Source organism: Lacimicrobium sp. SS2-24, assembly GCF_002201535.1.
In the GTDB taxonomy this organism is placed as follows: domain Bacteria; phylum Pseudomonadota; class Gammaproteobacteria; order Enterobacterales; family Alteromonadaceae; genus Lacimicrobium.
In genome coordinates this window covers 115,344-230,686 of the sequence record NZ_NIWW01000007.1, presented here as the reverse complement: position 1 = coordinate 230,686, position 115,343 = coordinate 115,344, and the positions used below count along the sequence as shown (strand labels likewise).

Annotated in this window: 110 protein-coding genes, 2 tRNA genes and 1 pseudogene (2 of these 113 cut by a window edge); 48 read left to right on the top strand and 65 right to left on the bottom strand. The window is 50.7% G+C overall.

What is annotated here, in order from left to right; translation table 11 throughout:
• The 9 genes from CCY32_RS13255 to cutA form a co-directional block, all read right to left on the bottom strand.
• Positions 1-782 carry the 5' portion of a sugar porter family MFS transporter gene (locus tag CCY32_RS13255; protein WP_088331442.1) on the bottom strand. Its footprint begins 628 nt before the window's first position, so 782 of the gene's 1,410 nt are visible here — the first part of the coding sequence; the start codon lies at positions 780-782; the stop codon falls past the left edge of the window.
• A gap of 107 nt (positions 783-889) precedes the next feature.
• A complete protein-coding gene (locus CCY32_RS13250; RefSeq protein ID WP_088331440.1) occupies positions 890-2,107 on the bottom strand; it encodes a multidrug effflux MFS transporter in 1,218 nt (405 codons plus the stop codon).
• A gap of 295 nt (positions 2,108-2,402) precedes the next feature.
• On the bottom strand, positions 2,403-2,771 hold the full coding sequence (locus CCY32_RS13245) for a DUF4168 domain-containing protein (RefSeq protein ID WP_088331438.1): 369 nt from the start codon (positions 2,769-2,771) through the stop codon (positions 2,403-2,405).
• A gap of 250 nt (positions 2,772-3,021) precedes the next feature.
• Positions 3,022-4,191 (bottom strand): heme biosynthesis HemY N-terminal domain-containing protein, encoded by a 1,170-nt coding sequence (locus CCY32_RS13240; protein WP_088331436.1) that lies wholly within the window; start codon positions 4,189-4,191, stop codon positions 3,022-3,024.
• Entirely contained in the window at positions 4,188-6,131 is a 1,944-nt protein-coding gene (locus CCY32_RS13235; RefSeq protein WP_088331434.1) for a uroporphyrinogen-III C-methyltransferase, read from the bottom strand. The genes CCY32_RS13240 and CCY32_RS13235 overlap by 4 nt, the downstream gene beginning before the upstream one ends.
• Positions 6,124-7,056 (bottom strand): hydroxymethylbilane synthase, encoded by a 933-nt coding sequence (gene hemC, locus CCY32_RS13230; protein WP_088331432.1) that lies wholly within the window; start codon positions 7,054-7,056, stop codon positions 6,124-6,126. Before hemC ends, CCY32_RS13235 begins: the two co-directional genes overlap by 8 nt.
• 84 nt (positions 7,057-7,140) lie before the next feature.
• Positions 7,141-7,530, bottom strand: a complete 390-nt coding sequence (locus CCY32_RS13225) for a DUF2914 domain-containing protein (protein ID WP_168171519.1) — start codon at positions 7,528-7,530, stop codon at positions 7,141-7,143.
• Positions 7,531-7,722: 192 nt separating this feature from the next.
• Positions 7,723-9,522, bottom strand: coding sequence for a protein-disulfide reductase DsbD (locus CCY32_RS13220; RefSeq protein ID WP_210401743.1), 1,800 nt, complete (start codon positions 9,520-9,522; stop codon positions 7,723-7,725).
• Between the two features lie 2 nt (positions 9,523-9,524).
• Complete coding sequence (cutA, locus tag CCY32_RS13215) at positions 9,525-9,848, bottom strand: divalent-cation tolerance protein CutA (protein ID WP_088331428.1); 324 nt, start codon at positions 9,846-9,848, stop codon at positions 9,525-9,527.
• 314 nt (positions 9,849-10,162) lie between these two features.
• Between cutA and CCY32_RS13210 the strand changes: the two genes are divergently transcribed.
• Positions 10,163-10,645, top strand: coding sequence for an FxsA family protein (locus CCY32_RS13210; protein ID WP_088331426.1), 483 nt, complete (start codon positions 10,163-10,165; stop codon positions 10,643-10,645).
• A 139-nt stretch (positions 10,646-10,784) separates the two neighbouring features.
• Positions 10,785-12,434, top strand: coding sequence for a gamma-glutamyltransferase (gene ggt, locus CCY32_RS13205; RefSeq protein ID WP_088331490.1), 1,650 nt, complete (start codon positions 10,785-10,787; stop codon positions 12,432-12,434).
• Positions 12,435-12,479: 45 nt separating this feature from the next.
• Here the strand turns inward: ggt and CCY32_RS13200 are convergent, their stop codons facing one another.
• On the bottom strand, positions 12,480-13,382 hold the full coding sequence (locus CCY32_RS13200; protein WP_088331424.1) for a sensor domain-containing diguanylate cyclase: 903 nt from the start codon (positions 13,380-13,382) through the stop codon (positions 12,480-12,482).
• A gap of 184 nt (positions 13,383-13,566) precedes the next feature.
• Between CCY32_RS13200 and CCY32_RS13195 the strand changes: the two genes are divergently transcribed.
• Positions 13,567-15,108, top strand: a complete 1,542-nt coding sequence (locus tag CCY32_RS13195) for a transporter substrate-binding domain-containing protein (RefSeq protein WP_088331422.1) — start codon at positions 13,567-13,569, stop codon at positions 15,106-15,108.
• 93 nt (positions 15,109-15,201) lie between these two features.
• Here CCY32_RS13195 and CCY32_RS13190 read toward each other — a convergent pair.
• Together CCY32_RS13190 and CCY32_RS13185 are read right to left on the bottom strand one after the other, a co-directional pair.
• Positions 15,202-15,687: pseudogene (locus CCY32_RS13190) on the bottom strand (ABC transporter substrate-binding protein); the annotation flags it as partial.
• Between the two features lie 87 nt (positions 15,688-15,774).
• Positions 15,775-16,614 carry a LysR family transcriptional regulator gene (locus CCY32_RS13185; RefSeq protein ID WP_088331418.1) on the bottom strand — a complete coding sequence of 280 codons (840 nt, stop codon included), beginning with the start codon at positions 16,612-16,614 and terminating at the stop codon, positions 15,775-15,777.
• A 141-nt stretch (positions 16,615-16,755) separates the two neighbouring features.
• Here CCY32_RS13185 and CCY32_RS13180 point away from each other — a divergent pair, with 141 nt between their 5' ends.
• The 5 genes from CCY32_RS13180 to CCY32_RS13160 all read left to right on the top strand — a co-directional run bounded on the left by CCY32_RS13180 (position 16,756) and on the right by CCY32_RS13160 (position 23,913).
• On the top strand, positions 16,756-17,931 hold the full coding sequence (locus CCY32_RS13180) for an acyl-CoA dehydrogenase (RefSeq protein ID WP_088331417.1): 1,176 nt from the start codon (positions 16,756-16,758) through the stop codon (positions 17,929-17,931).
• Between the two features lie 177 nt (positions 17,932-18,108).
• Positions 18,109-20,361, top strand: a complete 2,253-nt coding sequence (locus CCY32_RS13175; RefSeq protein ID WP_088331416.1) for an alpha-ketoacid dehydrogenase subunit alpha/beta — start codon at positions 18,109-18,111, stop codon at positions 20,359-20,361.
• Positions 20,361-21,404, top strand: coding sequence for an acyl carrier protein (locus tag CCY32_RS13170; protein ID WP_088331415.1), 1,044 nt, complete (start codon positions 20,361-20,363; stop codon positions 21,402-21,404). Before CCY32_RS13175 ends, CCY32_RS13170 begins: the two co-directional genes overlap by 1 nt.
• A 164-nt stretch (positions 21,405-21,568) precedes the next feature.
• Positions 21,569-22,339, top strand: a complete 771-nt coding sequence (locus CCY32_RS13165; RefSeq protein ID WP_088331414.1) for a transporter substrate-binding domain-containing protein — start codon at positions 21,569-21,571, stop codon at positions 22,337-22,339.
• A gap of 17 nt (positions 22,340-22,356) precedes the next feature.
• Positions 22,357-23,913: an amidase gene (locus CCY32_RS13160; RefSeq protein ID WP_088331413.1), complete on the top strand. Its 1,557-nt coding sequence runs from the start codon at positions 22,357-22,359 to the stop codon at positions 23,911-23,913.
• 20 nt (positions 23,914-23,933) lie between these two features.
• Here CCY32_RS13160 and CCY32_RS13155 read toward each other — a convergent pair whose 3' ends face one another.
• A complete protein-coding gene (locus tag CCY32_RS13155) occupies positions 23,934-24,983 on the bottom strand; it encodes a peptidase M42 (RefSeq protein ID WP_088331488.1) in 1,050 nt (349 codons plus the stop codon).
• Between the two features lie 338 nt (positions 24,984-25,321).
• Between CCY32_RS13155 and CCY32_RS13150 the strand changes: the two genes are divergently transcribed.
• Positions 25,322-26,113, top strand: a complete 792-nt coding sequence (locus tag CCY32_RS13150; RefSeq protein ID WP_088331412.1) for a PEP-CTERM sorting domain-containing protein — start codon at positions 25,322-25,324, stop codon at positions 26,111-26,113.
• A 52-nt stretch (positions 26,114-26,165) separates the two neighbouring features.
• Here CCY32_RS13150 and CCY32_RS13145 read toward each other — a convergent pair whose 3' ends face one another.
• From CCY32_RS13145 to CCY32_RS13120, 6 genes are all read right to left on the bottom strand, one after another.
• Entirely contained in the window at positions 26,166-28,526 is a 2,361-nt protein-coding gene (locus CCY32_RS13145; protein ID WP_088331410.1) for a zinc-dependent metalloprotease, read from the bottom strand.
• 175 nt (positions 28,527-28,701) lie between these two features.
• On the bottom strand, positions 28,702-29,499 hold the full coding sequence (locus CCY32_RS13140; protein WP_088331408.1) for a DUF1338 domain-containing protein: 798 nt from the start codon (positions 29,497-29,499) through the stop codon (positions 28,702-28,704).
• Positions 29,500-29,732: 233 nt separating this feature from the next.
• Positions 29,733-31,202: a succinylglutamate-semialdehyde dehydrogenase gene (gene astD, locus CCY32_RS13135; RefSeq protein ID WP_088331406.1), complete on the bottom strand. Its 1,470-nt coding sequence runs from the start codon at positions 31,200-31,202 to the stop codon at positions 29,733-29,735.
• Between the two features lie 4 nt (positions 31,203-31,206).
• Positions 31,207-32,235, bottom strand: a complete 1,029-nt coding sequence (astA, locus tag CCY32_RS13130; protein ID WP_088331404.1) for an arginine N-succinyltransferase — start codon at positions 32,233-32,235, stop codon at positions 31,207-31,209.
• Between the two features lie 73 nt (positions 32,236-32,308).
• On the bottom strand, positions 32,309-33,514 hold the full coding sequence (locus CCY32_RS13125; RefSeq protein ID WP_088331402.1) for an aspartate aminotransferase family protein: 1,206 nt from the start codon (positions 33,512-33,514) through the stop codon (positions 32,309-32,311).
• 257 nt (positions 33,515-33,771) lie between these two features.
• Positions 33,772-34,929 (bottom strand): HDOD domain-containing protein, encoded by a 1,158-nt coding sequence (locus CCY32_RS13120; protein ID WP_088331400.1) that lies wholly within the window; start codon positions 34,927-34,929, stop codon positions 33,772-33,774.
• Positions 34,930-35,199: 270 nt separating this feature from the next.
• Between CCY32_RS13120 and CCY32_RS13115 the strand changes: the two genes are divergently transcribed.
• Complete coding sequence (locus tag CCY32_RS13115) at positions 35,200-35,715, top strand: hypothetical protein (protein WP_088331398.1); 516 nt, start codon at positions 35,200-35,202, stop codon at positions 35,713-35,715.
• 117 nt (positions 35,716-35,832) lie between these two features.
• Here CCY32_RS13115 and CCY32_RS13110 read toward each other — a convergent pair whose 3' ends face one another.
• The 3 genes from CCY32_RS13110 to rpe all read right to left on the bottom strand — a co-directional run bounded on the left by CCY32_RS13110 (position 35,833) and on the right by rpe (position 38,214).
• Positions 35,833-36,411, bottom strand: a complete 579-nt coding sequence (locus CCY32_RS13110; protein WP_088331396.1) for an aminodeoxychorismate/anthranilate synthase component II — start codon at positions 36,409-36,411, stop codon at positions 35,833-35,835.
• A gap of 97 nt (positions 36,412-36,508) precedes the next feature.
• Positions 36,509-37,513, bottom strand: coding sequence for a tryptophan--tRNA ligase (trpS, locus tag CCY32_RS13105; RefSeq protein WP_088331394.1), 1,005 nt, complete (start codon positions 37,511-37,513; stop codon positions 36,509-36,511).
• Positions 37,514-37,545: 32 nt separating this feature from the next.
• On the bottom strand, positions 37,546-38,214 hold the full coding sequence (gene rpe / locus CCY32_RS13100) for a ribulose-phosphate 3-epimerase (protein ID WP_088331392.1): 669 nt from the start codon (positions 38,212-38,214) through the stop codon (positions 37,546-37,548).
• A gap of 289 nt (positions 38,215-38,503) precedes the next feature.
• Here rpe and CCY32_RS13095 point away from each other — a divergent pair, with 289 nt between their 5' ends.
• The 3 genes from CCY32_RS13095 to CCY32_RS13085 all read left to right on the top strand — a co-directional run bounded on the left by CCY32_RS13095 (position 38,504) and on the right by CCY32_RS13085 (position 39,883).
• Positions 38,504-39,181, top strand: coding sequence for a TorF family putative porin (locus CCY32_RS13095; protein ID WP_088331389.1), 678 nt, complete (start codon positions 38,504-38,506; stop codon positions 39,179-39,181).
• Positions 39,182-39,380: 199 nt separating this feature from the next.
• Complete coding sequence (locus CCY32_RS13090) at positions 39,381-39,683, top strand: hypothetical protein (RefSeq protein WP_088331387.1); 303 nt, start codon at positions 39,381-39,383, stop codon at positions 39,681-39,683.
• Positions 39,683-39,883 carry a DUF2970 domain-containing protein gene (locus CCY32_RS13085; RefSeq protein ID WP_088331385.1) on the top strand — a complete coding sequence of 67 codons (201 nt, stop codon included), beginning with the start codon at positions 39,683-39,685 and terminating at the stop codon, positions 39,881-39,883. Before CCY32_RS13090 ends, CCY32_RS13085 begins: the two co-directional genes overlap by 1 nt.
• A 237-nt stretch (positions 39,884-40,120) precedes the next feature.
• Here CCY32_RS13085 and CCY32_RS13080 read toward each other — a convergent pair whose 3' ends face one another.
• The 22 genes from CCY32_RS13080 to pilM all read right to left on the bottom strand — a co-directional run bounded on the left by CCY32_RS13080 (position 40,121) and on the right by pilM (position 57,178).
• Positions 40,121-41,230, bottom strand: a complete 1,110-nt coding sequence (locus CCY32_RS13080) for an agmatine deiminase family protein (RefSeq protein ID WP_246840618.1) — start codon at positions 41,228-41,230, stop codon at positions 40,121-40,123.
• A 10-nt stretch (positions 41,231-41,240) separates the two neighbouring features.
• On the bottom strand, positions 41,241-41,966 hold the full coding sequence (locus CCY32_RS13075) for a hypothetical protein (RefSeq protein ID WP_088331381.1): 726 nt from the start codon (positions 41,964-41,966) through the stop codon (positions 41,241-41,243).
• Between the two features lie 158 nt (positions 41,967-42,124).
• Positions 42,125-42,463 (bottom strand): PQQ-binding-like beta-propeller repeat protein, encoded by a 339-nt coding sequence (locus CCY32_RS13070; RefSeq protein WP_088331379.1) that lies wholly within the window; start codon positions 42,461-42,463, stop codon positions 42,125-42,127.
• A 44-nt stretch (positions 42,464-42,507) separates the two neighbouring features.
• Entirely contained in the window at positions 42,508-42,705 is a 198-nt protein-coding gene (locus tag CCY32_RS13065; protein ID WP_088331377.1) for a hypothetical protein, read from the bottom strand.
• Positions 42,706-43,061: 356 nt separating this feature from the next.
• Positions 43,062-44,207: a DUF5694 domain-containing protein gene (locus tag CCY32_RS13060; RefSeq protein ID WP_141096230.1), complete on the bottom strand. Its 1,146-nt coding sequence runs from the start codon at positions 44,205-44,207 to the stop codon at positions 43,062-43,064.
• Positions 44,208-44,405: 198 nt separating this feature from the next.
• A complete protein-coding gene (locus CCY32_RS13055; protein ID WP_088331486.1) occupies positions 44,406-44,888 on the bottom strand; it encodes an AAA family ATPase in 483 nt (160 codons plus the stop codon).
• A gap of 42 nt (positions 44,889-44,930) precedes the next feature.
• Positions 44,931-45,365, bottom strand: coding sequence for a GNAT family N-acetyltransferase (locus CCY32_RS13050; protein WP_088331484.1), 435 nt, complete (start codon positions 45,363-45,365; stop codon positions 44,931-44,933).
• A gap of 85 nt (positions 45,366-45,450) precedes the next feature.
• Positions 45,451-45,663 carry a GDCCVxC domain-containing (seleno)protein gene (locus CCY32_RS17380; RefSeq protein ID WP_246840617.1) on the bottom strand — a complete coding sequence of 71 codons (213 nt, stop codon included), beginning with the start codon at positions 45,661-45,663 and terminating at the stop codon, positions 45,451-45,453.
• 44 nt (positions 45,664-45,707) lie between these two features.
• A complete protein-coding gene (locus CCY32_RS13040; protein ID WP_088331373.1) occupies positions 45,708-46,175 on the bottom strand; it encodes a hypothetical protein in 468 nt (155 codons plus the stop codon).
• Positions 46,176-46,268: 93 nt separating this feature from the next.
• The gene (locus CCY32_RS13035) at positions 46,269-46,484 is read right to left on the bottom strand and encodes a hypothetical protein (protein ID WP_088331371.1); all 216 of its coding nucleotides are present in this window, start codon (positions 46,482-46,484) and stop codon (positions 46,269-46,271) included.
• A gap of 174 nt (positions 46,485-46,658) precedes the next feature.
• Positions 46,659-46,853, bottom strand: a complete 195-nt coding sequence (locus CCY32_RS13030) for a YwbE family protein (protein WP_088331369.1) — start codon at positions 46,851-46,853, stop codon at positions 46,659-46,661.
• 122 nt (positions 46,854-46,975) lie between these two features.
• Positions 46,976-47,491: a prepilin-type N-terminal cleavage/methylation domain-containing protein gene (locus CCY32_RS17465; protein WP_088331367.1), complete on the bottom strand. Its 516-nt coding sequence runs from the start codon at positions 47,489-47,491 to the stop codon at positions 46,976-46,978.
• A 323-nt stretch (positions 47,492-47,814) separates the two neighbouring features.
• The gene (locus tag CCY32_RS13020) at positions 47,815-48,501 is read right to left on the bottom strand and encodes a hemolysin III family protein (protein WP_088331365.1); all 687 of its coding nucleotides are present in this window, start codon (positions 48,499-48,501) and stop codon (positions 47,815-47,817) included.
• A 74-nt stretch (positions 48,502-48,575) separates the two neighbouring features.
• Positions 48,576-49,397, bottom strand: a complete 822-nt coding sequence (locus CCY32_RS13015; protein ID WP_088331363.1) for a Dam family site-specific DNA-(adenine-N6)-methyltransferase — start codon at positions 49,395-49,397, stop codon at positions 48,576-48,578.
• A 47-nt stretch (positions 49,398-49,444) separates the two neighbouring features.
• Positions 49,445-50,857, bottom strand: a complete 1,413-nt coding sequence (locus tag CCY32_RS13010; protein ID WP_088331361.1) for an SPOR domain-containing protein — start codon at positions 50,855-50,857, stop codon at positions 49,445-49,447.
• Positions 50,858-50,868: 11 nt separating this feature from the next.
• Complete coding sequence (gene aroB / locus CCY32_RS13005; RefSeq protein ID WP_088331359.1) at positions 50,869-51,942, bottom strand: 3-dehydroquinate synthase; 1,074 nt, start codon at positions 51,940-51,942, stop codon at positions 50,869-50,871.
• Between the two features lie 30 nt (positions 51,943-51,972).
• Entirely contained in the window at positions 51,973-52,488 is a 516-nt protein-coding gene (aroK, locus tag CCY32_RS13000; protein ID WP_088331357.1) for a shikimate kinase AroK, read from the bottom strand.
• 168 nt (positions 52,489-52,656) lie between these two features.
• Positions 52,657-54,417 carry a type IV pilus secretin PilQ family protein gene (locus tag CCY32_RS12995; protein ID WP_088331355.1) on the bottom strand — a complete coding sequence of 587 codons (1,761 nt, stop codon included), beginning with the start codon at positions 54,415-54,417 and terminating at the stop codon, positions 52,657-52,659.
• Positions 54,410-54,943 carry a pilus assembly protein PilP gene (locus CCY32_RS12990; protein WP_088331353.1) on the bottom strand — a complete coding sequence of 178 codons (534 nt, stop codon included), beginning with the start codon at positions 54,941-54,943 and terminating at the stop codon, positions 54,410-54,412. Before CCY32_RS12990 ends, CCY32_RS12995 begins: the two co-directional genes overlap by 8 nt.
• Positions 54,940-55,551, bottom strand: coding sequence for a type 4a pilus biogenesis protein PilO (locus tag CCY32_RS12985; protein WP_088331351.1), 612 nt, complete (start codon positions 55,549-55,551; stop codon positions 54,940-54,942). The genes CCY32_RS12990 and CCY32_RS12985 overlap by 4 nt, the downstream gene beginning before the upstream one ends.
• A complete protein-coding gene (locus CCY32_RS12980) occupies positions 55,548-56,126 on the bottom strand; it encodes a PilN domain-containing protein (RefSeq protein ID WP_088331349.1) in 579 nt (192 codons plus the stop codon). The genes CCY32_RS12985 and CCY32_RS12980 overlap by 4 nt, the downstream gene beginning before the upstream one ends.
• Complete coding sequence (gene pilM, locus CCY32_RS12975) at positions 56,114-57,178, bottom strand: type IV pilus assembly protein PilM (protein WP_168171518.1); 1,065 nt, start codon at positions 57,176-57,178, stop codon at positions 56,114-56,116. Before pilM ends, CCY32_RS12980 begins: the two co-directional genes overlap by 13 nt.
• A gap of 138 nt (positions 57,179-57,316) precedes the next feature.
• Between pilM and CCY32_RS12970 the strand changes: the two genes are divergently transcribed.
• Complete coding sequence (locus CCY32_RS12970) at positions 57,317-59,932, top strand: PBP1A family penicillin-binding protein (RefSeq protein ID WP_088331347.1); 2,616 nt, start codon at positions 57,317-57,319, stop codon at positions 59,930-59,932.
• A 72-nt stretch (positions 59,933-60,004) separates the two neighbouring features.
• On the opposite strand, the gene argH is transcribed toward CCY32_RS12970, so the two are convergent.
• Genes argH through argC form a run of 5 tightly spaced genes read right to left on the bottom strand, consistent with a single transcriptional unit; the run spans position 60,005 to position 65,952 of the window.
• A complete protein-coding gene (gene argH, locus CCY32_RS12965; protein WP_088331345.1) occupies positions 60,005-61,984 on the bottom strand; it encodes an argininosuccinate lyase in 1,980 nt (659 codons plus the stop codon).
• 4 nt (positions 61,985-61,988) lie between these two features.
• Positions 61,989-63,206 carry an argininosuccinate synthase gene (locus CCY32_RS12960; protein ID WP_088331343.1) on the bottom strand — a complete coding sequence of 406 codons (1,218 nt, stop codon included), beginning with the start codon at positions 63,204-63,206 and terminating at the stop codon, positions 61,989-61,991.
• A 24-nt stretch (positions 63,207-63,230) separates the two neighbouring features.
• The gene (locus tag CCY32_RS12955) at positions 63,231-64,139 is read right to left on the bottom strand and encodes an ornithine carbamoyltransferase (RefSeq protein WP_088331341.1); all 909 of its coding nucleotides are present in this window, start codon (positions 64,137-64,139) and stop codon (positions 63,231-63,233) included.
• Positions 64,136-64,930, bottom strand: coding sequence for an acetylglutamate kinase (gene argB / locus CCY32_RS12950; RefSeq protein ID WP_088331339.1), 795 nt, complete (start codon positions 64,928-64,930; stop codon positions 64,136-64,138). The genes CCY32_RS12955 and argB overlap by 4 nt, the downstream gene beginning before the upstream one ends.
• Positions 64,918-65,952, bottom strand: coding sequence for an N-acetyl-gamma-glutamyl-phosphate reductase (gene argC, locus CCY32_RS12945; protein ID WP_088331337.1), 1,035 nt, complete (start codon positions 65,950-65,952; stop codon positions 64,918-64,920). Before argC ends, argB begins: the two co-directional genes overlap by 13 nt.
• A gap of 299 nt (positions 65,953-66,251) precedes the next feature.
• Between argC and argE the strand changes: the two genes are divergently transcribed.
• From argE to CCY32_RS12925, 4 genes are read left to right on the top strand one after another with little or no spacing between them, the layout of a single operon-like run.
• A complete protein-coding gene (gene argE, locus CCY32_RS12940; RefSeq protein ID WP_088331335.1) occupies positions 66,252-67,412 on the top strand; it encodes an acetylornithine deacetylase in 1,161 nt (386 codons plus the stop codon).
• Between the two features lie 45 nt (positions 67,413-67,457).
• A complete protein-coding gene (gene hxpB, locus CCY32_RS12935; RefSeq protein WP_088331333.1) occupies positions 67,458-68,135 on the top strand; it encodes a hexitol phosphatase HxpB in 678 nt (225 codons plus the stop codon).
• Between the two features lie 12 nt (positions 68,136-68,147).
• Positions 68,148-68,555, top strand: a complete 408-nt coding sequence (locus tag CCY32_RS12930) for a methylglyoxal synthase (RefSeq protein WP_088331331.1) — start codon at positions 68,148-68,150, stop codon at positions 68,553-68,555.
• Positions 68,555-69,550, top strand: coding sequence for an alpha/beta fold hydrolase (locus CCY32_RS12925; RefSeq protein ID WP_088331329.1), 996 nt, complete (start codon positions 68,555-68,557; stop codon positions 69,548-69,550). The genes CCY32_RS12930 and CCY32_RS12925 overlap by 1 nt, the downstream gene beginning before the upstream one ends.
• On the opposite strand, the gene CCY32_RS12920 is transcribed toward CCY32_RS12925, so the two are convergent.
• On the bottom strand, positions 69,495-70,391 hold the full coding sequence (locus tag CCY32_RS12920; RefSeq protein WP_088331478.1) for a cation diffusion facilitator family transporter: 897 nt from the start codon (positions 70,389-70,391) through the stop codon (positions 69,495-69,497). The genes CCY32_RS12925 and CCY32_RS12920 overlap by 56 nt on opposite strands.
• Before the next feature lie 89 nt (positions 70,392-70,480).
• Between CCY32_RS12920 and trmL the strand changes: the two genes are divergently transcribed.
• Positions 70,481-70,945 carry a tRNA (uridine(34)/cytosine(34)/5-carboxymethylaminomethyluridine(34)-2'-O)-methyltransferase TrmL gene (gene trmL, locus CCY32_RS12915; protein WP_088331477.1) on the top strand — a complete coding sequence of 155 codons (465 nt, stop codon included), beginning with the start codon at positions 70,481-70,483 and terminating at the stop codon, positions 70,943-70,945.
• A gap of 50 nt (positions 70,946-70,995) precedes the next feature.
• Here trmL and gpsA read toward each other — a convergent pair whose 3' ends face one another.
• From gpsA to CCY32_RS12895, 4 genes are read right to left on the bottom strand one after another with little or no spacing between them, the layout of a single operon-like run.
• On the bottom strand, positions 70,996-72,000 hold the full coding sequence (gpsA, locus tag CCY32_RS12910; protein ID WP_088331327.1) for an NAD(P)H-dependent glycerol-3-phosphate dehydrogenase: 1,005 nt from the start codon (positions 71,998-72,000) through the stop codon (positions 70,996-70,998).
• A complete protein-coding gene (gene secB, locus CCY32_RS12905) occupies positions 72,000-72,518 on the bottom strand; it encodes a protein-export chaperone SecB (RefSeq protein WP_088331325.1) in 519 nt (172 codons plus the stop codon). Before secB ends, gpsA begins: the two co-directional genes overlap by 1 nt.
• A gap of 25 nt (positions 72,519-72,543) precedes the next feature.
• On the bottom strand, positions 72,544-72,801 hold the full coding sequence (gene grxC, locus CCY32_RS12900) for a glutaredoxin 3 (protein WP_088331324.1): 258 nt from the start codon (positions 72,799-72,801) through the stop codon (positions 72,544-72,546).
• Positions 72,802-72,835: 34 nt separating this feature from the next.
• A complete protein-coding gene (locus CCY32_RS12895; RefSeq protein WP_088331475.1) occupies positions 72,836-73,261 on the bottom strand; it encodes a rhodanese-like domain-containing protein in 426 nt (141 codons plus the stop codon).
• A gap of 201 nt (positions 73,262-73,462) precedes the next feature.
• Between CCY32_RS12895 and gpmM the strand changes: the two genes are divergently transcribed.
• The 4 genes from gpmM (at position 73,463) to CCY32_RS12875 (ending at position 77,493) form a co-directional block, all read left to right on the top strand.
• Positions 73,463-74,998, top strand: a complete 1,536-nt coding sequence (gene gpmM / locus CCY32_RS12890) for a 2,3-bisphosphoglycerate-independent phosphoglycerate mutase (RefSeq protein ID WP_088331323.1) — start codon at positions 73,463-73,465, stop codon at positions 74,996-74,998.
• 4 nt (positions 74,999-75,002) lie between these two features.
• On the top strand, positions 75,003-76,154 hold the full coding sequence (locus CCY32_RS12885; protein WP_246840616.1) for a peptidoglycan DD-metalloendopeptidase family protein: 1,152 nt from the start codon (positions 75,003-75,005) through the stop codon (positions 76,152-76,154).
• Positions 76,117-76,974, top strand: coding sequence for a divergent polysaccharide deacetylase family protein (locus CCY32_RS12880; RefSeq protein ID WP_246840615.1), 858 nt, complete (start codon positions 76,117-76,119; stop codon positions 76,972-76,974). The genes CCY32_RS12885 and CCY32_RS12880 overlap by 38 nt, the downstream gene beginning before the upstream one ends.
• Before the next feature lie 126 nt (positions 76,975-77,100).
• Positions 77,101-77,493, top strand: a complete 393-nt coding sequence (locus tag CCY32_RS12875) for a MerC domain-containing protein (RefSeq protein ID WP_088331321.1) — start codon at positions 77,101-77,103, stop codon at positions 77,491-77,493.
• A gap of 6 nt (positions 77,494-77,499) precedes the next feature.
• Here the strand turns inward: CCY32_RS12875 and CCY32_RS12870 are convergent, their stop codons facing one another.
• The 4 genes from CCY32_RS12870 to rsgA all read right to left on the bottom strand — a co-directional run bounded on the left by CCY32_RS12870 (position 77,500) and on the right by rsgA (position 81,148).
• Positions 77,500-78,246, bottom strand: coding sequence for a glycerophosphodiester phosphodiesterase family protein (locus CCY32_RS12870; RefSeq protein WP_088331320.1), 747 nt, complete (start codon positions 78,244-78,246; stop codon positions 77,500-77,502).
• Positions 78,247-78,256: 10 nt separating this feature from the next.
• Positions 78,257-79,129: a DMT family transporter gene (locus CCY32_RS12865; RefSeq protein ID WP_088331319.1), complete on the bottom strand. Its 873-nt coding sequence runs from the start codon at positions 79,127-79,129 to the stop codon at positions 78,257-78,259.
• A 1-nt stretch (position 79,130) separates the two neighbouring features.
• A complete protein-coding gene (gene asd / locus CCY32_RS12860) occupies positions 79,131-79,991 on the bottom strand; it encodes an archaetidylserine decarboxylase (protein ID WP_088331318.1) in 861 nt (286 codons plus the stop codon).
• Between the two features lie 119 nt (positions 79,992-80,110).
• Positions 80,111-81,148 carry a small ribosomal subunit biogenesis GTPase RsgA gene (gene rsgA, locus CCY32_RS12855; RefSeq protein ID WP_088331317.1) on the bottom strand — a complete coding sequence of 346 codons (1,038 nt, stop codon included), beginning with the start codon at positions 81,146-81,148 and terminating at the stop codon, positions 80,111-80,113.
• An 86-nt stretch (positions 81,149-81,234) separates the two neighbouring features.
• On the opposite strand from rsgA, the gene orn reads away from it, so the two are divergent.
• The 9 genes from orn to ilvN all read left to right on the top strand — a co-directional run bounded on the left by orn (position 81,235) and on the right by ilvN (position 90,232).
• Entirely contained in the window at positions 81,235-81,780 is a 546-nt protein-coding gene (gene orn, locus CCY32_RS12850; RefSeq protein WP_088331316.1) for an oligoribonuclease, read from the top strand.
• Positions 81,781-81,898: 118 nt separating this feature from the next.
• Positions 81,899-81,974 (top strand) — tRNA-Gly (locus tag CCY32_RS12845).
• Between the two features lie 28 nt (positions 81,975-82,002).
• A tRNA-Gly gene (locus CCY32_RS12840) sits at positions 82,003-82,078 on the top strand.
• 502 nt (positions 82,079-82,580) lie between these two features.
• The gene (locus CCY32_RS12835) at positions 82,581-84,980 is read left to right on the top strand and encodes a TonB-dependent receptor (protein WP_088331314.1); all 2,400 of its coding nucleotides are present in this window, start codon (positions 82,581-82,583) and stop codon (positions 84,978-84,980) included.
• Between the two features lie 70 nt (positions 84,981-85,050).
• Positions 85,051-86,619, top strand: coding sequence for a sulfotransferase (locus CCY32_RS12830; RefSeq protein ID WP_088331312.1), 1,569 nt, complete (start codon positions 85,051-85,053; stop codon positions 86,617-86,619).
• Positions 86,620-86,669: 50 nt separating this feature from the next.
• Entirely contained in the window at positions 86,670-87,167 is a 498-nt protein-coding gene (locus CCY32_RS12825) for a DUF4442 domain-containing protein (RefSeq protein ID WP_088331310.1), read from the top strand.
• A gap of 162 nt (positions 87,168-87,329) precedes the next feature.
• Positions 87,330-87,698 carry a DUF413 domain-containing protein gene (locus CCY32_RS12820; RefSeq protein WP_088331309.1) on the top strand — a complete coding sequence of 123 codons (369 nt, stop codon included), beginning with the start codon at positions 87,330-87,332 and terminating at the stop codon, positions 87,696-87,698.
• Between the two features lie 318 nt (positions 87,699-88,016).
• The gene (locus tag CCY32_RS12815) at positions 88,017-89,735 is read left to right on the top strand and encodes an acetolactate synthase 3 large subunit (RefSeq protein WP_088331307.1); all 1,719 of its coding nucleotides are present in this window, start codon (positions 88,017-88,019) and stop codon (positions 89,733-89,735) included.
• Positions 89,735-90,232, top strand: a complete 498-nt coding sequence (ilvN, locus tag CCY32_RS12810; RefSeq protein ID WP_088331305.1) for an acetolactate synthase small subunit — start codon at positions 89,735-89,737, stop codon at positions 90,230-90,232. Before CCY32_RS12815 ends, ilvN begins: the two co-directional genes overlap by 1 nt.
• Before the next feature lie 75 nt (positions 90,233-90,307).
• Here the strand turns inward: ilvN and CCY32_RS12805 are convergent, their stop codons facing one another.
• Positions 90,308-92,446 carry a methyl-accepting chemotaxis protein gene (locus CCY32_RS12805; protein WP_088331303.1) on the bottom strand — a complete coding sequence of 713 codons (2,139 nt, stop codon included), beginning with the start codon at positions 92,444-92,446 and terminating at the stop codon, positions 90,308-90,310.
• Between the two features lie 483 nt (positions 92,447-92,929).
• Here CCY32_RS12805 and CCY32_RS12800 point away from each other — a divergent pair, with 483 nt between their 5' ends.
• Positions 92,930-93,292, top strand: a complete 363-nt coding sequence (locus tag CCY32_RS12800) for a DUF3718 domain-containing protein (RefSeq protein WP_088331301.1) — start codon at positions 92,930-92,932, stop codon at positions 93,290-93,292.
• 46 nt (positions 93,293-93,338) lie between these two features.
• On the opposite strand, the gene CCY32_RS12795 is transcribed toward CCY32_RS12800, so the two are convergent.
• Positions 93,339-94,445, bottom strand: a complete 1,107-nt coding sequence (locus tag CCY32_RS12795) for a hypothetical protein (protein ID WP_168171517.1) — start codon at positions 94,443-94,445, stop codon at positions 93,339-93,341.
• Between the two features lie 165 nt (positions 94,446-94,610).
• Here CCY32_RS12795 and CCY32_RS12790 point away from each other — a divergent pair, with 165 nt between their 5' ends.
• Complete coding sequence (locus CCY32_RS12790) at positions 94,611-96,485, top strand: alkaline phosphatase D family protein (RefSeq protein ID WP_088331297.1); 1,875 nt, start codon at positions 94,611-94,613, stop codon at positions 96,483-96,485.
• Here the strand turns inward: CCY32_RS12790 and CCY32_RS12785 are convergent, their stop codons facing one another.
• Entirely contained in the window at positions 96,486-97,196 is a 711-nt protein-coding gene (locus CCY32_RS12785; protein WP_088331295.1) for an SIMPL domain-containing protein, read from the bottom strand.
• Positions 97,197-97,361: 165 nt separating this feature from the next.
• Between CCY32_RS12785 and CCY32_RS12780 the strand changes: the two genes are divergently transcribed.
• Entirely contained in the window at positions 97,362-97,907 is a 546-nt protein-coding gene (locus CCY32_RS12780; RefSeq protein WP_088331293.1) for a GNAT family N-acetyltransferase, read from the top strand.
• Between the two features lie 103 nt (positions 97,908-98,010).
• On the opposite strand, the gene gorA is transcribed toward CCY32_RS12780, so the two are convergent.
• A complete protein-coding gene (gene gorA / locus CCY32_RS12775; protein WP_088331291.1) occupies positions 98,011-99,360 on the bottom strand; it encodes a glutathione-disulfide reductase in 1,350 nt (449 codons plus the stop codon).
• A gap of 238 nt (positions 99,361-99,598) precedes the next feature.
• Between gorA and CCY32_RS12770 the strand changes: the two genes are divergently transcribed.
• The 6 genes from CCY32_RS12770 to ubiB all read left to right on the top strand — a co-directional run bounded on the left by CCY32_RS12770 (position 99,599) and on the right by ubiB (position 106,312).
• Entirely contained in the window at positions 99,599-100,057 is a 459-nt protein-coding gene (locus CCY32_RS12770) for an Hsp20/alpha crystallin family protein (RefSeq protein ID WP_168171516.1), read from the top strand.
• Between the two features lie 165 nt (positions 100,058-100,222).
• On the top strand, positions 100,223-102,262 hold the full coding sequence (prlC, locus tag CCY32_RS12765) for an oligopeptidase A (RefSeq protein WP_088331287.1): 2,040 nt from the start codon (positions 100,223-100,225) through the stop codon (positions 102,260-102,262).
• Between the two features lie 165 nt (positions 102,263-102,427).
• Positions 102,428-103,129, top strand: coding sequence for a DNA-3-methyladenine glycosylase I (locus tag CCY32_RS12760; protein ID WP_088331285.1), 702 nt, complete (start codon positions 102,428-102,430; stop codon positions 103,127-103,129).
• Between the two features lie 138 nt (positions 103,130-103,267).
• The gene (ubiE, locus tag CCY32_RS12755; RefSeq protein ID WP_088331283.1) at positions 103,268-104,041 is read left to right on the top strand and encodes a bifunctional demethylmenaquinone methyltransferase/2-methoxy-6-polyprenyl-1,4-benzoquinol methylase UbiE; all 774 of its coding nucleotides are present in this window, start codon (positions 103,268-103,270) and stop codon (positions 104,039-104,041) included.
• A gap of 9 nt (positions 104,042-104,050) precedes the next feature.
• Positions 104,051-104,671, top strand: coding sequence for an SCP2 sterol-binding domain-containing protein (locus tag CCY32_RS12750; RefSeq protein ID WP_088331281.1), 621 nt, complete (start codon positions 104,051-104,053; stop codon positions 104,669-104,671).
• A gap of 3 nt (positions 104,672-104,674) precedes the next feature.
• Complete coding sequence (ubiB, locus tag CCY32_RS12745) at positions 104,675-106,312, top strand: ubiquinone biosynthesis regulatory protein kinase UbiB (protein WP_088331279.1); 1,638 nt, start codon at positions 104,675-104,677, stop codon at positions 106,310-106,312.
• A gap of 244 nt (positions 106,313-106,556) precedes the next feature.
• Here ubiB and CCY32_RS12740 read toward each other — a convergent pair whose 3' ends face one another.
• Positions 106,557-107,501, bottom strand: a complete 945-nt coding sequence (locus CCY32_RS12740) for a hypothetical protein (RefSeq protein WP_088331277.1) — start codon at positions 107,499-107,501, stop codon at positions 106,557-106,559.
• A 132-nt stretch (positions 107,502-107,633) separates the two neighbouring features.
• Between CCY32_RS12740 and tatA the strand changes: the two genes are divergently transcribed.
• Genes tatA through hemB form a run of 7 tightly spaced genes read left to right on the top strand, consistent with a single transcriptional unit; the run spans position 107,634 to position 113,103 of the window.
• On the top strand, positions 107,634-107,873 hold the full coding sequence (tatA, locus tag CCY32_RS12735) for a twin-arginine translocase TatA/TatE family subunit (protein WP_088331471.1): 240 nt from the start codon (positions 107,634-107,636) through the stop codon (positions 107,871-107,873).
• A 3-nt stretch (positions 107,874-107,876) separates the two neighbouring features.
• A complete protein-coding gene (gene tatB / locus CCY32_RS12730) occupies positions 107,877-108,179 on the top strand; it encodes a Sec-independent protein translocase protein TatB (protein WP_088331275.1) in 303 nt (100 codons plus the stop codon).
• Positions 108,180-108,929: a twin-arginine translocase subunit TatC gene (tatC, locus tag CCY32_RS12725; protein ID WP_088331273.1), complete on the top strand. Its 750-nt coding sequence runs from the start codon at positions 108,180-108,182 to the stop codon at positions 108,927-108,929.
• Positions 108,929-109,438 carry a hypothetical protein gene (locus CCY32_RS12720; RefSeq protein ID WP_088331272.1) on the top strand — a complete coding sequence of 170 codons (510 nt, stop codon included), beginning with the start codon at positions 108,929-108,931 and terminating at the stop codon, positions 109,436-109,438. The genes tatC and CCY32_RS12720 overlap by 1 nt, the downstream gene beginning before the upstream one ends.
• Before the next feature lies 1 nt (position 109,439).
• Complete coding sequence (locus tag CCY32_RS12715; protein ID WP_088331271.1) at positions 109,440-110,240, top strand: TatD family hydrolase; 801 nt, start codon at positions 109,440-109,442, stop codon at positions 110,238-110,240.
• Positions 110,227-112,107, top strand: coding sequence for a diguanylate cyclase (locus CCY32_RS12710; protein ID WP_168171515.1), 1,881 nt, complete (start codon positions 110,227-110,229; stop codon positions 112,105-112,107). The genes CCY32_RS12715 and CCY32_RS12710 overlap by 14 nt, the downstream gene beginning before the upstream one ends.
• Entirely contained in the window at positions 112,108-113,103 is a 996-nt protein-coding gene (hemB, locus tag CCY32_RS12705; protein ID WP_088331269.1) for a porphobilinogen synthase, read from the top strand.
• A 44-nt stretch (positions 113,104-113,147) separates the two neighbouring features.
• On the opposite strand, the gene CCY32_RS12700 is transcribed toward hemB, so the two are convergent.
• Together CCY32_RS12700 and rhlB are read right to left on the bottom strand one after the other, a co-directional pair.
• On the bottom strand, positions 113,148-114,659 hold the full coding sequence (locus CCY32_RS12700) for a guanosine-5'-triphosphate,3'-diphosphate pyrophosphatase (RefSeq protein ID WP_088331268.1): 1,512 nt from the start codon (positions 114,657-114,659) through the stop codon (positions 113,148-113,150).
• Positions 114,656-115,343, bottom strand: the 3' portion of a protein-coding gene (gene rhlB, locus CCY32_RS12695) for an ATP-dependent RNA helicase RhlB (protein ID WP_088331267.1). The gene runs 575 nt beyond the window's last position; only the last 688 of its 1,263 coding nucleotides appear in the window; the start codon falls outside the window, past its right edge; the stop codon is at positions 114,656-114,658. Before rhlB ends, CCY32_RS12700 begins: the two co-directional genes overlap by 4 nt.

Here is a 115,343-nt window from a genome sequence, read left to right as displayed (position 1 = left end):
TTGCCACTTTGCCGACTGATCAAATCGGCAAAACGGGGCCGGTGGTCTTCAGCCAGGGAGCCCTTTATTTCTTCCATTTTCCGTGTTGCGGTGGCGCTGCCGTATAAACGGGTAAGAACCGCTTCGGCGATATTTGCCTGCCCTTTAAGGACCAGAAAACGTGGACTTTCCGGAATAAACAGCAACATCAGCAGAAACACCAACGCGGGCAGTAACTCCATCCAGAACATCCATCGCCAGGCCTGAAAATCGAGCCACAACACGGCAGTTGAGGCACCGGCAAACTCTGCCAGGGTATAATTACTGACAAACGACAAAAACAATCCGCTGATAATAGCAATCTGCTGAATGGTGGTTAGCATTCCCCGATACCGCGCAGGAGCCACCTCGGCGATGTAAGCTGGAGCCATCACCGAAGCGCCGCCTACTGCCAGCCCGCCAATAATGCGATAAAGCACAAACTCCAGCGAACTATCGGCCACCCCGGAACCCCAGGCGCTGATGAGAAAAAATACTGCCGCTACACGCAACAGCGCACGACGCCCATAAATGTCGGCAAGACGCCCGGCAAAAAATGCCCCTACTGCACAACCAAGTAACATGCTTGATACATTAAAACCCGTTCCCACACTTTGTGAGTTGAAGGCCTGTTGCAGACCGTCTACGGTGCCGTTGATCACGCCACTGTCAAAGCCGAACAGAAAGCCGCCTATAGTGGCAACAATGCTGATAAAAAGAATAAAGGCCCGATTGTCCTCTGATGGCTGTGCTGGTGCTTCCATTTTGTTGTGCAACGTCGCGTCTCCTGTGCTCATGGATGAAAGTCAGCATAAAATCTATTTGTTCGATTGAACAGTATATTGAACAATAAATATGCGACTGCGCATCGCTACTGGGCCTCGCCCTCCGCCTCCTCATCTTCTACCGTGGTTCTGCCATGGGTCAGTAAACGGGTCAGCAGAACGGCAACCACAGCACAAAACATCAGAGCAGCAAAAGGTACGGCCGTGCCGGTATAGGTCACCGCCAATACCGGTCCCACCAGTGCACCACTGCCAAAACGCAGACTGCCGATGACCGCTGTTGCCGTGCCTGAGTGATGAGGGAAGCGGATCAGAATCAAGGCATCGGCATTTACCGCCATCAGTCCCAGAGAAGCGATTAAAGGGATGATACTGATTACCGTCCACGCCAGCCCCATCTCCAGCATGTTAACGCTGAGCAGACTGACTGAGGCCAGTAACCCTAATACCAGGCCAATGCTCAACATTCTTTCTGAGCCGAGACGCACGACCAGCCGTGTGTTGATAAAATTCACCAGCATCAGCGCGGCCACATTCGAGGCAAAGAGAATACCGAATAACTGCTCCGACACCCCAAAAGCCTCCATATACACTACGGGTACGGCGGTCAGGTAGCCAAAAAACGCGAAGGATACCAGCATAGAAATGGCAATATGAGGTTGTGCCCTGCGGTTACCCAGCACTGTGACATAGCCCGAGAAAAACAGCCTTAACCAGGGACCATGTTGGGTACGGGTCGCCACTTCCGGCAGCCACCGAAATGCCGGCAGCCATAGCAACATAGCGTAGCAGGCCAGTACGACGAAGATGGCTCGCCAATCAAACCACTGCAGAATCAGGCTGCCCACACTTGGTGCGATCAATGGCGCGATCATCATAATCATCGACACATAAGACATGCCTTTGGCGGTATTCTGCCCATACAGGTGCCGCACAATCCCGGGGACCACCACGGCAGCGGCCCCACCTGACATGGCCTGCAGGGTACGCAATAGCAGAAACCACTCTATGCGTTGCACAAAAGCAATGGCAACACTGAATAGTATAAACAGGCACAGTCCCCACAACGCCAATGGACGCCGGCCGACGATATCGGCAATGGGACCAAACACCAGCATAGACAGGGCGAAGCCTGCCAGGTAACAGCTAAGGGAGACCTGGACCAGGGAAATTTCGCTATCCAGACTCTCGGCTATCGTCACAAAAGCTGGCAGATACATATCGATAGCCAGCGGCGTAACCGCCGTGATGGAGGCCAGTAATAAGATGACCCAATTAATGGTTTTTGGCTGGGGTGCCTGCATAAATCCTCCGTGAGCAGGCCATCATACGCCAGACAGCAATACAGAGTAAGCGTCCAAGCGTTACAATCCGTAATAGCTGCGACAACCGGTCATGCGCATGAATTGAGATGACTAGTATGCCTTACATTAAAAGCATCTGAGGGTAAGCAAAGGGGACGAACAACTAGCAGCGCTTCAAACCGAGCCGTCAGTGTTCTGGGTGATCTGGCATGGGTCGCAACGCGGGCCTGAAAGAACAGCACTCGCCGGTCTTACTGACCAGCGAGCCTACGCTAACAGAGTAAAGACAAGGATATTACTCAGCGGCCATCGTATTCAGTCGCTCACGCAGTTGCTCGTCGGTTTGCAGACGTTTAACAATGGTGTTGTATTCCTGTGCAGACAAGCCTGATTGTGACACGGCCTCAATCATTTCCTGCTGGGCCTTTTGCTGAATTTGCTGAGCCTGCGTTTTGTCCTGTGCATTTTGAAACGCTTCAGCATATTTATTGCTGATGGCGCGAACCTCATTCATTGCACCAACAACCTGCTGCAACTTTGCATCGCTGACCGCTTGCTGTGTCTGAACTGATTGCTGAACCGGCGCCGCATCCTGGGCAATGGCGGATATACTCAACCCCAACAACGCCATACTCGTTGAAATGGCAAGAATTAGCTTACGCATAATTGGTCTCCTGTTTTGGCTGCGTTGATGCCAGCCAGATAAATGATTTCCGGCAGTCCCCTTCAGGACAACTGCCAGAAGCGTCAGCAAACCGCTGGGCTGTTAACCGCGGAAATACCGAGAAACAGGCAGACACTAACAAGCTGCGAACGAGTTCTCAACCACACAAAGCAGAGCATAACCACAATACGGGCAGCATGAGGCGCGCGGTTTTCTCAGCTGGCACGAGAGGTCAGCACAAACCTACGGATCAGGAGAGGTTTTGTTTGTAGAGTGTCAGTGCAGCCTTGTCATCCTGCTGCAACTCTTTCACATGCGCCAGACGCAGGCGATCATACTGGCTCTGAGCCCCATCAGGACGCAAATGCAGGGCTTTAGACAGCGCTTTTTCAGCCAGCCTGAGGTCGCCCGAATGCATTGCCAGCTGACCTAACACGGATAATAGCTCAGCATTTTTCTCATCTGTTTTTAACCAGCTTTCCAGTGCCCTGATAGCCCTGACCGGATTCGGCATCTTCAGCTCCCGCAATAACGGTAACAGAACCGGATGAGGACCTTTTTTCTGCCAATCCACCAGCAACCCCTCTGCATCACTGTCCATTCTCTGGGCCAGTAACTGCTCAATATAAGCTGCCTGATAGGCCGGATCCTGACGCACACTGCGAGGTAACTTCTGCCAGTAGGCTTTGAGTTGGTTCGCGCCTTCTTTACTTGCCACTTCGGCGAGAATGCCTCGTGCTGCACGCAACATCCATTTCTCTGTGGCTTCTCTACCTAACAACTTTTTCCATGTGCGTAACTTTTCACGCAACACCTGCCATTTCCCCGCATCGGCAAGGGCCCGTGACCACAACGCCGCAACCTGCGGATGATTCTGGTGCTTATCATCCAGTTCGTTAAGCAGCGATAATGCCTGTTTGGGATTGTTCTGCCCCAATGCCAATTCCGTCAGATGCAATCGTGCTGCAAGCGCGCAGGAAGAGTACGTCAGCGCTTGCGTCCATTTTTGTTTGGCTGTTTCAAGCTGCCCCGCACGCATAGCCGCCTGCGCTGCCAGCAACAAATCGAGACCGGAAAAATGATCGCTGTCGACCTTGGCAAGCTGCCGCTGTGCTTCGCCAAGATCATTCTCTTCCAGGGCAATGAGCCCCTGACTGAAGGCCTTACGACGACGTCGCTCACCCCAGCTTCCCAACCATTGCCGAGAGCCAGTTGCCAGGGTCAGCAGGCGCTTGACGAGCCATTCCAGTAGTAAAAAACCAATAATCGCCGCAAAGACCATCAGGCCCAGGGAAATCACACTCATCTCGATGGTCCAGTGTCCCAGGGCAATCAGCACGTAACCCTTATGACCAATCAGAAAAGGCCCCACCACCAGACCGGCGGTCAGCAATGCCAGTAACACCAACAAACGTATCATGGTTGCTCACCCTGATACTGTGAAGACAGGCGCTGCTGCAACACATCCTCCAGAGCCAATGACGATTGCAACTGCCGAGGGTAGTCGCGACGAATGTTAGTCTCCAGCAATTCCTGCAGGCGGGCTCTGAAACCCGCCACCGCCGGTGCCTGGGGGGCAAAGTATTTCTGGAGTATGCTCAGTGCTTCGCGCAAAAAGACGGGGTACAGCTCCACCTCTTCTTTTACAAGCCCATGCTGAGCCTGCAACAAGTACAATCGCAACTGCTCTCGCACCAGCCACTGCTGACTGTCATCGAGTAAAGGTTTAGTCTGCTCCGTACGTCTGCGCACCGTGACAAAGTCATCCACAATAGCGCGCCAGCTGCGCTTGAGGTTAGTGCGCCAGTCCGACACCGAATCGGTCAGTGTCTGATCGGAACCATCCTGTTCGGCCTCCGGCAATACCACCATGTCCAGCGGCAACGTATCTACCTGATTAGCCAGCGCCCCTAACTGCAATGCCAGCTTTGTCAGTGGCTGTGGATTAATCTGTCGCAATGCCTGAACATCATCGGCGATCACCTGGCGCACCGGAATCAGACTCGGGTCATTAAGATCCTCAAGGCGACTGTCAGCGGATTCCAGTAATAACACCGCGGTCGTCAGATCTTTTTCCAGCCACACTTTGCGTCCTGCCATACGCACCAGATATGCCGCTTCCGCCAGCAGCCAGTCATTGGGTCGGCGCCCCTGCATTTTCTGTAATTGCTGTTGGTTTGCACTGAGTGCCTGCTCAAAACTGGCCAGCTGCTGCTGCAACTGTTGTTGTTGCTGCTGTGTTGCCTGTTGTGCTTGTGTGGTATCGGTTACACGCTGATTGAGTTGTTGCGCCAGCACCTGACGTTGCTGTTGTGCTTGTTCAATCAAATCCTGAACTTCGGTGTCTTCTGCCTGCTGAGCCAGCTGAAACTGTTGCCACGCCCAGTAACCCGCCGCGGCCAGCGCCACAACCATTAACAGATTAAGTACCATCAGTAACCACAGGAAACCGCTTCGCCCCGCTCGCGTAGCCGTGTTTTTACCCGCTTTGTCAGATGGATTGGAAGTGTTGGTGGTCGATGCCGGAATAGCCCCAGACGCTTTTTCCCCCGCGGCCTTGGGTGATGCCTTGTCGGTACTTTTTTGTGGCGTATTTTTACGGGGTTGCTGGTCTGATTCAGACATAGATTGTTGCTCCAAAAAGTGCCGGGCAGTCTTGATCAATGCTTCATCGCTGGCATCGTCACTGCGCAAAACGTGTGTAATCCCTCGCTCCCTAGCCTCCTGCATCAGCCTGTCACTGACCAGGATCCAGGGCCGGGAGCACAACCAACTCGGGTCAAACTGATCAAAGGCCGCCGCCATCAGTTCACCGCTGGTACTTATAATGCATTGAATCTGCTCTGGTTTCCATGGCCCTGTCGGCTTTGGCTGACGGACCCGCTGACGCCGGTACAGATTCAGTGCAATCAGGTGTGCGCCCCGCTCAGTGAGTGTCTGTGCAAGCAACGGACGGCCGCCTTCGCCTTTGAGCAGCAACACCGACTGGCCATTGATGGCATTCAACTCCGCCAGTGTCAGTAGCCCTTCAGAATCTTGCTGTTGCGGCACTTGTACACTGACACCCGCCTGGCGAAGCAGCGCTGCAGTACTGTTACCCACCGCAAAATAACTGAGTTGGGACGGCCATTCTTTGTCAGTCATCGCGTCGACCGCCAACCTCGCGGCCGAGGTACTGATAAAGATCACTTTGCTCTGCGCAGGCAATGAGTGCAGTTTTTCCACCCACTGAGTCAGCGCGTCAGGCTGCGCAACAATGTCGATCAGCGGGATACCAACGACGTCAATGCCCTCGGCCTCAAAGCGAATACAACTTTGCTGACACTTACCCTCGGGGCGCAGGAGTAAAAATTTAGCCATGCTGATACAGCGCGTTTAAAATCCGGTCTGCGCCACGGTGCAGCAGTGCTTGTCCAAGCTGCTTGCCCAGAGCTTCAGCTTCACTGGCGTGGCCACGCACTTCGGCGTGTATGACTTCACTGCCATCGACAGCACCGACTAAGCCGCGCAGCCAGATTTGTTCGTCTTCGAGCAGGGCGAAACCGCCTATGGGCACCTGACAGCCGCCCTGCAGAGTGTGGTTCATGGCCCGTTCGGCCTGAACACGTATGGCCGTGGGAGCATGATTAAGGGGCTCGAGTAAGGCGATCAGATCCGCATCATCATGACGACATTCAATCCCGACAGCGCCCTGTCCCACTGCGGGCAAACAGAATTCCGGTTCAATACTGTGACGGATTCGCTCACCCATGCCAAGGCGAATCAAACCCGCCGAGGCCAGAATAATGGCGTCATAGTCACCCTGATCTAATTTACCAAGGCGGGTATTCACATTGCCACGTAAATCGCGGATCTGCAGATCACCACGCCAGGCCTTGAGCTGGCATTGCCGACGCATGCTTGAGGTACCGACCACGGCATTCTCTGGCAAGGCTTGCAAACTCTCATAGTGATTCGATACAAAAGCGTCGAGGGGATTTTCCCGCTCACAAATGGCATACAAACCGAACCCCTCCGGCATCTCCATGGGCACATCTTTCATCGAGTGCACGGCAATATCGGCCCTGTCTTCCAGCATCGCGACTTCCAGTTCCTTAATGAACAAGCCTTTACCGCCAATTTTGGCAAGGGGGGTATCGAGGATACGATCTCCCTGGGTAGACATAGGCACCAGTTCCACTTGTAAATCAGGATGCGCCGCCTCCAGAGCGTGTTTAACATAATCTGCCTGCCACAAGGCCAGGGCGCTTTTGCGGGTAGCAATACGGACAAGGGATGAATGCATGCAATTCTCTTAACAGAATAAACCAGGCGGGATAATAACATTGCGCCTGGGGTTTATCAGCTTGTCTGTTATCCGCTCTCAAGCCTAATAATTGTTCATGGCCACCGTAAACTGGAAGTCTTTGGTTTGCAGTATCTGGTCACCTGCCCATACCTGAACCTGCCAGCCGCCCTGCCACTTGGGCAATAGATCTTTGCTCGACCAGGTGCGCCAGCTATTGCTACCAATGTCAAATGTCACTTCAGCCATCAGTGTCCCTTGGTGAAACCACTTGTGCACGATTTGCTGATTCATGCGATTTTCAATGTGAGTAAAAAACCACACCCGGGTAATTTCTCCGGTGCGTCCCACCACCTCGTCCTGCAAATCGTCCACAGGCTCACGATTTTGGATTTCACTGGTTAACTGGCTGCGCAGCACATCCGCCTGTGTGCCCAACGCAACGCCCAGGAGTAAGATCAGTAACCACCTCATTATCTGCTCTCCAAAGCTATGATGTTGATAAGTGTAGACGAAAGCCGTTGAATAGTTGCCGGCGGGTTCAACTCTGCATCCGTTTACCAATGAGATTGCAGTCATCAGCTCTGAGTTATCAGCAGAAGTACAACGTCACTTTACGCAGAGTAGCCCCCTTACAACTGATGGCAGCAAACTGAAAACTTTCACCTACAACGGCAGTTTTTCCAAATGCGTCGCAAAGCGCTCTGCGTTCATAAACCCGGTTACCCGGGCCCGCTGCAATTCGTTGCCCTTCGCATCGAAGAACAAGATAGTCGGCAAGCCAAGGACTGAAAACTCCTCCTGAAATTCCAGACTGGTGGGCGTGTTTTCTGTCAGGTCTATCTGCATCAATACGGTATTGGACAATGCCTCTTTCACGCGCGGATCGGGAAAGGTGTACTTTTCAAACTCTTTACAGGCTACACACCAATCTGCATAAAGATCGATCATCACCGATTTGCCTTGCGCATTGGCCGCCTGCAATTTGGCAGCGAAATCACCGAGGTCACGTACTCGCACGAAATCCACACCATGTTGAACGGGCTGCGGATTGTTAACCTGTTGCACCGCAGGGGGCATGCCGGTGCTGTTGCCCGGCAGTACTGCCTGGTAACCGTATAATGCCGATGCAAACAAGCCCAGGAAAATCAACAGGCTACGCACGCCCTTAAAGAAGGTGGTGGGGGTGCCCTGATTCATAACCTGCCAATAACTGAACGTTGCCAGACCCAACAACGCCCAGCCAAGATCCGTCCAGCGGTTTTCCACCAGGCGCTCGACAAATAGCAGCGCCACGGCCAGCATCATAAAGCCAAACGTCACTTTGACGATATTCATCCAGGCACCGGCTTTGGGTAACAATTTCCCCCCGGTCATACCAAACAGCACCAGCGGTATTCCCATACCAATGCTCAGGGCATATAAGGCCGTAAAGCCCAGTACCAAATCCCCGCTTTGGGCAACGAACAGTAAAATACCGGTCAAAGGTGCCGTGGTACAGGGTGAGGCCACCAAACCGGAAATGGCACCCATCAAAAAAACACCGGTGTAATTGCCGCCCTTCTGCTTGTTGCTAAGGCTATTCAGCTTCTCCTGCCATTTAGCCGGTAATTGCAGCTCCCAGGCGCCAAACATCACTAACGCCAGCAGTGAAAAGACCGCAATGAACGTCACCAGAATCGCAGGGTGTTGCAAAGCCGCCTGGAATCGGACCCCTGCCGAGGCAACCACCAGTCCCAGTAAGGAATAGGTAATGGCCATCCCCTGCACATACACAAAACTCAGGCTAAAGGCTTTTGAGGTTTTGATCTCCTTGCCCTGACCGATAATGATGCCGGATAAAATCGGATACATCGGAAAGACACAAGGGGTCAATGCGAGCCCCGCCCCCAGAGCGACAAAAATCAGCAGTGTCCAGAGCAGGTGTTGTTCACTGGAGAGCAAATCAGCCAGTTCAAATTGCTCCGAGCGACTCGCCGATGACTCCTCTTCAGGGGCCGCAATACTCTCTGAGCCGTCACCAACCTGATCCAGATAGACCACTCGCGTTGTAGCCGGATAGCACAGGCCCGCCTCTGCGCACCCCTGATAGCGAACTTTTACCACACCATCCTGAGCCGAAGCCAGGATGTCGTACTCAATGACCACGTCATCGAAATACACTTCAGACACACCAAAATATTCATCTTCAATTTCTTGTCCCTTTGCAGGGTCATAGCGCCCCTCGGACAGAGTCACATCGGTCAGTGCCGTTTTAAATTGTTTCTTGTAAAGGTAATACCCTTCGGCAATTTGCCAGCTGAGTGTCAGTTTGTCGTTTTGCTGACGAAATTCGAACTTAAAGGCCTCTTCCACTGGCAGGAATTGCTGCTGCTCGCCTAACAAATCGGCCAGCGGGTCCTGCGCCACAGCGACAGAGGAAACACTCAGCAACAAGGCGGCGAGAAAACAGGAAACAGTTTTTATCATCATGTTGTACTACTTTTAATCCAATTCAGGTAAGTGGTGCTGCCGCCGGCAACATCTATGATCAGCCATTCCGGCTCATCATAAGGGTGCAGGCTTAACACCAGCTTATAGAGTGCATCGGTATTACTGCGTGTGGTTTTTATCAGAAGCTGCACTTCACGGTCTTTTTCCACTTTACCCTGCCAGCTGTAGACTGAGGTCAGACCGGGAACGATACTGACACAAGCAGCCCGCTTTTGCTCCACTGCCGCAGTAGCAATTTCACTGGCGCTGGCCTCATCGGGACAGGTGCAAAGCACCAGGCAACTATCAGATACTGTCATCAGACCCTTCCTGTTCACTTTGTCTTTCAAAAAAATATTGTGTCATCACCCATTGCGATCGGATGGTGCAAACTGTGGCAATCATATACTTTGTAACATTTAAGTGGCAGGCACGAAATAGTGACCCCATTGCCGATAAGTGCAGTGCTGCTCAGGGCCGACACCCTATGTATCAAGGGCTACCCTGGAAATCGTGGCGCACACTGGCTGGGTTTTCGTCTGCAGTGCCGTGTGCGACCACACTTGCATTGCTATAGTTGACCCCAACATACTGGTGTATCGCGTTACGATCCGCCGGACCATAAGGATACCCCATGGGAAAACTGTTTTTTCTGTTTGCTGTGATGCCCATCATAGAAATTGCATTGCTTATTGAGGTAGGCGATCGCATTGGCGGCTGGCCTACCATTGGCCTGGTTATTCTCACTGCCGCCGTCGGTGCCGCTCTGGTAAGGCTTCAGGGTGTCGCCACCTTGTTTCAGGCCAGACGCAAACTGGACAGCGGACAGGTACCCGGCCAGGAAATGCTTGAAGGGTTAATGCTGGCCATTGCCGGTGTGCTGTTGGTAACGCCCGGCTTTGTTACCGATGCCTTCGGCCTGTTACTGGTGGCCCCTGTTACACGTCCGTTTATTGCCAGATGGTTGTTGAGTAAACTGCAAATTCAGATGGTGCAGGCTCAGCAGCAAAGCTACTATCAGCGCCCCCAAAGGGATGATGAGGGTAACACCATAGAAGGCGAGTATGAGGTGAAAGGAAGACAGCAAAGCGCACCTGACAAGTTACCACGAGACTAAACAAGCCCGCCAGACAAGGCATCGGGCATGTGCCATTCTGATAAGTAGTGGACATGCCGATTTTCCCCTTCACCGTAGACATTCTGGCTCACTCAGGATAGGTTAACTCTCTGTTATTACTCTCTTTGTGACGGTGAAAATGTTAAGACTATATATTCTTATAATTCTTTTATTCACGCAGCCGGCATTTGCCCAAACACAACAGGCTGCGGTGGCGATGCCTGACAGCTACAGTGCCGATGTGGCCCGTCAGGTACTGGAAAATGGTGGCAATGCCATTGATGCTGCCGTAGCGGCAAATTTTGTTTTGGCCGTTACCCTGCCCGAAGCCGGAAATATTGGCGGCGGTGGTTTTATGCTGATCTATAAAGATAATGAGGCCAGCTTCCTCGATTATCGGGAAAAGGCCCCCATGGCCGCGCACAAAGATATGTATCTGGATGAAGCCGGTAAGGTAGTGCAGGAAAAGCCCTTGTACGGCATTCTCGCCTCGGGTGTGCCAGGCGCGGTGATGGGCATGTGGCAGGCTCATCAAAAACATGGCACAAAAGACTGGTCGGCTCTGCTACAACCGGCTATCAGTCTGGCAGAAGATGGTTTCATGCCTCACCCTAAATTGCTGAAGTCAGTACAACGCTATATCCGACGCGTCAAACAAGAGCGACTGGGACGAAACTTTGACCATTTTTTCGGGCGCATGCGGAAAGATCAATTGTTCAAGCAACCCCAGTTGGCGGCTACCTTAAAGCGTATCGCACAACAGGGGCCTGAGGACTTTTATCGTGGTGAAACCGCTCGTCAGATTACCCGGTTTATGCAGGAGCAAGGGGGCCTGATCAGCCCACAGGATTTAGCCAGCTATGAGGCGAAATGGCGCACTCCGATCAGTGAAAACTGGAATGGCTATCGTATTCTTTCAGCGCCTCCGCCCAGCTCTGGCGGCCTGGTACTGGCACAAATGCTGAAAATGCAGGCCAAGTTGACGCAGCACTTCAGTGGGCTGGAGCACAATTCGGCACAATACATCCATTTACTGGCTGAACTGGGCAAACTCGGCTTCGCCGATCGGGGCGAATACATGGGCGATCCTGATTTCTATCCCGTTCCCACCGACAAACTCCTTGATGATGCCTACATCGAAAAACGGGCCGCAAAGGTGTCTATCGACAGTATTTCCGTGACAAAAAATGTGCAGCCCGGTCTTAAAGAAAGTGAGGACACCACCCATTACTCAGTAATCGACCAGTGGGGGAATGCCGTTTCTAACACCACGACAATCAATCTTAGCTTCGGTAATGGGGTGGTTGTAGAAGGGGCCGGGTTTTTGCTGAACAACGAAATGGACGACTTTAGTGCCAAGCCCGGTGTACCGAACTTTTTCGGTGCCATTGGTAAAGAGGCGAATAAAATTGAACCGCAAAAGCGCATGTTGTCTTCGATGACCCCGACGATTCTGTTAAAACAGGAACAGGTTGAGATGGTTACCGGATCACCAGGGGGCACCACCATTATCAGCTCGGTGTTCCAATCTATCCTCAATCGCGTGCTCTACAACATGAGCGCTGAAGAACTGGTGAATGTCCCTCGCGTACACCACCAGTTACTGCCAAAAGACCTGATTCGTCATCATCCTGGCTTGTCCACAAAAACGAAAGACAGACTAGAGGCGATGGGCTATAAACTCAGCAACCGGCGTTTTGGTGATTTACAGGTCATCAGCCGTGATAACAATGGTAAGCTCGATGCCGCCTCAGAGGCCAGCGGACGCGGCAAGTCAATGGTATTCTGATACACCAACTGCCCTGGCCTCGGAACCAGGGCAGTCTTGATGCACCTAATCGGCGACGACGCTGTCTTTACCCAGCCCTTTGGCCTTATACAGGGCGCGATCGGCTCGCTTAAGGGTCTCTTCGCAGGATTCATCTGCACTGTTCATTTCTGTCACCCCTATGCTAATGGTGGCGGTGCTGTCACCCACAGAAAAACGATCCAGTTCTTTTCTGACATCCTCATTAAGACGCGTGGCAAACTGCAGTGCCTGCTCGGTTTGTGTATTCGGTAACACGATAACAAACTCGTCGCCGCCGAAGCGACAGGCATGATCGGTTTTGCGCAATACTGAACGACACAGATCTGCCAGCGCCAGAATCATCTCATCGCCCGCATGGTGGCCCTTGCAGTCATTGACCTTTTTGAGATTGTCCAAATCCAGCATCAGAACTGATGTGGGAACATCATGGCGCCGGAACGTTTCAAAATGAAGCGACAGATCCCTTTGCAGCTTTCGGCGATTAGACAGGCCTGTCAGCTGGTCTGTATCACCGAGTTCGCGCAGTCGGATTTCAAGCTCATGGCGCTCTGATATATTACTCGCTACCCACAACACCACATCTTGGTTGTCGACCTGAAAATCCAGCGCCTGAATGCGTGCCTCAAACCAGATCGGCTTCTCCGGTCCCTGATCGGGCAGCCCCTTGACGTCCTTGTTGCTGAGTTCATATTCCTCAACCAGTAAGTGTTTAGAACGTAAAGCCCGCTCTATTTGCTGTATAAACCAGGCCGCCTTATCAGGCTTGATCAGATCGGGGATGTACTTACCGACCAGATCGGATCCGTCATGGTAATAGCGGGCATCACGACCACCAAACACCGCCACATACTTACCTTCACGGGAAAAAATAAACGCAGGGTCTGGTAATGCCTGCAACACCGCGTTCATGTGTTCAACATTGATCATAAAGTGGGTCTGCGTAACGTTACTAAAAAGACAGTATCAGGATTACTTGTTTGTGTGAATAGTCTGACAAATTAAGACGCTATCCATTTCGCCACCGTTTCACACCAGTGCAAAAGCACCTCTGCGGTGCTTTTTCTGCGCTACTATTATGGGGTTGCAGAGTTGAAGTAAAGGTGTTTTTGGTATGCAGAACTGGGGTGTTTGTGGGCTGCTGATATTTTTTCCCGTTTTCACATGGGGACAACACGACATTACCTGGTTGACGGACGATCCGTATGATCTCGATTACTACCTCTCCGATACACCTTATTCCATCAACATGGACACCACCAACCTGGTGTTATCGCAGCTCAGGGACGTCGCACTGCACTTCAACTCGGTGTCAGTCGCCCGCATTGACCTACAATTGAGACAAACCCGCAACACCTGCGTATCAAACCGGATGAGAACCCCTGAGCGTGACAAACACAACCTGTTCAGCTTACCGGTCAATATTCACCCGTTGGCAAGGCTTTACTACAACACACAGAAGGTCAACCTGCCCTCACACCTGATCACCAAGGACAATAAATTGAGGAGTATTGTCGCTTTGTTGAACGCCAACCCGGGTTCCAGTATTGCTATTGCCAAAGGGGTTTCTTACGGTACCGAAATCGACGCGCAACTATCACAATTGGCGTCTAGCCAAGTCACCTACTACAGCGTGGACAACCGCAATCTGGCAGAGCCGAAATTATTGACAGAAAGGTTTGTGGATGTCGTGCTGGATTATCCGTCTGACGTGTATAAACAGTCCCTGACCCCATTACCGAACAGTACCATTGCATCCATTCCCCTTGAACAAGAACAGCAGTATATAATCAGTCACATAGCCTGCAGCCGCTCCGAAATAGGTCAAAATGTGATTAAGCAGGTCAATCGTATTCTCACAAGCCTCTACCCCACGGAAGCCTTTTTGAATGCTCACTTGCGGCATCTGCCTTCTGGGGACCGCGCCGATCTGCGCCTCTTTTATCAATCTACTTTTGCGGAATATCTGCCTGCACCTGTCAAAGTTGCCGTGGATGACTTTCCCCCTTTTATTATCTACCAACCTGAACAAGCACCTCACGGACTGGATATCACAATCATCGAGCGCATCAGTCAGGAAACTGGCATTGCACTGGACTATCTGCCATGCCCTTTTGCCCGCTGTATCAGGATGTTGGAAACGGGCGAGGCGGACATCTATATCAGTTTATTTCACTCAGAGGAGCGGGAGCAGTGGATTCATTTCATTGAACCACCGATTACCACAGACTCACCTCAGGCTTTTTATTTACCCAAGGACTCCGCCCTGAGCATTGACGATTACGATGATCTTAAAGATCTTAGCATTGGGGTATTGCGTGACAGTGAGTACTTTGAACAATTTGATCAGGATTCGACACTGAATAAAATCCCTGTGGTTAAAAACCATATGCTCATCGATATGCTGTTAAAGCAGCGTATCGATGTGGTGATTGGCTCCGAGATCGTGATGGATTATCTGATTAACAAGTCGGGTAACGCGCCACTGATCAAAAAAGCGCAATACCGACGTCACGCCAGCCGCCCGGTATATATCGGTATTTCCCGACGTTCCGCGCAGTTACATTTATTACCCAATCTGGAAAGAACCGTGCAAAAACTAAAAGCCGAGGGGGTATTCCATCAGATTTATGAACAGGGGAGCTCGCTTAACTGATACACCCGCTACTTCCATTTCGATGCCAGCTAAGCTGCTTCATCACAATCCTCAATGCCCCTTGGAATTCGCCTATCGGTATTTAAAGAATGTTTATTCCTGTAGTAGTTGTTGATAACTGATTGGCAATAAGGTGTTGATAATAATCTGGTAATCCCCCGATTGTCGCAACTGGCTCAGGCCCAGATTAAATTTTTCCATCAGTGCCTCTGTGCCGGGATAGTGCCGGGAGAGCACCAGATATTGAGGACGGGACTCCAGGGGCGGCGATATCCAGTCAATGCCAGGTGCATGCTGAGGCAAAAAGGTTTGCAGTACATGCTGACCGTTTAGCAGATCAGCTGCAACCAAATCGACCCGGCGGCGGGCCAGCATCCTGAATAACTGCTCATCGGTGGTTACTTCGGCAATACTGATTCCACTTTCCAGTAATGAGGGAATGGCAAAGTACCCTCTCACTCTGCCTACCCGGAGTCCCTGCTGTTTTGCCTGTTTAAAAGACTGGAAGTGGATTGCATTGGCCTTCAGCTTGAATAACACCATCAGATTTGGATAAAGAGGCTGCGAATACAGAAAGTCCTGTGCCCTGTTTGTGTGGCACCAGGTTAGTTGACTGCCACGATCAGACGAATCTCATGGGGTTTTTGCTCATCACCAACGGGGTAATCAGGCAACTCGGTCTGTATCAGTGTCCAAAGCCAGTTTCAGCAACAGGGTGATGATCTCCGTTGGCTGGCGCCAGGCCAGGCCAATCTCGCGGCTCAACTCCAGCCCCTGCAATGGCACAAATCGGACATCCGGGCTATGCAGCTCTTCATGCACGGGCACCAGCGCACAGCCGACACCCGCACTAACCAGACCCAGCGCATATTCAATGGTCTGGATACGGGCGCGGATGTCCAGGGTTATACCCGCCTGTTGCGCCAGTTCACGCAATGCTGCGCAACCTTCACAGGGGTTTCGCTGAATAAAGGCCATCTCACTCAGATCGCTGATGCTGATCATTGACTGCAACGACAACGGGTGATTGGCCGGAACGGCCAACTGATACTTGTCCTGCCAGATCAACTGATAGTGTTCGCCCTGTTGCAACAAGTCGCGCGTAATGATTCTGGCATCGCTACTGTCCTCTGGTGGCACCAGTGACAACTCCAATGCATCACGGGTGCTGGTAAAGGCTTTGAGTAATGCACTCATACGGCTGACCCCCAGACCTTTTGTGACACCCAGCCGAAAAGGCTCTTTTTGCAAGCCACCGGCAAATACCGAGTGAATGGCATCGGCCTGGGCCAATAACTGCTTGGCCAGCGGATACAACTGCTCCGCCGCCTCGGTGGCTTTAACACCGCGGGCATGGCGCAGGAACAATTGTTGTCCCAGCTCATTTTCAAGTTGTTTGATCGCTGCAGATAAGGACGGCTGGGCAATGAAACGCCGCCGTGACGCACTGCTAAAGCTGCCTTGTTCATACACCGCAATAAAGTGTGCCAGAGGGCGAAGTTCCATACTGTCTCCAGACGGGTTTAGATATAGATACAAACTATATCTAATAAAGAAAATTGGTACTATTCCTTTAGCTAAAATGAGCTTAGTATCCTTTCATTCCCATATAAAATTCGTTTTGATCAACTATCAGGTGTAATCGTTATGGCAAAACCCGCTTTCAATTGGCAAGACCCCTTATTACTGGAATCCATGCTCACCGAAGAGGAACGCATGATCCGAGACAGTGCTCACCAGTATTGCCAAGAGCGACTGATGCCGAGGGTTCTCAAAGCCAACCGCGATGAAATTTTCGATCGCGAGATAATGAATGAACTCGGTGAACTCGGTCTGCTGGGTGCGACGTTACCCGAAGAGTACGGCTGTGCCGCTGTTAACCATGTAGTTTATGGCCTGATAGCACGTGAGGTTGAGCGGGTTGACAGTGGCTATCGCAGTGCCATGAGCGTGCAATCCTCACTGGTGATGCACCCTATTCATGCCTATGGTACCGAGGCCCAGCGCCAAAAATACTTACCCAAACTGGCCACTGGCGAATGGGTGGGCTGCTTTGGCCTGACAGAACCCAATGCCGGTTCCGATCCGGCGAGTATGGCCACACGTGCGGAAAGAATCGATGGCGGCTACCGGCTGACGGGAACAAAGATGTGGATCACAAATTCACCCATAGCGGATGTGTTTGTGGTGTGGGGCAAGCTTGATGGTGAAATTCGCGGATTCGTGCTGGAAAAAGGTATGCCGGGTCTCAGCGCGCCAAAAATTGAAGGCAAGTTCTCACTCAGAGCCTCTATCACCGGCGAAATTGTGATGGATAATGTGGTGGTACCGGAAGACAGCCTGCTACCCAATGTCAGCGGCCTCAAGGGTCCCTTTGGCTGTTTAAACAAGGCCCGTTATGGTATTGCCTGGGGTGCCCTTGGCGCAGCGGAATTCTGCTGGCACGCCGCTCGCCAGTACACTCTCGACAGAGAGCAGTTTGGTCGTCCACTGGCAGCAACACAGCTGATCCAAAAGAAACTGGCAGACATGCAAACCGAGATAACAACTGGCCTGATGGCCTGTATTCAGGCTGGACGACTCATGGATGAGAACCTGCTCGCTCCCGAAGCGATCTCTCTTATCAAGCGCAACTCCTGTGGTAAAGCCCTGGATATTGCCCGTGTCGCCCGCGATATGCATGGTGGAAACGGGATTGCTGATGAATTCCATGTGATTCGCCATGTCATGAACCTTGAAGCGGTTAACACCTATGAAGGAACCCATGATGTACATGCATTGATCCTGGGGCGTGCACAGACCGGATTACAGGCCTTCGGCTAACCGGGTTAGACAGGGAATGCGGGGGCAAGTCAGCGCGCCCGGTAGCTGCGACTTGCCGCCGGAGTATCCGGCTGCTGTGGTGTATAAATCACAACTCCCCCGGCCAACCGCGACAGATTAACGATCACCGCTAGCCCGGTCTGCACCTGGAAGAATGGCGGTAATCAGGAGTAAAAGATGTTGGATCGCAATAGTATCGTCAGAGAAAATCTGACTCGTCTTATTGAGCAAGACGCCCTGCCTGAACCGGCACTGCCAATGACGACAGTCGATGCGGGACTGAGTCATAGCCAATTAGTGGAGTTGTTTGAAACTCAGGTCATGAGCCGGCATCTGGATCTGGAGTCCCGGCGCATGCAAAAACAGGGGCAGAGCTTTTACACTATTGGCAGCGCCGGTCACGAGGGCAATGCGGCCTGTGCTGCCGCCCTGCGCCCTGATGATATGGCGTTTTTACATTATCGCAGCGGCGCCTTTGCGATTCAGCGCGCGAAACAGTATCCCGGCAGCACCCCCTTATTCGACATGTTATTGTCCTTTGCGGCTTCTTCCGAAGATCCTATTTCCGGGGGACGGCATAAGGTGCTGGGCAGCAAGAAAATGTTCATTCCACCACAAACCAGTACCATTGCTTCGCATCTGCCAAAAGCCATGGGTACCGCGCACAGTATCGCCCTAAGCCGCAAGCTCGGCAGTAAGCCGGTCATCCCCACCGATGGCATTGTCTATTGTAGTTTTGGCGATGCCTCTGCGAACCATTCCACAGCCCTGGGAGCCATCAATGCCGCCAGTTGGGCCGCATATCAGTCGGTGCCCATGCCGATTCTGTTTGTGTGTGAAGACAATGGTATCGGCATTTCGACACCGACCCCTCAGGGCTGGATCCATGCGAACTTTGCCAATCGCGCGGCACTGGAATACCGCTATTGTGATGGTCTCAACCTGCTGGATACATACCATACCGCCAGTCAGGCGGCGGACTGGGTCAGAAAGCACCGTAAGCCATTGTTTTTACATATGCGCACAGTGAGATTACTGGGTCATGCCGGTTCGGACTCGGAGTTTGCCTATAGGAACCTGCATGCCATCGAAAGCACGGAAGCGCAAGACCCCTTGTTGCACAGCGCCTCACTTTTGAAGAGCCAGGGCATACTCAGCGGGGCAGAGATACTCGATTTATACTCGGATATTGAAAAACGGGTACAGCGTATCAGTCAGGAAGCCGCCAGTCGGCCGCGGTTGACCAGCAAAGAACAGGTTTGTGCCGCGGTGGTGCCACCTAAACGTCAGCCCCCCTCCTCTGAGCCGCTCAGTGAGGACAAGCGCTTAGTCTTATTCTCTCACGAGAAACACAACCTGGGTAAACCACAACACCTGGCTAAATTGATCAATTGGGCACTCATGGACCTGATGGCAGAACACCGGGAGATCGTGCTTTGTGGCGAGGACGTGGGGAAAAAAGGCGGCGTGTATAATGTCACCGCTAAGCTGTGTGAAAAATTCGGCGTTCCCCGGGTTATCAATACCCTGCTGGATGAGCAATCTATTCTTGGCATGGCCATCGGCATGGCTCACAACGGCCTTCTGCCGATTCCGGAAATTCAGTTTCTGGCCTATGTCCACAACGCCGAGGATCAGATACGGGGAGAAGCGGCGACGCTGCCCTTTTTCTCTAATGGGCAGTACACCAACCCGATGGTGATCCGCATTGCCGGGCTGGCTTATCAAAAAGGCTTTGGCGGGCATTTTCATAACGACAACTCCTTCACCCTGTTCAGGGATATCCCCGGGCTGATCCTGGCCTGCCCCTCCAATGGAGCCGATGCCGTTTCCATGTTGCGAGAGTGTGTGCGACTGGCCAGAGAAGAACAGCGCATGGTGGTGTTTCTCGAACCTATTGCACTGTATATGAAGAAAGACTTGCACACCGAAGGTGACAACCTCTGGTCATTTGATTACCGGCCTCCTGCACAAAATGACGCTATCGGTCTCGGAGAACCGGGACGTTACGGAAATGGTAAAGATCTCTGTATTATCAGTTATGGTAATGGTTACTACCTGAGCCGCCAGGCAGAACAACAGCTCAACCGCGAGGGCATTCATTGCACCGTGATAGATCTGCGCTGGTTAGTCCCACTCAATGAGAAAGCCATTGTGGAACACACACAAGGGTTCGATAAGGTGTTAATTGTGGATGAATGTCGACGCAGTGGCTCCGTCAGTGAGGCCATTGTCACCATGCTGCATGAAGCCGATCAGTTAGCCGGTGAGTCGCGCCATATTGAGCGGCTGTGTGCCGAGGACAGCTTTATTCCTCTTGGCAACGCCAGTTATCAGGTGTTACCCAGCACTGAGCAGATCGTCGAACTGGCTCAGACCATGGTTCGGCACAACACAGACAAAAATAACAACATACGTGGGGTGGGTTAATGGGTGCCAAACAAACCGCCGTGGTCATTTGTCCAGGCAGGGGAACCTACAACAAAGATGAGTTGGGCTACTTTGGGCGTCACCACGCCGACAAGGGTCATATCCTCGATGTGATTGACAGCTATCGCCACGCCCAGCAGCAAACGCCCATCAGTGAACTGGACAACCTTTCGGCATATAACATGCGCCTGCATACAGCGGGTGAGAATGCCTCGGCTCTGATTTATGCCTGTGCCAAAGGTGATTTTGAAGCCATCGATAGGGAAAAATATGACATCCTTGCCGTGACCGGTAATTCCATGGGTTGGTACATCGCCCTGGCGATGGCAGGTGCGCTGGGAGAAGAACAGGCCATTGAGCTGATCAATACCATGGGCTCAATGATGGCCGGTAAGCTTATCGGCGGACAGATGATTTATCCTGTGGTGGATGATAACTGGCAGGAAAACCCGGCACTACAGACAGACATAAGGTGCTGGATGGAGGAGGTACAAGCCTTAGCCGGAGCAGAGATCTACGTGTCCATTTTGCTGGGAGGGTATATTGTCTTTGGTGGCAATGACAAAGGCCTGAAAGAAATGGAACTGCGTCTGCCAAGAGTCAAGGACACCTACCCGATGCGATTGTTTAATCACGCTGCGTTTCATACCCCGTTGCTCAGTGAAATTTCTGAACGGGCCAGAGCCTGCTTACCGGCTTCATTATTCAGTAAGCCACGTCTGCCACTTATTGATGGACTGGGGCGTATCTGGCAGCCCTACAGTAGTGAACTGGACGCACTGTATCGTTACACTCTGGATACTCAGGTGGTGGCGCCTTATGATTACTCTGCGGCTATCCGTGTGGCATTAAAAGAATTCGCACCGGACAAACTCATTATCCTTGGACCCGGCGCCACCTTAGGGGGGGCAACCGGACAATGTCTGATTCAGAATCGTTGGCAGGGCATCACCGATAAAGCGAGCTTTATTGACCGTCAGCAGCAGGATCCTGTGTTGCTGGCCATGGGCCTGAGCGAGCAGCGACAGATAGTCACAGGTTGAACAAAAACTGGCGCTCACACCTGGCATCATGAGCGCCCTCTTCCTGAATTGAAGATTGCTACGCTGAAGTGAAACACCGGGATAGCCGAAGGAGGCCATCAGACCGTAGTCAGTTCATCAATGATTCGTTAGACTGGTGACACTATGCAACCAGGTTGATTACCATGCCCCTCCTGATCATCCTCTGCTTTCTTCTGTTCCACGCTCAAGTGCATGCAGAGCGCTACCTGCTAGGCATCGAGGCGATTAATTTCTATCCTCATTACGACTTTTCTGCTCCCCATCAGAACGGCTTTGCCAATGAGGTGTTTGCACTGTTTGCTGAAATGTCGGGGTACGATCTGGTCATGGTGCCGCTGCCCCCAAAAAGGCTATACCATGAACTGGACAGACGCGTGGACCTTATCTATCCGGATCACCCCAGATGGGTGCAATATCAGGGAACTGCGCCGGCGCGCTATTTCAGTCAGGCCGTAACCGGCAATCTTGGTACAGCGATGATCCGCCCAGAGTTCGCTATGGCCAGGACAGAAGATATTCGCAGCGTCGCTATCATCCGGGGCTTTACCCCGGTTGCCTGGCTCAGCCGCGCCAAAGACCGCATCGAGCTGATTGAAGTCACAGATGCTCAATCCGCTTTGGGTCTGGTGCTGAGAAACCGGGTCGACGCCGCTGATGTAGAATACAATGTTGCCAACCACCTGTTGCGTAAGATGGGTAAAGCGGGGGCACTGGTACCAGCGATGAATCTCCCCTACACATTGGGCAGCTACCATCTTTCAAGCGCGACGCATCCTCAGGTGATAACCCAGTTTGATGACTTCCTGCACAAACACAGGCAACAAATCGAACAACTCAAAGCCAGGTATCAGATTTTAGATCGTCCTGATCACTTATTGCGTATTCACGCTGCAACAATCAAGTCCGACCCATGATGAAGGCGAGACATACCATGCTAAAACACTATTCCCTTGTCCTTGCGCTGCTTCTGTTAAGTGCGTGCACCTCAACCCTGACCACAACATCTTCAGACACGCTGCTTGAAGCGGATATTGTCAGTCTTCAGGCGCGTATGAAACGTGACGAGCTGAGCGCGGAACAACTGGTGCAGTTTTATCTGCATCGCATTGCGCAATTCAACCGTCAGGGGCCGCAGTTAAATGCAGTGATCCAGGTAAATGCGGCCGCGTTATCTGAAGCCCGCAAGTTAGATAAAGCTCGTCGCTCGGGTCAGCCTATGGGGCCGTTGCATGGTATTCCGGTTTTGTTGAAGGATAATATCGACAGCGCCGGACTGCCTAATACAGCCGGTTCTGAATTATTAGAAAACAACATGCCCCCGGATGATGCGTTTATTGTCAGTCAATTACGACACGCTGGCGCCATCATACTGGGCAAAGCCAACCTCTCAGAGTGGGCAAACTTTCGTGGTGATCGTTCCAGCTCAGGCTGGAGTGCGGTGGGTGGACAGGCGAAAAACCCTTATGACCCCAGCCGCTCCCCCTGCGGATCAAGCAGCGGCTCGGCCATTGCGGTGGCAGCGAACCTGACCGTGGTAGCCGTCGGCACTGAAACAGACGGGTCACTGGTTTGCCCTGCCGCGGTGAATGGTATCGTCTCGCTAAAACCAACACTTGGCCTTATTAGCAGAGACGGCATTATCCCTATCGCCCATAGTCAAGATACCGCTGGTCCCATGACGCGTACAGTCAGAGACACCGTCATCCTGTTTGCCGCAATGCAAGGCGAAGATCCTGCTGATCCCATCACTTACACAGCGCCACAAGACTGGCAGGCTCATCTGATAAATGATGGGCTCAATGGCAAACGCATCGGTGTTGTGCGCAATCTGACCGGTTACCACGATCTGTTGGATAGCCAGTTCGAGCGTCAGCTGGCCGTATTGCGCAAGCAAGGAGCGATATTGATAGAGGATACCAACATTGACACCTTGCATCAGTGGGGAGAGGACGAATACACGGTACTATTGCATGAATTTAGGGCGGATATTGCCAAATATTTGCAGCAAAGTGGATCGCCTTATCAGAATCTGCAAGAGCTGATTGAAGCCAACCGAAAATCACCTTCCGAACTGGCACTATTTGGTCAGGAAATCTTTGAACGGGCTCAGCAGCGTGGTGTTGAACAACACGACGAATACCTTGAGGCATTGCGCCGAGCAAAACGGCTGGCCGGGAAAGAAGGCATTGACGCCGTGATGCAAAAGCACAACCTGGACATGCTTATCGCCCCTACCGTCGGCCCTGCATGGAAGATTGATCACATCAATGGCGATCACTATATGGGTTCAGCAAGTTCTGCTGCCGCCGTCGCCGGCTATCCGCACATTACTGTTCCAATGGGCTTCATTGAAGTATCCGGCAGCGCCCCTCTCCCGGTCGGTTTAAGCTTCTTTGGCAGCGCCAATTCGGAACCACGATTAATCGAAGCGGCCTATAGTTATGAGCAAGCCAGTCGACACAGACGTCCGCCCAAACTCCCCCATTGATGGGTTCCCTGCCGGAAATGCTAGAGTCCGGCCAAGCGTTTCAACAACTTAAGAAAGGCCTCACAGGAAGTCAGCGATGCCGTTTCCTCCATAGTGTGATAGCCGGTTGTGGGGATCTGCAGGGTGGTGCCGGTCACCATGCCCTTTGAGGCGGCAATGATTCTTCCCATCTCGGTGCTCCCCAGGGACTGAGGCGACTGCCCCTCTTGCAAGGCCGCGTTTTTTTGCTCAATGTAACTGTCTTTATAGCTGTAGGTCAGTGACGAGGATTCACAGAGTTGCGCCAGGCTTGCAGTGAGCTGAGGATCAAACTCGGCATTCGCATCCTTATGGCGCAGAACCAACTGCTGTCGATCGGCTTCAACACGGTCCGGGTAGGGACTGGTATCCACAACAACCAGTCTATTGGTGCGACTGCCAAAGCGTCTAAACCATTCCAGTAAATACCGCCAGCTCTTTCCTGCTTCTTCCTGCGCCGTAAAAAAGGCTGTTCCCTGAAACCCCAGACTAAACAGGTGCACCAGATAAGCCGCGGTGAGCACGTTATCCAGCTGACCGCTGACACTGTTACCTGAAATTTTCAGTTTATCGGCAAAGGCAACCGGCGTTCCGGCCACCAGGTGCTGCATGCCCTCCAGTGTAAAAATCAAATTGTTGCGCCGCTCACAGACATAGCTCGAGGCGATTTTACCACTGCCACGATACGCTCCTGACCAGGGCTCATACGCCATGACCGGAGTGGTATCGAAGCGATCCACTATCTTGCTGATCAATTGCTCTGATACCGAATTGCCAAGTAAATCAGACCGGTTACCGGCGACAAAAGCGGCATACTGAAATTCATCCGGGCCGGTACAAATCAGTCCATGACGGTCAATATGGGCAGAAAACATGGTGCTGAAAGGATCGTTGCCCTGAGCCACCAGTAATCCCTCATACCAGGTAACCTTAGCGCCCCGCTCTTCCAGCTCGCGCTGCAAAACCCGAAAGAAGCTGTGTTCAGCCCCCACAACACTGGGTTCGCGGATCATGATCTTTAACAGATCCAGCACCTCATTTAGCTCATACATAGTCAAAACTGCATTCTTGTCCTGTGAGATTGCCAGCATAATGCCCCTCATCCTGAGGGGCCAGATTTTTCCGCTGATTCATGGAAAATTCATCCGATCACTGTCAGCATTTCTGACAGTTCAAATTAAGAATTTTCTTATCTTCATGTTTTCATTGAATAAATAGAAGAGGCTTCGTTATTGCATGCTTATTCCAAGAAGCATCTTTTTGGCGACTATTTTATTCCGAGAAACCCTCCCAATGAGACGGCTCCGAGCCTCACAGGAGTAGGCTTTACAGGCTTTAGCAGTGCCAAAAAATTGAAGGAAATAATACGCATCACACCAAAGGAAGAATAATGCAAAATAACATCGTAAAAAGTTTCTCACTGGTCATGGCACTGAGTGCTGGCTCTGCTCAGGCGGCATTGATGTTCGATGCCAATGTCACACCTGATGTCATTTTCGGTAGCGGTAATGCCAATGGCAATTACACGGTAGACCAGAACAACGGTATTGAACTGGGATTGCGCGGAAAGTTACGTCATAACGCTGCCGGTGCCCCCGAAAATACGTTCAACAGCAATGGAGATGGTACCTACAGTTTCAATGCCGGCGTTGCACCCACCCAGGCTGCGCCAACAGCGGAGTGGAGCTTCGAGTGGTCGATAAATACGGATTACGATGGAAGTAGCGGATACGTACTTTCTGATTTAACCTTTTTGTTGGGACTGGATAGCGATCCATCACTCTCTGCCAATTATAGTAGTTTTGATGTGATTAACGGCGCGCCCTGTTTCGATCATGCATTGGGTAATAACGCCACAGGTAATGGCGGTGGACTGGCAACAAACTGTGGAGCTGCTACTGCTGCAGCCGATTACTCTGCGAACATCAGCAACTTTAACGTCGCGCAGAATTCCTGGAAACCCCACTGGTTTATTGCGCCATTTGACCCCACGGTAGATGGTACCTATGACTTTTTCCTGGCGGCATTTAACGTTGATGGTAGTGAATTAGCACGCACCAGCATCCAGATCATCGTAGGAGATGGTGGCCAGACAACAATCCCCGAGCCCGCGCCACTGATATTATTGTTATCAGGTTTAATTGGCCTGGCGGGCGTCAGAAAACGCAAAATGTCCGCGTAGAGGGCAGGGCCTGTAAAGTAAAAAAACGCCAGCTAAGCTGGCGTTTCTTTATTCATATAGGGGAGCCTGGTGGCAGTGCCAACGGTTTGAAGGCAGGAGTCCATGTTCCCTCATCCAGATACCTGTCAATCTGCTCCGATAAATACCGATGCTGACTGTTATCATCATTGTCCTCAAGCCATTCCTTCAGCTCTGATAGTGAGGCATACATCTGCGCCCGCGCCTCGGGAGCCAGCTCGGCATTCTCCATCGCCGCAATCCAGCGATATGCCACAACGTGCAGTACCCTGTGATGCAACTGTCGTTGGTCTGGTTGAGTCAGGCGCTTTTTAAAGCTGTGTTGCATCAGCTGCTCAAAAACCCCCTTGATCCCACCCAGTGATGACTGCATAGCGATACGATTGAGCCGCTCTGGATGGAGCAAGAGTTGCAAGGAGTTATTAGCTGCCGCCTCTGCGGCAGAGATGGGGTCAAAAAGCAGGCCGGTACGTGACGCAAAACTCTCGCGACTTTCTTCATCACCATAGACTTTGGGGGCGATCAGCCTGAGCAAATCCTCAGGCAGAGCCAGGTACTCAGGTTCAAGGGTACTCAGCAGCGCTTTTAATGCGGAACGTTGCTGTGACGAAGAAACGGGGCTGACGCCAACAGGCTTCTCGTGTTCCCCTTTGAGTTCATACTCATAATGTACGCCACCGATTTGTTTTGCCACGGCTTCAATCTGATAGCGATGCAACAGATAAATCGGCACCAGCGCTTCATGTAAAGAAGACAGTGGCTGTCCGGCGGCAATACTGTTCAGACCAAAATTTTGCAGTGCGAGTTTGCGCACCTCAGACAAACGCTTAAGTTCACTGACAGGATCTTCACCATTGTCCCACAAATGCCCCTTAGCACTGACACCACCAATCGGCCGTGCATCGCGGTCGGCGATATAATCCAATCCCTGCGCTTTAGCTTCTGCCGCCAGGGCTGCCATCTCTTTTTTCTCATCAGAGAAATCCGCATACCCCATTTCTATGGCATACAAGTCCCATTCTCCGAGACCCTCGCGGTAGGCATTATTTAACACCACGTTACCGTCTTTTATTTCAGCCAAAGGATGGGGGTAGTCCATTACTGACGCACGCCCATTGGCACTGGCAGCAAAATTATGGATCAGTCCCAATGTGTGACCCACCTCATGGGCCGAGAGCTGGCGAATGCGAGCCAGGGCCATGGCTTGCTGCGCTGTGGTATCTGCCGACGCATCAAAAGGACTGGTCAGGCCATTGGCGATAAGAAAGTCCTGGCGCACCCTTAAAGATCCCAGCGTCACATGACCTTTGATAATTTCACCATTGCGGGGGTCGATCACAGAGCTGCCGTAAGACCAGCCGCGGGTAGCCCGATGGACCCATTGAATGACGTTATAACGCACATCCATCGGATCCGCCTCTGCCGGTAAGGGCTTTACCTGAAAAGCATTCTTATAACCGATACGCTCAAACGCACTGTTCCACCACATCGCTCCATCGTATAGGGCCGTTCTGATGGGCTCGGGAACACCCGGGTCCAGATAAAAGACAATCGGTTCGACGGCTTCACTGACCTGCGCCTGAGGGTCTTTTTTAGCCAGGCGATGCCGTGGCAACATTCTTTTGATCATGGGCTCGGTGATGGCTGCCGCATAATCCATAAACTCGACTTTCCAGTACCCGGAATAGGGATGGAATGGTCTGGGTTGGTAGCCAGCTTGCGGCAAAGCCACCAGCGAATGGTGCAAATGAACAGACACCGCCGCCGGCTCTGGCGCCACCTGTTTGACAAACTCCCCTGCGTCACTACCTGCAAAGGTGACCAATGATTCCAGCTCGGTATTGCGCGGAAATGCCTTGCTGCGAGGTAGAAAAATACCGCTGCGTTTGGCATCCGGTTTATAGGTACCCTGTTTACCTTTACTCAACCGCTCGCTGATTTTATGAATATCGGAAAGTAAAAAGGCGGTGTAGTCCACCAAAACCTGACTATCTGTACTGGCCACGATGGGCAGTCCGGCGATCACGGAATGGGCGAAAGCTTCCATCACACTCTGTTGCTCTGCCGTATTGTCAGAGTCCGCCCGGTAATAGGTATTCAATTGTTTCAGCAGTACTTTGTTCCCAAACCGTTCGAACCTGACCAGCCGTGTTTCACCCTGTTGTCCGCGGTCCAGGCCAATATCATTGGAACCCAGACCTCTTGGTAAACTGCTCTGAAAAATAAAAGGGGTGTCGAGCTTATCAATAAGCAGATAGACCTTGTCTTCATCCACTTGATAGTAAAAGTCGAAGTAGCCCTGATGATGCTGCATATCCTGAGTGAAGGTTTTAATCTCTTCAGCCCAGGATGACAAGGGCAACAATACAGTCAGAAGCAGGATAATGATGCGCATGACAGGTCTCTTTTTTATTATGGTTTAAACCAGAAACGGAGCCTTAGACTACCACTGAGGATGTCCTCGCCCAATAGCTAATGACCAGGCATGTAAAAAAGCCTGCGACTAAGACAAAAAAGCCCGCTGTTATATAAACAACAGCGGGCTTCTTAGCGAACACTTTCTACCGGGACTATTTGGCGTTCGTGCTCTCGAAAATTTTATCCGCAGAAGCTGCCACAAAACCCGTATAAAGCTTACCGTTAGGTAACGGGAAACGCTCGGCGAACTCGTAGAAGCAGCTAGGAATGGTCAATGCCTTGTCACTGAATTTGACGGTCATTTTGTCAGCCATGGTCGAAGATTGCGCCAGATGGACTTCTGGACCACCTTTAATCTCACCACCAGAAGTGTTGAGCTCGAAACCGGCCTCTTTGAGTTTTTCGTTCACATCGGCAAGCATATTGTAATGCTTAAGGTGGTTCAGGCTGACGGTGAAATGATTGGCACGAAAGCCCCACGCCGAAACCCACGCGGCATATTCAGATTCTGCCAGCAGCGTCTGATACTCTTCACTGCTAACCTGCCAGTGCGTACCGGAATACAGGAAATCCTCTTTGTTCACGGCATCGGCAGGAATCGCATCAACCATGTTACGAATAATCTGCTGAACCTGCTCTGAGAATTCTTCTACCAACAACTCACTGATAAAGACCTTTGGTTTGGTTTCGTCAGCATGTTCAAAATGCTTGGCTTTGAGCTTCTTCTGTTCGAAGTCATATTGGCCTTTTTCTTCATAACCCAAAGCAAGGAAATGCGCCGCCAGTTTATCCAGATTCACTTTCTCCAGATTAAAGGTACGGAAAGCCACATGGTCATTGATTAGCTCATCACCGTCCCCGAGAAGCTGGTGTACTTTTTCAGCTGAGGGGGTCATGGCAACATAATCCTGCCAAAGGTTGGAAAACAGGCTTTCTATACTGGTATGCATAATATTTTAAAATCCTATACTTAAAGAGTTTAAAGTGGCAGTTATCTCTTAAAAGAGATTTGCCTGCCTGACTGAAAATCAGACGGGGCGTATTATACAGCAGGATTGAACAAAAAACAGCCAGAAGAGAAAATTATACAATATAAAGCCGAAATGGCTGATTGAGATCAAGTTAACATAAAAAAAGGCGGTCTAAGCCGCCTTTTGATACATAACCTTAACATCTTGTTAACTTAAAATTTAAGGCCAGGGTTCAGGGCGCCCGGCAACTGGCTTTTTTCCAGCTCAACGGAGGCCACGGGGTATGCACAGTAATCTGCCGCGTAATACGCACTGGCTCTGTGGTTTCCACTTTCGCCGATACCACCGAAGGGTGCCGCACTGCTGGCACCGGTAATTGGACGATTCCAGTTAACGATACCGGCACGAATGCGTTTGAGGAAGTGCTGATACAGCTCTGCATCATCTGACAGCAAGCCCGCAGACAATCCGAATACCGTGTTGTTGGCTTCGTCGATAGCCTTATCAAAATCATTGTAACGAATCACTTTGAGCAATGGACCGAAATGCTCTTCATCAGGCATTTTGTCGAGCATGGCAGTGACATCAATGATACCCGGCGTCACCAGACCCGACTCACTATCTTCATGAGTCAGCTCAACCAGTGAGGTTCCACCCAGTCCCTGTAACTGTTGCTGAGCAGAGACCATCATTTTCGCCGCTGCAGAAGAGATCATCGCACCCATAAAAGGCTGCGGATCAGCATCATAGACGCCAACAGCGATATCCCTGGTAACCTCAATCAAACGGTCGATGATGGCATCACCTTGCTCACCTTCTTCAATAAACAAGCGACGCGCACAGGTGCAACGCTGTCCAGAGGTGACAAATGCGGATTGCACGATGTCATGCACTACGGCATCGATATCGGACACACCTTTCACCAGTAGGGGATTGTTGCCTCCCATTTCCAGCGCCAGAATTTTACCCGGGTGGCCACCGAACTGCTCATGCAGCAATTTACCGGTACGTGAACTGCCGGTAAAGAAGAGGCCATCAATGTCAGGATTAGACGCCAGTGCTTTGCCGGTTTCGAGCTCTCCCTGAACCAGATTCAGAACTCCGGCTGGCAAGCCAGCTTTTTCCCACAACTCGATGGTTTTCTGGGCAACTAATGGAGTCTGTTCACTGGGCTTGAATACCACGGTATTACCCGCCAGCAGTGCTGGAACGATATGCCCGTTAGGCAAGTGACCGGGGAAATTGTAGGGACCGAATACAGCCACGACACCGTGGGGACGATGGCGAATAAACGCTTTACCCACTGGCATGGGGTTTTCCACCGTTCCCGTGCGCTCATGATAGGCTTTTTCAGAAATCGCCACTTTACCTATCATGGCACCCACTTCCGTGGCGGTCTCCCACAGGGGTTTACCGGTTTCACGGGCAATGGTCAGAGCCAGGTCCTCTTTATGTTCACCGAGTAATTCAGCAAAACGCTTGGCAACATCCAGGCGTTCTTCAAAGCTGCGGTCGGCCCAACTAACGAAGGCACTGCGTGCCGCCCCAATGGCCTGATTCACTTGCTCCGCTGTGGCAGACTTGGCCTGCCAGATGGTTTCTTTTTTGGCCGGATCTACCGAGGCCATATCATGGCCCTGGCCTTCCAGCCATTGCCCCTGAATAAATTGCGCTTTTGTCATCGGATTATCCTTTTATCTTTAGAGGTGCAAAACGTACCATTTCACCATCGGCTACCTTTAATGCGCTGGCTGCCTCGGCTGAAATGATGACCTGCTGATTCACTTCATCGATTAGCAATGGCGTCGCCACACCACGGAAATCTTCTACTCGTGTATTGATTACCATATTCGTCTGCGCATCCTGCGTATCCCCCACCTTAACAGGCAGTCGGCGGCTGTTTCGGGCTGTTCGTATATGCTGTAGATCAGCCTCAACGGTAGGGCCTGCGTCAAATATATCCACGTAACCACGACAGCGGAACCCTTCCGACTCCAGCAACTGAAGCGCCGGGCGGGTCTTTTCATGGACTTTTCCAATGACCGCCTGAGCTTCTTTACTGAGCAGGTTGACGTAAATAGGGTACTTGGGCATCAATTCCGCAATAAAGACTTTCTGTCCGATTCCTGTCAGGTAGTCTGCAGTTGGGAAGTCCATCGAGAAGAAATGCTCTTCGAGCCACTTCCAGAATGGTGAATTGCCTTTTTCGTCAGAGACACCGCGCATTTCCGCAATGACGGTTTCAGCAAAACGTTGCTGATGCTCCTGCAGGAACAGAAAACGGAACTTAGATAACAATCTGCCATTGCTGCCTCTGCGCGCCTTTTCCCGTAAAAACAGCGTGCAAATTTCCGTTACACCGGTGTAATCGTTACAGAAGGTCAGAATTTCCACCAGATTTGACACATTCAGCTCACGGGATACATGCGCCACTTTACTCAGGTGATAGTGATAAAACGCGTCATCCAGTCCAACCGCCGCATGAATACCACTGGTACCCACCGCTTTGCCTGACTCAGCATCTTCCATGACAAACAGATAGCTCTGATCGCCGGGTTCCGTCACGTTGGCCGAAAAAGCAGCCTCAGAACTGGCAATTTTGTTCCGCAATAACTCTTCGTTGACCGGTAGCGAGGTAAAACCTATACCAGACTCAACGGCTATATCATGCAGCGAGTCATAGTCACTGCTCTGGATTGGGCGGATAACCATCATGGTCGCTTACTCCTGCTTATATCGAGAGAAGACCCCTCCGGAGCCGGAGGGGAGGCTTGTGCTTGAGAAAGGTTTAGCCGTTAACGACTTTGGCCACAGCACGCTCAAACCTGGCCAGACCTTCTTTGATATCTTCGTCAGGAATAACCAGAGACGGAGCAAAACGTACGACATTCGCGCCGGCTACCAGACACATCAGATGCTCACCCACTGATGCCACCAAAAAGTCACGGGCACGTCCCTGATATTTTTCGTTGAGTGCAGCACCTAACAATAAACCTTTACCACGAATTTCAGCGAACACCTGATATTTTTCGTTGATGGCATTGAGACCGTCACGGAACAACTGCTCTTTGTGCTTCACACCTTCGAGCACTTCAGGCGTATTGATCACATCCAGAACCCTTTCGGCAACCGCACAGGCCAGCGGATTACCACCATAGGTACTGCCGTGGGTACCTGGCTTCAGGCTTTCTGCAATATCTTTGGTAGTCAGCATGGCGCCGATTGGGAAACCACCACCAAGAGATTTCGCCGTGGTGAGGATATCAGGCGTCACATTCAGTCCCATATAGGCATACAGATCACCGGTACGGCCAACGCCAGACTGCACTTCATCAAAAATCAGCAGCGCGTTGTGCTTGTCACATAACTCACGCACACCTTTAACGAATTCAGGCGTCGGGCTAATAATGCCACCTTCACCCTGCAGAGGTTCCATCATTACCGCACAGGTCTTGTCAGACATCAGTGCTTCGAGACTGGCCAGATCATTGTAAACCGCGTGCTCAACAGCTCCAGGCTTAGGTCCAAACCCATCAGAATAGGCTGGCTGACCACCGACGGTAACAGTGAAGAAGGTACGACCGTGGAAACCTTGTTTGAAAGAGATGATTTGGTTTTTCTCTTCACCATGGTGATCCAGTGCCCAACGACGCGCCAGTTTCAGCGCAGCTTCATTCGCTTCGGCGCCTGAGTTGGCGAAATAAACCCGATCAGCAAAGGTCAGATCGGTAAGTTTCTTGGCCAGACGAATAGCCGGTTCATTGGTGAAAACGTTACTCAGATGCCACAACTTTTCGCCCTGCTCTTTCAGTGCAGAGACCAGTTCAGGGTGACAATGACCCAGGGCATTTACGGCAATACCACCGGCAAAATCGACATATTCAATATTGTCCTGATCCCAGATTCTGGAACCCTTACCCCTGACAGGAATCATGGCCGCCGGATTGTAGTTGGGGACCATCACCTCATTAAACAGTTCACGAGTCACTTTCATTCTATTTACCTCTTGCTTTGCGGGTGGCATGGCGAAAAATGCCGCTATTATTCCAGATTTCAAGTCCGTTGTCTTGCTGCCTGAGAGGCCAGAAGCCTATAGAACTAAGGGTTTAACCTATAATTGCAGGAATAGTGAATAACTATCCGCAGCCTATGCAGGGCATAGGTTACGAATAGCGCTAGCGAGCTCTTGCAGACCAAAAAACGGGCCTGCATGATTATTTAAAAAAATTTTTTGTACTCTATTTTCAGTGCTTATTCTTCAAAGGACAAATTCAGGTGCCTCAAATCTGTCACCTTCAATGCCGCCAATGCACCGGGTGGCATTCTAAAAAGCTTCAGGAAGGCTTTGGCTTCATCGATATTGATTAAGCGATAGGTCTTCAACAAACGATATTTACTGTAGGCGCTCCCCTGAGCCAGCACCTTGCCCATGTCCGACATGGCGGATATGGGTTTATTATCGGCCACTTCATGCATGGCAGCGCCAATAAATACCCTTCTCAAGTCCATGCGTTCGATCAAGCGACTGCTCAAAGCCAGTCCATGCTTAATCAGAACATCCCGTAAAAACGCTCCACTGGGCTGCAATTCATAGAGTGCGCTGTGTTCATCCTTGAGCTTTTCAGCATGGGCTTCGGCAATGGCATCCCGCTGTACCTCTTCAAACAATCTGAAATACAAACGTACCAACACGATTTTGCCGATATCATGCAGCATACCCAACGTAAAAGCCTGCCCCGCGTCCAGTTCACAAATCTCAGCGATTTTTTTACACGACAATGCACTACCAATACTTTGCTCCCAAAGCCTGGTTTTTATGCTTGGATAGGGATCCGTAATCTGCGGTGTCCAGCGCCGAAAGGCCAGCGCAGGGATCACCATTTTCAGGTTCTCGATGCCCATAAAGCTCATCGCGACCCGCAAGCTGTCTACGGGCGTGACCTTGCCCTTTTTATCCGTTCGCCGGTATTTAGGCATGTTGATCATCTTAACCAGATCCGTGTGCAACCAGGGGATCGTTGCCACAAGGGGTTCCACGCGCCCTATGGACGAGGCTCGCACCGCCATCACATCTAGCACGTCAGGAAGGTTTTCATGCACACCAAGAATCTTGGTGTAAAGCAATTCCGTGTCTTCAAGCTTTTCTTCAAGACGCACCAACAGCTCCTGATTGAGCTTATCCAGCAGCGAATCAAGAAAGCTCTGATGATGTTTTTGATTGAGGGTCTTGTCCCGTTTAGCCTGTTTTTCTACCCAAAGCAACTGCCGCCCAGACTCTTCCACTGCTGGCAGAAAAGTGTCCGGACTGTCGGTGTCAGCAACACTGACCTGCTTGGCCATATCGACACCCACCTGAAGACTGGTAAAGCGATGTTCAATTTTTTGTCTGATATCTTGTTGTTCTGGCATGAATCATCTTTTTGCTATTGGCTATGCAATGTATCGGTCTTTCCTGTATAGAGTTAAGACCCCGTGACAGAGCTACCATCGACTTCAGGTCGGAGGTACCGGCAATCCTTTGTTTCACTCGCCCTGATATGCATGATACAGGTAAATCCTTCTTGTGCAGACTCCGAGGCCATATTTTTTGCCTTTGTAACCTCTGTTTACAGTTTTATCTTTGCAAAACAGCAAAAACCAGTGCTATTGATATCTTTTGACCCGTGACTGAAAACCTGCATGCCGATTCCTCTTCTGTGGCTGGGTCTGGGTGCCGGCGCACTGTTTGCAACACAACAATGGCACAAAGACCGACAGCGTCACCAGATTAAGTTTCACCCCGGTGAGACCGACGTGGCAGTGCGCCCGCAAAACGGTGCCGTCGTTTGTTGTGGTATTTATGGTGCCTTTGACCACAGTGGTATCTGGGTGGAGGACAACGTGATTGAACGTGCGGGTAACGGTCTGGTCAGGGCTATTTCACCGCAACGCTTTACAGCGCGACGCTCTGGCAACACCATATTTGTCGCCTGCGGTGAAGAGGGAGAGGTGCTGGCAGACCCATCGGTTGCAGAAAAGGCTGCAGCACAAGTTTACCAGTATGAGGACTATCACCTGCTGAAAAACAACTGCCATCAGTTTGTGGCTGGCTGTCTCACACCCAATCAGCACAGCATCACCTTTTTCAGCGAGCTGAATCAGCTATTATCTGCACATTACCATTGTCGGCTGAGCTGGCACCCCATCCTGTTATAGAGCAGCATGACCAGAGTAACCCTCTGGAGTACCAAGTCTGCCCGGAACTACCGGCACATAGACAGTATTTTTATATGCAACTGAGAGCGTCACAAGGAGACAGGACGCTGACAGCAACTACCCCATGCGCAAGAAGTTGCAGAGGATTTGGTGACCCGCATTCGTGAGCACGGACTCAGGGTGAAACTGTACACCGCACAAAGGCAGAGTACGGTGTTCTATCGCCATCACCGCCTCGCGCGCTCCCTGCGACTCTGTCCAGGCAGTGATGAGGAAATCCACGGGAATACTCTCCTCTGCCAGTATCAAAGAGTGATAGCGGGTGGCAATAAAGGGGTCGCTGACATCACTGAACAGTTTACTACCAAGATGATGCACCATGGATGTCTTACCATGCATGACCCGCTCGGCCCGGGTGACCGTGGCGCCATACACCTGACCGATAGCCTGATAACCCAGACAGACACCCAGTATGGGAATCTTACCGGCAAAATGTTCAATGGCGCTTAAAGTGATACCTGCTTCATTTGGGGTGCAGGGCCCGGGAGAGAAAACCAGATACTGCGGTGCCAGCCGCTCAATGTCGTGCAGCGTCAGCTGATCGTTGCGTACGACACTCACTTCTTGCCCAAGCTCCCTGAAATAGCGGGCAAGGTTATGTGTGAAAGAATCATAATTGTCGATCAACAACAACAATCTCAGGCGCCTTATAAACAGGACAGAAACAAGAGAGGAATTATGCCTGATGGAAGACAGACAACCAATCAGGCATGAGTATACTGGTGTTTACCCCTCAGGGTCGCGGAATAAAGCCCACGGCCTCATAGACTTTTTTCAACGTCACTTCGGCTCGCGCGCTGGCTTTCTCGGCACCTTCTCGCATGATACGATCCAGCTCATGGCGATCGTTGCGCAACGCACGAAAACGCTCCTGAATCGGCTCCAGCAACGCTACCACGGCATCTGCCACATCGGTTTTCAGATGGCCATACATCTTACCTTCGTAATCAGGCACCAACTCAGCAATGGATTTTCCGGTTGCGCCGCTCAGAAGCGTTAACAGGTTAGAGACACCCGCCTTCTCCTGAGGGTCGAAATAGATGCGAGCCTGCTCATCAGAGTCCGTGACGGCTTTCTTGATTTTTTTGCTGATTTTTTTTGGTTCTTCCAGTAGCCCGACAAAATTATTGGGGTTGTCGTCAGACTTGGACATTTTCTTGCTGGGATCCTGAAGACTCATAATACGCGCACCAAATTCAGGAATATAGGGTTCGGGGACCTGAAAGGTTGCGCCATAAAGGTTGTTAAAGCGGGTGGCCACATCCCGGGCCAATTCCAGATGTTGTTTCTGATCATCTCCCACTGGTACCTGATCCGCCTGGTAGAGCAAGATATCGGCAGCCATCAGAATAGGATAGGTATAGAGACCCGCATTAATATTATTCACATTGCGCGCAGACTTATCCTTAAACTGAGTCATACGGTTAAGCTCACCCATCTGGGTATAACAATTCAACACCCAGGCAAGCTGCGCATGTTCAGGAACCTGAGACTGAATAAACAAGGTGCTCTGCTGAGGATCAATCCCGCAGGCGAGGTACAGGGCCAGTCCATCCAGTGTCGCATCATGCAAAGCTTTGGCGTCCTGACGCACCGTAATGGCATGTAAATCCACCAGCATATAAAGACAATCGTAGTCCTGCTGCATGGCCACCCATTGCTTTAGCGCCCCCATGTAATTGCCGATAGTCAGTTGTCCAGATGGCTGGCAGCCGCTCAGTACAATGGGTTTACTCATGTTCAGATGATCCTTTGCATATATTATAGGGTTCAGACACCGGCCAGTTGTTCACGCATACTGGCTATGACGTCAGCATAATTCGGTTGGTTAAAAATGGCTGAGCCAGCCACAAAAATATCGGCGCCAGCTTCGGCGATGGCGCGAATATTATCGACTTTTACGCCCCCGTCAATTTCGATACGGATATTTCTGCCGTTGGCAACAATTCGCTTTTTCACCTCAGCAATTTTTTCCAGACTCGAAGGAATAAAGCTCTGCCCCCCAAAGCCCGGATTTACCGACATCAACAACACGTAATCCAGTTTATCCATCACATAATCCAGATAGTGCAGCGGTGTAGCCGGATTAAGCGCGAGGCCTGCCTGACAGCCAGCCTGTTTAATCAATTGAATACTGCGGTCAACATGCTCCGAGGCTTCCGGATGAAAGCTGATCATGCTGGCACCGGCCTCGGCAAATCTTTCAATCATGCTGTCAACGGGCTTTACCATCAGGTGCACATCTATCTCTGCGGTGACACCATATTTCCTCAGCGCACTGCATATCATTGGCCCGAAGGTCAGATTAGGGACATAGTGATTATCCATCACATCGAAGTGAATAATATCAGCGCCGGCGTTGAGTACCGCATTCACCTCTTCGCCCAAACGGGCAAAGTCAGCGGACAAAATGGAAGGGGCAATAAGATGGGACTGCATGACGTCTCTAATCAGTTGACAATGGGCTGTTACTCTACCCAATTTACCGGTCACAGAAAAGGCTCGCCCCTGCACCAAAACTCTCCCTTACGCTCCACGGTGGTGCAATCACACTGAAACCCCGCTCAGATTGCTATCGAACAAACACCGTTTACCTCCAAAAAATTTATTTTTTAGTCATATAAATCATGTTGTTACATGAGCACCCTGGTTTCACCTCAGAAAATTGGCAAGGCGGCACCAACTTTGCTCTACCCCCTTTGCACATTACAATTATCAGGAGACACACATGAGACAAATGCACAAAGCACTCATAGCGGCCGCCGTGGGCAGCGTATTTTACAGTCAGGCCAGCCTTGCCGAGATCAGCGCAAATATTGGTGTAACCAGCAATTACTTGTGGCGAGGAGTAACTCAGAGCGCAGATGGTCCATCAGTATCAGGTGGTCTGGATTACGAGCATGAAAGTGGTTTCTATGCCGGCACCTGGATTGGCTCTATTGACTGGGGAAATGGTAATGGCGCAGAAACAGACTGGTATGTTGGCTACAGTGGTGAAGCCGGTGATCTGGGTTATGACGTCGGTTATGTCTACTATGCCTACCCTGAAGAAGAGTTTGATGACTCCAACTTTGGTGAAGCCTACTTCAATGGCAGCTATGGTGCATTTGGGTTTGGTGTTGCCTACACCCTGAATTCTGACGCCGATGATGATGCGCCATTCGGCCAGGGCGATCTCTATTACAGTATCAGTTATGGCTTCGATCTCGCTGACGAGTATTCCCTGGGCCTGACTTATGGCTACTATGACTTTGATATTGATGAATCAGTATGGGGTGAATGGGACTACAGCCATATTCAGGCCGATCTGAGTAAAGGCGATTTCACCTTCAGCATCTCTAAAGCTCAGGAAGAATCCGGTGATGACGATACGAAATTTGTTGTCAGCTGGGGAACTTCTTTCTAAGCACGAAGATACAACAGCACTACTGTAAGGTGATCGGGTCATCCAATTTTCGATGGCCCGATTCGTATCCCATTCGCTCCAATGACGCACTCACCACAAATAAGTTGCGACCAAGCACAGGTTTTTACCGTTCACCCCCGTTGTTCAATTATTAATCTGGCGTATAATACCCTCAGGCTCTAAATAACGTGGTGTTCACATGACGGGTAAAATCAGGACGATATCAGGGGTAGCCCTGGCCCTTTCTCTGGCAATAGGTTGGTCAGGGTATTCTCATAAAGACCAACTTGGCATTGACTGTGCGAACAGTCAGGCAACGGTGGATACCCGGTTGCCGGTCAGCCATCCTCAGAACCGTTGTGCCATGGGAAATAAACAGGACGTAAGCTGGTCTTCCTGGCTATCAGGAAAAGGTCAGGGCATGCAGTTCCATTTCCTCGACTTACTGGAACTCCTTTCCAGAAATTCAGACACTAGCACCGACCAACTCTCTTCAAACTGATGACTGAATCCAGATTATCCTGGTGGGAAGTGGTAAAGAGTGTTGCCGCCAGCATGTTTGGTGTGCAGAGTGAGAAAAAACGCCAGGCGGACTTTTCCTCTCACCAATCCATTGTCCCCTTCCTGATCGTCGGTGTCATTTTTGTCGCAGTGTTTGTGATAAGTCTGATTATTTTTGTTAAGTGGCTGATTCCAGGTTAAGTGTAAGCCCGGCCCAGTTACAAAAAGCCATTGATGAAGCGCATGAAAGATTTTGACTTCTTCGCCAGAAATATCAGGAATAAACATAGTCCCTCAAGCTGCTATTGATTGGCGACGTATGCATACCCCGGCAACATAGACTACGTGATGAAATGTCAGTGCTTGAGTCTTACCGTGGAATAATATTGATGGGTGTGGGGTAAATGAGCCCTGTCTTTAATTCTGAAATATGCACTATCAAAATTTGGGTTCTTGTTGTGTGGTACAGTGAATGCCACCTCCACCGGCCGCCAGCGCATCGATATTGAGCTGGATGATGTCACGATCAGGAAAGGCATCGGCAAGCTTCTCCCTGCACGCGCCATCGGCTTGAGGATCGCCAAACTCAGGTGCGATAACGGCGCCGTTGCAGAGATAAAAATTAATATAGCCTGCGGCAAAATCATCATGGGCAAACCGGTCCCTGATACGGGTTGGGGCTTCCAGTACCGCCACTTTCAGCCTGTTGCCCATTGCATCGGTTGCATCACGCAAAATCTCGAGATGCCGCTTGGTTACAGCATGATCGAACGAATAGGGATCGCTATCATAAGCCGCAAGCACCACGCCGGGTGATGCAAAACGGGCGTAAAAGTCTGTGTGCCCATCGGTAATATCTTTACCTTTTATGCCCGGCAGCCAGATGATTTTTTCCAATCCCAGCAGGCGTTTTAGCTCAAGTTCACACTCGGTTTTACTCAGGCCCGGATTGCGATTGGCATTGAGCACGCAACTTTCGGTGATAATGGCGGTGCCATGACCGTCTACTTCAATACCACCTCCTTCCAGTACCAGATCGGTGGTTATGACAGGCACCTGAGCCTGTTCAGCGACAAAGGCCGCCACTGCCGAATCCCGACGGTGTGTCTGTTTACCTCCCCAGCCATTGAAGTTGAAATCTATAGCACCTTTTTGTGAATCAGGTGTTTTTACAAAAACGGGCCCGGTATCACGCATCCACAAGTCATCCAGGGGACAGGGGAGCAGCTCTACATCATTACCCATCAGCTTGTTAGCCAAACTGAGTTCACTTTCTCTGACAAGCATCGAAACCGGCTCATAATTGGCGATAGTCAAAGCGATATCGACAAGGTTTTCTCGCACTGCGGGCAATAACTTGCTACCCCAGATACCACGGCTGGCTCCAAATGCCATCCAGGTGCGGCGGTGGGGCTCACTTTCATCGGGCATGACATAAGGTGCATGACGATTAGCCCTGGAGCTTGCCATGAGATTCGCTGATATCAGACTGCTTGCTGAAATAGCGGCCATAGATTTAATAAAGCCCCGCCGGGATAGCATGCTCATTGGCTTACTTTCATCGTGAACCACTCTCGTTCTCAGTTTCTACCGAATGCGCTTTGCCACTGAGGGCTTTCAGCGCCTCAGCCGTGGATTTTATCTCAGGCAGCAGTTGGTTGATAAAACTCTGGCGATTACTGGTTTCATTCAGGGCGAATAAAATCATGTTAGAGAAGAGCGGGGACTCAATAACGTCTTTATTGACTACTTTGCTTCTCAACATATCCACACTCTCGAGCCATAGCGGAATAAAGTGGTCATCCAGCCCCTGAATATAGTTATCCTGAAGTAACTGAAGCAGCTTGTAGTTATCATAGGTAGACAACAACATATTCTGAACTTTTTCATCCGCGATCAGCTTAAAATCGCCGCTTTCGCGCATGGAGACAAAGGTAAAATCCAGCGGCGTAAAAAAGTGGTAATTGTTCACCTGCCCCGCTGTTTTCAGCACCAGCTCTTCATCTTCAATTTTGCTCACAGAAAAAGAATCAGCGCTGATGGTGGTTAACCCCTCCTTCAAAGCCTTAACCTTTTTATCCAACCGTCGCTGCACGCCCTCCAGTTGCTTTACATCATTACTCAGGTCGATGCTGAGTCGGTAAAGATAATCTTTCTGGCGCTTTTCTTCCTGCCAATCCTGTACCTTACCCTCCAACCATAAGGCCAGATAGATGCCCACAATGAGCAGCAGCAAATCTTTCCAGGCGGAACCCAGTCCAAGCAATATTTGTCTCATTTTCATCGCATTTTCTCTTTATTGCTCTGCTTGACTGGCGGAGCAAAACGGTTGGTGTTATCTGAGCTTAAAACGGTTTGGCGATAAAGGCTGCAACTTTCAGGGTGATTGTGGTGCGACTGTTAAATCGGCAACCAAAGATACGACCGTAATCGTAATCTGCTCTAATCCCAAGCATCACCAGCCGATGCCGTTGTTGCCCCAGACACGGCGACCGCTTGTTGCGCTGCAACCTGACTACTGACCACCGAGCTCGACTGATGCGCATTGGCAATAATGCAGGTGCTATAACCCAGACCTTTTAAGGGGTTTTCCCAGAGGATGGTGCCATCCTTTGCACTCAGACAAAACAGGTGGCCGCCCGCATACGCATAGACATGGTTATCTTCATAACACACGTTAGTCAGGTTGGCCCGCTTTAACTTGACGCGCCAAACCTCATTGCCATCTGACTTGTTAATACAAACAACATGGCTGTGAATGCCGAGAAACAGGTCGTTCATGGTGGTCCTTTTTAATAAAAATGAGTACTGCGATCTTCTAAGCGTTAGAGTCCCCTGCGACTTTTTCTTAGCAACATCAACATAGTGCCGATGCCGAATCCAACAATAATGCCCGCTACAGCAGCCGGGCTGAGCCCCATTACCAGATTTTCCTGCTCTGACTGTAACAGCCAGAAGCTCAACATAAAGGTGGTAACACCAATGGCTGGAATGATGGCAAAAACAGGCTTTTTATTCTTCATAGGCCGTCCTGATTCAAATGAAAAACAGGGGTACAACATTGTCAGCTTAACAATATGTTTACATTATCCTATCGCCCGGGCCGATATCTGGCCATCAGAAAGGGCGCGAAAAGTGTAAATAAACGCAACAACCCCCTAATTAACAAGGTATTGAGCGGCCAATTCATTCAGATTGCCATCTATTGTTGATTGGAGGTGTATTCGGTCTTTTTGCCGCTATATTGCTGATACAAGCGTTGATGAGCATGCTGTGAAAAGCAATCATCGCGATGGGCGCAAACACATCAGCATTTCGCCCTCTCAATTGTGTTAGGGGTCACTAAACGAACTCATCAAAAAGATTAAAGTATCATCAACTACTCATCTCGAAGTACCTTTTTTACACTCACAAGCTCAACATCATGCATTTGATCTAAATACGAATCAAAATAGGACTTGTGGGTGGCACCTACTATTACCAATACCCTGGCTCCCGGATAGTTTGCGCTTCCCTCAAGGACATTAGCTACCATCCTTAACCCCCTAACTTGCCACCATGCGACGTATTGTCTAGCAACACCATCATCATCGGGAAATGATGTGGCTAAACCAAAGTCGTTCTCGATTGCATAGCGCTGGTAATCTTTCGAATTGAGGTAAATATACCTTTTTAGCATTTGCTTGGGTGAACCTAACATTTGTTCCAATTCTGATTTAACTTTTTCCTGATTTGGATGTTCTGTTTTCCAAACAGATTGTACCGTTTTGAGGAGCGAATCTGGTGATTTAAGATAAATGTAATCTGCAGAATGATCGTCCATAAGAATCAGTGTTTCGAGACCAAGACGACGAGCTATTTCGATACCAATAAGGTTGTTCTCATTCTTCGAATTCAGCCCACGACTTAGATGAGCAGCTACTGTTTCTGAAACTCCATCCCTGGCTATCCTTTCTGATTCTTCTAGCTTTGACCATTGCAAAACCGCTGACCAAGTCTCTCCTGCCGCAAAAAGCAACATCGCTAAGTGACGACGGTCTGATGCTGTGGGCTCACTTGGCCATTTATCCAGAGTATGTTCAACCGCCGCAGCAGCTTCTGGACGCGTCATGCCCAGGGCTTCCAGTGCTTCGCTCGTGTCTGAACAGTAGTTTTGGACGTCTGGATATAACGACGCATAACGCTGAATTTCGTCACATGTCCTTCCATTGATAGCTTCAATCGCAATAAAATGAGGTTCAAATCGTTCCAGACGATCTAGTACGTCAGAAAGATGGCTAGCCTCAAAACTCCCTTCCTCCATTTGGTTAAGATGTTCAGTTCCCAACACTAACACACGTGTTGGTTGACTTTGCATATCCGCTTGGACACCACCAAAATCAAACATGGGTTCAGCCCCAGTTCGATGAAACGTAGGCGTACCTGGTTGAGCAGCGCTTTCGGCAAAGACTGAAGTACTCAACCCTAATAATAGTGCCAACCACAAAATTAAACGCGGAACCGCCAATTTAGGTGTAGATATCATATGCAAATCTCTTTTCAGCGAATAACCAGACAGATGGGGTGTTCAATAGCATTTTATTCCCAAGCACTTGCTTACATTACAGTTTTGTCTGACTGCAAGCAAAAGACTGCCCTCAATTATAAAAGGGGCCATAGAAAAGTGTTACCAATAAAAAGGGTCAACAGATCCCTCAGGGTCAGATCAAGCTTAAACTGCCATCTATTGTTGATTGGAGGTGTATTCGGTCTTTTTGCCGCTATATTGCTGATACAAGCGTTGATGAGCCTGCTGTGAAAAGCAATCATCGCGATGGGCGTACTGGCGGATCCAATCAATCAGCATGTCCAGGTTGGCATCCTGTGCCTCTTTAGACGGGTATTTATGTGGCTCCCAAGGACGCGCTTTTGCATTGGCGACACAGTCTTCGATAGGCAGATTCAGATAAACCAACTCCGGGGAATGCGGCAACACCAGCTCAAGCAAGTCGGCGTAGCACCCTTCAATGACCCAGGCTGAATGTTCACGAATAAATGCCTCAATGGCCTCGGCCGATTCGCTAACCGGTTTCCGTTGGGGGGGCATGTCCGGTTGCCAGGCCAGGGTGTCAAGATCAAGATGGGCAAGCTGTTCTGCTTCCGCCAGCTTTTTTGCCAGGGTCGATTTCCCTGAGCCTGAGTTGCCAAAAATCATGATTTTTCTCAAAACATGCTCCTTGTTCTTCATCCCTCTAAAGATTGGAAACCTCTAGTTGGTTGCTTGGCTATAGATATCGGGAATACAGATTTGCATTAAACTGGGTGACTCACCCACGGGCTCAAAACCATATTTGGCATACAGTCCATGAGCATCCCGTGTTGCCAGCATAAAGCGCCTGAGACCCTGCATGTCCGGATGTTCGACAATGCTATTCATTAGCAGTCGGCCAAGCCCGAGGCCGCGATGAGAATCCATAACAAACACATCTGCCAGGTACGCAAAAGTGGCTTTGTCTGTGGTCACCCGGGCAAAACCCACTTGTTCGCCTGCATCCGTATAAACGCCAAATACCAGTGAGTTTTCAATGGCTTTTTGCATGGTGGCTCTGGGAATACCCTTGGCCCAATAGCTTTGTGAAATAAATCCGTAGATGGTTTCAAAATTCAGATTCTTTTGATCTGATGAGACGAAAAAGCCCTGCATCGGTGATTCCTTTTTAGCATTCATGCTAGCGCCTGTAGCGACGTCGTTAACCTATTTTTATGTTTCAAAGTCTGTCAGTGGGGGACTAGCTACAGCAGTCTGAGCCTTGTTGAATAGGTGGGCAGGGGACGGTGCCATAAGAGCAGTACACACAACAGTCACCCGTTTCGGGTTTGAGCACACTTTGGCAGTTTTCACACTCATAAAAAAACTGACAACAATTTGTCGGCATCAGCTCGGTTTTGCGGTGTCCGCACTCAGGGCAGGTAATCGTAGACTCGGATATGGGTTTAATCATAGGTACAAGGCTCCCCTGAGCAGCCTGACTTTACCCGCAGAAAACTATTTTTTATCACGCTTTTTCTGCTCTTTACGAGCTTCACGTTCCAGCTTTTTCTCCGCCTTACGTGCCTCGCGCTCTGCGTTGCGACTTTCCCGCTCCTGCTCGCGGGCATACTTTGCGGCTTCCCGCTCACTTTCTTCATACTCTTTGCGAGCTTCGCGTTTCGCTTCTGCTTTTTCTAATCCTGCTTCACGGGCATGTTCCCTTTTCGCCTGAGCGGCTTCACGCTGCTCTTGTGCATGGGCCTGGCTGCGTTCCCGCTCGGCCTCGTTGCTTTCCAGTTTGGCTTCCCGCTCTGCTTCCGCTTTTTCTAATCTTGCTTCACGCTCAGCTTCTCTTTTTTCAATCACAGCATCTCGCTGTTCGGTACGCAATTCGCGGGCTTCTTTATCTTTATCATCGGCAAAGGCCGGGAGTGATAAGCCAATGACAAGTGTAGACAGCACTAAGCAGGACAGGGATTTCATGATAGATGTTCCTCGGTATTTTTCCTCAGTATACGCAGGGAATATTTCAGCCGCACTGTTTTTTTAAGCGCGGCGTCTTCCGTGTTCTCGCACTTATTTATAGGTCAGCGATTTAAGGTAAAGCGCCAGGCGCTGTTTCACCTCGGGGGTCAGTCCCAGGCTGATCAGGAATGACGAAAACACCGAAATAAACATAATGCTTTTTAGGATTTTGGCGCCGGTCAGCAACGCCACCAACACCAGTAAAGCAACGTAACCGATACCTATTAAGCCGAGAAACAGGCACAGGCCTTTAATATCCTTATTCATCGCGAACCCCCTTGAAATATATGAAACATCTTCGCAATACAGCGAAGTTTTATCCTCATCATAGCAAGCCTTTAAAGGGTGTACTGCCGGCTTAAAATTTTGTTACTTAAATTATACTGACCAGAAGTGCTTAAGAATGAATCGGGAAACCTCAACCCATAGAGATATGAACCTTTATTCGAGCAATGATTGCACCCGGCCTACTTCACCGCTTTCCAGGCGTACCTTAATACCGTGAGGATGACTGGGTGATTTGGTCAGCAGTGTTTGCACAACGCCTTCGGTAAGCTCACCACTGCGCTGATCCTGCTTTTGCACGATGGCGACCTTGCTGCCCGGTTTTATCTGACTTCGGGTTGGTACACCCATGGTTTGACTCGCTTTTCTAAGTGGTAAATTAAAAATTGAGCCTGGCTCTCTGCTCGGTGCATTCAGACCCCTGAAAGGGTAAACAGTCAACCTGCTCAGGGGGCTGATAAGCTGTTGTGCTTCTAGCAATCATTGGTGATCACCTCCACGGTACAGTTTGGCGAACCAAATGAGTCGTAAAGCACATAACATCCCTGGTTGGTGGGTGTTCCCGATGAGGGGACAACGTAGCCGATAAGGGTGTGTTGATTCGTAGCGCGGTGACTCAAGCCTGATTCTAAATCGATATTCATAAAATCAATCATTTCCAGCTGATCCCCACCCTCCGCCTGAGACTCGGGGCATAAATTGCGCCAGTCAACTTCAGCACTGCCAAAACCAAAGTCTACGACATAGTCAGTTTGCAATCCGCCTGGATTGGTTAAGGAAGGACGGATCCCGTTAACTCTTGCTTTAACCTGGGCAAGCTGCGCCATCGATTTAATCTGTCCGCTCATGTTTTCAAGCACAGCAATGCGCGCATCACGATCGATGTCGATAAAACGGGGCGCAGCCGTTACCGCAAGAACACCAAGAATGACAATAACAATGATGAGCTCTATCAGGGTAAAGCCCGCTTTCTTTGAGTAGGTTTGCATTGGCGCACAAGTCTTATTATTTTTCTGTATTTAAACACAGCGCAATAAGAAAAAAAATCATATACCGCATTTTGCCGAGCCACCGTGGAGAAAGGCGACCATCTCCTTCGTGTAAACGCTTTGACGGGGATGCTTAAACACTGGAATCGCCGTATACATAGATAACCACATCAGTGATCTGGGGGATATAGCATAAACCGTCACATATGGCTTCGATGTTGGCGACATCACGGGCGAAACGCCAGAGCTATTAGGGTGGGCTGAGCAACACATTCCGGTACGGTCGTCTTAGATGGGTTGGTGAGATACAGGGTTTCTCTGAATTAGCGCTCAATAGAGCTTTTTTTATCTGGCCATGTAAGTAGCGTTTTTACAAACTGCCAGTGCCAGGCGATACCAGCCAATACCGCGATATGAAAGAGTTCATGAGGCCCCAGCACGCCAGGAATCAATACCGGCACACGTAAAAAATCCAGGGTCGCGCCGAGAGTGTAGGCCAGTGCGCCGAAGAAAAGCGGTTTAATCACGGTGAAGCCGTGCATTCGGTGTGTGAGGTAAGCAGACACAATGCCCAACCAGCCCAAGCCAATGTAAAAAATCAGTCCCAGCCACTCTGCGAAATCAGTAAAATAGATCGTCTTGAGGGTCACTCCGGTAATTGCCAGCACCCAGATGATGGTCAGAAAGCCCCAACGCCAGAATCCTCTGAACATAATGGCATGGATAGGGGTAAAGGTACCCGCGATCAACAAAAAGATACCGGCGTGGTCAAGTCGCTTCAGCACAGCACGGCCCAGTGTTCCTGGCTCAAGTAAATGAAACACGCCGCTCATGGACAACAAAAACACGACCGAGAAGACGTAGATGCATACTATCGCCAAACGCAGCAGAGATCCTCTGGCCTGTCTGATCAGCGCGATACCAAAAAACAATGCAATTAACGCCGCAAACAAGTGGCTAATGGAGCTAAAAGGGTCACTAAAGCCCGGTATCTCTGTCACATTCATCATACCGATCTTAACTCCCACACAGTAAAGTCAAAGTACGGAGGGTTTGCTACACAAGTCATCACCTGGGCTGTCAACTAAGACTGATACAGCGCCAGCAGTTCATCAACCTTCGCCCGAGTATGGCCTTTCTGGCTGATATAGCGGCCCACCTTTAATTCTTTGAGGCTGGCCCCAGCGTAAATCTGACGCGTCTGCTGAGTATCATGATTACTGATAAGGACAGGTATGCCCTGAGAAAATGCCGTATTCCGGGCGCAGTCTGCCAGACGGTTTTGCTCGGCCATGCCAAAACCATTGCCGGCATATCCTGTAAAATTAGCCGTCGTACTGATTGGCGCATAAGGAGGGTCGCAGTAGATGATATCCCCTTGCTGGGCGAGACTGAATACCTCCGCGAAAGGTTTGCATACGAAGGTGGCGCGATCTGCTTTCTGGGCAAAGTGATACAGCTCCGCCTCGGGGAAGTAAGGCTTTTTATACCTGCCAAAGGGCACATTGAATTTACCGGATAAGTTATAGCGACACAGTCCGTTATAGCCAAATCTATTCAGATACAGAAACAATACTGAGCGATGGTAGGTATCGGTTGATAAATTAAATTCTTCTCTGAATTTATAATAACGCTGCGCATCATTATTCGCCGGAGTAAACAGTGCACGGGCATCCGCAATATAACTTTCTGGCTTTTGCTGCAGTATCTTGTACAGGTTAATGAGGTCCGGATTAATGTCATTCAGCAAATAATCCTGGTACTCCGTATTAAGGAATACTGAGCCCGCACCAACAAATGGCTCAATCAGACGCTTTCCATCCGGAAGAAGCGCACGAATCTCGCTGACCAGACTGTATTTGCCACCTGCCCATTTTAAAAAAGCACGGCTTTTTTTATTATCCATCTTGCCACTGCTGGAACGTCAAAGTCAGGATTGTAACTGAATCTGGTTTACGGTTGGGAACTAATTTCCTTACGGATCTGAGCAATGGTTTTTGCAAAAGGTTCGCCGGCCCGCACCTGCAACGGTAAGGTGTTCGCCGCGGATCTGGCTTCTTGCAATGACGGGTAGCTGCCCTGTAACAACAATACATGCCAGTCGCCACCGTATCGCTGTGTCTGATAGCGCCAGTTTTCGCCCTGCAGCTCATGCCGATGAATAAACGCCTCGAGCACGTTGCTGTCGCTGGCAGCCGACAGTTGCAGCACATATTCGGAATCCGGCAAGGTCAGTAAGTAAGCTTCATCCCAGGCATAATCCGATTGTACTGGCTCATTCTCAGGCTGCGATGGCGAAGTGTCAGCGAGCTCTGTGTCAACCTCGGGTGAGGATGAAGCCGCATTGCTGTTAGCTTTATTCTTCTCAGCAGCCGCAGGCGTTTTCAGCTGCTGCACCGCCTCCGACCATTGGGTGACGGTTTGCACTGCATCCTCTTGTGTCATCGTGGTTTGAACCGCAGACTCCTCAGTCGTAGTCTTTTCTTCCTCAATGCTGGGCGGCGCTTCTGCCGCTAGCGGTTTTTCTGCTTCCATTAATTCTGCCGGCTCTGCCACTGAGGGCATGCTTGACTCAGGCTGTTCCGCAATCAGCTTCTGGTCCGTCAGAATCTCTTTCTGAGGGTCTTCTGGTGGCAATGATGAATGCACCATAGCCAGTGCATTCGCTGGCAAAAGTTGCCCCACTAATTCAGGATGAAACCAGTGTATAAGTCCGCCAAAACTGATTACAAAAACCAAGGCTGCTGCGCTTTTAAAGCGAGTGCTGGTGACAAGACTTGCGGATTTGCTGACAGGATTGTCTTGCTGTTGTCTCTGCGCCAGTCGCGCATTAAAGGCCTGGCGTTTTTCAGCAAGCAAACGATCCAACTCAGACATGGCTATTTCAGTGGATTCCGGAAAATCATATTGCAACAACACCGGCACAGTTCCGCCTTGCAGTTGTTGCTTGGTCTCCATGGCCCACTCGGTATCAGCAGCTAACACAATGCTCAGGTTGTCACTGCGTGAACTTAACATCCATAGCTCATCAACAAGCACGGTTGGTAACTGGCGGGCCTGACTGACGGCGATGACAATGCGCCCCTGATTCAGTTCGCTTGCGGCGACCTGCTGATGCAATGGACGACGCGCGTCACGCTGTGCACCGAATAGCTGCGATAAAAGTTGTTGGCGAAAGGATTGTTCGCTTTTGACATCACCCGCATTGAGAAAGGCGATATTCACGGATTCGTCGAGATCACTGACGAAATCTCGTAAAAAACGCTGTTGCTTCGATGCACCTGTACCTGCAAGCAGAATCAGGCCACCAACAAAGCTGGTCAGGTGTAGTAATCTTTTTTCTAGGTCAATAAAGGCTGTTTGCACGTTGCCACCTGTCAGGAGGCATCGAGAATCTCTTTTAACAATGCCTCATCTACGTCGTCTGTCACTACAGCACTGCCGATCCCTTCTGGGATCACGAAGCGAATTCGGTTGGCCTGAACTTTTTTGTCGTGTCGCATGTGCTGCATAAAACGCTCATAGCCCATTCCTTGAGGTGCTGCCACCGGCAAATTGAAAGCCTTGAGCAACTCGACAATACGACAAAGTTCTGACGCATCAAGCCAGTTTTTGTGCTGTGCAACGGTAGAAGCAAGAACAATGCCTGTTGCAACAGCTTCACCATGTAGCCAGTTACCATAGCCTTGCTCAGCCTCAATGGCATGACCAAAGGTATGCCCAAGATTAAGCAGTGCACGCAGTCCTTTTTCCTGCTCGTCTTTTGCAACAATCAGGGCTTTGATTTCACAGCAACGTCTGACCACTTCCTGCAGTGTGGTCTGATCTTTGTCGAGCAACGCCTGCTGATGTTGTTCCAGCCAGTTAAATAATTCAGCGTCGTAGATAATCCCGTACTTGATCACTTCTGCCATGCCTGCAGAAAACTCCCGTCGGGGCAGGCTGCACAGGGTCATGGTGTCAATAATGACGGCTTTGGGTTGGTAAAACGCACCGATCATGTTCTTACCCAGCGGATGATTGACCGCCGTTTTCCCTCCGACTGATGAATCTACCTGAGACAAAAGTGTTGTGGGGATCTGAATGAAGGGTATTCCGCGCTGGTAGCAAGCCGCTGCGAAACCGGTTAAATCACCGATAACACCCCCTCCAAGCGCGATGAGGGTGGTGTCTCTTGCAGCGTTAAGCTCCAGCAGATGGGTCATAATGCGCTCGAAGCTGGCGAGAGATTTGTACTCTTCACCATCGGGCAACACCAGCTTATCGGCATCCAGACCGTTGAGCAGATCCATAACCTGGGCACCGTAGAGTACATCCACCACCTCATTGGTGATAACAATCACTTTACTGGTGGTAAGGTGCTGACGCAGCAGGTCAGGTTGGCGCAAGCCATTTACGCCGATATAAATAGGGTAGCTACGCTCACCCAACTCAACATTCAATGTTTGCATCAGCGCAGCATCCCCGCCTGGTATATTTGATTAAAGCCCGATTTTTTCGATGATCTGACTGGCTACGGCACGTGCACTTTGGTCATCTGTCTGAACCACATAATCCGCCACTTCTTCATAAAGCGGATTACGTTCATCAGCCAGATTGCGTAATACCGTTTCCGGATCATTGTTTTGTAGCAAGGGGCGGCGTTTATCACGCTGTGTCCGGGCAACCTGTTTGTCAATGGTCGTCTGGAGATAGACCACGATGCCTCTAGCGGCGAGACGGTTACGCACCGTTTTGCTGATAACCGAGCCACCACCGGTAGCAAGCACAATGCCCTGCTTCTCGGTCAGGTCGTTAATGACGCCCTCTTCGCGAACACGGAATCCTTCTTCGCCCTCGAGATCGAAAACCCAGGCGATATCGGCACCGGTACGGCGTTCGATTTCCTGATCGGAGTCATAAAATTCTAAATGAAGTTCGTCTGCAAGGTGTTTACCAATAGTGCTTTTACCTGCACCCATTGGCCCTACCAAAAAGATATTACGTTTTTCGGCCATCTTTGATTTAAGTCACACAACTAACGGTTAAAAATGAATAAACTCAACCCCCGGTCGAATTTGAGAAGCGGGATTATCTCAGTTTACTCCGTGCAGATGCAAGTTTGATCTTCGTTCCACTGAGGAAAAAGGCTGGAGGGGGCCAGCAGCCCCCTTCTCAGGATGGTGTCAAAGGGCCTCATCGATGATTTTTGGGGTCACAAAAATCAAAAGCTCTCGTTTTTCGGTGAAATCCCGAGAGTTTTTAAACAAATTACCTACCACAGGCAGATCACCAAACAGTGGCACTTTCTCTATCGCATTGATCAGTTGCTGCTGGAAAATACCGCCCAACACGACTGTTTCACCGTTTTCAACCAGAACCTGCGTTGAAATCTCTTGTGTATCGATAGCAACAGCCGGTCCGGTAGAGGTTGATACCGTGTCACCACGGGTATCCTGTGTCACCACCAGATCAAGAATAATACGGTTATCTGGAGTGATATGGGGTGTCACCGTGAGGCTCAATACGGCTTTTTTGAATTCGACAGAGGTTGCACCACTGGACGTCGCCTGAACATAAGGAATCTCTGTACCCTGCTCAATATAGGCTTCCCGCTGATTGGCAACAGTAATCCTGGGGCTGGCAATAATCTCACCTTTGTTTTCACTTTCCAGTGCCGAAAGTTCGAGATCCAGTATGGTTCCGTCGGCCAGCTTAGCAATCTGAAAGCCAATGCGTCCAGCCGCACCAGATACCGGAAGATTGACATTTAAGCGATCCGCCAGCGCGGGTACCTGTCCGCCAGATATTGTTTCTGCTCCCTCCAGAGACCCGGAGACACCGTCATCACCCTGGCGGTCGCTGAATCCCCAGCGCACACCCAACTGCTCATCCACATTGTCGCGTACCGTGACCATGCGGGATTCGATGAGCACCTGCTTAATGGGAATATCCAGTTCCTTGACCATGCGTCGTGCTTCCTGGATGGATTCATCGGTATCCCTCACCAACAATGCGTTGGTGCGGTTATCCACGGTGACCGCCCCTCTTGAGCTGAGTATACCGCCCTCACTGGACTTAAGAATGCCAGCCATATCAGACGCTTTGGCATAGTTAATCTGAATGGTTTCAGAGCGCAATGGCGCCAGCTCTGCTGCCTGTTGTTCCGATTGCAGACGCTGGGTTTCTCTGGAAGAGAGTTCTTCAGCTGGGGCAATTAACAATATATTGCCTTCCATGCGCTTATCCAACCCCTTGATCTTCATGATCATATTCAGCGCCTGATCCCAGGGCACGTTATCCAGGCTGAGGGTCACGTTGCCGGTCACGGTATCTGTGGTCACCAGATTAAAACCGCTGATTTGAGCAATTACCTGCAGCACCTGACGGACAGGCACATCCTGGAAATCCAGCGATACCGGAGCCCCTTCATAATTTCCCTTAGCAACGGTCTGGGTGTCTTCTGCTGTTGCCTTATCAATTTCAACCACCAGGCGGTCACTGAGCTTCTGATGTTGAAAGCTCACTCCGGTGGACGTTTTAAACACCACAACCGCACCTTCGTCCTGTTGAAAGGTTTCCAGCCAATCCACAGGCGTCGCAAAATCCATCACATCCAGACGATACAACAAATCGTCCGCCAGGCGGCTGCCGGGCAATTGCAGTTCAACCCCTTCTGGTACCTCAATCAAAGCAGCATCAAAGCCTGCTTTACTGAGCTGCATTTCAATACGGGCACCACCATTGTTATTGCGTCTGAAAGTAATGTCCTCCACCTGAAAGGGTAATGCCTGCACAGGCGTCTCATAGGGATCCACAAGCTCTACGTCTTGTGCCTGGACTGAAAGACTCTTTACGCCCACCAAAGCCAGCAATACTAAAGACATCCAGGGCCAGTGCCTGCTGCGTCTGTTGAGCTTCTTATTAAAAATATAACGTTCAGACATTGTCGTTCTCTCCTGCCTGTGAGGACATCGTCAGGGTGGCTTGTTTCTCTTGCCAACAGCCTGTGCCATCGGGCAGCATTTCAATAATCGAAACCTTGCCGTTGGAAATGTCAGTAATTCTCCCAAAGAATAAACCCAAGCGGTCTCCCACACTGGCTTTATGTAAGCTGCCATCATTCGCCTGAATCATTGCCCAGGTTTTGTCGTTACGACTAAAAAAGCCTTTTACCGATAAGGCGTCAGTTCCATAACGTTCCAGGGGTTGCTTGGTTCTGGAAAAGTCGGGTTGACGGCAGTTTGCTTGCTGTGATTTCACAAGCTCCGCAACCTGCCCCTTTGGACGTTGAAACGGGCTGCGCTTATCTCCGGCGCGATAAACAAAAGCGGGAGTTTTACTAAACTCAGGATACGGCTCAATGCTGACCTGCGTATTTTGCTCCACTTCAGTCACAAAGGCTTGTAAATCATCAAACTTTGGCTGGCAGCCCGCAACCAATAATAACAACATCACGGTCAGGATTCTCATTCTGCACGCTCCGCCACACCACTGGTTGTCGAAGTACGGTAGGTTTGCGCCTGCAAACTCAGGCGCAAACCACCACCATCATTCACCATTTCAAAATCATGTACTGTTACGATGCGAGGAAGACCGGCAACATCAGAAAGAAACTTACCAAAATCATGATAATCTCCCCGAACTTCCATCTGAATTGGCAATTCAGTGTAAAACTCTTTTGGTACTTCTTTTTGCCAGTTCAGCAACTTGAAGTTAAGCCCTGCAGACGTACCCACAAAGGTAATATCGTCAAGTAGCCCCGGAGTTTCATTACTGGTGGGCAGGGATCTGAGCATGGATGAGAAATCCTGTTGAATTTTCGCCAGTTGCTCCTCATAGGCCTGCAGGTTAATGGCAACCCGGTACTTAACCTCGTAACTATTTTTTAGTTCAACTTCCTTCGCCTCAGCTGTCTCCAGAGCCGGTAATTTGTCATTCACCAGTAAATAGAAGCCGAGTACTCCGGTGAGGATGGCAATAACCAGACCTACCACAAATTTGACTTCAAAAGGCCAAATCGCTACCTGTTCGAAGTCCAGATCATTCATTTCTTTGAGCTTGTTGAAATCAAATTTCATTGCTGATCGTCCTCCACCATCATCTGTGGCGCGATGGCCGGACTGATATTGAAGGTCAGTCTAAACTCACTCACCGCATCTGTACTGCTGGTATCGGCGACAATGGAGGAAAGCTCCCCGCGGTTAAAGACCTTAGAGAGTTCCAACTGACGCATGAACTCAGAGAGCCGGTTGTTGGATTCACTGACACCTATCACTTCCAGCTGATTGCCTTTTCTTATCAAAGTTCTAAAAGACACTCCTGGCGGCAGTATTCGAGCCAGTTCATCCAACACCTGAGGCGCCACATTACGGTTCGTTTGCAGCTGTTCAATCAGTGCCATGCGCCGTTCGAGATCCTTTTTCCTCTCTTTAATATCCTTGATTTTGGCTATCTGAGCATCCAGCACAGCGATACGTTGCTGCAGAAAGTCATTGCGCTGCTGTTGATTAGAAATCATGGTGTCGACCAAAGACCCGATGAGCCAGAAAAGCGCCAGTACAAAAACCGCCACTAAAGCAAGCAGGGTAATGTATTCCTGCTTCTTTTTCTGACGGTGGGCCGCTCGCCAGGGCAGTAGATTTATATGTGCCATGGACTAAAACTCCTGCTTGCCAAGCCGGCGGCGATGGCCAACTGAGGGGCCATGGTATCGAGCCGCTCTCGCACCTCTGGTTTCATTTTCATTTGCGCGAAAGGATCAAAGGTACTCACTCCCAAAGACAACTCACGCCCCAATTCGGCCGCCATATCGGCCAATACCGCCCCTCCGCCTGTTATCAGAAGTTGCTGCGGTTGTTCTTTATTGGTTGACGCCACATACATTTGCAGGGCGCGGGTTAATTGCTGCTGTAAGTTTGCCATAAAAACTGGCCACTGCTGCTCTTTCCAGCTTTCTGGTAGCGTACCTTCGGTCATTTGTTGCTGCGCTTCCTGCCATTCCATAGCAAACACCAGCGCAATATCCCGGATCAGATTGTCACAGCCAAAGCTGTGTTCTTTGCTGTATATAACACGCCTTTCCTGTACTGCTGTCACCAAAAGTTGACTGGCACCAATGTTCACACACACAACAGGCTGTTCTTCACTGGGCGGTCCATACTCAATCAGCGCACTGCCTAAAGCGTAACCCTCAACGTCTATGACCTTCGGTTCTATCTCAATTTCTCGCAGCAGCGTCATACGATTATCGATCATGTCTTTGTGGCCTGCGCTCAGTAGCACATCGACTTTGCCTGCATGACTTTTGCTGGGACCCAGTTCTTCAAAATCCAGATACACTTCATCAAGCGGATAGGGAATGAGGCTGTCCGCCTCGATTTCAATCTGAGATTCCAATTCGTGGTCCGACTGTTCAGGGTCCATGTAGACGACTTTCGTAATGACCGATGCACCTGACACCGCCACCGCGGCAGATTTGCATTTTACCTTGAGTGAGTTTTTCACTTTACGAATAGCAGTACTAACGGCATCAAAGTCTTTAATGTCCCGGTCGGCAAAGGCATCGCCATTAATAGCCTCACAGGCAACGGCCGCGACCTGCACATCTTTACCTGAACCGGTCAACAGCACCCCCTTGACGTAGCGGGTGCCGATATCCAGTCCCAACAATGGTTGGATTTTTTTGCTGAAAACTTTATTAAGCAAAGCGGCGTCCTGTTTTTTTCGTTAAACTACGAGTTAACCATTATTCACTAATTTTTTATACTTAATGGTTCCCGTAATGGTACATAGGTATAAAATATAAGCCATTTCCATGAAATTGCTCTGACAAAATAGGTTTTTGTGAAGTACGTCAAACCTTTAGCCCTGACTTTTTTTGTTTCCGTCCTAATGGGTGCTATCGCCTTAGCAGCCCTGTATTTTTATATCCGTCCTGAACTTCCAAGTGTAGCCATCTTAAAAGATGTGCGCCTGCAAACACCAATGAAAGTTTATTCCCAGGATGGATTATTAATTTCACAGTTCGGGGTTAAGCGTCGCATCCCATTAGAATTAAAAAATATACCTAAACCCATGTTGCAGGCTTTCCTCGCAACAGAAGACAGCCGTTTTTACGATCATCCCGGTGTAGACCTTATCGGCGTCGCCCGGGCTTTTATGAATCTTATCCTAACCGGGGAAAAGGGTCAGGGTGCTAGCACCATTACCATGCAGCTGGCGCGAAATTTCTTTTTGACCCGGGATAAGGCATGGATGCGCAAGATCAAGGAAACCTTTATTGCCCTGCACATCGAGCAACTCCTGAGTAAGGAAGAGATCCTCGAACTGTATCTGAATAAAATTGAACTTGGCCATCGCTCCTTTGGCATTGGTGCCGCAGCTCAGGTCTATTTTGGTAAGACCGTCGACGAATTGAATCTGGCCGAAATGGCCACAATTGCCGGATTGCCAAAAGCTCCCTCTAACCTCAACCCAATCAGCAATCCGCAAGCCTCGAAAGAGCGCCGTCGCGTGGTACTCGCAAGAATGCTGGATGAAGGACATATTACAGAGGAGCAATTTAAGCAGGCCGCAGCGGTGGATCTGGATGCAGAAAAACACGGCGCAGAAATACAGTTACATGCCCCCTATCTTGCCGACATGATTTATATGGAAATGATTCAGCTCTATGGAAAAGAGGAGGCCGAAACAGGCGGCTATCAGGTTTACGCCACCGTTCCATCTGTTCTACAGCAATCCGCTCAGCGTGCCTTGCAGCAGAATCTGCATGATTATGACGAGCGCCATGGCTATCGTGGCCCCATTGCCCAACTTTGGGACGCTCCGGTACTGCCAGAAGTTCATGAGAGTGCCCCACAAGCGGATATGGAGCAGCTAGAACCAGCAGGTTCGCTCACTGCAACAGATCCAGCCTGGTCAGAGCAGCAGATGCAAGACTATCTGAAAACGCAGCCAGCTTTTGCCCCTCTCGCACCGGCAGTCGTCACAGTCGTGCAAGACCAGAACATTCGTGTCTTCACTCTCGATAACGGATACATTGACATAGGCTGGGATGGGTTGGCCTGGGCGAGGCCTTTTGTCACAGACAGCAAACAGGGCGACACGCCTGAGAACGCCAAAGATATCGTCAGTACCGGAGCTCACGTGTTGATTCGCTTTAATCAGGAACTAGAGCAATGGCAACTTTCCCAGTTTCCCGATGCCAGCAGTGCGCTAGTCTCCTTAGACCCGCAAAATGGTGCTGTCAGATCCATAGTCGGGGGCTACAATTTCTATCAGAGCCAGTTTAATCGTGCGACCCAGGCGAAACGTCAGGTAGGCTCGAATATCAAACCTTTCATCTATTCTGCTGCCATTGAAGAAGGCTACACCCTGGCCACGATCATCAATGATGCCCCTATTAATCAATGGGATCGCAGTTCAGGCATTGCCTGGCGCCCGAAGAACTCGCCCGAAATCTATGACGGACCTATCCGTATGAGGGTCGCGCTGGGCCGTTCGAAAAACGTGGTATCTGTGAGATTACTGCGCAGTGTGGGACTGGATGATGTTATTTCCCACTTAGCCAATTTTGGTTTCAATCCCAATGAGCTGCCAAAAGATGAGTCACTCTCACTGGGCTCAGCCTCCCTCACTCCCCTTGAGGTCGCCCGAGGAATTGCCATTATCGGCAATGGAGGGTATGCGGTAGAGCCCTATTTTATCGAGCGCATTGACAATGAGTTTGGACAAACATTATGGCATGCCAATCCCGCCATCGCCGCATCCGAACAGGTAGATGAGCCTCTCTATCCTGATCTGCAAGCTATTGCCGCTGGTACAGACTTCAGCGTTCCCCCTCTCATCGCGCCTCAGGTACTCTCAAGACAGAATGCCTTTTTGACCCGCGAAATGATGCGCACCGCCATTTATGGTGGTGGAAGCTGGTCGAAGAATACCTATTGGCAAGGCACCGGGTGGCGCGCCAATAATCTGATGTCTCGGGACGACCTGGCAGGCAAAACCGGTACCACCAATGATGCCAAAGACACCTGGTTCAGCGGTATGGGGGGAAACCTGGTGACCACCGTCTGGGTCGGATTCGATGATATGAATCGGTCGCTGGGACGCACCAGTCGAAATCAGTTTCTGATTAACCGCAACCCGCAACAGTTCAACTGGATGGGTAATGCGATGGTGGGGGCGGAAGATGGCGCCAGGGTGGCACAGCCAGCCTGGATTCGCTTTATGCGCGACGCGCTCGAAGGTGTGCCGGAGCAATACCCGACGGTACCTGAAGATATCGTGACCGTGAGAATTGACCGTACCACAGGAAAACTCACGCAACGCACTGACCATACCTCCAGGTTCGAGTATTTTATTCGCGGTACTGAACCGACTCAGTATGTGGATGACAGTGAATTTATCGACCCTTTCGACCAGGGTCAGCCGGTGATAGAAAGTGAGGATATTTTTTAATAGTTATCAGCAACCAGTCATCAGCCTTGAGTTTCAGACTGACAACTGACCGCTGATAACGGACGGCTTGTATTACACCAATTGATTCACCGGAATAGCCCCAGCCGGCATCGGCTGCTCCGTGATTTTAACCACATATTCCATGGCGACCTCGTCGCAGGCATGTTGTTTGGGACAGATCTCGCAGTCTTTCATCACTTTTTCCGGCAGGCTGGCCATGGCCGTTCGAATAAAGCCTAACTTAGCAAAAAAGTCTGGCACCCGGGTCAATACAATCACCCGTTTGAGTTCGATATGCCGTGCCTGCTCGAGCAAATACTGGATCATTGCCCGCCCCTGACCTTTGCTCTGGGCATTACTGTCCACACCAACAGAGCGGATCTCAGCCAGGCCCGTCTGATAAATATAGAGGCTGGCACAACCTACTACGCTCCCTTGCACCTCAGCCACCACGAAATTCTGAATATCGTGAATGATATTGTCTCGACTGCGGGGCAAGGTTTCGCCCTTATCTGACCAGTAACTGACAATCCGCAGGATCTGATCCACATCGGTCATCCTGGCGCGTCTTACCGACAGTGCTTCGGCTTTTTGCGCATTGAGTCGCTGTTGAACCTGTTTAAGCGCCAGTTGAATCTGATCGGTACCGGTTCCACCCAGCACATGGGAGCCTAAGATCTCATGTTTGCCAGACTGAATAGACTCTATGGTCTTTTGAACCTGTGCACGGGAGGTACCGCCCAGCACTTCGCGTTTATCCAGGCAGGATTCAATGGAGAGATGCTGGTACACATCTTCTTCGATTCGATCAGAATATTGTTGTAATTCAGACAGCGAAAAGTCTTCCAGCGGTTTACCCGCCTCAATCGCCGCCAATACCGCTTCACCCACGATATGATGGGCCTCGCGAAAAGGAATATCCTTACTCACCAGATAATCCGCCAGTTCAGTGGCATTGGCGTACCCTTGCTGTGCCGCCGCCAGAGTACGGGCACTGTTCACCTTCAATCCCTGAGCCACTAGCACCCCCATATCCAGGCATTGCTGCCAGGTATCCAGGGCATCAAAAAGGCCTTCCTTGTCTTCCTGCATATCTTTGTTATACGCCAGTGGCAAGGCCTTCATCGTCATCATCATGGCGGTCATTGCGCCATAAACACGACCGGATTTGCCTCGAATTAACTCCAGCGCATCGGGATTTTTCTTCTGTGGCATCAGTGAGGAGCCTGATGTCACTTCATCACTCAGCTCAATAAACCCCGCTTCGCCGGAATTGTAAAAAATCAGGTCTTCGGCAAAGCGCGACAAGTGCATCATGCTAACACTCGCTGAGGACAGCAGTTCAACCACATGGTCCCGGTCTGATACCGCATCCAGACTGTTCATGGTCGGGCGACGGAACCCAAGGTCTGCTGCCAGCTCCATGCGATTTATGGGGTATGCCGTACCCGCCAGTGCACCCGATCCCAAAGGACTGGTATCCGCCCGATAAAGGGCATCTTTAAGTCGGCCGATGTCACGGTCGAACATTTCTACATAGGCCAGGCACCAGTGCCCAAACGTGACCGGCTGGGCGCGTTGCAGGTGGGTATAACCGGGCAATACGGTAGCCCGTTCGCGCTGCGACAAATCCATCAGTGCCTGCTGAAAGTTCACCAACGCCAACAACAGCTCACCGCCTTTTTGTTTGCACCATAGCTTAAGGTCGGTCGCCACCTGATCATTACGGCTGCGCCCGGTATGCAGCTTTTTACCCAGATCGCCGACTGTGTCGATCAGCTTGCCTTCAACCCAGCTGTGAATATCCTCGGCATCGGATGCCAGCACGCTATTAGGATCGGCCTGCACCTCTGCCAGCAACGCCCCCAGTGCCTGCTCCAGCCGGCTTTGCTCATCCGCTGATAACACGCCGACTTTGCACAGCGCCCGGGACCAGGCCACTGATCCCGTAATATCCTGCTCGGCCAGGCGGAAATCCACAGGTAAGGAGTCATTGAATGCCTTAAACTGCGTACTCGCCTGTTGTTTAAAACGGCCTCCCCACAATGCCATAGCCCTACCCCTTTTGTTGTGACTTGAGCGCTTTAATCCGGCTCGACAGACTGTAAAGACGAATGAATCCCTCAGCATGACGCTGGTCATACACGTCATCGGCACCAAAGGTGGCAAAATCTTCAGAATACAATGAATTCACTGAGCGCCGCTGCACGACAGTGGCTTGTCCCTTATACAACTTCACCACAACTTCACCGGTAATATCGCGGGCAAAAGACTGGGCTGCGTCCAAAATGGCGTCTTTCAGTGGAGTAAACCAGCGCCCATCATAAACCAGATGAGAAAACTCCAGCGCGATCTGCTCTCTGAATTTAAGGGAGTCTTTACTCAATACCAGATGCTCCAGTGCTTTATACGCCGCCATAATGACGTAGCCCCCCGGCGTCTCGTAACAACCACGTGACTTCATGCCTACCAGACGATTTTCAACAATGTCCAGACGACCGACACCATGGGCGGCAGCAAGCTGATTGAGTTTAACCAACGCCTGATAAGGGCTCAGCGCCTCACCATTTACGGTAATCAAGCGACCTTGCTCAAATCCCAGCTGGATCCGCTCTGGCTTATCGGGCGCCTGTTCTGCAGAAACTGTCATGGTCCAGACCTGTTCGGTAGGTTCACACCAGGGGTCTTCCAGTTCACCACCTTCATGGGAGATATGCCAGGCATTGGCATCCCGACTGTATATTTTTGTGGCCGACGCTGTGGTAGGTATCTGGCGCTCCGCCAGATAGGCAAGCAGATCTTCTCTGGACACCATGTCCCATTCACGCCAGGGAGCAATGACTTTAAGGTCAGGCGCCAGCGCCGAAAACGCCCCTTCGAAGCGAACCTGATCGTTGCCTTTACCCGTGCAGCCATGACACAAAGCATCGGCACCGACTTTGCGGGCAATTTCCACCTGAGCCTTAGCGATAATCGGTCTGGCCATGGAGGTGCCCAGTAAATACTGTCCCTCATAAACGGCACCGGTCATCACCGTTGGATAGATATATTCACTGACAAAGGCTTCTTTAAGATCAACGATATGGCACTCACTGGCCCCCGACCTTAAGGCTTTTTGCTCCAGCCCGTCGAGTTCCTCATCCCCCTGACCAACATCGGCGGCAAAGGCCACAACCTCACAGTCATAGTTTTCTTTCAGCCACGGAATGATGGCCGATGTGTCCAGTCCACCAGAGTAGGCCAGAACGACTTTATTAACGTTTGATACAGTCATGTTATCTCCTTGTGTGCCGGGCCCTTAGCTCAGCAGACTGATTAATATGGCATTCTGTGCATGCATTCTGTTTTCTGCCTGCAAGAATAGAAGTGAGTATTCGCTATCAATTAATTCACTGGTAATTTCAAGATCTCTGTGGGCCGGCTGACAATGCATGACCGCACTGGCCCCGCTTTTACGCAGCAAGGGCATATTCAGCTGATAAGGCATAAACAGCGTCTTTATCTGCTCCAGGGGGGTCTCGTCTCCCATCGACAGCCAGGTATCGGTATACAGCGCTTTGCAACCTTCAGCGGCCTCCAGATCATTACTGACCAGAATCGTACCGCCATTCTCAGCTGCCAGTTGACGAGCCTTTGTAACCATCGCCTCATCGGGTTCATAACCTGGCGGCGTGACAACACGGACATCTGCGCCGAGGATGGCACCCACCAGCATTAATGAGTGACTCACATTATTGCCATCGCCCACGTAACACAGAGGTAAGCCGGTCAGATCGCCAAATCGTTCGGTCAAACTGAGGTAATCGGCCAGGGCCTGGCAGGGGTGATAGAGGTCGCACAGCGCATTGATCACTGGCACCTTTGCGGCACGGGCCAGTGCTGATAGTGTCTGGTGTGAATATACCCGGGCAATAATTGCATCCGCCCAGCAAGCCAGGTTAGCCCCCATATCCAACACATCTTCACGACCCGATAAGTTGCCCGACTGGCTATCCAGATACACCATATGCCCACCCAGTTTGTGAATGCCAATATCAAAACTCACACGGGTACGTAAGGAGGGCTTCTCAAATAACGCCACCAGACTTTTGCCCCGCAAGGCCTGTTCGTAATCGGCAGGCGTATTTTTCACCTTCAGCGCCAGCTCCAGCAACGCACTCAGGTCTTGCTGTGACCAATCGGAAAAGGTCAATAGATCGTGTTTCATGGCTGCTCCTGAGTCGACGTTTCCGGGGGGCAAATACGTGTACCTGCGCTGCCGCCAGAAAGCAGCTGCAACAGATTTTGCGGTTGCTTCCAACTGGCAATGGTAACCGGCATACCGATACTGACGGCTGCATTGAGCGCCGCCCGGACCTTGACCAGCATGCCATCACGAATGACTTTTTGATCCACCAGCGCATCGATTTGCTGTGAATCAAGCTGACTCAACAGACTGTGCTGCTGATTGAGCACGCCGGCTACATCTGAGAGCATCACCAGTTCAGCGTTAAGCAGTTGTGCCACCGCCGTAGCGGCCTGATCGGCATTCACATTCAGCAGCTGGCCACCGTCACTACAGCCAATAGAACTGATCAGCGGCAAATAGCCCTCTCTCAATAATACCTTCAGTAATCTGCCATCATCGGGAGTCACCTCACCAACGGCACCATACTTGGCCTGCATCTGTGTACAGTGCACCAAATGCGCATCCGCCAACGACAGGCCAACCGGTTGCAGTCCGCATACCCTGGCCTGAGAAACCAGTTGCGTATTCGCCGTACCCGCCAGTGCGCCTACCACATAGGGCATATGGACATCGGTGGTAACACGTAACCCATCTATTTTGGTGGACTTGAGATTTAGCGCCTGCATCCACTGCTCGACGATAGGACCACCACCATGCACCAGAACTACCGCCCGGGTATGCTGCAACTCACGCACAACCTGAAACAGTCCCCTTGCAGCGTCTTTGTCGCCAATAAAGGCGCCCCCCACTTTAATTACTAAGGCTTGCATACTGCCTCCTCCATTAGTCCCAGATGTGATGCCAGGCCAAACCGCAAATTGGCACATTGGATAGCCTGTGCTGCCGCTCCTTTAAGCAGGTTGTCGATAGCACTGACCACCACCAGATGACCGCTATCGGGATCGAGTTGCCAGAACAGATCGCAAAAACAGGTTCCTGCCACATCATCGATTTTCGGCCAGCGATTTTTCAGCCTGACCAGCGGATTTTGGCCGTAAGCTTTTTCATAGGTCCGCTCCACGGCGTCACTCCGGGTCCCCGACGGCACTTTTACGGTCACCGTAGCCAGAATGCCGCGCTTAAAGTTGCCAAGATGTGGGGTAAAGAGCACGGGCCTTTGCAGTTCCTGACTGATTTCTGGTTGATGCCTGTGCCCCAATACACCATAGGGTTGCAGACTGACCTCACAGAAACTGCTGCTCAGTGACGCTTTGCGTCCAGCGCCACTCACGCCGGAAACCGCGTTAATCACAGGCCATTGTTCTTCATTCAACAGGCCGGCCAATTGCAAGGGTTTAAGCGCTGTGAGTGACGCAGTTGGGTAACACCCGGGAACTGCAATCAGCGAAGCCGAAGCAATAGCTTGCTGATGCCAGTCAGCCAAACCGTAAACTGCCTGCTCCAGTAACCTGTTTTGCTGATGTGCAAAACCATAGTACTGCTCAAATATTTGCGGGCTCTTGATACGGAATGCGCCGGAAAGATCAAAGATAACAGCCCGCCCCTGAGTCAGCGCGTTCATCCAATCGTGGCTGGCACGATGAGGCGTAGCCAGAAAAATGGCGTCATATTCATCCGCCAGGCTTGTCAGTGCCGTCTCATCCAGCGGCCGGAGTTTCAGTTCCACCAGCCCCTGCAGTTTGCCATACAAATCACAAAGTGGTTTTCCGGCGTCCTCACTCTGGGCTGAGACAAACACATCACAAAGCGAAAACGCTGAGTGCGTAGCAAGTAATCTGGCTAACTCGGCACCGGTATAGCCACTGGCACCTATTACTGCGGTTTTAATCATAAGCTTGGTATTCGTAGTTTAATTTCAGGAAAAATAAAAATGCGGCTCCTGAGCGGAGCCGCCAAAGGCTGCTAGCAGAATCAGGCTAGTATCGTCGCCTGAGTTGGGAGAAGCAGAAGTTAGCTATACACTGTTGTTGCATTACCTGGATGAAATCACCTCAACATCTGTTGATTGACATCCTAACAGAGGTATATATTTATGCAATATTAATGCATAAATATATTTTATTTTTTCCCCAAAGAGGATCTGGGCTATGATGCGCCTGTATCAAACTCAGCGACATAAGTTGAAATCCAATGCATAAAACACCTTCATTTCTGGAAGCCTACCGCAGAATTATCGCAGCGCCCAGTATCAGTGCCTTTGAACCCGCCATGGATCAAAGTAACCGCCAGATTATTGAGCTGCTCGGGAACTGGCTCAGTGACATTGGATTCAACATAACTATTCAATCTGTGCCCGGGACGAGGAATAAATTTAATCTGCTTGCCCGTCTCGGAGGGGGAACCGGCGGCCTGCTGCTGGCCGGCCATTCTGATACCGTACCTTTCGACGAAGGTCGCTGGCAAAGCGATCCGTTCACGCTCACAGAGCGAGACAACCGGCTTTATGGTCTCGGCACCTGTGATATGAAAGGCTTTTTCGCCTTTATTCTGGAAGCTCTGGGCAGTGTGCCGCTGGATAAGTTGCAACACCCTCTGTACATACTCGCCACCGCTGATGAAGAAACCTCTATGGCTGGCGCGCGCTTTTTCGCGCAACAACAGCTCATTCACCCTAAGATGGCCATCATCGGTGAGCCGACTCAGCTGCGCCCCATTTATAAGCATAAAGGGCATATGGCGCATACGTTATCGGTAACCGGTAAAGCCGGCCACTCCAGTGATCCCGACAAAGGCGTCAATGCCATCGAAATTATGGTCGAGGCCATTGCAGAACTGCTAAAGCTGAAGCAGGCACTGGCAAATCAGTACCAGGATGCGGCGTTTTCTGTGCCCAAAACCACCATGAATCTGGGCCACATACATGGGGGCGACGGCGAAAACCGTATCTGTGGGCATTGTCACCTCAATTTCGACCTGCGTGCAGTGCCGGGATTGTCCGATCAGGAAGCCATCGCCAGAATTGATGAGGTACTGGCCCCCTTGCAGCAACGATATCCGGGCAGAATAACCCGAGAAGCGATGTATGAGACGGTTCCGGCGTTTGGCAGTCGCCAGCAAACAGCCCTGCTTGATCTCGCCGAAGCCTTTACCGGATTCAAGCCAGATAGCGCTAATTATTGTACCGAAGCACCATTTATCAGTGAGCTGGGTTGCGATACGCTGGTCTTGGGTCCGGGTAGCATAGAACAAGCGCATCAACCGGATGAGTATATTTCACTGGATTATGTGGAACCTACTGTCAGGCTGCTTCAGAATATGATTAATCAGGTCTGTATCAGACCCGCAACATGACTCGACACATAAGCATGGTGGAGAGACAGCACTAAGGACGTTCACTTGAAGTTACAACCCAAAGCCGTAATTTTTGATATGGATGGTCTGCTGATTGACTCTGAGCCCTTGTGGCGTATGGCAGAGCAGCAGGTTTTTGCATCAGCAGGCATTACCTTAAACGAGCAGATGTGTCTGCAAACCACCGGCCTGAGCACCGAAGAGGTGGTGCGCTACTGGTATGAAGAATTTGATGTGAGACGGGATGATGTGCCTATTGTGGCCCAGCAACTCGAGGACACCATGGTGAAGCTGATCCGCGAAGAGGGTGAGCCTTTGCCTGGTGTCTACCCGCTGCTGCAACGGTGTCAGGAGCTGGATCTGAGCCTGGCCATCGCGTCCGGCTCCGCTGACCGCCTTATTGAGGCCACCATGGAACGCCTGGCGTTGTCTCCGTATTTCGATTTTTACCACTCAGCAGAGCATGAAATGGCGGGTAAACCGGATCCGGCCGTGTATTTGACCACCATCGCGAAGCTGGGGCTGAAAGCATCACAGTGTATCGCCTTTGAAGACTCCGTTCGCGGTGTACAGGCGGCCAAAAAGGCCGGTATTTATACCATTGCTGTGCCGGAATCAGGCATGCCAAAAGGACCCGATTTTGCGATTGCAGATCAGGTTCTGGATAGCCTGGATCAAGCCATGATGCTGAGTCCGTTTGCCATGACACCAGCTCCCCATTAATCAGGAAACAACATGCAAAAAACTCTGGCGCTGGTCGCCCATGATCATAAAAAGCCCGATCTGATTCGCTGGTCGAAGTCCCACAAAGCGCAGCTGGCCAAACACAAACTGGTGGCCACTGGCACCACCGGGGGTTTGCTGACCGAGGCTTTGGATTTGCCAGTTTTTCGCTACCAGAGTGGTCCGTTAGGCGGCGATCAGCAAATCGGTGCGCTCATCGCAGAAGGAAAACTCGATGCCCTGTTCTTTTTCTGGGACCCCCTCAACCCGGCGCCGCACGATCCCGACGTCAAAGCCCTGTTACGTCTTTGTTCTGTATGGAATGTACCAGTAGCCTGCAACGAAAGTTCAGCCGATCTCATTATCAGCTCCCCACGCTTTGAGGATCCTGCTTATCAACGCAAGGTGCCAAGCTACTGATGCAATCCTTCGTGATGCGTGAAACGGAACTGGAGCAAGATTACGATACCCAGATAAAAGGGTTCTGGCACAATCAGGTGCAAACCGGTCGCTTTAAAAGTACTGACAACACCGACATTGCCTATGCGTTTGTCCCCCAGGAAAATGCCATAGGGACGGTGGTCATCAGCAGTGGACGCATTGAGGGCTACCTTAAATACAAGGAGTTGGTCTTTGAGCTATACCAGAACCATTACGCCGTGTTTATTCTCGATCACCGTGGTCAGGGGCTCTCTGCCCGTATGACGCAAAACCAACAACAGGGTTATGTGGAAGATTTTGATGATTATGTACAAGATCTGAAAGTCTTCTATGAGCGTGTGGTCATGCCAAACAGCCGTCATCAACCCATGTTACTGGGGCATTCTATGGGGGGCGCCATCGGCACGCTGTATCTTTGCCGTTATCCGCAGGATTTCTGCCGTGCGGTATTCACTGCGCCAATGTACGGTATTCGCATGCCACTGCCCACATGGACAGTGAAAGTCCTGCTTAAAGTCGGGCTGGCACTGAACGCCTGTGTCGCAAGCCGACCCTGGTATTTCCCCGGGCAAACCGATTATCTTCCCATCCCCTTTGCCATTAATCCTCTGACCCACAGCAAATTGCGCTACCGTTTATTCCGTCAGGAATACGAGATGCATCCTCAACTCAAGCTTGGCGGAGTAACATTTAACTGGCTTAAAGCTGCGATCAGTGCACTGGAAAAGCTACTCTCGCAAGCCCCGACAATAGAAACAGAGATTCTGATATTACAGGCCGGAGGCGATCAAATCATCAATAACGCGGCTCAGGATCATCTGTGTGCCATTATGCCTAACTGCCGGCTCATTCCCATTGCCGGAGCCAGGCATGAACTTTTGATGGAGGCCGATCAATATCGCCAACCGGTGATGGAGGCTATTCTGAATTTTTTGGCGCAGGCTGCGCCACAGACACAGGGTCCTGATGGATGAGTACTTCCGCCTCAGGTATTTTGCGGTTCACCGCTTCTTCAACTTTCACCGTAATATCATGGGCATCAACCAGCTTGAGATTATCGTCAAGCTCCAGGTGAAACTGCACAAAGATATTGCGGCCTGATTGCCGTGTGCGAATATCATGCACCCCATGCACCTTAGGGTTAGCCAAGGCCACTTGTTCAATGGTGTCGGTGTATTCCTGGGGCAATTCTTTGTCCATCAATGCATTGGCCGATTCCATGGCAATAGAGCGTGCTCCCCACATCAGATAGACAGCAATACCAATAGCGAACCAACCATCCATAGACAGCCACCCCTGCGTGGTCAACCATAACGCCAGCAGCACTGCCAGGTTCATCAACAGATCAGATTGATAATGCAGGGAGTCGGCCTTGATGGCCACGGAATTGGTACGACGAATCGCCAGTCTCTGCACTGCAACCAGAATCAGCGTCATCACCACACTGAACAGTGTCGCATAGACTGCCAGTATCGGCTGATTCAAAGGGGCAGGATCCTTTAACCGATCGACACTGTGAAATATCAACAACATGGCAGAGCCAAAAATAAAGGCGGACTGCGCCAATCCTGCCAGCGATTCAGCTTTGCCGTGACCAAACTTATGATCGTCATCGGCCGGCATCAATGCATAGCGAATAACAAAGAAATTGATCACTGAGGCAACCACGTCAAACACCGAGTCGGTCAGCGACGCGAGCATAGTGGCGGAGTTGGTCACATACCAGGCCCAGATTTTCACCAGGATCATTGAAAATGCAGCTACCAGAGCAAAGGTACTGGCAAGTTTGACCCAAAATGCGTAGCTGTCTTTCATTCCATGTATTTCCATTTTCTGCGTACCTGACCGTCTCTCAGTATACCTGTACAATAGCGCTAATATAACTGCACAACATGACTGAGATTATGCTCGACATTATCCTCTACCAACCTGAGATTCCACCTAATACCGGTAATATCATCCGCCTATGTGCCAATACCGGATTTCGCTTGCACCTCATCGGTCCGCTGGGGTTTAGCTGGGAGGATAAAAAACTGCGTCGCGCCGGCCTCGATTACCATGAGTTTGCCGCCATAGGCCAGTATGACAGCCTGCAGACATGTCTCGAATCAGTGACACCCAAACGTCTGTTCGCCTGTACCACCAAAGGTCAGCGTTATTATTCGGATGTCCAGTTCACTGAGGGTGACGCCTTACTATTTGGACCCGAAACCCGCGGATTACCCATGTCTGTCATCGAATCGCTGCCAGCGGACCAACGTCTGAGAATACCCATGAGGCCTGACAGCCGCAGCATGAACCTCTCTAATGCCGTGTCCGTGATGGTATTTGAAGCCTGGCGACAACTGGGTTTTGAAGGAGCGATATGACATCGAACTGATGACAGCATTCGTCCCTGAGCCGTGGCTCAGGGCGGTGTCTATTCGAACTTTTTCTCCCTGCCCAGCAGGGCAAGCGCCGCTTCCTGGGGAGGTTTGTGCTCATACAGCACCTGGTAAATCTGTTCCGTGATAGGCATTTCCACTCCTTCTCGCTGCGCCAGCAGATACACTTCTTTGGTGTTGCGATAACCTTCGACCACCTGACCAATACTGTCCATGGCATCGTTCACCGTTTTACCCCGGCCCAACGCCAGCCCGAAGCGTCTGTTTCGGGATTGATCATCGGTACAGGTCAAGACCAGGTCGCCCAGACCGGCCATTCCCATAAAGGTGCTGGGTTGCGCTCCCAGGGCCACACCAAGGCGAGTCAGCTCGGCCAGTCCACGGGTGATTAACGCCGTTCTTGCATTAGCCCCAAAGCCGATACCATCTGCAAGGCCGGCGCCGATGGCAATCACATTTTTCACCGCACCGCCCAGCTGAACGCCAATAAAATCAGCGTTCTTGTACACACGGAATGATTTGCCGCAGTGCAACATATCGGCGATATCATCGACAAACTCGTCATCAAGGGAAGACAAGGAGATGGCCGTCGGTAACCCGGCTGCCATCTCTTTTGCAAAGGTTGGGCCGGACAATACCGCCAGAGAAATACGATCACCAAGAATGCGCCGTGCCACGTCCTGCAATAAACTGCCTGTTTGTGGCTCTAACCCTTTGGTGGCCCAGACCACCCGATGTTCTTCACTGAGCAGAGGTTTAAGCTGCTCAAGCATGCCGGAAAACGCATGACTGGGCACAACAACCAGAAGGTTGCGACTGGCTTGAACGGCTTTTTTAAGGTCAGACTCTACCTGCAGGGCATCCGGAAAACGCGCATCCGGCAAATAACGCTGGTTACAGCGCTGTTGCTGCATCTGCTGAATCTGCTCAGCGTCACGGCCCCACAGCAGGGTGGGAATACCATTTCTGGCAAAGCAAAATGCCAGGGCGGTTCCATATGACCCCGCCCCCAACACGGTAATCCCGGCGTGATTGCTCATCAGGCCTGCGGGCTGGCAGCCGCGTCTTGCTGTCCCTGAGCTTCCTGGGCACGTTTCTGCATATAAGCTGCAAATATGGCATCAAAGTTAACCGGGGCCAGATTCAGTTGTGGGAAGGTACCGCGGTTTACGAGATTGGAAACACACTCACGGGCATAAGGAAACAGTGTTGCCGGGCAGAATGAACCCATAATGTGCGCTTTTTGCTGGTCAGACATATCACCAATGGTGAAAATCCCGGCTTGTTGTACTTCCACCAAAAAGGCGGTTTCTTCACCGGCTTTGGCTGTCACGGTCACGGACAGCACGACTTCATAGCTGTTATCGTCAAGCTTGGTGCTGCGGGTATCCAGATCCATTTTGACTTCTGGCTTCCATTCTTTCTGAAAGATAGCCGGCGTGTTAGGAGACTCAAAGGACATATCCTTTACATAGATACGCTGGATGGCGAATTGTCCCTGTGCATTGGCCTGGCCATTTGCGCCCTCGGCGCCATTTGCATTGATTTCGTCTGTCATGATAATTCCTGTCGATATTAGTAATTTATGCGTTCAGCAGTTTGTCGAGTTGGCCCTTTGCTTCCAGGGCCATCATCTCGTCACAGCCGCCGACATGATGATCGTTAATAAAGATTTGCGGTACCGTGTAGGCGCCGTTTGCCCGTTCAATCATGGGACCTCTGAGTTCGGGCTGCTGATCGATTGGATATTCCTGATAAGCAATACCCTTGCTATCCAGCAATTGCTTGGCACGCACGCAGAAAGGGCAGAAATTCTTGGTATAGATCTCGACGCGACTCATTGATACTTCACCTTCATCCGGACTGTGGGCGTGCCTATTTCGCAACCGGCATGCTGGCGCTGGTCCAGGCATTCATGCCGCCTTTTAGTACAAAGACCTGATTGAAGCCTGACTTGAGCAACTGGCTGGCAGTTCGTTTGGCTGACACACCCATGGCGCAAACCACAATAATGGGTTTGTCTTTGTACTTTTCAAGGTCAGAAAAGTCACCCTTAGCCATTTTTTCTGCGCCCACCTGCCTGGCGCCCAGTATATGCCCCTTGCGGTAATCAGGCTGCGGCCGGATGTCCAGCACCACCGCATCCTGCTTATTCATCAGCATCGTCATCTCCAGCGTCCCCAGTTCTTTTACCGGAGACAACCGGCCACTGATGAGGCTGAAAATAAACATCAGCGCCAACGCCACCCAGATACTGGAAAGAATATAATGATTACCGACAAATTCGATCAGCTGTTGCATGAAAAACATCGCCCCTGAAAATGGAAGTGCTGCGAAAAAATGAGTGCAAAGTATATAGAAAAACGCTACAGAAACCAGTCCGCTGTGCGCATAGCAGAGCATTTCGATCTAGCTTATTGAGATTACTATTGGATTTGCACCTGCGTGTCCCTTACCATTCCGGTATCCCTGATATCAGCTTTTATCCAAAGGAGCCGCTTCATGAGTCAACTTAAAGGTCCACTTGCGCTAATCATTCTCGACGGCTGGGGTCATCGAGAAGAAAAACAGGATAATGCGATTGCCGCTGCCAATACACCGGTTCTGGATAAGTTGACACAAACCTGTCCCCACACCCTGATTTCCGGTTCGGGAATGGATGTGGGACTGCCTGAAGGGCAAATGGGTAATTCTGAAGTGGGCCACGTTAACCTCGGGGCCGGTCGGGTGGTGTATCAGGACTTCACCCGCATCACCAAAGACATCGAGGATGGCGAATTTGAGCACAACCCGGTACTGACAAAACATCTGCAAAAGGCGGTAGAAAACGACAAGGCGGTCCATATCATGGGACTCATGTCGCCAGGGGGTGTGCACAGTCACGAACAACATATCTTCGCAATGATCAGGCTGGCGGCCGCCAAAGGGGCAAAGAAGATCTACCTGCATGCGTTTCTGGATGGTCGTGACACCCCACCACGCAGCGCCAAAGCCTCACTGGAAAAAGCGTCAGCCTTGTTCGAGCAGATTGGCACAGGTCAGGTAGCCAGTCTGGTCGGGCGCTATTACGCCATGGACAGGGATAACCGCTGGGATCGGGTCGAGGCAGCCTATAACCTGATAACGGCGGCGCAGGCAGATTATCACGCAAAAACGGCCGTCGAGGGCCTTGAGCAAGCCTATCAGCGCGATGAAAACGATGAATTTGTAAAGCCAACGGTCATCGGCGATGGCGTTGGTGTGGAAGATGGCGATGCCATCTTCTTTATGAATTTCAGAGCCGACCGCGCCCGGGAAATTACCCGTGCCTTTGTGGAAAAAGACTTCAGTGGCTTTACCCGCAAGCAGACACCTCAGTTGGGAGGCTTTGTCATGCTCACCGAATACGCTGCCGATATTGATACAGATTGCGCTTATCCACCGGCACCACTTAACAATGTGTTGGGCGAATGGCTGGCGAAACATGACAAGCGTCAGCTGCGTATTTCGGAAACCGAAAAGTATGCCCATGTTACCTTTTTCTACAGCGGTGGACGGGAAAAGGAATTCGAGGGTGAGAAGCGGGTATTGGTGCCCTCTCCGAAGGTCGCGACCTATGACCAACAACCAGAGATGAGTTCCACTGAGCTTACTGACAAACTGGTGCAGGCCATCGAGTCCGGCGAGTTTGATGTCATTGTCTGTAATTACCCTAATGGCGATATGGTGGGCCATACCGGTGATTTCGATGCTGCGGTGAAAGCCTGTGAAGCCGTTGATCATTGTATTGGCAGGGTAGTAGAAGCCCTCCAGCGTACAGGCGGTGAATGCCTGATCACTGCCGATCATGGTAATGCGGAGCAGATGAAAGATAGTAGCACCGGCCAGGCCCATACCGCCCACACCAGTGAATTAGTGCCCTTTATTTATGTGGGTAGAGATGCCACCACCCGTGAGGGGGGCACCCTCAGTGACGTTGCACCGACCATGTTGCATCTTATGGGGATGGCGCAGCCAGACGAGATGACCGGTACTCCCATTGTCACCTTGAAGTCCTAATCGAATGCAGCGTTACCGGCCATGCCCTACCTTTTCCAGCATTATCCGCAATACGGTAATGCTGCTGGGATTGTGTGCCGCCGGTGTCCTGCATGCCCAGGATAATTCGCAACAACTGGAAGCCCTGCGCGCCCAGATTGAGGAGCGCCAGCAACAACTGGACTACACCATCGCCAGTGCCAAAGAGCTGGAGAAAGCCCTGAAGCAAGCGGAACAGACCTTATCGGAGCTGTTTAAAGGGCTCAAGCAAACCCGCGCGCAAGCCGAACGAAACCGGCAACAACAAGCCCAGCTGGAAGAACAACAAAAGCAACTACGCAGGCAAATAGCACAACAACAAAGCGCACTCAGCAATCAGCTTCGCAGTGCTTACATGACCGGCCAACATGACTTCACCAAGATGTTGTTAAATCAGGAGGATGCCGCACGAATTGAGCGCATGCTGAGCTATTACCGCTACCTTAACCAGGCTCGCGTTGAGCAAATTGAAAATTTCACTCAATTGGCCCGGGATCTGCAAAATGTTGAATCAGAATTACGCCTCAAAGCCACTGAACTGAATGAGTTACTGCAAGTTCAGGAAGCGCAGCGGCAGTTGCTGGCAAGGGAACAGGACACCCGTGAACAAACGCTCAATGCACTGGAAAAACGCATCAGTAGTGAAGCCGAGCAAATCGAACAACTACAAATCAATGAACAGAATTTGATTCAGGCGATTGCCCGGGCCGAAGCTCGCGCGACTGCATCGGAAGTGGAGCTGGCCGGCCTTCAGTCCTTTAAAGGCCAGCTGTCTAAACCCACTGAGGGGCGCATGCGCAATTTATTTTCAACGCGACGTCAGGGACAGATTCGCTGGAAAGGGGCGATGTTTGACGGCCGTGCAGGCGACAGTGTCAAAGCGATTCACCATGGCCGTATTCTTTATGCCGATTGGTTGCGAGGCTTTGGTTTGGTGATGGTGCTGGATCATGGAGACGGCTATATGAGCCTTTACGGAAACAATCAGGCATTACTCAAAGACGTGGGTGACACGGTGCGCTCCGGAGAGGAAATTGCCCTGGTGGGCCAAAGTGGCGGTCAGAGTCAACCGGGGCTCTACTTCGAGCTCCGGCATAAGGGTGAAGCCATCAATCCTGCTGGCTGGATACAACCATAGTAATTCTCAGGTAAAGCCTTATAATCATTTCAACACCCACAATAATAACAATATCGTGCGTCTGATATTCAGCCTTGTTACGACACTCCTGCTCAGTCTTCCGGTCCACGCGGCCAATATCGCCCTGATCATCGATGACATGGGATATCGTAAACAGGATGTGGAGGCCTTTACACTACCTGCTGAAGTGACTTTTGCGATTTTGCCCCATACGCCTTTTTCAACCACCTATGCCAAAAAAGCCGCCGCACAGCATCGTGACGTCATGTTGCATATGCCCATGGAGGCGCTGGCAGGCAACAGACTGGGTCCGGGCGCACTCACCGCCTCTATGGATAACCAGGCCATTCAGAACACGCTTAACGATGCGCTGGACTCAGTGCCTCATGCCATTGGTCTGAACAACCACATGGGCAGTAAACTCACTCAGCTGACGCTACCCATGCAGGCCACCATGGCATTTTTGCGTCAACAGCAACTGTTTTTCATTGACAGTCGCACCACCCGATACAGCAAAGCCAATAAAATCGCCACGCGCTTTGGTGTGCCCAATACCCATCGTCAGGTTTTTCTCGACCATTTTCAAAATCAAAAACACATGCAGGCTCAGTTCGACCGACTTGTTCGCATTGCCCGAAAATATAACAATGCTATCGGCATTGCTCATCCCTATCCGCAAACCCTGAGCTTTCTGCAACAGCAGTTACCCAAGCTTCAGGATATGCAAATCCAGTTGATTCCGGTGAGCAGACTGATGCAGGAAAAAGCCCTGGCCATGACGGAATCTGTCGCTGACAACACCAACGTCGGTTCTGACTAATCCCGATGATGTGATTCACCAAGAATAAGCTGTTGCTGCCTCATCGCTTTTTTTACGTCTGAAGGCTTGCCAAATCAACCAAATGTTATATTATAACGTTCCTTAATGATTCAGGCTTTTTTTCGTATGTCCGTTAACAGCAGTAACAATTTTCTCGACAGAATGGGGATCTGGGCGTCCAGCCTGTGTGCTCTTCACTGTCTGTTACTGCCGATTATGATTCCCCTGATACCCTATATTGGCGCCAGCTTCGTGGCCCAGGACTGGTTCGAGCGCAGTATTCTGACCATTTCCATGGTCATCGGTTTCTGGGCCTTACTGTCAGGGTTTTACCGTTATCACCGGCAAATTTATCCCATTTATAGCCTGGTACTGGGCGGACTCATCTATTGGAATAAGGATATGTTCGGCGAAGCCTATGAACCTTTCACCATCGCTGTGGGTGCACTGCTGATTATTGCTGCCCACATTATCAACTTTAAGCTGTGCAAAAGTTGTCATCAGTGTGCGGATCACTGAGGCAAATTAATCTAATTTTTCATCGCTGATGAGTACAGGCGCAGTGACGTCGGTCAGGCGTGGATGATCTCTGAAATGCAGCGCACGATCCGGCACATTGGTAAAAATACCGTCCACGCCCCAGCTCACTAACATTTCCATATCCACCAGCTCATCAACGGTATACACATAAACCTGAAGACCTTTTTCTTTGGCATCGGCCACGAAAGGCGGGTTCACAAAGTTAAGTTCAATATGAACAGAGTAAGCCTGCAGCGCAACTGCAAAGGCCGCGTAATCGAGCGGGCAGGATGCGGTCAATGCGCCTACCTGCAGATCAGGGCGGATCTGTTTGATTTCGAATAACAGATGATGATTAAAAGAGGACAACAAAAATTGATTGGGCGTGAAATTCAGTTCGGCCACCGCCCTGTCTACCAGCCTCAGAACCGGGATCACATTGCTGATACCTTTGAGCTCAATATTCAGTGAACAACGACCGCCCACCTGTGTCATTACTTCCCACAAGGTAGGAATGCGTTGCCCCTGCCCGGCATCGAGCCTTCTGAGATCGTCAAAACTCATATCACTGACCCGACCTTTGCCGTTTGTGGTGCGGTGCAACCATCGATCATGGATCACGATCAGTTCGTCACCCACAGCGTGAACATCGATTTCAATACCATCGACACCCATTTCCATGGCTTTTTCTATGGCCAAAAGGGTGTTTTCCGGCGCAACGGCACTGGCGCCACGATGAGCAATGACCAGCATACTGGTTCCCTTACGATTTTTTTGGATGTAACCGGTGAGCGTTTATTGTTTCGTATATCGCCGCACAGATCACTAAAATTCCACCCAACATGGTTTGCCAGTTTGGCTCTTCATCCAGCACCAATATCGCCAGAATCACACCATACAGAGGCTGCATACACGCCACCAGTGAAAAGGTCTTGGCGCGCAGATGAATCAGAGTATAAGCCACCAGAGCATGGGGTGCTGCGGTGCACACTGTACCCAGTATCAATAACAGCATATAGGTGTGTTCCGTGGCCTGGTACAGTTCGTCGGAGCCAAACCAGAGCAGGCACAATACGATCACCAGCGTCTGGTAGGTCATGGCCTGTGCACCGCCATAGTGGGAAAAATACTTTCGATGCACCAGATTGCGCAGTGCATACAAAAAGGCAGAGCAAATGCCCACGGCAATACCCAGGGTAACGTCATTACCCAGCGAGATCTCTGGCACAATCAGCCCGATCCCCCCCAGTACCACCAGCGCGCTGACAATGTCCTGCCAGACCAAACGAATGCCTTCAAAGAAAGGCTCCAGTAATACGGTGATGACCGGAAACGTAAATAACGCGATCATCCCCACCGAAACTGAGGAATATTGCATTGCGGCAAAGTAGGTGACCCAATGCACCGCCATCAGTACCCCCAGCAGCAACGCTACCAGCGCATCTTTCTTGCTGTGCAGGCGCAAACTATTGCCGGTTAATCCCACCAGTGCCGCCAGCACCACAAAGGCCACGGCAGCGCGCCCCAGGGTGATATCCAGTGCAGATAGCGGAATAATTCGCGAGAACAGGGCCGTGGCCCCGAGCAGGATCACTGCCAGGTGCAGTGACCACAAACTCTTTTTGACCGGCTCCACGTCAGGACTTCAACGTCGCTATCGGCATACCCAGGCGAGTCACATCACCACTGGCCAGCCCATCGAACTGGGCAAGCATGTCTGCTTCAAATACCATGACTACGGTAGAGCCGAGTTTAAACAGTCCCATTTCTTCGCCCTTTTTCAGCGATACCGCATTATTCCCCGTAGCCGGATAGGTCCAGCGCATCACCTGTTTACCGGTAGGCGGCGTCACAGTACCCGCCCAGATCGTCTCGATACTGGCGACGATAGTGGCACCGACTAACACCATTGCCATTTTTCCCTTGGGAGTATCAAACAGCGCGATAACACGTTCATTTCGGGCAAATAAATCCGGTACATGTGCCGTCGTTAACGGATTCACCGAAAATAGTTCTCCGGGCACGTAAATCATATCGGTGAGCTGCCCATCAATGGGCATATGAATGCGATGATAATCCTTAGGTGAGAGATAAATAGTGGCAAACTTGCCATCCACATAGGGCTGACTGAGCTGCGCATCACCGCCGAGCAGGGCGGTCAGGCTATAGTCGTGGCCTTTAGCCTGAAAAATTTGCTCGTGCTCAATGTCGCCAAGCTGACTGACAGTACCGTCCACCGGGCAGGCCAGTTTGCTCTGCTCTTTGACGATTTCTCTGACGCCCTCTTTTAACGGGCGGGTAAAAAACTGGTTGAAGCTGACATAGGCGCGCGGATCGGATTGTTCAGCTTCGTGCATATCCACCTTGAAATGGCGGATAAAGAGTTTAACCAGCCAGGTGGTGATAAACCCCGCTTCGGCCGCGGCCAACTTGCCCACAAGGCGAGATACAGCATGCTTGGGAAAAATATATTGAAGACTGACTTTAACTGGCAACACCTTGTAAATCCTGTGAAAAAAACCACGTGAATTGTACCTGCGGGCACTGCGGAAAGGAAATAACAATAAACTACTGCCTAGAAGGAATTGTTTACAGCCAGCCGGGCTGCTATGTCGAACTACTTCCCGGGCGGTCTGCTGTGCGCAGGACGCTGCTCATCCATACCAGCCAGGATCTTATGATAACTGTCGAACCGCTGGCGGCTGATCTTACCCTCTTCAACAGCTTGGCGTAACAGACAGCCGGGATCATCCAGATGTTTACAATCGCGGAACTTACAGCCACCCAGAAAATCACGAAATTCACGAAATCCCCAGGTCAGCTTTTCCACCGGTAGATGCCACAGTGAAAATTCACGCACACCCGGCGAATCAATCAGGTTGCCGCCTCCGGGAAAGCGCAGCAACTTCGCTGCCGTCGTGGTGTGCTGCCCCAGACCAGAGTTGGATGACACATCGCCAATGGCCTCTTGAGCATCAGGCAACAAACAATTAATGAGGCTCGATTTGCCTACCCCGGACTGTCCAACAAAGACACTGGTCTTGTCCTCGAACAAATGATTGAGTTCACTGATACCCTCTTGGGTTTTGCAGCTGGCATAGTGAACCTGGTATCCGATATCGCGATACAATTGAAGCTGTTTTTCTACCTCCTGACGCTGGGCGTCAGTAAGCATATCCACCTTATTCATCAGAATCAGTGGCGTTATGCCGACATCTTCAGATGCAACAAGATACCGATCGATAATGTTCAGCGACAAAGCGGGCAGGACGGAGCTGACAATAATGATCTGATCAATATTGGCGGCAACGGGTTTAATCCCGTCATAAAAATCCGGGCGCGTCAAAACCGTAGTGCGCGGCTCCACGGCTTCGACCACACCACTGACATTCAGTGTTTGATCTTTTCCGGGGCGAAACTGCACCCGATCACCACAGACCACAGAATCGATTGTGCGGCGAATGTTACACCGGTGAACTTTTCCGGCCTGGTCCTCCACATCGGCATGCTGACCGAAACGCCCTATCACCAGACCCGGTTGCATTGCCTCAAGGGTTTCATTGGCAGCGCCATCATCACCGCCTTTTAAGCGTCTGCTTAGATTGCGACTGACCTGACGCTTTTGTCTTTGAGTTAGCTTGTTTCTTTTTGCCACTGAGGAGTCGAATGCTTTATATTGGAGCTACAAGGCAGTGAGTGTAACCTTTGGCTGCCGAAATACCAAAATTTAAGGTGGGCAAGATGGCACAAAGTAGTGAAAACCTGGTATGGATAGACATGGAAATGACGGGTCTGGATCCGGATAAGGAAAAAGTCCTGGAAATCGCCACGATCATCACTGACGGCCAGCTCAATATCCTCGCCGAAGGTCCGGTCATTGCGATTCACCAGGCCGATGCGGTCCTCGATGGTATGGATGACTGGTGCACAAAAACCCATGGTGACAGCGGACTCACCGCACGCTGCCGAAGTAGCCAGATTGATGAACAGCAGGCAACGGAACAAACGCTGGCCTTTTTACAGCAATGGGTACCGCAAGGGGTGTCACCTTTGTGCGGAAACAGTATCGGCCAGGACAGACGCTTTATGGTTCGTCATATGCCGCAGCTAGAAGCGTATTTTCATTATCGTAATGTGGATGTCAGCACCATAAAAGAGCTGGTCAGACGCTGGAAACCAGAGCTGCTGGAGCAGTTCAAGAAAAAAGGCACCCATCAGGCACTGGATGATATTCGCGAGTCGATTGCCGAGATGCAGTTCTATCGTCAGCACGTGTTCAGCATTTAATGCTCACAATTTAACCAGATAAGGGGCCTGAGCAAATTATTCCTTGCGTAAAGCAGGAATTTTTGTAAAATGCGCCTCCGCTTGAGGTTGATGCACTTCAACTCAGGCGACGCAGAATGCGGGAATAGCTCAGCTGGTAGAGCACAACCTTGCCAAGGTTGGGGTCGCGAGTTCGAATCTCGTTTCCCGCTCCAATTCTGCTTCCATAATTATCTTTTCGGTGCGGGAATAGCTCAGCTGGTAGAGCACAACCTTGCCAAGGTTGGGGTCGCGAGTTCGAATCTCGTTTCCCGCTCCAAATCCCATCTCTTACGCGTTCAACTCTACACTGACTCATACGTCACCCTACCAGCTCGGTGCTGTTGCAACGCAAAATATTGTTTTCATCCTCACTATCTTGAGTTTCCCCGTGTTCTTGCAAAAAAGTGTGTGAATCTATGACCCGGCACCGGGTTTGTGCAACAAAATATAAAAAGATCAATTTGTCAAAAATTCACTTTTTATTCACAACCTCAGAACAACACGCTGGCCTGTAATGTTTACAGTTTCTGCCCGGAGCGGCTTAAAATCAGGGAAAGGAGGGGAATCCGAAACGGCACTTGTGCTTTTCGGTTGTTAAACTTATGTAAGCTCACCTTGCACCAAATTAGGGCGGAGCGCATAAAAAATCAGCTGAGGCGCATTTACATGCAAACTCCATCCTAAACTTCCCTTTGTGTGAGAAATATTTTTGTGTTTATATTCTAAAAAACAACACCAAACTCTTAGCTCTACTTAACATCTGTTAAATGGGAACACACATGAAACTAAACCTTTCCACCAGCCGCACACTGATCGCTTCAGCTGTCTTGTCGGCCATTTATGCACCCGTCACCCTGGCACAGGAAACCCCTGCAGCTGAAAGATCCATTGAAAAAATTGAGGTCACTGCAACGCGCAGGGTCGGTTCAGTGCAGGAAATTCCACTGAATATTACCGCTCTGAATGACGATGTGATGAAAGAGCAGAATATCGGCGACCTGGAGGACGTGGCGCGCTGGGTACCCGGTTTGACCGTAACGGACCAGGGCGGCCGAGAAGGCTCGCCGGTAATTGTGCGTGGCCTGAATACCACCTCTTCCGATCGCGGCACAGACGCCGGTACGGTAGCCAAGTACCTGGGTGAAATCCCCTTGAATATCAATTTGCGTTTAACCGATGTTGAACGCGTTGAAGTACTGATCGGCCCACAGGGTACACTGTATGGTGCCGGTACGTTGGGCGGTGCAATCCGTTACATGTTGAAAGAACCTGTAATGGACTTCACCGAAGGTGAGATAAACGGTGATGTGTTTACGCTGGCCAACAGCAGTGATGTTGGCGGTGAAGCCGGTTTGGTGTTTAACACGCCGATCATCGACGATGAACTGGCAGTGCGCGCCAGTCTCAACTATTACGACCGTCCTGGGTATGTCGACTATAACTATGTGGTACGCGAACCAGGTGTTTCTCTGCCCGACCCGGACTGGTCTGATTCCGCCGCAGTAAAAGAAAACCTGCGTCAGGTAGAAGACGCTAACGATGAAAAAATCTTCACCGGTCGCGTATCGCTGCGCTGGGCACCCAATGACGACTTTAATGCCACGCTGAATTATTTCTATCAGAAGGCAGAGCACGGCGGTAACTCTATTGTTCAATATCAGAGCATCAGCGATCTGAACCCTATTGCGGATTTAATTGGTCCTTATGAATCTGCTTACCGCTATGAAGAGCCTAACGAAAAAGAAGATCAGTTGCTGAGTCTGGAAGTGAATTACGATCTGGGCTTTGCAGAACTGGTTTCTGCCACAGGCTTCAGTACTTATGATCAGATTGGCCAGCGTGATCAGACTGACTTGCTGTATGACATCTATTCCGGTTACGCAGACTTCCCAGCCTTTGCCGCTTATACCCGTGACACTGGCGAAGAGGACGTATTTACTCAGGAAATCCGTCTGGTATCTCAGGGAACCTCCGACTGGAACTGGATCGTCGGCGCTTTCTATAACCATCTGGAAAGCAGTTCAGATGATCGCGAGTATACCCCCGGACTGACTGAGTTCTGGTGGGGCACTCCTGGTGGACAGCCTAATATTGAGCAAGACCTCGAATACATTGCCTTGAGTGAGTCCAAAGATATCGAAAGAGCCCTTTTCGGTGAAGTGGGTTATCAGGCCACAGAAGACCTGAGCCTGACCGTTGGCGCGCGTTTTTATGAATATGATGTCTGGTCACAATCGGGTGCCGCCACGCCACTGTATACCAGTGTCCCTGTGGATAGCCTGAGCGATATTGGCCTGAGTCCCACCCGCGCTAAAGACGACGGCAACCTGCTTAAGTTTAATGCCAGCTATCAGCTTAACAGCGATGCCATGGTTTATTTTACAGTCAGTGAAGGATTCAGACTCGGTGGCGCCAATGGACTGCGTCCCTGTACACAGGAAGATTTGAACAGTGATCAGCAGGTAGTCTGCGCATTGCCTGAAGAAATATCCTATGAACCGGATACCACCACTAACTATGAATTGGGTCTTAAGAGCACCTGGTTAAGAAACAAGTTTCATTTCAACGCGTCACTGTTCAGTGTCGATTGGGATGATGCTCAAATTCAGGTTACCTCGGTTAACGGACAGGAAATCATTACCGGAAACGCGGGTAAGGCAAATTCCAAAGGGGTTGAGTTAGCCACCCGGGCTATCCTCAGCGACAATCTTACAGCCTACGCAACCTATGCCTATGCAGATGCCCAATTGACCGCAGATGCACCCGATTTATTCGGCCGTGGCGTGGGCGCTTTAGATGGCGACAGACTGCCTGGTGCCGCGAAGCAACAGTTCTCCATGGGCGTCAGTTACGAACAGGAAGTCTTTGATGACAAATTGCTGATCGTCAACTACGGTCTGACCGCACAAAGTGACGTCATCACCAAAGTGGGCGTGAGAGAAGACGGCGAAGTCCTTCCGGGCTACGGAGTCAGCAACCTGTCACTGAAACTGGATGCGTTCGACTGGTCAGTAACACTGTATGCTAACAACCTGTTCGACAAGTATGCCTTTACCGGCACGCGTCGTGACAAGTCCTGGGCAAATGGTGGCCGTAACTTGCCTGAACTGCAGCGTGTGTATGGTCACTTCCTGCTGCCACCACGTACCGTTGGTGTGAAATTTAATTATAAGTTCTAAGCGAACTTTATTGATATTGTATAAGGGCGCCCTAGGCGCCCTTATTTTTTCATAAAACAACGACATCAATATGTATTCCATTTCAGACCTGCATACCCAAGCCATACAGCTTATCAATAAAAAAGCCTTTATCGAGGCGCATCCACTGCTGGTAAAGATTATCAGGCAGGCCCCCCACTATGCTGATGCCTATTTTTTACTCGGAATCATTAATTTAGAGGTAGGACAGCCGGAAAAAGCCGTGCAACTGATAGAAAAAGCCCGTGAACTGGATAAAAACAATGAGAAGGAGCATTTGGTCTACCTGATCAAAGCCCACTCTTTAACCCGTAATCGCCATCAGGTGGAGGCACTTGAAAAGGTGTTCTCACAAATGCAGGGGCTTTCTGCATTATTGCTCGATACGGTGGGCGTCGCCCTGAGTAAAGTGGGTTTGCATCAACGGGCCATGTACTACTATGAAAACGCCATAGAAAAAGATCGCAGCAAAGAAAGCTACTTTTACAACTATGGGGTGGCTGCCAAATTTCTGGGCCAGTTTGATAAGGCAAAACAAGCGTTCAGGCAGGCCATTGAGCTTAATCGTGCATACGTCAAAGCTTATTTTGCCCTGACCGAACTCTCTGAGCCCGTACAGGAATTACTGCCGCAGATGCAGGCATTACTTGAGCAAACAAGCCATCCGGATGAGCAACTGCATCTGGCTCACGCTATTGCTAAAGAGCACGAGAAGCAGAAAAACTATCAGGACGCCTTTGTCATATTACAGCAGCACAAAAAACAGACACTGAGTAAATTAAAATATGACCATCGCGCCGAAGATGCACTGTTTGATGCGCTACAAGCGAAGACGTCAGTGCCACTAGCGCAAAGTGGTTACACCAGCAATCAGCCCATCTTTGTCGTCGGCATGCCACGATCCGGCACCACATTAATGGAAAGAATACTCTCCTCACATGACCAGGTGTGCTCTGGGGAAGAGTTGCATGACTTTTCTATTACCATAAAGGCCATTGCTGGAACCTCTACACCAAGGCTGTTAGATGAGGCGGTATTAAATGCAACCTACCAGGCGGACTTCAGTGAGATCGGCAAACAGTATCTTGCCCGCACTTCATCGCTGGCGTCATCACACCCCCACTTTGTCGATAAGCTGCCTTTCAACTTCCTGTACTTAGATATTATTCGCCGGACACTGCCTGATGCCAAAATCATTTGTATGCTTCGCAATCCGATGGATACCTGCATCGGCAATTTCCGGCAACTTTTTTCGTTGCAGAATCCCTTTACAGCCTATGCACTCGATTTGACCAGAACCGCCCAGTACTATGAAAAGTTTTATCGCTGGACACACTTTTTTGACCGCATTGGGCATCCCAACTTCAAAATGGTTAACTATGAAGAGCTTGTCGCCAATCCTGAGCAACACGTTCGCAGCATCATTGAATTTTGTGGCCTCCCCTGGCAGGACGCCTGCCTGAATGTGGAACAAAATATGGCCCCTGTCTCCACGGCCAGTAAAGTGCAGGTGCGCGAGCCCATAAATACCCGCTCCATTGGCCGCTGGAAACGCTATAAGCCAAATACCGATGCACTGGAGGCCTTTTTCACTGAGCGAGGCATTCCCTATGACTTGTGATTGAGCAGTCACTCTGGCAGACTCAACTGGTCTAACCAGAGGAGCAACACATGCCAGCAGCCAACCCATTGCGCAAATTTGTCGACAAGATCAGTCATTACCCACACTGGCTGAAAAACAGACTGATGACCTGGGTGTTCTGCCATAAAGTCAAACTGGCAGGCACCACAGGACTGGAAATTCTTGGCACAGACGGTGCCAGTGTCACCTTCAGACAAAAGAACAAGCGCAAAGCACAGAACCATATTGGCAGCGTGCATGCCGCTGCCATGGCGCTGTTAGCAGAATCGGCAACGGGATTTATTGTGGGCATTAATCTTCCCGGTGATAAGTTGCCCCTGATCAAGTCTATGCAATTGCGTTATCTGAGTCGTGCTCAGGGCGACATGACCGCCGTTGCCACCCTCAGCAAGGAGCAAATCGAACTCATGCAGAAGGAAGAAAAAGGCGAAGTCAATGTCGCGGTGAAAGTCACCGATGAGACCGGCACAGAGACCGTTGTCTGTGAAATGTTATGGGCCTGGATCACGAAAAAAGCCGGCAAATAGTAAAAGAATAATCAGTACTGAATCGCCGGGGAAAAAAAGTGTGCTCAGGGTGCGAATTTTTATTGACAGCCGGGTGTTTTAAATCTATTTAGTCTTTGACAATCGCCCGTGAGTAAGGGCTGTCATTCCTGATGTTGAACACTTTTTGTTAGGGATGCCGATATGGCTAAATTAAGCAAAGAACAGCTCCTGAGACGACAGTTTCTGGATCCCAAGCACTACCCTTATGGCTTTTCACGCTCAGGCGATTTTTCTATCTCGGAAAGTCAGGCTTTGAGTCGCTATGGATGCCTGGTCGCCGCCTTGATTGACGGTGAGATCGAGCCTGAGAACGACGAAGAGGCACAGTTACTGGCTGCCGCCAGAGGCGAGAAAGAACCTGGCACGGTTGCAGAAAGAGCCTGGTGCAAGTATCAGAAGCGAATCAACCGTCCACGTATGGGCAGTATCTATGGCAGCCGGGCTGGCAGTATCAGTGATTCCGATGATATCGGCGAAGACAGCGAGTTAGAGATAGAACTCGACGACTGATGCATACAGAGGCAGAGCCAGGTGATCTCTGCCTTTTGTTCTCTTGGGGCGCCCTTCTCTTGCCTGCCTTGTAGAGGAAATTAGCGACCAATCGAAAGTTTCATCCTATTTTTTTGATATTATGGGATATTCATCTCACTTTTATGCCTTTTTCTGTTTAAAACCACCTATCTATTCAGTATAGTGCCGGGTAAACAAGATAATCCTTTTTACCGGGTTGTCGCTGCCGGTTTGCAGGCCGGCGTGGGTGAAATACCGCAACAGACAAGCCAGGTTCGTGGCCAAATCCAGCAAAATTGAGTAACGGGAGAGTTTCTGGTGGAAATGATGTCAGGTGCCGCCATGGTGGTAAGAGCACTGAAAGACGTAGGGGTAAAGCACGTATTCGGATATCCCGGTGGTGCTGTACTGGATATTTATGATGCACTCTATGCCCAACAGGATGTGCAACATATTCTGGTCCGGCATGAACAGGCCGCCGCGCATATGGCGGATGGGTATGCCAGGGCAACAGGACAAACCGGCACGGTGTTGGTTACCTCGGGCCCGGGTGCGACTAATACCATCACCGGCATTGCCACTGCCTACATGGATAGCATACCCATGGTGGTGCTATCCGGACAGGTGCCCTCTATGCATATTGGCGAAGACGCATTCCAGGAAACCGACATGGTCGGCTGTTCGCGACCCATTGTGAAACACAGTTTCCTGGTAAAACGTGCCGTTGATATCCCCGAAGCCATTGCCAAAGCCTACTACATCGCCAACAGTGGTCGTCCGGGTCCGGTGGTCGTGGATCTTCCAAAAGATACGGTGAACGTGCAGGAAAGCCATCCCTATCGTTTTCCGGAAAAGGTGCAAATGCGCTCCTACAATCCCACCATCAAAGGGCACCTGGGGCAGATTAAAAAGGCCCTTAAAGTCCTGCTAAAAGCCAAGCGTCCGGTGGTGTATGTTGGCGGTGGCGCCATTGCTTGCGACGCCAGTCCGCTGGTCAGAGAGCTGGCGGAGAAGCTTAACCTGCCGGTTACCAACACCCTCATGGGGCTGGGAGCCTTTCCGGGTGATCATCCGCAATTTCTGGGAATGCTGGGCATGCATGGTACCGTGCAAGCCAACAAGACCATGCACAATGCAGACTGCATCCTGGCGCTGGGTGCGCGCTTTGATGACCGGGTCACAAACAATGTGCAGAAGTTTTGCCCTCACGCGCAGATTATCCATGTGGATATTGATCCCGCCTCTATTTCCAAGACCATTAATGTGCATATTCCGGTAGTGGGCTCTGTCAAAACCGTTCTGACCCAATTTTTTGAACAGATGCATGAAATTGATGAGAACGAACGCAAAGATCAGTTGCTGGATTGGTGGGAGCAGATAGAAGCATGGCGCAGTCGTGATTGTCTTGCCTATGCCAAAGACGACAAGCAGATTAAACCTCAGGAGGTGATCGAATCACTTTACAAACATACTCAGGGGGATGCTTACGTCACGTCTGACGTGGGGCAACATCAAATGTTTGCGGCCCTCTACTATCCGTTTGCGAAGCCAAGACGTTGGATCAATTCCGGTGGCCTTGGCACCATGGGCTTTGGCCTGCCAGCCGCCATGGGCGTGCAGGTGGCTCATCCCGATGCCGTGGTGGCCTGCGTCACCGGCGATGGCAGTATCCAGATGAATATTCAGGAACTTGCCACCTGCCTGCAGTACGGTATGCCGGTAAAAATCATTTCTCTGAACAACCGTGCCCTGGGTATGGTGCGCCAATGGCAGGATATGATTTACAAGGGACGGCATTCACATTCCTATATGGACTCATTACCGGATTTCGTGAAGCTGGCAGAGGCCTATGGGCATGTGGGTATAAAAGTGGATAAGCCCGAAGAACTGGATGACGCCATGGCACGCTGTTTTGCTATGAAAGACAAACTGGTGTTTATGGACATCAGCGTGGATCAAAACGAACATGTTTATCCCATGCAGATCAAGTATGGCGCGATGGATGATATGAGATTGAGTAAAACGGAGCGCACCTGATGAGAAGAATTATTTCTGTATTAATGGAAAACGAACCGGGCGCGCTGTCACGTATCATCGGGCTGTTCTCACAGCGGGCCTACAACGTAGACTCTTTGTGTGTGGCTCCCATTGATGACTCCAGTCTGTCCAGACTCACCATCACCACCCAGGGTGATGATAAAGTGATCGAACAGATCACCAAACAGGTCAACAAGCTCATCGACGTACTGAAAATCTCTGACCTGACCGAAGGCAGTCACGTGGAACGTGAGCTGATGCTGGTCAAAGTGGCGACCCGCAACGAAAATAGCCGTGCAGAAGTGAAACGAACGGTGGAGATCTTTCGCGGTAAAATCGTCGACGTGACCCCCAAGAACTACACCATCGAACTCACCGGCACCAGCGACAAACTCGATGCCTTTGTACAGACCATTGGTCAGACCGGAGAAATTGTCGAGCTGTCACGTACCGGCGTGTGTGGTCTGGCCCGCGGTGATAAGGCCCTGCGTCCCTGATCCAAAAGGGCCGTAAAAAATAAAAACGCCAGCATGATGCTGGCGTTTTGCTGTTATCCAGTCCTGTTTCAGAGGCTATTCGGTTTTTAGCTTGTCCAGTTGCTGCTGGAGTTTTTCTACGCAGTCGGCAATATCCTGTGCGCTATGCATGGAGGATTTCGCCAAGGCCGCAACCTGACTGGTTGCATCGCCAATCGAGACCATATTCTGATTGAGCTCTTCACTGACCACACTCTGCTCCTCGGCGGCCGTGGCCATTTGCATGATGCGATCGGAAATATTGCCCACTTCGGTCACTATCACGGTCAAATCTTTAAACGCTTCTTCTGACTTTTCTGCGGTGGAAGAAGCGCGGGTACTGTTCTGGTCTATAACGCTCACCGTGGTTTTGACTTCATTTTGCAAACCGGCAATGACATTGCTGATTTCCTCCACTGAATCGGCCGTCTTTGAGGCCAGTGCGCGAACCTCGTCCGCAACCACCGAGAAGCCACGACCATGATCACCGGCGCGCGCAGCCTCAATCGCAGCATTCAATGCCAGCAGATTGGTTTGCTCGGCAATGGCACCAATCACATCCAGGATCTTGCGAATATCGTCACTGCGCCCCGACACTTTTGCCACCGCCTCCGAAGCGGTGCCCATATCCGCTGAAAGCTGACTCACTTCCTCCACCGCAAACTTAAGCTTCTGCTCGGTCGTATTAGCAGATTTGCGCACGGCCTGTGCACTGTCTGCCGCTTCGTTGGCATGTTTAGCCACATCCGCTGCCGTTGAGGACATTTCTGTTATCGCCGTTACTACGCTGTCAATTTCCTGGTGCTGACGGCTGATTTGATCGCTGGTGTTCTGAGCAAAGCCCTGTGTTTCACCGGCACTTCCGGCTACTTCACGACTCGAGGATTTAACACTGTCCAGCAGGGCGCGGATTTTATCCTGAAACTGGTTAAAACCATCGGCCAGGGAAATCAGTTCGGCATGGGTATTCACCTCAAGATTCTGGGTCAGATCGCCGCCCTGCCCGGCAAGCTGTTTCATGCGATCTGAGACCAGCCTTAATGGACTGACAATGGACTGAGTGAACAGCCAGACAACCATGAGCGAAGCCGCCATTAGCACCAATGCAATGATCAGCAGTTGGCTCAGCAAGGCATTGACCTCATCCCCTATCGAGCGGGAAACCGCGCCCACAGCCGCCATCGCCGCCTGATAATCCACACCGATAATCAGCTTCCATTGGGTCGACGCGGTTGCGATATTGATAGGTTGTGCCACATACAGGTAGGAACCCACTTTCAGTGCCTGTTGAGATTCTGTCAGTGCCATCAGCCTCTCGGCTTCCTGCTTGTTGACCAGTTCTGAGAAGGGTCTGGCCAGTTTTTCGGCACCATCCGTTGCAGCAGCCAGAATGCCGTCCTGGCTAACCAGATAGACCTTGGACTTACCATCAAACAATGACGCGGCTAACTCTTTTGCGCGGGTCTGCAATATGGGCAGGTTCATGTCCGCCCCGACCACACCACGAAAGCTGCCCGCGGCCATAATAGGCACAGTGAGACTGGTCATCAGCTCTTCATAACCGGGACGGATTTCATAATTGTAGGGATTGGTAATACAGGGGCGTCGCTTCTCCATCGCGCACAAATACCACTCTGCGGCTCTGAAACCAAATTCATCTAGACTGGTGTCATGTTTTTCGTCAGCATCATCCACCTGCTCCAGCACCAGACTGCCATCTGGCTCACGCACGTAGTAGATCTCTAAAGAGCCATGACCATCCACTGAATGGGCGAAACCAGACTGATAATCCTGGTCGCTGTCATGAAAGCCATTATCCTCAAACTGCGCATACATGGACGAAGAGGGGCTCACCGACAAGGTATAGCGCACCAGATTCTGCACCTGTTGACGACTCAGTGCATCGTCGCCACCGTCCTCAATGGTTTGCGCCAGCTGCGCCGCTAACGCTCTGGGATACTGATATAGGGTCTCTATGGCGGCTACAACTTCGGCGGCCTGCTGCCCGGCCTGAGCTTTAAGCCCGGTTACCACCTGTTGCTCAAGCTGTTCACTGACTTCTTCAACAATGATCTGTTCAGAGCGTCCCAATGACCAATTGCTATAAAGTAAGAAGGCCAGGGTTACAACGATCAGCAATACACCAACGGTGAAAAGAAGTTTAAGGGCCAAAGAAGCTTGTCGAAATGCATTCATAACAGCGTACCAGGTTGATATGACATAAGTTTTGAGTGCCAGGTGCAGGATGCAGACACACAACTGGCCTATATATCGGCCAGCCTGGCATTTTCTTCTCTATTTTTGTCAGACCACTCAGCACACCTGCCTATGTGCCTGACGCCATTCAGATAATGGTAAATAAATCAGTTAAATACCAATAGATTTTTCATCACGTTATTAAATATCCGTTAAAATTTTGCATCGCCATATCAATGCCCCCCATTAATACCGTCACTTTTAAGATATTCTTCGAATAAAAAATCATTTTTATATTCCTTTTTCGCACTAAAACTGGGGCACTTTGGCACAAATGCGCCCGTTTATGGTCCTTTCGTCGCCGTGTTACAAACTGCTAACTCAGTGTCTACAAAATCACCACAGACAATTGATGGCAGTTCTCTAAAGTAAATCAGGCAGGGTGTTACCTGCCTTTGAAGAGATAAACCAGTGAGGTGCAAAATGAAAACATTAACTCTGATCACATCGGTGATGACAATCGTGCCAATGCTGTCGGTCGCTTCAGTCAAGACGCCGGTTCATAAAACCCACAGCAGCCATAGTGCCGACCAGGCATACCAGTTTACCGGAGATCTGATGTTCTCCGGATTCTGTAAAGCCGTCATTCATAATGACGTGTCGATGCTACGCAGAAACGTTGGCCAACAGGTGGGACGTGTGGCGTCCACATCAAGAGGCGTATACCGGACGGTGTTACAATCTGACGGTGTTACCTGTGCAGGAGAGGACCTGCTCACCTTTTCTCAATCCCGCCAGGCGAAAGACGTGCTGGCCTATTTGCAGCAACAAGCCAATCGCTTGTAAGGGTTGTCATCGCCACGAGAATGCAGGCCAGACTCGTGGCGATCTGTTACATCGGTTTTTTAAACCAGAGTGGATTCAGAGGCAGTTTAAACAGCAAGGCGGACATGTTCTGAAAATGAGGCCGGTTAATATCGCAAATCACATTCTTCAGATAATTCTCTTTCCACGGATCATTCATCATCCATAGCGTCTGGTCCTGTACCGCGAGTCCCTCAATGGCGGTGTAGGTAACAGGCTGCCAGTCGTCACAATCGCCCCCGGCTTCGGCCAGAAAGGTCAACTGTAACATTCGGGTTGGCAACGCCTTATCCAGATCCAAAATCCATAGCTGGTCATCGTTGCGGGCGGCTGCCAGCAAAAAGCCCGCCCCCTGCCCCGGATTATAGTAGGCCAGACCATTGATGGGATGATTGCCAGAGGCAAACTCAGGCAACAGCAATTCGGCATCCTCTACGTCAATAAAAGCCTGCGATTGCCAGAACCTTTCATCGATGGTGATTTGAAAGATTCTTGGCTGAATTGCCAGATCTTTTTCCAGTGCAAGATACAAGGTACCGCCGGGAGTCACAGCCAGCCCCTCAATGCCATCATTGGGAAAGTTGCCCACCCGATATTCTGGAGCAAAACGCACGGGCCGCATACCTGTTACCAACAAGCTGTCATCATGCTGCAGTTCAAGTCTGAGCAACAGTGTCGGAAATGCAGTTGAGCCAGACTGTCCATAACGTTTGGCACAAGCGGGCGTTAAGGTTGATCGCGAGGCATCTTCGGTCACCGTCACAAAGGCTTTAGGATTGTGAGGATCTGCGGTCAGCGCTTCGAGATCAGGGTTATCTGTCACATAATCAGCAAAACAACTGTCCTTTAGTCCGTTAGCCAGTTTGATGGGCCATTGCGGCCCATTCAGAGTGGCTCGGCTGGCATCAATCGGGTGAATTTTCAGACGCTGTGATACATGGGCACTGCGATCAGAAACTGACAGCAACTGCTGCTGCCATAGCATCAGGCCTGAAGGCTGAGGATCTACCATCACTGTGCCATCAGCACTTCGCAGCCAGCGACCTTTTACTTCCAATGACTGCGCCAGGGCCATCTCAGACCACCCTGAACACCATAACAACGTTACCAACAGCCCGATATACCTCACCATCATTGCTCCTGTTTCTCCGCTTGAGCCCCTTACCCGTGACGTTGAGAGTACTGGCAAGGACAAAGGGGGGTCAACCCCAACTGTCATCTGACTCTGAGATTCATATTGCTTTACAAATTATCGGCACAGTCAATTGCAGTAAGGTTACAGGGCTGGTAAAAATAACGGGTGCAGAATCTTAAACAGACTGTCCTTGCCGGACCCATATTACGTCATAGCTCGCCAACTGAACTGAATTTCTGGTTGGTCACCTCGGCTGCCTGTGAGATTGAGTTTCAGCTATTCCTGACTCCAGAACAACCGCTATTAAAGCAGACTCTTGGCCAACCCGAACACCAGCAGATTCCCCTTGGCCAGCACTGTTTTATGCATTTGTTGCATATTCCTGTCGACCATCCCTTACCGGAAGATACCTTGCTGAGTTATGACTTGCTGCTCGGCAAACAGCGTTGTCCGGTGAGCAAAATGCTCTCTGACCTCTGTTATCCCGGCCATAACTTACCTGGTTTTGTTCTGAGTTCACGTATCGACAACCTTTTGCACGGCTCCTGCCGCAAACCTCATCACTCTTCAGAAGACGGCATGTTGCAGGTGGACCACCTGATAGCCAGCTCGGAACAGGATCTGACACAGCGTCCTGCTTTGCTGATGTTATCTGGCGATCAGATTTATGCCGATGATGTTGCCGGGCCGATGTTGGTGGCCATTCATCAGCTCATCGACACATTGGGGTTATATGATGAAACATGGCAGGGTACAAAAACCAACTGCAGTCAGAAGCTATACAGCGATCCCCATTGCTACTATCAGCGAGAGTCATTGCTGCCGGCAGATAAAGCGTCACAAAAAATGCTGGAGCGGCTCTTTACCGGAGCCAGCAAACCGATTTTCACCGCATCCGGGGCGCACAATCACCTGATCAGTTTCAGTGAGGTGATTGCCATGTATCTGCTTGTCTGGTCCCCGGAGTGCTGGCAACGGATCGATCTGGAGGCAGGGGAGAACCGCATTCCCACTCAACATCGGGCGCGATATCGACAGGAAATGGCCGCCATCAAAGCGTTTAGCGCCAATCTCACGTCGGTGCGCCGGGCACTGGCACACCTCCCCTGCTATATGATCTTCGATGACCATGATGTCACTGATGACTGGAACCTCAGTCGCGCCTGGGAAGAATCGGCTTACCACCATCCTTTCTCGAAACGCATCATCGGCAATGCCCTGCTCGCCTATTTTCTATGTCAGGGTTGGGGCAACAAGCCCGAAAACTACTCAGACTTACTGACAGACACACTGCCGCATTTCAGCGAAAAGGGGATTGGTGAGCATGACCAACTCATTGACAAGATGTTGAAGTGGGAACACTGGCACTACCATCTGGATACCACCCCGAAACTGATTGTTCTGGACACCCGGACCCATCGCTGGCGATCTGAGAGTAACGCTGCAAAACCCTCCGGATTGATGGACTGGGAGAGTCTGAGTGAGCTACAGCAGCAGTTAATCGGAGAAAATGCGGTGATCATGGTGTCGCCGGCACCGGTTTTTGGGGTCAAGTTAATCGAAGTGGTGCAACGCATTTTCACGTTTTTCGGCAAAGCGCTGTTGGTTGATGCTGAAAACTGGATGGCCCACCCTGGTGCGGCAAATGTGCTGTTGAATATCTTCCGTCATCATAAAACGCCACCTCACTTTGTCATCCTCTCCGGAGATGTGCATTATTCTTTTGTTTACAACGTGACCCTGCGGTTTCGCGCAAACAGTCCCGAAATTCTGCAAATTACCTCCAGTGGCATAAAGAACACCTTTCCAAAGGGCTTGCTGCGCTGGTTCGACCGTCTCAATCGCTGGCTATTTGCCAGCCGCTCCCCCCTTAACTATTTCACTAAGAGGCGGCGCATGCGGGTGAAACGGCGTCAACCGGAAGGAACGGATGGCGTGCTGCTCAACCAAAGTGGTATCGGGCAGGTATTGCTCAACGACGATTATGAGAAAATTCGCGCCCGCGTGCTCAGTAATAAGGGAGTAACGGAATTCAGGTAATCAATCCACCAGGTAATATTCGATGGTGGACACCACGCGCACTTTTTTCAGGTAAGGCGTATTGCGATCTCTGTCGCTGATGCTGAACTGCCCTTGTGACGCCCGGCGGATCTTACCCAATTGACTGTCAGAATCGTGGGCAAACTTCTGTGCCACACTGCGGGCATGACGGGTGGCCTCCTCTACCATCTCAGGTTTCAGCCCATTTAGACCACTAAACTGATAGTCAGGCTGGTTTTCATAGGCATTGCCGCCAAATACCAGCCCCTCTTTTCCCAGCTCCGAGATACTTTGCATGGCGTGACGCACCTGTTCGATTTCGTTCGAATAGACGGTCACTGTCTGCGTGGCGGTATAGCGGAACTCCGCTTTTTGTCCTCCTCCCCACTGCTGGGCGGATTTGTCTGTCACCAGGGGTGGATTGATACTGATGGCGTCCTCGGCAATGCCTTTTAAGGTTAAAAAAGCCCGGATCTTTTCAACATGTTCGTCCATCGTCAGATAGAGTTGCTGCACATCATTGCCGGCATTGGTAAAGGCGACCGGCCAAATCACCACATCTGCGGCCACTTCGCGCTCCGACAAGCCTTTGACCGTCACCGTGCGTTCATATTCCTTCACATCAATGGCGGCACTGGCCAACAAGTACCCCAGCAAGCCCAATCCCAGAAAAACACCCAACGCCAGGGCCCGGCTCTGTGTTCTGTCCATTTTTATCTCCTCGTACGTTGAATGCCCTCAGTATACGCAACAACTATGGCAACAATCTGGCATTTTGCTGATGAAAACAGGATCAAAAACCGACACAATAGCCAACCTTTGTTATCGCCGTGTTACTGACCAGCCCCCTTACTTAAACTCATGAGGAAACAGACTATGCAGATTCACGATTCAGCCCGACTGAGTTATCGTCTGATGGATGAACATGATGGCGATTTGTTGTTTGAGCTGGACCAGGATCCCGCCGTGATGCAGTTCATTACGCACGGCAAAACCACCAGCAGGGAGGCCGTAAACAATACCTTTATTCCGCGTATGCTCAGCTACCGCAACCCACAAAAAGGCTGGGGCCTATGGCAGGTGAACATCAAAGAGGATAACCAGTTCATTGGCTGGGTTCTGGTCAGACCCATGCATTTTTTTGATGACAACCGCGATGACACTGATCTGGAGCTGGGCTGGCGCTTCAAACAATGCTCCTGGGGCAAAGGCTATGCCACCGAAGCCGCGCAGCATATCAGCGAGGTCATTGCAGGCCATGATGCCAATATTCACGCAATCAGCGCCATTGCCGTAGAGGACAACCAGGGCTCCATCAATATCATGCGTAAACTGGGCATGGGCTTTATTAAAAAGGCCCTGCATCAGGACCCCTTGGGCGACATGGACGTGGTGTACTATAGCAAGCGTCTGAAAGACTGAAGGTTTAGCGTCTATCACCCTGTCATGCCTTTGACCATCCGCTGTCTGAATAAGACCAAGTCGCCCAAAAGCAGCCCGTTTTGATTCGGGCTTTTGATAACCCTTAACGCATGGTCACAAACTCTTCTGCACTGGTGGGGTGAATGGCCACACAGGCGTCAAAGTCAGCCTTGGTAGCGCCCATTTTTATAGCCACGCCAAAACCTTGCAGAATCTCGTCCATACCCATTCCGATACCATGTAAGCCCACCACTTTTTCGTCATCACCGGCGCAAATCAGCTTCATCTTGGTTTGCTGACGATGACGGGTCAGAGCCGTATACATCGCTGCAAAGGCAGAGCGATATACCCGAACATTGTCGGCGCCATATTCTTCAATGGCCTGCTGTTCGGTAAGGCCGATGGTGCCGATAACAGGATGACTGAAGACAACCGTGGGAATGTTGCTGTAATCCATGTGCGCGTGCGTCTGATGATTAAACAACCGCTCAGACAATAATCTTCCGGCCTTAACCGCCACCGGCGTCAACTCAACATGGCCAGTAATATCCCCCACCGCATAGACACCCTCGGCAGTGGTATTCTGGTATTTGTCGACCTTAACATAACCCTTTTCATCACAGACAACCCCGGCTTTTTCCAGTCCCAAATCTGCAGTAGACGGTTTACGGCCGATGGCCCAGATCAGACTGTCGACCTCCATTGACTTGCCGGTTTTAAACGTGACCTTAAGACAGCCATTTGATTGTTTTTCAACCTCAGCCACCTCTGAGTGGGTATGCAGAGTCGGTCCCTCATTCGCCATCAGTTCCACCAACGTATCGGAAATCATCTCATCGAAATTACGCAATGGCTTATCATGACGCACGGCCAGATGGGTGTCACTGCCCAGCGCATGCAGCACACCAGCCAGTTCCACAGCAATATACCCTGCACCGACTACCAGCACACGTTCTGGCTGCTCGTTCAATGCAAAAAAGCCATCCGAATCAATGCCATGCTCGGCTCCGGGCACATCAGGCCAGACAGGCTGACCTCCTGTGGCTATTAGAATGTGATCGGCACGATATCTTTCACCATCTACCTCAATGGTATGGGCGTCAACAAAACGGGCAAAGCCCTCGATACGAGTGATCCCGTTATTTCCCAGCACGCGATCATAGGAGCCATGAATGCGCTTAATGTAGGCTTCGCGGCTGTCCACCAACGTCTGCCAGCTGAACTGATTGAGACTCACATCAAAGCCATAGTCTGGCCCATAAAGCTTGATCGCTTCGGCAACCTGAGCGCCAAACCACATGGCTTTTTTAGGCACACAACCCACATTGACGCAGGTGCCGCCGATCTTCTTCGCTTCAATCAGCGCCACTCTGGCGCCATGACTGGCGGCGCGGTTCGCCGATGCGATACCACCGCTGCCACCACCGATACATATATAATCAAATTCTTTCATGATAATTTCTCCTAGCCTGCTATGTTGGTTCGATTGTGCCAGCAATCCTGTTCCCTTGCGACTCGGCATGTGTCCGCGTAAATGACAGGAGATGGGGATGTTTTCTTTCCCCCACAATCAACACGTGATGATTTTTTGAACATTTTTGATCCAGAGCAAACAACACACATCTGTGCCTTGTCAGTTCGGCGGCAGTGGACTATTCCATTTCTGCTTACCCGCAAACAAGGAGATGATCATGAGCTTTTTTCCCAGCCTATTTGGCAACCCAAGACCGGACACAGTGACGTCATTACGTAGTCGCATTGATAATGTGTTTGATGATTTTTTCCGGGATTGGCCTCAGGACCAGACAACCAAGTGGTTACGTCCGGCCATAGACATCGCAGAAACAAAGGAGGCCCTTGAAGTGAAAGTGGATCTGCCCGGAATGGATAAGAATGACATTAAACTGGAAATTCATAATGACCAGTTACTGATTCAGGGAGAAAAACACTTTAAGCAGGAAGATAAGGAAGACAAAGGTTACCACCTGATTGAACGATCTTATGGCTCATTCCGAAGGGTCATACCTTTGCCCTTTTCTGTTAACGACAACACTCAGGTCAGAGCCAGTTACGATAACGGCGTGCTCACCGTCATGGTGCCCAGACCTGCAGACAGTGCGACAGGAAGCAAACGCATTGAAATTGGCTAAAGGATAAATAGGAGTTGCTCTGGCCGTACAGGGAGCCAAAGCTCCCTGTACGGGTGTTATTTTGGTCGCTTGCCAGTGACAAACGCAGTGTAAATCGACGATCTGCTATTGAGTTTCGCGCGTACAGCCTTATCTTGTAGCTATCAGTTAATCGACGAGAACACTATGACATCAAGCGCCAAGGCCGTGCAGGAATTACCCCGTTTTTCCGACATCAAGCCAGAACAAATCAAACCGCAGGTAGAACAGGCTATTACACACTGCAAGGCAGAAATTGAGCGTCTGGTTACTCAGTCGAAATTTACCTGGGACAACCTGGTGATGCCGTTGGATGAGGCAGATGATCGGCTCAGTCGACTGTGGTCACCGATATCTCATATGAACTCGGTCGTCAGCAATGATGCCCTGCGCGAGGCTCATGATGCCTGCTTGCCATTACTCTCCGATTACAGCACCTGGGTGGGTCAGCATGAAGGTTTGTATCAGGCCTATAAGTCCATCAAAGACAGCGCTGATTATACACAGCTCTCTGAGCCTCAGCAGAAAGTCATCGACAACACGCTGCGGGATTTCGAACTATCTGGTGTCGCCCTGCCCGAAGAGAAAAAGAAGCGCTTTGGTGAGATTCAGAGCCGTCTGTCTGACCTGTCTTCAAAGTTCAGCAACAACCTGATGGATGCCACCTTAGGCTGGAACAAGCATATAACAGATCAAGCGGATTTAGCCGGTTTACCCGAGTCCGCTCTGGATGCGGCTGCACAGGCGGCCAGACAAAAAGATCTGCAAGGGTGGTTGTTCACGCTGGATATTCCCAGTTACCTGCCCGTGATGATGTACGCCGATAACCGCCAGCTGCGCGAAGAAATGTATCGCGCCTTCAGCACTCGCGCATCAGACCAGGGCCCCAATGCTGGCAAATGGGACAACAGCAGCATCATGGAAGAAACCCTGACCCTGCGCCAGGAGATGGCTCAGTTACTGGGTTTTGATACCTATGCGCACCGCTCACTGGCCACCAAAATGGCCGACACCCCTCAGCAGGTCATTGGCTTTTTAGACGACCTCGCGGCCCGCTCCAGGCCCCAGGCTGAAAAAGATCTGGCCGAGGTGAAGGCCTTTGCGGCGAAGGAATTTGGCGAACAGGATATTCAGGCCTGGGATCTGGCCTATTACAGTGAAAAGCTCAAAGAGTCCCGTTACGCCATATCCGATGAGCAGCTTCGCCCCTATTTTCCCGAGCATAAAGTGGTCAGCGGTTTGTTTGAAGTGGTCAAACGTCTGTACGGTATAGACATTACCGAGCGTAAAGGCGTTGATACCTGGCATAAAGACGTGCGTTTCTTTGATATTCACGACAGTACCGGCACGTTGCGCGGCAGCTTTTATCTGGATCTCTTTGCCCGAGCTCACAAACGCGGCGGTGCATGGATGGATGTGTGCCTGGATCGCCGTCATTGTGCCGATGGTGCCCTGCAGCATCCTGTTGCCTACCTGACCTGCAACTTTAACGGCCCGGTGGGCGATAAACCGGCGCTGTTTACCCATGATGAAGTGGTCACCCTGTTCCACGAGTTTGGTCACGGATTGCATCACATGCTTACACAGGTCGGAGCCAGCGGTGTGTCGGGCATTAACGGTGTGCCCTGGGATGCAGTGGAGTTACCGAGTCAGTTTCTTGAGAACTGGTGCTGGGAAGAACAGGCCCTGGCCTTTATTTCCGGTCATTATGAGAGTGAAGTACCTTTGCCGAAAGATCTGCTGGATAAACTGCTGGCGGCTCGAAACTTCCAGTCTGCCATGCAGATGGTACGCCAGCTTGAATTCAGTCTGTTTGATTTCCATTTGCACAAAGATTACCAGCCAGGTAAGCAAGACCAGATACAGCATATTCTGGATCAGGTGCGCAGCCAGGTCGCCGTTATCACACCGCCTTCCTTTAACCGTTTTCAGCATAGCTTTGGTCATATTTTTGCCGGAGGCTATGCCGCAGGTTATTACAGCTATAAGTGGGCAGAGGTGCTGTCATCTGATGCCTATTCACGCTTCGAAGAGGAAGGGATATTTAATCCCGATACGGGTCGCAGCTTCCTGGAAAACATTCTTGAGATGGGCGGCAGTCGAGAGCCTATGGAGTTATTTGTGGCCTTCAGAGGGCGCGAGCCAAATATTGATGCGCTGCTGCGTCATAGTGGTATTGCCGAATAGGGTATTGGCCACCACAAAAAGTGAATTCACCACAGCACCAGAACCGTTCCCAGCTGTCAGTCTGCAAAGCTGATAGCTGGAGGCAGATAACTGACGACTCAGATTATTATATCTCTGCGCACTCTGTGACTCTGCGGTGAATACTATCGGGTTTAAGGACAACAAATGACTGAGATATCAAAACCGGAACCCTTCAATGCCCTCTATCAACGCGCCTGCGAGCGCAAAGGGGGCGAGCGCGCACTTGAAGCCTTACTGGGTTCACCCAAAAGCCCACAACAACTGCGTAAATTGGGCGATGATCGTTATCTGGCCGAATTCAGCAAAAAAATCTTCCAGTCGGGCTTTGTGTGGCGGGTAGTGGAAAATAAATGGCCAAACTTTGAGTCACTGTTTTTTGGTTTCAATATCGACAAAGTGTTGCTGATGCCGGATGAGATGCTGGAGCGCAAGGCAGCTGATCCAGCCATTATCCGCAACTACAAAAAAGTGCGCACCATTCGTGATAATGCCATGATGATTGACAGCGTCCGTCGTGAACACGGCAGTTTCGGTAACTTTGTGGCCGACTGGCCAGGCGAGGATATTACCGGATTGTGGGCCTGGCTGAAAAAACATGGCGAACGCCTGGGTGGCAATACCGGCCCCTATGCCTTAAGAGCATTAGGCAAAGACACCTTTTTACTCAGCCGCGACGTCGAGGCCTATTTCCGTCAGCACAAGCTCATCGACGGGGGCCTCACCAGTAAACGCAGTCTCGACAGGATTCAGCAGGTATTCAATCAACTGCAACAGCAAAGTGGCCGCTCTTTGCAAGAACTCAGTCAAATCATCGCATTGAGTAGCGGCGACAACACTGTGATCTGACAACGAGCCCATAACCGGTATCAGGGCCTGTACTCTGCACGCCCGCTTCTCTTGTGCCAGTGTATGCTCAAATCACAGGGTCACTGTCAAAAGCCCGTGAATCAGGTAAACTAGCGCTCAGCAATCTAAGGAGCATTCATGAGCGATCCAGGCCAGTCACAACCGCAGTCAGACGATCAAACCCATTTCGGCTTCAAGACCGTTGGCAAACAACAAAAAGCCACCATGGTGGCTGAGGTCTTTCACTCCGTCGCGGCCAAATACGACGTGATGAACGATCTCATGTCAATGGGCATTCATCGCCTGTGGAAACGTTTTACTATCGACTGCAGTGGAGTGCGACCAGGCCAGAAGGTGCTGGATCTGGCCGGTGGTACAGGCGATCTGGCGGCTAAATTTTCACGCCTGGTGGGTAAAGACGGGCAGGTGGTGTTGGCCGACATCAACAATGCCATGCTCAGGGTAGGTCGCGACAAACTGCGCGACAAAGGTATTCTTGGAAATGTCGACTATGTGCAGGCCAATGCCGAATGCCTGCCCTTCCCAGATAATCATTTTGATCTGATCACCATCGCCTTTGGCCTGCGCAATGTTACCGACAAAGATGCCGCACTGGCTTCTATGCTAAGGGTACTGAAACCCGGCGGCAGATTGCTGGTACTGGAGTTCTCCAAGCCAGAGTTTGACGCCCTGAGTAAAGTCTATGATCTGTACTCCTTCCATCTTTTGCCCAAAATGGGCAAGCTGGTCGCCAACGACAGCGAAAGCTATCAGTATCTGGCGGAGTCTATTCGTATGCACCCTGACCAGGAGACACTCAAAGCCATGATGGAAAATGCCGGTTTTGAACAGGTCACCTACCACAATATGACCGGTGGCATCGTCGCGCTGCACCGTGGCTTTAAGTTCTAGGTCCTGCCGATGCCTGCTCCGCAATTGCTCACCGGTGGCATAGAAATGGCCATCAATAACCTGTTGTCTCTGGACCCTGACAGCCCGCAACGCCTGTTACCCTTAAATGGCAAGCGTTTACAGGTGAAACTGCACGAACTGCCATGGCCGCTCACCTTTGCTTTCTCGCAGCGGGTGGACGTACTGGCAGATGAGCAACAGGCCGATTGCACCATTGTGTTGTCTATCGCCACCTTAAAGAAAATGCAGGATATCAGCCAGCTCAGTTACCTTATTCAGCAGCAGGAACTGAGCCTCAATGGGGATATGCATACGGCACAAAGTTTCAGCAATCTGGTCAAAGATCTCAACATCGATTGGGAAGAGCAGCTCTCCCGTTACACCGGCGATGTCATTGCGCATCAGTCATTCCGTACCGCACGACAATTGCATCATAGGCTAACTGCAAAGTTGCAACGTTTAGGCGACATCCTCAAGGATGTCGCTATGGATGAAAAGCAACTGGCTGCACATCCTCTGGCAGTAGAAGATTTTTCCGAGCAGGTGAATGACCTGCGTTCAGATGTAGCCCGCTTTGAGGCCAGATTGCTGCAGCTTGAACAGCGACCCAAACAACGAAAAGGCAAATAAATCGTGCAGTTGATGCGTCTGTACACCATAAAAAAAACCTTGTTACAACATGGTCTCGATGAACTGATCCCGCCTCGCTGGCTGCCATGGTATGCGAAAGGGGCACGTTACACTGCCTTCTGGCTGCGCAATAAATACCCTGACAAATCCCGTGGCGAACGGATTCGTCTGGCACTGCAATCTCTGGGACCGGTGTTTATCAAATTTGGTCAGATGCTATCAACCCGTCGCGACCTGCTGCCGCCGGATATCGCAGACGAGCTCACACTGCTGCAGGACAAGGTGCCGCCGTTTGACAGCACCCTGGCCCGTCAGACCATTGAGAAGGCACTGGGGCTGAAGCGTATCGACGAGTTGTTTGATGAATTTTCTACCGATCCCCTTGCCTCTGCTTCCATCGCCCAGGTACACACTGCGCGACTAAAACCCGGCGGCGAACACGTGGTCGTAAAAGTGATTCGACCCCGCATCGATGCAACCATCCATGCCGACATTGAACTGCTGTACACCCTGGCCGCACTGGTACAGAGATGGCTGCCTGATGGTAAAAGGCTGCGCCCGGTAGAAGTGGTAAAAGAATATGAGAAAACCATTCTCGAGGAACTGAATCTGTTACAGGAAGCCTCCAACGGCATTCAGTTAAAGCGCAATTTCGAAGATTCCCGTTCCTTGTATATTCCCCATATTTACAGCGATTTTTGCCGTAAGAACGTCATGGTTATGGAACGCATCCATGGTATTCCGGTTGCTGATATCGAAGCCCTGCATGCGCAGGGAACCGATATGAAAAAACTCGCCGAGCGCGGAGTCGAAGTCTTTTTCACTCAGGTATTCCGCGACAGCTTTTTTCATGCAGACATGCACCCGGGCAACATTTTTGTGGCCACGGACAATCCTGCAGATCCCCAATATATCGGCATCGACTTTGGCATTGTGGGCACCCTCAACCGGGAGGATAAGCGCTATCTGGCTGAAAATTTCGTCGCCTTTTTTAACCGTGACTACCGCAAAGTGGCAGAACTCCATGTGGATTCTGGTTGGGTACCCGCAGATACAGATCTGGAAGAATTCGAAGTGGCTGTGCGCACTGTATGCGAGCCCATATTTCAAAAACCGCTGGCCGATATCAGCTTTGGCATCGTGTTATTGCAACTGTTTAATACCGCACGTAAGTTTAATATGCAGGTACAACCTCAATTAGTCTTGCTGCAAAAGACCCTGCTTTATATTGAGGGGCTGGGGCGGCAACTCTATCCACAGCTCGACCTGTGGCAGACTGCCAAGCCCTTTCTGGAAAACTGGATGCAGGAGCAAATCGGCGCAAAAGCGCTGTTTAAAAAAGTCCGCGCAAACCTGCCGTACTGGTCAGAAAAAATGCCGGAAGTGCCTGACCTGTTATTCGATACCCTCAAACAGCTGAAGCATTTGCCACAGCAGCAACAGCAATGGATCAGTGCATTGCAGCAACAGCAACATCAGCAACACCGCAGCCGCAGGTATCAGTTACTCGGTAGCACGCTGATCGTGACAGGAACTCTGCTCCCTCTTTATCCTGTGAGTGGCTGGTATGGTGTGGCAATGGCCGGACTTGGAATGTTCAGTTTCATGCGTGGCTGGCTGATCAGCAGTAAGCCGCAATGAGTGGTGAGACACAGAACGATAATATTGCCGCAACATTGAGGGAACTTGGCGTCAGAAAAGTTTTCAGACTATCAGTCTTCAGAACCATAGCCCGTATAAAGCGAAGCGGAATACGGGGTTTGTAACCGCGGAACTGACGAAAATGAACTTTTACTCCCCTGAAAGGCACTGGATTGACGCCAACGACATGCGGTAATGACACCCTCAGAGCTGATGGTTGAAAACTGACCCCTTTGAAAGCTTCTCAGTTCAACTCGCCAAAATAGCCTTCTACCCTGATGGCCAGGCCATAAGAGGGATCAAATTCCTCGTCCCGACCCCACAGCACAAACGGCTCGAGTTCGAAGAACAACCATTCGCGCATTGCATTGCGACGCCAACGGGCACTGAGCAGGAACTCCTCAGCCCGATAATCAGGCTGAGTGGTTCCTTCGACAAACAGCCCATAGATTAAACCGGTGCGCTCGTCCACTTGCTGATAACGGTGCAGTCCATGCTGCCAGATCCAATCATTTTCCTTGTCCCGGTAATAGAAATTGTTATCGAAGCGAAGCAGGTTCTCGCTATCGAGCTGATAGCTATACTGGGCCCTGAGACGGCTGCCGAACCTGTCCTGTGTGTAGTAATAAACCGAACCTTCCAGATGAAGGTTGCTGACTTCAGAAAGACCGAAGGTTTTGCGGATTTCAGACTTCACATAGGGCTGTAGCTTCCTGCCCACTCCGATTCGGTGTGAAATATTCAGATCTTCTGTTTTTTTGGCGGTGAAGCGCAGGGCCATACTGAAGCGATTGCGATTATCGATAGTATCATTGCGAGCCGCCTTGATGTCGGTGCCCTGCTCGTCTTCATCATAATCAGAGAAGATCAGATCCGTCTGGTGCTTCATATTGGGTAACTTTACCCGAATTCGGAAACGGCTCTCGAACTCCATCAGGTCGCGAGTGCGAGGCTCCCAGCCCAGGCGAATTCTGGCCTCCGCTTTAGCGGCCTCATTCAGGGGCTGAGTCTCATCAATAAAAAAACTATCGAACCACCTCACCGTGGCATCAATGGAAGAGGACACATTGTCCTGCACACTATCCAGCCAGGCGCTATCGGGCTGAACCTGGGGTTCATCCGCATGTACCTGCCCCGTATATGTCAGGACCAGCAACAACAGACTGGCAGATCTTTTTAGTCCGGACAAAAACCTTTCCTTTGAATAAAAAATACAGCCACTGGATTACATAGCATGGTCAGATTCAGCAGCATAATCAAATCCAGTGACCTTTTAGTCAAGCTACGTATAATAGGAGAAAATTTACTTCAGGAGCAGGTTATGGGTGGAATCAGTCTGTGGCAACTACTAATCATATTTGCCATTGTCCTTTTGTTATTCGGAACCAAGCGATTGCGCACATTAGGCAGTGATCTGGGTTCGGCCATTAAGGGCTTTAAAAAAGAAATTGATACCGACAAAAGCGATTCTGCCGATGCTGACTTTGATCAGCAGAAGATGGAAAATAAAGGTGAGCCCGCTGCACAGTCTCAGCCGGAAAAACGTAAACAAGACAATTAATCTATGTTTGATATCGGCTTTTGGGAATTACTGGTCATCGGCATCGTGGCCCTTCTGGTGTTGGGCCCTGAGCGCCTGCCGGGGGCAATTCGTTCGACCAGTCGCGCATTGTCCGGTATGCGTTCTATGGCCAGCAATTTCAAACAGGAACTTGAACAGCAACTGAAAATTCAGGAATTGCATGACAACCTTAAGAAAGCGGAACAGCAGGACCTGAAAAACCTGTCTCCCGAACTTAAAAAGTCTGTCGACGAACTGCGCAGTGCCGCAGAGTCGGTCAAAAAGCCCTATCAGAAAAAAGAATAGATGTCAGATTCCCAGTCTTTATTTACCCATTTGGTTGAACTGCGGGGGCGCTTGCTCAAGGCCTTGTTAGCGGTATTGGCCGTTTTTTTATGTCTGGCCTACTTTGCTCAGGATCTCTATCACCTGTTAGCCACACCATTGCTGGATGTGATGCCTAGCGGCACCCAGATGATCGCCACGGATGTGGCCTCACCCTTTTTTGCGCCCTTTAAGCTGACTATGGTGTTGTCCTTCTTTATCGCCATCCCTGTGGTGTTTTATCAGGTTTGGGGGTTTGTGGCGCCGGGCCTGTATCGTAACGAAAAACGTCTGATCGCCCCCTTGCTGGTTTCCAGCACCCTGCTCTTCTATCTGGGTATTGCCTTTGCGTATTTTGTGGTGTTTCCCCTGGCTTTTGGCTTCTTCACCCGGGTGGCACCAGAGGGCGTCACCATCAGCACGGATATCAGCAGCTACCTGGATTTTGTGTTAAAGCTGTTTTTTGCCTTTGGCCTGTCATTTCAAATTCCGGTCGCCATTATACTGACCTGCTGGACCGGTATGACAACCCCTCAAAAATTGCGGGAAAAGCGCCCCTATGTGATTGTCGGGGTATTTGTCATCGGTATGCTGCTGACACCACCAGATATCATTTCACAGACCTTGCTCGCTGTTCCCATGTGGTTACTGTATGAGTTTGGGCTGTTGGCTGGTAGTCTGTATCAGCGCCGCAATGAAGAAAACGAAGAAACGGAGTCTCAGGATACATAATGAAAAAATTAGCATGCTCAATACTACCCGCCCTTTTGCTGGCCGGTTTGGCGCAGGCAGATACCCTGGCCGATGCAATGCAACAATGCAGTCAGGAAGAGAACAGCCTGAAACGACTGGTTTGCTACGATCGGCTCAGTAAAGATCTGCGTCAATTCGAAAACTCTCCCTTACCGCAGTCAGCACAGGTACCGCGAGCACCTGCCACAGCCGGCCGCAGCACTGAGCAACCTGCCAGCGCCGCCGAGCAGATGGAAGAATTTGGTCTGCCCAAACGCAATGAAGTGATTTCCGAAGATAAAATTCTGGTCACGGTGTCAGAAAAACGCCGCAATGCTCGCGGAAAATGGATAGTGGAACTGACCAATGGGCACATTTGGGAGCAAACCGACTCCCAGGATTATTATTTCCCGGATGGACAGATTTATATTGAAAAAGGTTTTCTGGGAGCATTCTTTCTGGGCTCAGAAGAATCCAAGCGCAGAATGCGGGTGAAGCGTATCCAATGATATGAACTGGTTTGATATCGGCGTTAATCTGACCAACAGCAGGTTTGCTGAAGACCTTGAAGCCGTGCTGCAAAGAGCGCAGCAAAATGGCGTCAGTGATATGTTGATTACGGGGACCAGTGAAAATGAAAGCCGTGAGGCCCTGGCCCTTGCCGAGCGATTCCAACAGTTCAGCACCGCTGGCGTTCATCCCCATGATGCGGATTCAGTCAGTACAGACTTCGTGCAACAGCTGCATGAGCTTGCATCACACCCTCGGGTACTGGCCATCGGTGAGTGTGGCTTAGACTTTAACCGCAATTATTCGGCCAAATCCTCTCAACTGAGAGTGTTTGAACAGCAACTGGAGCTGGCTGCAGAATTACAACTGCCGGTTTTTCTGCACGAGCGTGACGCCTTTGCACAGCAGCTTGTCCTGCTTAAGCGTTACCGCAACAGTCTGGCTGGCGGGGTAGCCCATTGCTTTACCGGCAACCGTGAGCAAATGGAAGGATACCTGGAACTCGACCTGCATATCGGCATTACCGGATGGCTGTGTGATCCGAAGCGTGGTAAAGATCTGCGCGAAGCGATCACATCACTGCCGCTGAACCGGTTGTTGCTGGAAACTGATGCACCCTTTTTATTTCCCAAAACACTGCGTCCAAAATCCTCTCGCAATGAACCCGCCTCGTTGCCGCATATCGCCTCTGTGCTGTGCGACTTACGTGATCTGCCCCTTGAGCAGATTGCGCAGATGAGCACCGAAAATGCACAGGCCTTATTTAATATCAGCACCGATACCGAACATGGCCGGACTTAGCGAAAAACGTCTTGAGGCTCGCTGGCTCTGGCTGATCGCAATGTCAGCGTTAGTGGTTGGTCTGTATATCGCCTTTCACATGCTTCAGACAGTAAACGCCACTCAGCCTCAGCAGGAAATTGGCCGTGGCGTCGAGGTTTTTCGCGCTCCAGGGAACGCCCCCACACTGGACGAACTGCTCAAAAATGAAGATATTGACTGGCAAACCGAACAACATCAGCTGCTGTCCTATGGCATGCACAGTGATCCCATCTGGTTTCGCTTTAATCTGCCTCGGCTGGATCAACGCCACAGGTGGTTGCTGGAAGTGGACTATGCCCTGCTGGACGATCTACAGATCTGGTTTATGCAGGAAAGTGCGCTGCTCAGTGACTACAGCACCGGAGACAGCCTGCCTTTTCGCAGTCGCACCATTGCCAGCGAAAAGTTTCTTTTCCCCATTCCCGAAGCCGATGGGCCGATTACCGTTTACATAAGGGTGCAGAGCAGTGGCTCGCTGAAACTGCCGCTGCGCCTGTGGGATATGGAAGAGTATTTAGTTCATGGCGGGGAACATGGCCTGATGCTGGGAATATTTTTTGGTTTCCTGGCGGCTATGGGATTGAGCAACTTCTTCTTTTTTCTGACTACCCGTTCAATCAATTTTCTTTACTATTGTGGCTATGTACTCTTTCTTGGACTCACGTTGTTGACGCTGCACGGCATCGGATACAAATACCTGTGGCCAGAAAATATCTGGCTACAAGGCCGCAGTGTGGTCTTGTTTGCCAATGCCACCATGTTTTTTGCGGTGATCTTCAGTCGCGAGTTACTGGAGGTATATCGACACAGCCAGTTTATCGACCGGTTATTAAAAATATCCGCCCTGGTTTTTCTCGGACTGTTTGTATCCAGCCTGGTCCTGCCCTACTGGCTGATGATCAAGACCTTCCTGTTACTCTTGATTCTGGAAGTGTTATTTATTTGTGGTCTGGGTATCTGGCTGTGGCGCCGTGGGGTGGCCATTGCGCGCATTTATACCATCGCCTGGACCACCTTACTGCTTACCGCCATGATCGCCAGTCTGGAAAACCTTAACCTGATCAGTCTGGATATCAACTCCCACTATCTGCTAATTGCCGGCGCCTCGGTAGAAACCGTGCTACTGGCGCTGGTACTGGCTGTCAGTTACAACCAGCAACGCCAGCATGCCTTTGATGCTCAGCAGCAGGCACTTGAGAAAGAACGAGAATTAAGGGAAGCAGAGCACCAGGCTCAGCAGGAACTGGAATACAAAGTTCAGGAGCGCACCCTTGAGCTGGAAATTACGCTAAGAGAATTATCGGAAAAAAATCAGGAACTGGAAGAGCGCAACACCATGGATTCCCTTACCGGCATTCGTAACAGACGCTACTTTGATAAGCGCTACCTGGCTGAAATTCGCCGTAGCCGACGAGAACAGACAACCCTGACCGTTGCCATGATCGATATCGATCATTTCAAGAAAACCAACGACAACCTGGGCCATCTGGTCGGAGATGAGTGCATTAAAGCCGTAGCCGGAAAAATTAAGTCCCTGCTCAAACGTCCCGCCGATGATGTCTGTCGATACGGAGGCGAAGAGTTTGCTTTATTGCTTCCTAATACCGATGAGCAAGGTGCCAGGACGCTGCTTGAGCATATTCGCGAGCAAATCCAGCAATCACCCGTTGACACCGCCTCCGGTGATGTCAGTTTAACCGTCAGTATCGGCTTTGTCAGTGCCATGGCGGCCTCGTCGCTGGAGGATAACACGCTGCTATCCCAGGCCGATCAGGCGCTCTATCAGGCCAAAGAACAGGGCCGAAACCGCGTCTGTCAGTTCATTCCCAATCAGTCACAGGAGTAAATTTTGTCCAGTTATCCGCATACCCGATTGCGCCGTTTACGCAAAAACCCTTATACCCGTGACCTTGTAGCGGAATCCAGGCTTAGCGTTGCTGATCTGATCTATCCGATGTTTGTACTTGAGGGGAAAAATCGCCGCGAGAGCGTAGATTCAATGCCCGGTATCGAGCGCCTCTCCATTGATTTACTGATTCAGGAAGCACAAGAACTGGTAAAGCTGGGCATTCCGGCCATTGCCCTGTTTCCGGTTACCCCGGCTGATCTGAAGACCGATTGTGGCAGCGAAGCCTTTAACCCTGACGGTCTGGCACAAAAAGCGATTCGTGCCCTCAAAGAATTTGTTCCCGAAATAGGCGTAATCTCCGATGTAGCGCTCGATCCCTTCACCTCCCATGGGCAGGACGGTCTGCTGGATGACAGCGGTTATGTCAGCAATGACAGTACCTGCGACGTGTTGGTAAAACAGGCACTGTCCCATGCCGAAGCCGGTGCCGATATTGTCGCGCCCTCAGATATGATGGACGGCCGTATTGGTCGTATTCGTCAGGCGCTTGAACAACAGGGGTACCAGAATACCTGTATTATGGCCTACTCAGCCAAGTATGCGTCGAGCTATTACGGCCCCTTCCGAGATGCAGTGGGATCTGCGGGCAATATTCAGGGTGGCAATAAGAAAAGCTATCAAATGGATCCAGCCAATTCCGATGAAGCCCTGCGTGAAATAGCGCTGGATATTGAAGAAGGGGCGGACATGGTTATGGTGAAACCCGGCATGCCTTATCTGGACATTGTGCAGCGCTGTAAACAGACGTTCCGAGTGCCCACCTTTGCTTATCAGGTCAGTGGTGAATATGCCATGCACAAAGCCGCTTTTGCCAATGGCTGGCTGGCAGAAGATGAGGTGATTCTGGAGTCATTGCTGGCCTTTAAACGCGCGGGGGCTGATGGCATTCTCACTTACTTCGCCAAGCAGGCCGCACAACTTCTACAGCGATAAGATAACAGAAGGAGCAAGGCAACTTGCTCCTTCGACAATATGTCTTATTCAATGTTCAGTATCCAGCCCACCCGGTGCTGTAGCCAGCGCTCATTGGCCAATTCAGCGTCCAGCAGTGGATGGGATTTGAGCCATCCCTTGGGAAACGTCAGGTTGACAACCTGCTCTTCTAATTGCAGCTCTATTGCCGGTAACAGATTGTTTTTGCGACGAATTGATAACACAAAGGCAATGCGCAGTAAGCGGCACAGTAACTTCAGTACTTCCGCCACATCATGCTGGTAAAGACTAAAGGGTTTTAGATTCACATCCTGGCGATGACAGAGAATAAGATCCCGCACGGCATCTTTCTGCAACCGGGTATAACCCGGCATCGAGACATGACTGAGAATATAGCTGCCATGCTGATGACTGAGTCTGTAATCAATATGCAGCCCAATCTCATGTAATTTGGCAGCAGCCAGGAGTATGCCCTCGGCATCCATCTGACAAAATACATCCGTTTGCGGCAACTGGCGGTACAGTGCCAGCGCGGTTTCTGTCACCCTGTGCGCCTGTTCTTCCTCGATGTGAAAACGGGCTATCAGTGAGTCGAGTGTCTGTAGACGGATATCATGATGATGAATATTCTCCAGCATGCCGTAAATCAGGCCCTCACGCAGCGCCCCGCCAGAGATTTGCATTTGCTCAATCCCCAGCTCTTCAAACAATACGCGAAGAATGGCTAAACCACTTGGAAATACGGCGCGTCTGGCGTCACTGAGGCCCTCAATATCGAGGCTATCGAGGTGGCCACAGGCGATGCATTGCTGCATCAGATCCTGTAAATAACTCAGTCGAATATTGTCATTGATGCCTTGCGCCACCATGATCTCTGTCACCGCCTGAGGGGTGCCAGATGCGCCAAGGCACTGACGCCAGTTGAAGCTTTTATATTCTTCCGATATGGCGCTAATGTGTTCCCTGGCAACCTGCATGGCCGCTTCGAAATTCTGTGCAGCAAGGGTGCCCTGGGTAAAATACCGTTCCATAAAGGTGACACAGCCCATATTGAGGCTGGCTAATTTGAGTGGCGTAAAATCTCTTCCTACGACCACCTCAGTACTGGCACCACCGATATCAATCACCAGTGAATTACCCTGATTAGCAGAGGTGTAAGCCACACCAAGATAAATCTGCCGGGCCTCTTCTTCACCGCTGATGACATCAATCGCATGCCCCAGAATCTGCTCCGCCTTCTCCAGAAATGCACTGGCGTTGCGCGCTAACCTGAGTGTGGCGGTGGCCACAATCCGAATATTCGAGGGGGGAATATCCTGCAAACGCTCGGCAAAGGTCTCCAGGCATTTCCAGCCACGCTCCATACTCAGTTCATCCAGCTGCATCGACGGGTCGAGCCCTGCAGCCAAACGCACTTTTTGCTTTACCTTACCTACGATATGTACACAACCATCGGTGACGCGCACGACGACAAGGTGAAAGCTATTGGAGCCCAGATCCACTGCGGCGTAGTACTGGCCTGGCAGTGGATGGCTGGTGAGTGTGTCGTTACTCATCTGTTACGTTGGTTTCTGCCTCTGGGCTTACCTTTACTGAGATTTTTACCACTTTGCATACGCTTTTTATACTGGCGTTTGGGCGGAGTGACATCATCCAACAGTGCGTCATGGAAGTAGTCGGTCACCGGTATAGAGTGACGAATATAATCCTCGATCGCTGGCAAATTCAGCGCATACTTCTCACAGGCAAAACTGATGGCGTGACCGCTTTTCCCTGCACGGCCAGTGCGCCCAATACGATGCACGTAATCTTCAGCATCGTCTGGTAAATCGTAGTTGAACACATGGGTCACTTTTTCGATGTGCAGCCCACGGGCTGCCACATCGGTGGCTACCAACACATCCAGCTTGCCTTCACTGAACTGATTCATAATCTGAAGACGCTTTTTCTGCGGTACATCGCCGCTGAGCAAACCCACACGGTGTCCGTCTGCTTGCAGCCAATCAAAAATGTTTTCACAGCAATGCTTGGTATTAGCAAACACAATGGCTTTTTCCGGCCACTCTTCTTCAAGCAACGTCAGCAATAGCAGCATTTTATCTTCGTTTGAAGGGTAAAAAAGCTCTTCCTGAACACGACTGGCGGTCATTTGCTGCGGTTCAATTTCCACATGCACCGGGTTGTTCATGTGTTCATAGGCCAGTTCCTGCACGCGCATCGACAAAGTGGCAGAAAACAAC

Excerpts from the sequence above, each read along its gene's own strand:
- CCY32_RS13250 (WP_088331440.1), bottom strand. The coding sequence starts at position 2,107 with ATGCAGGCACCCCAGCCAAAAACCATTAATTGGGTCATCTTATTACTG.
- CCY32_RS13245 (WP_088331438.1), bottom strand. The coding sequence starts at position 2,771 with ATGCGTAAGCTAATTCTTGCCATTTCAACGAGTATGGCGTTGTTGGGG.
- CCY32_RS13240 (WP_088331436.1), bottom strand. The coding sequence starts at position 4,191 with ATGATACGTTTGTTGGTGTTACTGGCATTGCTGACCGCCGGTCTGGTG.
- CCY32_RS13235 (WP_088331434.1), bottom strand. The coding sequence starts at position 6,131 with ATGGCTAAATTTTTACTCCTGCGCCCCGAGGGTAAGTGTCAGCAAAGT.
- hemC (WP_088331432.1), bottom strand. The coding sequence starts at position 7,056 with ATGCATTCATCCCTTGTCCGTATTGCTACCCGCAAAAGCGCCCTGGCC.
- CCY32_RS13225 (WP_168171519.1), bottom strand. The coding sequence starts at position 7,530 with ATGAGGTGGTTACTGATCTTACTCCTGGGCGTTGCGTTGGGCACACAG.
- cutA (WP_088331428.1), bottom strand. The coding sequence starts at position 9,848 with ATGACAGTATCTGATAGTTGCCTGGTGCTTTGCACCTGTCCCGATGAG.
- CCY32_RS13210 (WP_088331426.1), top strand. The coding sequence starts at position 10,163 with ATGGGAAAACTGTTTTTTCTGTTTGCTGTGATGCCCATCATAGAAATT.
- ggt (WP_088331490.1), top strand. The coding sequence starts at position 10,785 with ATGTTAAGACTATATATTCTTATAATTCTTTTATTCACGCAGCCGGCA.
- CCY32_RS13200 (WP_088331424.1), bottom strand. The coding sequence starts at position 13,382 with ATGATCAATGTTGAACACATGAACGCGGTGTTGCAGGCATTACCAGAC.
- CCY32_RS13195 (WP_088331422.1), top strand. The coding sequence starts at position 13,567 with ATGCAGAACTGGGGTGTTTGTGGGCTGCTGATATTTTTTCCCGTTTTC.
- CCY32_RS13185 (WP_088331418.1), bottom strand. The coding sequence starts at position 16,614 with ATGGAACTTCGCCCTCTGGCACACTTTATTGCGGTGTATGAACAAGGC.
- CCY32_RS13180 (WP_088331417.1), top strand. The coding sequence starts at position 16,756 with ATGGCAAAACCCGCTTTCAATTGGCAAGACCCCTTATTACTGGAATCC.
- CCY32_RS13175 (WP_088331416.1), top strand. The coding sequence starts at position 18,109 with ATGTTGGATCGCAATAGTATCGTCAGAGAAAATCTGACTCGTCTTATT.
- CCY32_RS13170 (WP_088331415.1), top strand. The coding sequence starts at position 20,361 with ATGGGTGCCAAACAAACCGCCGTGGTCATTTGTCCAGGCAGGGGAACC.
- CCY32_RS13165 (WP_088331414.1), top strand. The coding sequence starts at position 21,569 with ATGCCCCTCCTGATCATCCTCTGCTTTCTTCTGTTCCACGCTCAAGTG.
- CCY32_RS13160 (WP_088331413.1), top strand. The coding sequence starts at position 22,357 with ATGCTAAAACACTATTCCCTTGTCCTTGCGCTGCTTCTGTTAAGTGCG.
- CCY32_RS13155 (WP_088331488.1), bottom strand. The coding sequence starts at position 24,983 with ATGTATGAGCTAAATGAGGTGCTGGATCTGTTAAAGATCATGATCCGC.
- CCY32_RS13150 (WP_088331412.1), top strand. The coding sequence starts at position 25,322 with ATGCAAAATAACATCGTAAAAAGTTTCTCACTGGTCATGGCACTGAGT.
- CCY32_RS13145 (WP_088331410.1), bottom strand. The coding sequence starts at position 28,526 with ATGCGCATCATTATCCTGCTTCTGACTGTATTGTTGCCCTTGTCATCC.
- CCY32_RS13140 (WP_088331408.1), bottom strand. The coding sequence starts at position 29,499 with ATGCATACCAGTATAGAAAGCCTGTTTTCCAACCTTTGGCAGGATTAT.
- astD (WP_088331406.1), bottom strand. The coding sequence starts at position 31,202 with ATGACAAAAGCGCAATTTATTCAGGGGCAATGGCTGGAAGGCCAGGGC.
- astA (WP_088331404.1), bottom strand. The coding sequence starts at position 32,235 with ATGATGGTTATCCGCCCAATCCAGAGCAGTGACTATGACTCGCTGCAT.
- CCY32_RS13125 (WP_088331402.1), bottom strand. The coding sequence starts at position 33,514 with ATGAAAGTGACTCGTGAACTGTTTAATGAGGTGATGGTCCCCAACTAC.
- CCY32_RS13120 (WP_088331400.1), bottom strand. The coding sequence starts at position 34,929 with ATGCCAGAACAACAAGATATCAGACAAAAAATTGAACATCGCTTTACC.
- CCY32_RS13115 (WP_088331398.1), top strand. The coding sequence starts at position 35,200 with ATGCCGATTCCTCTTCTGTGGCTGGGTCTGGGTGCCGGCGCACTGTTT.
- trpS (WP_088331394.1), bottom strand. The coding sequence starts at position 37,513 with ATGAGTAAACCCATTGTACTGAGCGGCTGCCAGCCATCTGGACAACTG.
- rpe (WP_088331392.1), bottom strand. The coding sequence starts at position 38,214 with ATGCAGTCCCATCTTATTGCCCCTTCCATTTTGTCCGCTGACTTTGCC.
- CCY32_RS13095 (WP_088331389.1), top strand. The coding sequence starts at position 38,504 with ATGAGACAAATGCACAAAGCACTCATAGCGGCCGCCGTGGGCAGCGTA.
- CCY32_RS13090 (WP_088331387.1), top strand. The coding sequence starts at position 39,381 with ATGACGGGTAAAATCAGGACGATATCAGGGGTAGCCCTGGCCCTTTCT.
- CCY32_RS13085 (WP_088331385.1), top strand. The coding sequence starts at position 39,683 with ATGACTGAATCCAGATTATCCTGGTGGGAAGTGGTAAAGAGTGTTGCC.
- CCY32_RS13080 (WP_246840618.1), bottom strand. The coding sequence starts at position 41,230 with ATGAGCATGCTATCCCGGCGGGGCTTTATTAAATCTATGGCCGCTATT.
- CCY32_RS13075 (WP_088331381.1), bottom strand. The coding sequence starts at position 41,966 with ATGAAAATGAGACAAATATTGCTTGGACTGGGTTCCGCCTGGAAAGAT.
- CCY32_RS13070 (WP_088331379.1), bottom strand. The coding sequence starts at position 42,463 with ATGAACGACCTGTTTCTCGGCATTCACAGCCATGTTGTTTGTATTAAC.
- CCY32_RS13065 (WP_088331377.1), bottom strand. The coding sequence starts at position 42,705 with ATGAAGAATAAAAAGCCTGTTTTTGCCATCATTCCAGCCATTGGTGTT.
- CCY32_RS13060 (WP_141096230.1), bottom strand. The coding sequence starts at position 44,207 with ATGATATCTACACCTAAATTGGCGGTTCCGCGTTTAATTTTGTGGTTG.
- CCY32_RS13050 (WP_088331484.1), bottom strand. The coding sequence starts at position 45,365 with ATGCAGGGCTTTTTCGTCTCATCAGATCAAAAGAATCTGAATTTTGAA.
- CCY32_RS17380 (WP_246840617.1), bottom strand. The coding sequence starts at position 45,663 with ATGATTAAACCCATATCCGAGTCTACGATTACCTGCCCTGAGTGCGGA.
- CCY32_RS13040 (WP_088331373.1), bottom strand. The coding sequence starts at position 46,175 with ATGAAATCCCTGTCCTGCTTAGTGCTGTCTACACTTGTCATTGGCTTA.
- CCY32_RS13035 (WP_088331371.1), bottom strand. The coding sequence starts at position 46,484 with ATGAATAAGGATATTAAAGGCCTGTGCCTGTTTCTCGGCTTAATAGGT.
- CCY32_RS13030 (WP_088331369.1), bottom strand. The coding sequence starts at position 46,853 with ATGGGTGTACCAACCCGAAGTCAGATAAAACCGGGCAGCAAGGTCGCC.
- CCY32_RS17465 (WP_088331367.1), bottom strand. The coding sequence starts at position 47,491 with ATGCAAACCTACTCAAAGAAAGCGGGCTTTACCCTGATAGAGCTCATC.
- CCY32_RS13020 (WP_088331365.1), bottom strand. The coding sequence starts at position 48,501 with ATGATGAATGTGACAGAGATACCGGGCTTTAGTGACCCTTTTAGCTCC.
- CCY32_RS13015 (WP_088331363.1), bottom strand. The coding sequence starts at position 49,397 with ATGGATAATAAAAAAAGCCGTGCTTTTTTAAAATGGGCAGGTGGCAAA.
- aroB (WP_088331359.1), bottom strand. The coding sequence starts at position 51,942 with ATGCAAACATTGAATGTTGAGTTGGGTGAGCGTAGCTACCCTATTTAT.
- aroK (WP_088331357.1), bottom strand. The coding sequence starts at position 52,488 with ATGGCCGAAAAACGTAATATCTTTTTGGTAGGGCCAATGGGTGCAGGT.
- CCY32_RS12995 (WP_088331355.1), bottom strand. The coding sequence starts at position 54,417 with ATGTCTGAACGTTATATTTTTAATAAGAAGCTCAACAGACGCAGCAGG.
- CCY32_RS12990 (WP_088331353.1), bottom strand. The coding sequence starts at position 54,943 with ATGAGAATCCTGACCGTGATGTTGTTATTATTGGTTGCGGGCTGCCAG.
- CCY32_RS12985 (WP_088331351.1), bottom strand. The coding sequence starts at position 55,551 with ATGAAATTTGATTTCAACAAGCTCAAAGAAATGAATGATCTGGACTTC.
- CCY32_RS12980 (WP_088331349.1), bottom strand. The coding sequence starts at position 56,126 with ATGGCACATATAAATCTACTGCCCTGGCGAGCGGCCCACCGTCAGAAA.
- argH (WP_088331345.1), bottom strand. The coding sequence starts at position 61,984 with ATGGCATTGTGGGGAGGCCGTTTTAAACAACAGGCGAGTACGCAGTTT.
- CCY32_RS12960 (WP_088331343.1), bottom strand. The coding sequence starts at position 63,206 with ATGACTGTATCAAACGTTAATAAAGTCGTTCTGGCCTACTCTGGTGGA.
- CCY32_RS12955 (WP_088331341.1), bottom strand. The coding sequence starts at position 64,139 with ATGAAACACGATCTATTGACCTTTTCCGATTGGTCACAGCAAGACCTG.
- argB (WP_088331339.1), bottom strand. The coding sequence starts at position 64,930 with ATGCAAGCCTTAGTAATTAAAGTGGGGGGCGCCTTTATTGGCGACAAA.
- argC (WP_088331337.1), bottom strand. The coding sequence starts at position 65,952 with ATGATTAAAACCGCAGTAATAGGTGCCAGTGGCTATACCGGTGCCGAG.
- argE (WP_088331335.1), top strand. The coding sequence starts at position 66,252 with ATGCATAAAACACCTTCATTTCTGGAAGCCTACCGCAGAATTATCGCA.
- CCY32_RS12930 (WP_088331331.1), top strand. The coding sequence starts at position 68,148 with ATGCAAAAAACTCTGGCGCTGGTCGCCCATGATCATAAAAAGCCCGAT.
- CCY32_RS12925 (WP_088331329.1), top strand. The coding sequence starts at position 68,555 with ATGCAATCCTTCGTGATGCGTGAAACGGAACTGGAGCAAGATTACGAT.
- CCY32_RS12920 (WP_088331478.1), bottom strand. The coding sequence starts at position 70,391 with ATGAAAGACAGCTACGCATTTTGGGTCAAACTTGCCAGTACCTTTGCT.
- trmL (WP_088331477.1), top strand. The coding sequence starts at position 70,481 with ATGCTCGACATTATCCTCTACCAACCTGAGATTCCACCTAATACCGGT.
- gpsA (WP_088331327.1), bottom strand. The coding sequence starts at position 72,000 with ATGAGCAATCACGCCGGGATTACCGTGTTGGGGGCGGGGTCATATGGA.
- secB (WP_088331325.1), bottom strand. The coding sequence starts at position 72,518 with ATGACAGACGAAATCAATGCAAATGGCGCCGAGGGCGCAAATGGCCAG.
- grxC (WP_088331324.1), bottom strand. The coding sequence starts at position 72,801 with ATGAGTCGCGTCGAGATCTATACCAAGAATTTCTGCCCTTTCTGCGTG.
- CCY32_RS12895 (WP_088331475.1), bottom strand. The coding sequence starts at position 73,261 with ATGCAACAGCTGATCGAATTTGTCGGTAATCATTATATTCTTTCCAGT.
- gpmM (WP_088331323.1), top strand. The coding sequence starts at position 73,463 with ATGAGTCAACTTAAAGGTCCACTTGCGCTAATCATTCTCGACGGCTGG.
- CCY32_RS12885 (WP_246840616.1), top strand. The coding sequence starts at position 75,003 with ATGCAGCGTTACCGGCCATGCCCTACCTTTTCCAGCATTATCCGCAAT.
- CCY32_RS12875 (WP_088331321.1), top strand. The coding sequence starts at position 77,101 with ATGTCCGTTAACAGCAGTAACAATTTTCTCGACAGAATGGGGATCTGG.
- CCY32_RS12870 (WP_088331320.1), bottom strand. The coding sequence starts at position 78,246 with ATGCTGGTCATTGCTCATCGTGGCGCCAGTGCCGTTGCGCCGGAAAAC.
- orn (WP_088331316.1), top strand. The coding sequence starts at position 81,235 with ATGGCACAAAGTAGTGAAAACCTGGTATGGATAGACATGGAAATGACG.
- CCY32_RS12835 (WP_088331314.1), top strand. The coding sequence starts at position 82,581 with ATGAAACTAAACCTTTCCACCAGCCGCACACTGATCGCTTCAGCTGTC.
- CCY32_RS12830 (WP_088331312.1), top strand. The coding sequence starts at position 85,051 with ATGTATTCCATTTCAGACCTGCATACCCAAGCCATACAGCTTATCAAT.
- CCY32_RS12825 (WP_088331310.1), top strand. The coding sequence starts at position 86,670 with ATGCCAGCAGCCAACCCATTGCGCAAATTTGTCGACAAGATCAGTCAT.
- CCY32_RS12820 (WP_088331309.1), top strand. The coding sequence starts at position 87,330 with ATGGCTAAATTAAGCAAAGAACAGCTCCTGAGACGACAGTTTCTGGAT.
- ilvN (WP_088331305.1), top strand. The coding sequence starts at position 89,735 with ATGAGAAGAATTATTTCTGTATTAATGGAAAACGAACCGGGCGCGCTG.
- CCY32_RS12805 (WP_088331303.1), bottom strand. The coding sequence starts at position 92,446 with ATGAATGCATTTCGACAAGCTTCTTTGGCCCTTAAACTTCTTTTCACC.
- CCY32_RS12800 (WP_088331301.1), top strand. The coding sequence starts at position 92,930 with ATGAAAACATTAACTCTGATCACATCGGTGATGACAATCGTGCCAATG.
- CCY32_RS12795 (WP_168171517.1), bottom strand. The coding sequence starts at position 94,445 with ATGATGGTGAGGTATATCGGGCTGTTGGTAACGTTGTTATGGTGTTCA.
- CCY32_RS12785 (WP_088331295.1), bottom strand. The coding sequence starts at position 97,196 with ATGGACAGAACACAGAGCCGGGCCCTGGCGTTGGGTGTTTTTCTGGGA.
- CCY32_RS12780 (WP_088331293.1), top strand. The coding sequence starts at position 97,362 with ATGCAGATTCACGATTCAGCCCGACTGAGTTATCGTCTGATGGATGAA.
- gorA (WP_088331291.1), bottom strand. The coding sequence starts at position 99,360 with ATGAAAGAATTTGATTATATATGTATCGGTGGTGGCAGCGGTGGTATC.
- CCY32_RS12770 (WP_168171516.1), top strand. The coding sequence starts at position 99,599 with ATGAGCTTTTTTCCCAGCCTATTTGGCAACCCAAGACCGGACACAGTG.
- prlC (WP_088331287.1), top strand. The coding sequence starts at position 100,223 with ATGACATCAAGCGCCAAGGCCGTGCAGGAATTACCCCGTTTTTCCGAC.
- CCY32_RS12760 (WP_088331285.1), top strand. The coding sequence starts at position 102,428 with ATGACTGAGATATCAAAACCGGAACCCTTCAATGCCCTCTATCAACGC.
- ubiE (WP_088331283.1), top strand. The coding sequence starts at position 103,268 with ATGAGCGATCCAGGCCAGTCACAACCGCAGTCAGACGATCAAACCCAT.
- CCY32_RS12750 (WP_088331281.1), top strand. The coding sequence starts at position 104,051 with ATGCCTGCTCCGCAATTGCTCACCGGTGGCATAGAAATGGCCATCAAT.
- tatA (WP_088331471.1), top strand. The coding sequence starts at position 107,634 with ATGGGTGGAATCAGTCTGTGGCAACTACTAATCATATTTGCCATTGTC.
- tatB (WP_088331275.1), top strand. The coding sequence starts at position 107,877 with ATGTTTGATATCGGCTTTTGGGAATTACTGGTCATCGGCATCGTGGCC.
- tatC (WP_088331273.1), top strand. The coding sequence starts at position 108,180 with ATGTCAGATTCCCAGTCTTTATTTACCCATTTGGTTGAACTGCGGGGG.
- CCY32_RS12720 (WP_088331272.1), top strand. The coding sequence starts at position 108,929 with ATGAAAAAATTAGCATGCTCAATACTACCCGCCCTTTTGCTGGCCGGT.
- CCY32_RS12715 (WP_088331271.1), top strand. The coding sequence starts at position 109,440 with ATGAACTGGTTTGATATCGGCGTTAATCTGACCAACAGCAGGTTTGCT.
- CCY32_RS12710 (WP_168171515.1), top strand. The coding sequence starts at position 110,227 with ATGGCCGGACTTAGCGAAAAACGTCTTGAGGCTCGCTGGCTCTGGCTG.
- CCY32_RS12700 (WP_088331268.1), bottom strand. The coding sequence starts at position 114,659 with ATGAGTAACGACACACTCACCAGCCATCCACTGCCAGGCCAGTACTAC.